Genomic DNA, 115,343 nt, shown 5'->3' on the forward strand with positions numbered 1-115,343 from the left:
CCCAGGGATCGAAGCCGCCGCGGCTGGCGCCTCGCACCTCAGGATCGAAGAACTACGTCAGGCCTGCGGCTGACCGGCCTCGATCTCGAGGGTGATGGTGACCTTGTCACCGACGACGACGCCGCCGCCCTCGAGCGGCATGCTGATGTCGATGCCGAATTCCTTGCGGTCGATGACGGTGGTGGCCTCGAAGCCGGCGACCGGGCCGTGGCCCATGCCCGGGTTCACACCGTTGAACTCGAGGGCGAGCTCGACCGGCTTGGTGACACCCTTGAGGGTGAAGTCGCCGGTGAGGACGTAGTCGTCGCCCTTGGGGGCAACACCGGTGGACACGAAGGTGGCCTTCGGGAACTTCTCGGCGTCGAAGAAATCGGCCGACTTGATGTGGCCGTCACGCTGCTCGTTCTTGGTGTTGATCGAGGTCACGTCGATCTCGGCCTGCACCGACGGGGTGCCGTCCTCGGCGATGGTGATGGTGCCGGAGAAGGTGTCGAAGCTGCCGCGCACCTTGGAGACCATGAGGTGCTTGACGGAAAAGTTCACAGCCGAGTGGACGGTGTCGATGGTCCAGGTGCCGGCGGCGATGGGGGCGTTGACTGCGGTGGTCATGTCGGAGTTCCTCCAGTGATTGTCGATCAGGGTCTGGTGGACCGTCGTGGCCCATCGAAGAGTTTAAACGGACCGCAGTCCGATTTCATTCCTGATCTGAAGAATTTTTATTTCCAGGCGAAAACGGGCTGCTCAAGGCCGTCGACCCGGGTGTGTCGATCCTGCAGGACCACCTCGGCGAACTGATAGATCACCGCGGCGGTGGGTGCGTGGACGAGCGCCCCGACGATGGGCAGTTGGATCACCGGCCGGTCGGATTCGGGGATGGTGAGGAACCGTGGTTCGACGACGAGTTCGTCGAAGGTGACGAAGAACAGCTGGGCGACCTCATCGGGATTCGGGGTGGGCGGCTGATCGTCGTCGGCCCAGCAGATGACCGGCGTCATGACGAATCCCGAGCGGGTGGCGTAGTCGTCGAGCTGGCCCACGACTGCGTCGGCACCGAGTTCGACGCCGATCTCCTCGTGCAGTTCCCGCAGGGCCGCGGTCTGCTCGTCCTCGCCCGGATCGAGTCGCCCGCCGGGCAACGCGTACTGCGCGGCGTGGCGGCGCATCGTCGCCGGTCGCTTGCACAGCCAGATGCCCTGCTGTCCGTCGCGCTCGCTGATGGTGATCGCCACGGCCGCCGCGCGCATCGACGGGTCGCGGTCGATGGACCGTCGTTCGAAGGCGTCGAGTCGTTCGTGGACGGTGCTGCGTGGCAGGGTGATCACACTCTCAGTTGATCACGTTCGTCCGGTGAGGTCAGCGCTGCGGTGCGCCGGCCGAGGTGATAGTTGATGATCGCCAGCGCGAACAGGCCGACCGCCAGGTTGGTCAGGGCGCCGAATCCTTCGAGCGCGAAGTCGACGAGCGCGTTGCTCAGGACACTGATCAACGCGGCGAAGTGGAGTACCCGCAGCGGCCAGATCCGGGTGGTGCGGTTGCGGGCGATCATGGCGGGCAGCGCGAGGGCGAAGGTGATGATGCTCGCCACGAACAGGATCCAGGTGGCGGTTCTGTCGCGGTTCAGTTCGAAGTAGAGGTCGATGTCGCCCATGTCGCGGTCGTTGAAGACCCATCCGAGGATGACCACCAGGATCGAGCCGCCTGCGCTGACGACGAGTAGCCAGCCCACGGCGGTGAGCCAGCGCGGGCTGCGGAACAGGTTGGGGATGAGTTGCGCTGCGCGATGACGGAGTGCCATCAGTCGGTCGGGTCGGTCAGTGCTGGCGTCGAGCAGCGTCGTGATGGTGGCGATCGTCTGCGGGTCGGCGTCGAGATCGCGGGCCAGCGCGAGCAGTTGGGTCGCCTGGTGGCGTCGGCGCTGCGGCAGTCCGTGCGAGATGCCGTCGGAGGCAATGGTTGCGGCGTTGGCGAGTGCCTCGGCGACCGTCGGTTTGCGCACGTCCCGCACGACCCGTCCGGCCAGCAGGATCAGCACGACGAGGATGTACATGATCTCGGCCGACGGTCCGTAGAAGTAGTCGTTGGTCTTGGTGACGAACTTGCCGACCTCGTCGAGAAAGAGCCCGAAACCGATGCCGCCCAGGACAACTGCCGCGACCCGCATCACCGGGCCGAGGAACAGCCAGCCGATGAGCAACGCCAGCATCATCAGCGCCCCGCCGTAGAGCGCGTGGGCGATGTGCAGGTCGCCGCCGCCCACCTGTGGGTAGCCAGTGAGCTGCAGATAGGCGCGGGTCACCAGGATGGTGCCGATCGCGAAGATGATGAACCATTCGGCCGACGCGGTGCCGTAGATGCTGCGGATCACCACCGCGGTGCTGCGGGCCTGCCCGGATTCGGTCATGGTCGAAGTATGGGCGGGTCGGTGCTCGCGGCGACCCCGAATGCGGCAATCCGCCCGCGACAATGCATGTCGCGGGCGGATTGTCGAGGGTCAGCTGGCGGTCCAGCCCCCGTCCATCGGATACGACGACCCGGTCACCATCCCGGCGTCGGCCGACGCGAGCCACGCGACGAGCGATCCGACCTCGGCGGGTTGGGCCAGCCGCTTGATGGCGCTCTCGGTGAGCATGACCTTCTCGACGACCTCGTCCTCGCTGATGTCGTGCACCTTGGCCTGATCGGCGATCTGGGTGCGGACCAGTTCGGTCTCGACATAGCCGGGGTTCACACAGTTGCTGGTAACACCCTTCGACGCACCTTCCAGTGCAACGGTTTTCGACAGCCCTTCGAGCGCATGCTTGGCCGACACGTACGCCGACTTGTAGGCCGAGGCCCGCAGTCCGTGCACCGACGAGATATTGATGATGCGACCAAAACCGTTGGCGTACATGCGCGGGAGTGCCGCGCGGATCAGCAGGAAGGGCGCTTCCACCATCAGCCGATGCATCCGCCGGAACGTCTCGGGCTCGAATTCCTCGATGGGAGCGACCGATTGGATGCCGGCATTGTTGACGAGGATATCGACGTCGAGGCGTAGGTCATCGAGTTCGGTTGTGTCGAGCAGGTCGATGCGCCATGCCTCGCCGTTGCACTGCGCGGCAACCTGTTTGGCGGCCACATCGTCGACGTCGGCGATGATCACGTGGGCACCCCGCTCGGCGAGCGCGTGGGCGCAGGCCTCGCCGATTCCGCTGGCGCCACCGGTGATCAGAGCCCGCCTCCCTCGCTGGTCCAGTAAGCCCGGCGACGAAGGAGCCGAGCGCATCGAGGCCTCGCCACTCACGCCGCCCTCTACCCGCTGGTCGAGTAAGCCCGGCGACGAAGGAGCCGAGCGCATCGAGGCCTCATCCGCAGCACTCATGCCGTCACCTCCTTGCGAGTGGCACCCTGATCACCCAGATGCGCTGCGGCGTCAGCGGCGTCGATCGACTCGAGCGAGATGCCCTTGGTCTCCCGGGCGTAGACGACGGCGATCAGCGTGACCACCGACGCGGCGGCGAGGTAGATGGCGATCGGCACCGACGAGTCGAAGCGGCTGAGCAGGGCGGTCGCGATGATCGGCGCGAGCGAGCCGGCGACGATCGAGGTGACCTGATAGCCCAGGGACACACCGGAATACCGCATGCGGGTCGGGAACATCTCGGACATGATCGCGGGCTGACCGGCGTACATGAAGGCGTGGAACACCAGGCCGATGATGATCGCACCCATGATGGCGGCGTAGTTGCCGGTGTGCATCAGAGGGAAGGCGAAGAAGCCCCAGAGTCCGGCGGTGACGGCACCAATTGCGTAGACCGGGCGGCGGCCAATACGGTCAGAGAGCTTGCCGATCAACGGGATCACCGCGAAGTGCACTGCGTGGGCCGCGAGCATCCACCAGAGGATGTCGGAAGTGTCCGCCTGCACAACGATTTTCAGGTACGTGATGGTGAAGGTGACCACCAGGTAGTACATGATGTTCTCGGCGAAGCGCAGACCCATCGCGGTGACCACGCCCCGCGGGTACAGCTTGAGAACCTCGATGGCCGAGAACGACGACGACTTGATCTCCTCGGCCTCCTCTGCGGCACGCACGAAGATCGGCGCGTCGGTGACCTTGGTGCGGACGTAGTAGCCGACGAGCACGATGACCGCCGACAGCCAGAACGCCACACGCCAGCCCCAGCTGAGGAACGCCTCGTCGGACAGGGTGGTGGTCAGGATCAGCAGCACGACCGTGGCGACCAGGTTACCCACCGGCACACCGGCCTGCGGCCACGACGACCAGAATCCACGCGACTTGTTGGGCGAATGCTCGGCGACCAGCAGCACCGCGCCGCCCCACTCGCCGCCGACCGCGAAGCCTTGCAGGAAGCGCAGGGCGACCAGAAGCAGTGGTGCCCAGTATCCGATGGCGTCGAAGGTCGGCAGGCAGCCCATCAGGAAGGTGGAGATACCCACCAAGATGAGGCTGAACTGCAGCAGTTGCTTGCGGCCGTATTTGTCGCCGAAGTGGCCGAACACCACGCCGCCGAGCGGGCGTGCGATGAAGCCGACGGCGTAGGTGATGAAGGCGGCGATGATCGCGTCATACTCGTTGCCGCCGGCGGGGAAGAACAACTTGCTGAACACCAGCGTCGCCGCGGTGCCGTAGAGGAAGAACTCGTACCACTCGACGACCGTGCCGGCCATCGATGCGGTGACGACCTTCTTCAGGCCTGACGGTTCGTAGGTGTCCTTGCCGTCGGCGTCGCCGCTGGTGGGCTGCGGAGGTGGCGCAGCACTCGATGCACTGGTCATGATCTCTCCTGTTTCTCGGGCCTCATGTGAGGCAGGTCACGACTGTTGTCGAGTATGAATAACTAGAAATGCGCACGCAATGACCGACTTCGCCAGCACCATCTGCAAAAATGCAGACATGGATGCAGGCAAGCTCAGTTCCGACGATCTCCTGGTGCTACTCGCGGTCGGTCGGACCAGCCGTTTCACCGCTGCCGCCGATCTGCTGGACCTCAACCACACCACCGTCGCCCGGCGGATCGAGTCGTTGGAGAAATCGCTCGGCGGCCGCGTCTTGTCGCGGGGTGCGGCGGGCTGGGAGCTCACCGAGTTGGGTCGGCAGGCGTTTGCCGCGGCCGAGCGCATCGAGGCAGCCGTGCAGGGTCTGGCCACCGACGTGGAGGGGTCGCCGTCGATCAGCGGCGTGGTGCGACTGTCGGCGACCGACGGCTTCTCCGCCTACCTCGCGTCACCTGCCGCGGTCGCCGTGCGACAGCGGCACCCGGGCGTGACTGTGGAGATCGTCACCGCGACGCGCCTGGCGTCGCATCATCGCGCCGGTTTGGACATCGAGGTCGTCGTCGGCGAACCGCACGTGCATCGCGCCGAAGCGATCCGCCTGGCCGACTACCGCCTCGGCCTGTATGCCTCGCGGCGGTATCTCACCGAGCACGCCGCGCCTACCTCGCAGGCTCAGTTGACGGCGCATCCGCTTGTCTACTTCGTCGACTCCATGCTGCAGGTCGACGACCTCGACCTCGCCCGCCGCCTCGTTCCCCAGATGGCCGAGTCGGTGACGTCAACCAATGTGTTCGTCCACGTCGAGGCCACCCGCGCCCACGCCGGCATCGGCCTGCTCCCCTGCTACATGGCCGACCGCCACGACGACCTGGTCCGCGTCCTACCCGACGTCGACGCCCAACTCACCTACTGGCTCGTCGCGCGCACCGAATCCTTCCGCCGACCCGAGGTGGCCGCGGTGATCGACGCGGTGCGCGTACTGGTGGATTCGCGGCGGGATGAGTTGTTGGGGGCACCAACTGCAGGTTGAGTCCCCCGGTCCCGCTGGTTGAGCCGCGACGAGCGAGCGAAGCGAGCCCGACGCGAGTCGAAACCGCATCCAGACCACGGAGACCGCGTGCATTCCCCGCCGGTCGAGTAAGCCGGGCGACGAAGGAGCCCAGCGCATCGAGACCCCCACTTCGCCGGTCGAGTAAGCCGGGCGACGAAGGAGCCCAGCGCATCGAGACCACATGCAGCCACCAACGAATTCCCTTTTGCCCGAATATATTCCGACAATCACGGCGCAAATCTACGCCGAACCAACCCGAGCGCATACTGGGCACGTGACCGCCGTAGACACCCCACTCACCCTCGCCACCGCGTTGTCGTCGTGGCGCCTGGACCCGGCCACATTGATCGTGATTACCGTCGTCTCGATCGGCTATGCCCTCATGTGGCGGCGATCCACGGTTCCCGCCTATCGGGCGGTGTTGTTTCTCGTCGTCGGCTGCGGAGTCTGGCTCCTGAGCGCGTGTAGCTTCGTCGGCGTGTACAGCGACGTGCTGTTCTGGGTGCGGTCACTGCAGTTCGTGCTGATCCTGATGGTCGCGCCCTTCGGAATGGCCTTGGGGATGCCCGTGACTGTCGTGCGCGACGCGCTTGGTTCGGGTCGAGGACGGTTCGATCACTGTCTGCACAGTCGGCCTGCACGTCTCCTAACATCGCCATTGATGACTTCGGCCATGCTGCTCGTCACGCCATGGCTGATCTACCTCACTGGCTGGTATTCGGCGCTCCTGACCAACACCGCGGTCGACTACGCAACTCGAATCCTGTTGGTGACCATAGGTTTCGGTTACTTCTACGCGCGCCTGCAGCTCGACCCGGTCCCACGCCGGTACCCGCAAAGCGTGTCGCTGATCGGGTCCTTGGTCGAAACACTCGGCGACGGCGTGCTCGGCGTCGTGCTGTGGCAAGGTTCGATCGTCGCTGCGTCGTATTATGCTGCGCTGGGCCGGGATTGGGGTCCGTCGATCCGCACGGACCAGACCATCGGTGCCGGTGTTTTCTGGATTCTCGGCGACCTCGTCGGATTGCCGTTTCTCATGGCCGTATTCGCGCGGTTCCGGGCGGATGAGCAGGTTCGCGAAGTGGCGGAGGATGCGGATTTGGATGGTGCATCCGCTAAGTCAGCGGTGGCCAGTACGGAGCCGACGACGCTTTGGTGGCAGAGCGATCCGCAACTGAGGGAGCGGTTCCACCGCTGAGCGAGATCACCCACATCGATTTCACTCGACCCGCAGCCAAAGCGGGACGAGATTCGCTGTTCAGACTGTCAAGAACCTCAGCGGCGCAGTCACAGCCGAAACGGGACATCGGGCGCATCGGACTCGCCATCCGTGACTTGCTGCGCGGGCGAGGCGGCCAGCCCAGCGACGACCGAACCACCCGATTGCTCCGCGGCCTCGGCTGACACGCCAGCACCTTGCTCAACGCTCGTCTGGATCTGCGCGCGAGCAGCGGCAGCAGCCGCAAGCACCAACATCCGATCCGAGCCACCGATCAACCCGGGCGTCCAATACGCCGTATCGAGCGCGGCCGCCAGCCGTTGCACCTGCGCGTCGGTACCCGTGCACCGCAACACCGCCGGCAACACGACACTCAACGCCCCGAACGACCCCGATTCCACCAGCGAATCGATCAGCGTGAACACATCCTCCGACAGACCCTGCGCGACAAAACCGCAAGCCCCCAGTCCTGAACTGATCGCTCCCCAGGTCACCTCGTCAATCGAGCCCCCAGCCTCTTCGATCGCCTCGGCGACCTCCGACCCGTGCATGTAGTAATCGCGGGCACGATCGAGTTCGCCGCTCTCTCGATACGCGTCTGCCAGAGTCACATAAAGCGACACCAGCATCTCGACGACCTCGTCGAACTCGGCCTCGGCCGCCTGCTCGACACTGATCCGTGCCCACCGCAGTTGATCTTCAGCTGTCGTGGACGAGTGCGCCAGGTAGTGGGCGCTGATCGCGCGATCCCGCGGCGTGGCCGACGTCTCCCACGCCTGGGTGAACGCTGCAACGGCCTGAGCGGCGTCATTGGCAGCCTGCGCCTCTAGTCCGCGCTCCCACCACGCGCCTGGTGTCCCCTGCGTCGACACCGAGCCCCCTCTCGCTGTTCCCGACCAGTCTCTGCACGCCTAACCACGCGCGTGCCCGACCGTTTCGCGTCGTTAGACTACCTGCGAGCAGGTCAGCATCAGAACGGGGAGGATGCGCATGAGTCGCTTGGACGATGTCCTGGCATGGTGCGAACGCGGGGTCACCGCCGAAAGCGTCGGGCTATTCGCCGACGCCGATATCGCCTACCGCAATGCTTGGAACGCTGCTCTCGAACCCTACGAGCGTTGCTTGGCCGCCTACCACCTCGCTCGCGTCCAACCCACACCCGGACAGCAACTCGACTGGAATCGCATCGCCCTCGACCACGCCAGCACTGCCGATCCCAAGGCCGTCGCCGAGATGCTGCCGTCACTCCAACTCGCAGCTGCATCAGCGGCACGCGCAGCCGGCGATGTTTCCGCCGCCCGCCGCTCATATATTGCTGCAGCACAAGCGCATTCCCAAGAATCCGACTCAACGTCAGGCCCAATGACAGCTGCCATCGTCGATGGTCTTGTCGCTACCGAAGACCCCAGTCCCGTTGGCCAAACACTCCGGGAAATTGGACGGGCCCGACGCTACGGCGCCCTGAGCGCGCTATTACCTGGATACGTCGAATGGGTCGTCGACAAGACGCCCGACGATTTGATATCAATCGTCAACCACCTCGAACGCGACGCAGTCATCGACTCGAATGAGTCGAGACGAATCATTGCAGGAGTCAGAAATGCTGAGATCGCTCTCGGTCGGACAGAATCTGGACCTGACGTGGCTTTCAAAATGTGAAGCGGAAAATAATGCACTCTAGAATCGCGAGTGCAGCCAGAATCGAGGCGCGAAGTTCGACCACGCCGATCCATTATATGCGGAGAACCTTCTAAGCCGAGTTGACATCTGCGTTGGTCACAACCAGATGCGCACCAGGAGTTGAATTGTTAGGGTTCACCGACTTCTTGCGGAATTGTATATGGTCGAGGTCCACACTCGAGAAGTCTTTCTTATTGTCAATCTCGGCGTCAGCGTATGCTTTTCCTGCTTTTATGTATAAGTCCCGAAGCTTTGAAACGGCTTCAATATGCTTGGCGAGAATCCAATCTAGCGACCGTTCGTCTGCCCCGTCGGCTTTCTTTTTCAAACGGTTTTCGCGGTAATCGACGTCTTGAACGAACTCCCCAATGCCGTCGACTTTCGCCGCTAGGTGATCGTTCCGTTTCGCGGATTTCAGAGCCGATAGGAGCTGTGCGCATGCGCGCGCAGCATTTTGCGCCGCATCTGGCTCGAGCCAAAGGTTGCCCTCGCCAGCCTGAGACAAGCCCTTGTCAAGCGCCGAATTTAGATCCGTGAACATCGCGGGCACCGGGTTCGGCGCGGTCACTTCCAGAGACGAGTCCCCGTTTTGACTTGGATTCTCCGGTCCACCACCCATTATCTCCCCACCTTATCATTTCTAGTTTCCGTCACAGCTAATGCGGTGCAACTGAGTGAATTTGGTCAGCCCACTCTGCGCATAGTCTAGGAATATCGGGACTTTCCTCTACATTCCCGTAATCCTCAGCGCGCACTTCAATCCAAGTCGATCCAAACGATGTCCCCCATGTAACGTAACAGTCGTCAGCATACGACCTACCTCGATCGTGATAACGAACCGCATCTTTGCCGCCCACGGTTGTCATTACCTGATCGACATTGTCCTTTCTTTGACGCACCTCATCAAACGACGAGGTCGACATCCACACAAACAGGCTGTATTCGGCTCCGGTCGCAGTTCTCGCTCCCCATGAACAACCCTTTGAATTTTCATAAAAATTGCAGCTTCGACTCGTCGGGTCTCCACCCACGGCTGCCACCGCAGAATCCGGAACATTATTCGGATCCCACAAATCATCCTGAGTCTTCGGATTTTCACTCGCCGGCACCGTAATCGTGCCCTCCGGCCCCACCAGCGACTGCTCGTCCGAGCCAGACGACGACCCCGCGATAACAACGACGCCCACGACCAAAACCACCACCGCAACCAGCGACAGAACCCACACCCACCACCAGCGACGCCACCCCGACCGCCGCTTCGGAGACTGCGGGCCTCCAGACCCACCAACAGACGGCAGCCACCCACCCCCATAGGGTCCGGCCGACTGCCCCTGCGGACCTACCGGCGCACCTGAATACCCGGGACCTGAACCGTAGGCTTGCCCTTGAGGACCAAGCCGACCACCGCCCTCACCCGACCAACTTGGATCACCGCCAGGACCCTGACCACCCGACGACGGCCCCACAGGACCGGTCACCAGATCAACCCCGCATGACGACTCATCCCGTCACCCTCCCCGACGCTCACGAATAGCATCAACCAGGGTACCGAGGACTGCGTTGAGTTCACTAATCATTCGTTGTCGGTTCACGGCGAGAGCCGACTCCCCGCGCCCCCAGAGATAGCGCCCAAACTCCTGGTAATCCGCCCAGATCAGTCGCGAGGCCGTACTGTCGAGCTTCCACTCATTAGCCCGCCCGTCGCGAACCTGAACGAAACCTGACCGACAAATCTCTGAACCGAGAACTCGTCGCAATTCGGCATCCCAATCGTCACTTCGCTCATCGTCGTATAACGACTGACGCCGCTCTTGCGCTGGCTCTAGCAAGAACAGATCACCAACCGGCTCTGTCGCCACGGTCTGCGTCGGCATGGCATCAACGACCGCGCGGCCGAGGTCTACCGCATTCATCGCGTACACGGAAATGTCGCCCGACGGGATGCCGTCCTCGGTCTCCTGGACCGCTACGAATCCCAGGTCATGCCGACGAACACCATTCACCCGAATGGATTTCTTGGTTGGGTTCACGTCTGGACGAGGGTCGGTCGCGACCGCTTCGATCCGTAAGTCAGGACGGATTGATGTGCGTGCCCAGTCATCGAACTCGCGCGGAGGCTCATGGTCCCAGTCCTGTCGAATCCGCGCGAACTCCGCTTCGAGCTGCTCCAATGTCACGTCGCGGCCTGGGTAGCTCAAGAAGGGATACGGTATCCAGTCCTGTCCGAGCACCGAACAGAACAGCCTCACCGCCTGTGGCGAGACTGTTCCCACGAACTCCCCGATACCTGCCATTCCCGTCCCCTTGCTCTGCGTCCTACTGGTGGCGCTCCGGCATCGGCGCATACGGTACCCGCTAACATTGCACCAGTTCACGCGAGGATCTTTGGGGGTCGTTCAATGGGTGTACTCGACGGTTTGGGCCACGTCGCTAATGCGGTCGGCGGCGCTGTTACGAACGCGGTGAAGACAGCACTCGGGCCGATCAACGTAGGTGCGCTTCACTGGATACAGGGCCTCGCCAACGACGCGTTCAACGGCAAGCGAACGGCCGACGCTTACAAGCCGGAGCGCAAGGGCGAGTTGCCGAAGACCACGCTTCCCGACGGCGTGCAGAGCGATAACGGGCCGAAGTACTTCGGTGAGGCGTGGGACGCGTATCAGGACTGGATCAATCTGCATAACCGATCCCAGAAACTCTCATCCGAGAAGATGACCCACGCCGCTGATCAGTGGAAGAAGATTCAGGAAGTTCTCCAATACGGGTTCGAGGACATGGAGAACGGGATGAAGACGGTCACGTCATCCCAGTGGGGTGGAGACGGCGCGAAGGCTGCGGACGCGGCGACGCAAAAGTATGTGCAGATCGGCGAGACCCTCAAGAATTCGATCAACGCCATGGCAGACAATCTCACGAATATCGGAGGCACTGTCGACCTTACGAAGTCGAATATGCCCGGAAAAGACGAGGTCAAGAACTGGATTCAGGACCAGATGAACTCGTGGTATTCCCTTCCGGTCCCGGACGCCATTGACGTCTATTTCACGGGTGACGGTAACTCGCTCGCCTTCCGTTCCAACTATGGCGCTCTTCCAGCTCAAGCGTTCCAAGGTCTCTTCAATTCAGCGCAGGAGCAGGCCGCAATGGCCCTGCAAGGTGTAATGCGAGACACCTACGACGAAGGGTTGAGACTGTCAAGCCAAGCGTTGCCAGACTTCGGTAACTCTCCCGCACCCGCGCCAACCAATCCAGATCAGACCAACTACAACCCCACCCCCAGCGGACCAGGCAGCCCCAGCGGAGTCCCCAGCGGCGGCACCCCCTCGATGCCGAGCGGCACTCCCAACATCAAGACACCCGACACCCCCAAAATCACGCCGGCCAAGATCACAACACCCAATACGCCGACGTCGACCAACAACCCGCTGTCGAACCTGACCAGTGGCCTACAGCAGGCCTCTAGCCTCGGCCAGAACGCACTGTCGCAGGCACAGAACGCCGCCAAACAGGCGCTGTCGCAGATCGACAAGGCCAAGAAGGCCGGGCTCACGACACCGACCGGTCTGGCAGCACTGAACAAAGCCGCGCAGGCGGCCAAGCTCAAGGGCCTCGGCGGCGGTGGTGGCGGCGCCGGTGGCCTCAAGGGTGGAGGTGGCGGCGGGGCCGCAGGCCTCGGCGGTAAGGCCCTGCAAAGCGCTCTCGCGAAGGAGAGTGCGCTGGCCAAGGGACTGAAGGAGGCAGCGGCCGTCGAGCGCACCATGACCGGTCGAGGGGCCAGCGCCACCGGCATGGGCCCGGCAGGCACGGGTGCGGGCGGTGCTCGCGGAGCCGGTGGCGAGGACAAGGAACACAAGGCCAACAAGTATCTGCGCACCACACTGAACGGTGAGGCGATCCTGGGTGAGCCGATCAAGGCGGTTCCGGTCGTCATCAAGGATTGATCCCACCGTCATCCACTCGACCGACGCCCTCCTGCGCGAGCGGGAGTGGCCCCAACCAGCGCTGATACCCTGACTCGGCAACCAATCTGCAGGGGGAACAGATATGGATTTTCCACGCACCGCCGACGACATCGAGCCACTGCTCGGGACGATGAACTCTCTGCTGAGCGACATCGCGTCGACTCGCACCAAGGCGATCGAGCTGACTGCCACGGCCTCCGAGCTCGACGGTCGCGTCCAAGTGTCGGTCAACGCACGCGGCATCGTCACCGAAACCATCCTTGACGAGGACGCGCTGACCACCTTGACACCCCAGCGGCTCGGCGCGGCCATTACCGCCGCCGCGCAGGCGGCCGCACAGGAGGTCAACGCGAGGACCCAGGAACTGTGGGCTCCGATCACGGCGAAACAACAGTCCTTGCCTCGCGCCTCACAGATCTTCGACGGGCTCCCCGATATCGCGGCGAAGCTGGCGGACCGGCCAGAGCCAGCGCTGACACCGCCGACGCGCACCGCCCCGGCCGCTGCCGACGACGACATGTACTACGAGGACATCGAGGCACACACCAACACCGTCGATGACGAACCTCACTTCGAGTACGCGCGCGAACCCGAGCAGCGTCGGGACTCCTTCACCGATCGCGCCTGGTAGCACATCCGACCGTCGAACGCTTTGGGGGACAACAGATAATGGCCGACGAATTCTTTCTCGAGACCGAGCAATACGTCAAGCACGCAAAAACGGTGGGCGATATCTCGGAGAAGCTCAAGCGTGCCGAGCTGAGGCTGGCGTCGCTCCTCAACGCCGAGGGCAAATGCTGGGGTGAGGACGAGACTGGACAGTCCTTCGAACAACCGTATGCAGAGAAGGCCGGGACGGCGTTCTTCAACTCCAATATCGGCGTCGATCATCTGAGCTACCTCGGCGCCGCAATGTCGTGGGCGGCCGACCAGACTGCCGGCCAGGAGCATCACACCGAGAACAGCTTCAGCTGGAAGGGGTAGCCGACATGGGTATGGAATGTCCCGCAGTGCTGACGGTCCCGTTGGGCTTGATCGGTATGGAGTGGCCCAAGGGCGACGAGGACGCGATGGATCGGCTTCATGCCGGATGGCATCAGTACGCCTTCGACATCAATGAGGCCCTCGGCGACATCAACGCCGTGTCGTCGACCATCGACACCTCCATTCGAGGCGACACCCAGAAGGCGATTCACGAGCAGCTGAAGATGCTGCAATCCGGCGACAGATCGCTCCACGAGCTGGCCGAACAGGCCGAGTTCCTCGCCGAGCGTTGCGACATGATGTCGACCGAGTTGACCGCTCTCAAGGTCATCTTCATCGTCGAACTGATCGCACTCATGATCTTCATCGAGATCGCCCTCGCAACCGCTTACGTCAATTGGGGAGCGCCCGCCGAGATCGCGGCTGAAGAAGCGGCCACGCAGCTGACGCTGCGTCAGGTCATCGAGCAGATGGTCGAGCGAATCCTCGAAGAGTTCACGGTCAAGGCGTTTCTCAAGAACGCGGGCAAGAACTTTGCGATGGAGGCGGCCAAGACCGCGATCGAAGAGTCCCTCAAAGAAGGCCGGGATCACTGGATGTGGGGTACTGGCTACGACGTGAAGAAAGTCGCCGGCGAGTCTCTGAAGAGCGGGCTCGCCGGTGCTGCGCTCACGCCGTTGAGCACGCCGGTGGAAAAGGTGACGGGCACACTCTTCGAAGGCGGACTCACACCCCTGCTTTCGCGCGGGCTACAGAACAACCCAGGCCTCCGATTCGGCGCCGACGTACTCGCCAATCAGCTCAAAGACAAGGGCAACGAGCAACTACTCGACAAGCCCACTCAGACAGCCAAAAGCCAGCTCGAGTCCGCCTGGAAGTGGCTCACCAAACCCGAGCCGAAGAATCCGCACAGCGCGCCATCCAGCCCGGACGCTACGCCGGCGTCACCGACGTCGGTTCCGTCGGCGACTCCGTCTCCGGGCACTCCCCCGCCGCCCGCAACGCAAGCCGGGACCGCGCCGACGCCGGCTACACCCGATTCCACATCGACCGCTGTCCCTTCCCGATGATTCACAACCTGAAAATCCATGTCTGACAACGCTTCAACGCAACCGAAGAGCCCGCAGCCACTCCTGAACGAGCCGTTCTGGGTCGACCTGGTCACGCCAGACGTCTCGGCCGCCCGCAGTTTCTACACGGCCCTCTTCCAGTGGGAGTACGTCGACAACGGTCGACAAACGATCGCGCTACTGGATGACCAACCGGTGTGCGGTATCTGGCCCGGTTCCGCGGAACTGGCGAACGGCGCATCGTACTGGCACCCGTACTTCCGCGTCGGCGACCTGAACCTTGCGGCATCAGAAGCGCGTCGCGCTGGTGGTGAACTACTCTGGGGCCCAAGTGATTACCTCGGTGCAGCCCAGGTATCCACGATTCAGGACCCCGCAGGTGCCTCCATGTCCTTGTGGGAGCCAACCATTTCCGGGCGCGCGGTCATGAATGCCCTTGGAGCGTCGTCCTGGTTTGAGTTGGTCACGCCGGACCCAATGCTGGTCGCCGACTTCTACCAGTCGACGCTGCGTCTGACCCCGGACATCTCTCAGTCGAACCAGCACAGTTACCGCGTCCTCACCCACAGCGGCATCCCGGTCGCCGGGGTAGTTCGCTCGAACGGCCCATCACACTGGCGCACATATTTTCTCGTCGACGATCTCGATCGCGCGTTGCGCGACACCACCAAGGAGCGCGGCTCCATCGCGTCGCCCCCACAACACACGTTGATCGGCGACACCGCACTGATCCGAGACCCCGCTGGAGCGCTCCTCGGACTCGTGGCCAAGTTAGGCGCCCCACAGTCGCCGGTGAACGACAACGCCGGTTTTCCGAACTCCCTCAACCTGTGAAGCATGCGATGAATGACAGCCGATTCTCCCTCGACCCGATAGACCCCAACTACGCCGAGCAACTATGGCGCAACAACGTTCGCCTACGTCGTCTGATGTTGGTCGGATCGATGATGTCCGGCACCGCCGTCCTGATCTGTATCGCCTACCTCTCCACGTCGGTGTCGCCCAAAACGCTGTTGCGCATCGCGACTGAGGCAGCATGCCTTTCCATGATCTAGGGGTTCATCTCCCATCGAGTGGCCACACGCACCGAGTACCGCATTCGGACTCCCCGATCGCGGCTGGAGGGATCGATCTTTCTTGTTGTGTGCGTGTCGATGTGGGTCGGGCTAACGCTTCTCATGAAGGACGTGCCGCTCAACCCTGACCCCCGGTACAGATTCCCGTATGCACTGCTCCTCATCCTGCTGCAGCTCGGCGGATTCGTCGTACTGATCGAACGGGCGTCATCGCTGCGTGTCGGGTACCGGGGATTCGACTTCGCACAGAAACACTCGCGTGGACTGACGTGGATCGTGTTGTAATCGCGCGCGGGACATCGACCGGGACGATGGAGATCGGTGTGCACCCGCGGGTCGGTGCGGTTCACCCTAGGATGGCGCCCCGAGACGGCGAGACACTGATCGATCTGCCCATGCGGGTGATCGTCCCGGAGAGGAGATTCAATCAGCAGAAGCTTCTCTGGGCCATCAATCTCGGTGGCTGCACGCACATCCAGGTGTTCGACCGTACGTCGGGCGGCGATCGGTTGATCTACCGGTCCAATTCCAGTGCGGTCTATTCGTAAGTCAGTCGCGGACAAACGATTCTCGGCGCCGACGGATACCGCCGCCACGACACACAAGACCACGGAGTCGGCGAGTCGGCCGATTCACCTGCGTACGTCATGAACTCACGCCTGAAAACTGCGCGTGTTCCCGGTCTCGGTCTCCACGAAGTTCCTGGCGGCGTCCTCGATGCTCTTGACGTGCTCGATCATGTTGTCGATGTGCGTCTCGGTCGACTCGAGGATATTCGTCATCTGCGGCTCGTAACCGGACGAGTGAGTGGTGCCCGGTTTGTCCGACCCCCACGACTCGCCTTCGGCATCAAGCTTGCCGTGCAATGCATTACGGATCTCGTCAAGCCTGCCGGCCACGTTGTCGAGTCGCTGGGCACCGGCCAGCAACTGTTGTGCCTCGACCTGTGTGATTCCACCGCTGGTCATTTACTGCTCCCCCTTACAGCTACCAGGACTGGTCGAGTGGGCCGCGCCGGGATCGGCGGTCCCGCTCGACCTCCTCGTAATGTTCGTCTTCAGCATACGGAGACACCGGTCGCGACGGCGAGTCCGGCGGCTCGGTCGACGGGTCGACCGGTTCAGGGACGTAGTCGTCGAGATCCGGCAGACCTTCGAACATGTCCGAGAGTTTCGGCAGATCGCCGACCCGCTGCCGCATGGGCGCCATGATCGCATCGACCTGCTTCTGCGCCTCCTGAGCTGCTTTCTGCGTCGCCTCGGTGATGTAGCGCCCGAGGTTGGACAGCCCGCCGGCGCGGTCGACGGCGTCGGGGTGGAACTTCAGTTGGATGAGAATGCCTTTGGTGTTGACCCAGGCGGTGACGAGGTCCTCCGCCGACGACGCGCTCGCGGTGACCGACGCCAGCCGCTGCTGCAGGGTCGACATGTCGGCCTTCTGCTGCTCGAGATCAGCAAGCAGGGTGTGCAGCATCTCTTTCATCTCTTCGTTCGCCATCGCAATCACCCTTCTCGGTCATTGAAATGCCCGGCCACCGACAGTGAAACGAGTGCTGCATCGGTGTCGTAGCCCTGCGCCCGCGGTAGCACGGTCTCGACCAGAGTCCTTGTGAGAGTTCCAGATTCGACGGCCCCGACAAACGCATCGGCCAGCATAGCGGGGTTGGCGGACGGGTGGTCGGAGAGCATGCCGGCAAGCGTGCGGACGGCATCGTCGGTGCTGAGTATCGCGGGCACCGCAACCGCGCACGAGACGGCATCCGGGGATTGGGCGCGATACCAGTGACCGTCGTCGTACCACCAGCAAAATGACAACATACCTGACTCGAGCCGGACGTTCAGCGTGGAATCGCACACCCAGATCGGTGCTCCCGCAAACAGATCCGGCAGTCGGCTGCCACCGAGGTAGGCATCGCGCAACTCTGGGTCGTCGGCAACGCCGCCAGAGAGTACCGCGCGGCCACTGGGCAGCAGCACGAACGTCGATCCACTCCCCGATGACGACTCAAAGATCCCGATACTCGGCGCAATGCTGGGCCCCGCAACGCTTCCGGTGGCAGCAGCGAAAGCCGACACCGCAGACCAGCGGGCCCACATGAGGTCACGATCGGGCCACTGATCGTCGGCACCCGCAAGCACTGACGACGCCTGCGCTGCCTCTCGCGGGCGACGATGCTGACGGCCCTCGTGAAAGGCGTATGCCGCCAACCATACCGGCACCGCACTGTCCGGATGAGCAGCGATGTCCGCGCGGTAATCCTCAGGTGCGAAGAGGAATTCAGCGGAGAACGGGGCGTCACCGAAGTCGAAGTCGCTCACCGGCGACTCTCCGTGCTGCACACCGACCATCATCCGCCACCACAAGCCGCGGCCAGTGGCGATGTCGCGCTCGCGTCGCGCACGCACCAGGTCGAATGCCTCCGGCGTCGCGAGTGTCCGGACGTTGCCGGTCGGGGTGGCGAACACCACGAGTGCGTTCGCGCGGTCGACGGTCAGCGAAAAGGTCGCGGCCATGGCCAGCCAGTCGGGTGGCGCGTCGACGAGGAGAGCTTGAACGAGTTCGACACCGATCTCGGATATTGGCGCGGACGCCGGGGTGGCCTCGGCCGAGGTCACTGTTCCGCCGAGGCTGAACGGCACGTCGGGAGACGTTTCGGTCGGGCCCCCCGCCCCCGAAGACACACTCATGCGGTCACCATAGGAGACCTGAAGGGACTCCGGCAACGTGACGTCATCCGGATGGACGTCGCCGCGGCGCGTACTGCGCGACAATCTCCGCGTAGTCGGTGTCGAACTTCTCCAGTTTCCGGCCGACCGACGGGTCATGGGTGCGTGCGTACTGTTCGGCCAGCGCCGCCCGGACCGTCGCCGAGCGGCGCTCGAACTCCATCCACGCCAGCGGACGTGCACGACGCGGCCACCAGAGGTAGGCGAGCGCCGCGAGCATCACGACCACGCCGATCACAATGCCCCAGGTCAGCATGTACGGCCGGGACGGTACGTCGTACTCCACGCCGACGTACCGAGGACGTGACGACACGCATGAGGTCGGTGGGTACCGCGCCGGCTGATTGGGGTCATTCGTACAACCGATCTTCGGCTGACCCGCCCGGTAACAGAACAGCACCACGAGCGCCGCCGCGGCCGCCGAGCACCCGAGCACAACCCTCACCTTTCGTGCCGACGGGCGCCGTCGCCACGACAAACACGACCACGGCGTCGGCGTCGGCGTCGGCGTCGGCGAACCATCGGCCGCGTCAAACGCGTTGGTCATCGGTCCCTCCCCTGGCGTGCCCACGCTCGCTGGCAGTGAGCGTAGCGAATCGCGGCACACCTCGGCCGGGCCGATAGCATCGACGGCATGCCCGACAATCGACGACAGCACCCGATCGACCCTCGATACGATCCGAGGTCTGCCGCCGTCAGCACCCCCGGGGTGGTCACTGTCTACGGCACCCCACGTCCTGTCACCGCCGGCACGATCGTCTTCCGGTTCCTGGCCGCAATCGGGGTGGTGGGCATCCTCATCGGCATCGCAACCGGCAATCCGGGCATCCTCGTCATTTCTGTCGTGGCCGCAATCATGCTCGGTGTTCCCGCCCTGGTGATCTGGTACGCAGGACGCCTGCAAGCCGGGAAACCCCAGATTGCAGCATCACTTATGGGATTGTGGACCCCGGCAATCGAATTGACGTGGAACGAGATCCAGGCGTGTGAGTTCACCGAGGCCTACCTCGAATACACCACGTTCACCGGCCCGCAGATGGTCAAATCGTCGAAGGTCGAACGCCGGTCACTGGTCGTGACCACCAACGCCGTCGACGCCAATGGACGTCCCCTGCAGTACGGTTCGACGCTGTGGCTGTCCCACACGAACAACCTTGACCAGTTCTGGTCCGCGGTCCATCAATTCGCACCGCACGTGGGACAGTGGAGCGTTCTGACGGCGTCCCAGTACGTACCGATCCCGGCAATCCAGGACGCCATCGCGCGGGAGATCGCCACCACCGGCATGGTGTCGATCCGCGACGGTGAAGGAAACCCGAAGTTCGCCTTCAACCCCGATGGGGTCGTCTTCGACGACGGTTCCCTGCTCCGGTGGGGTGATGTCGTGGCGATGACCGCCAGCACCGACCGCGAGGCCTCCAACGCAGCGGTCACGACATGCTTCACCAACCGCCTCATCATCCTGAGTCAGCAAGCCCAAGAAAGGAATCGAGCGATCAGCAGGGAACAGCCGGTCCTCCCGAAGGGTTACACACCCCCCATCGAGCAGGTGATGGCAACGGTATTGCGGTGGGCGCCGCATGTCCGATACACCGACAGCCGCAAGATCGAGGGTGCGTTGGCGTAGCGTCGCTCACCGATACCGGTCGGCAAGCCCGATGAGATGACGAGACGCCGACGACATGTCGTGCGCGTAGCTGCGAAACTCGTCTCGCGCCTGTGAAATCGATTTGCCCAGCGCCTTTTCCAGCCATTCTCGGGAACCGCCGACCAGTGCGAACTCGTCCACCGACATCAGTACGGCAGCGTCGAGATCCGGTGTCACGATCACCACATCGAACGGGGCTAAGCGCCATCGCCAATCGGCTACCTCTGCCAACGTGGCGGACACCCCTTGGTCCGGCAACTCGGCACCGAGTCCTTCTGTAGTGAGACAGACGAGTTCGGGCGACAGATCGCCAAGTGCAGCGAGAACTCCGGAGCTCTCGGCTTCGTTCAACTCCTCGAGTGGAACCACCGTTCGACCTGCGGCCCACTCCGCGGCGAAGTCGCGGACACCATTTAGCAGGGTCGAGCGGATGCCGTTACAACGTTGTTGGGTAAGGCATCTCATATTCTACCTGCCACCCACACGTCGATCAGCGCGCCGATCAGTGCAGTAGTGAAGAACTCTTCAAGCACTGACACCGTCAACGGTTCAGAGGATCGCGAACCAGCAGATGTCACCTGAGTCGGGTAGTTCTGGCAGCGCAACCATGTCGGCCCGGATTCGTTCCAATACCTCACTCTTGGTCAATACCCATGGCACGAAGGGCTTCTCGTCGGAGTCAGTCAGGTCACCGGCCTGAACTCCCTGATCCAGCAGGTCTGAGATCAATGCCAAGACCATGTCGGTTGCACTCTCCCGACTGTAGGCAGACCGCACCAACGACGTCGCAGCGCCAACGATCGGCGAGAACCCCACCCAGTCGTCTTTCGCATAGTCGACCAGGTAATCGAGGTTCTCTTGGTATGCCCCAGTGCTTTCGGCCACGCGACACTCCTCACTTCTCACTTCTCGACATGGAATCGCTTGAGTCCCGACAACCCATCGACGCCATTCACGTCGATCGTGACACCACCCGACCGACTGTGTTCACGATACGTGACAGTCACCTTCGGATCGTCGGAGATCTTCCACACCTCGATGTCACCCTTCGGTGTGTGTTTGACGTCAGGTTGTCCCAATCTCTCCGTCAGTTCTCGACGGATCTGCTCAATTCGCTCCTCGTCGAGTAGCCGCACTCCCTTGGCATCTTCGGTTCCCAGGAGTTCTCCAGCGTCGTCAGTGACGATGTCGCGGACATGGTCGGTTTTCTCTGCAGCCGTCTGTGCCGGCTCGTCGCCATCGTCCCAATCGGTCGTCGAATCATCCGCGGGTTCATCGGCGGTCGCCTCGTGTTTTTCAGCTGCCGAACCGTCCGCCGCCTCATTCCCGGTCTCCGTGTGGTCGGAGGAATCGTCCCCTCGGTGACCGTCTGTCGGTTGCAACCCAAGCGGATCCACGACAGTTCCGTCGGCATCGAAGGTCATCGCCCGCGATTGGCCTCCGAGGTCGTCGCTCATCGGCGTCTCGACTCGCGCCCCGGGAGGTCCGTCGACACGAACGATCTCACCGTCACGGTTGATCGCCGCGAACGCGTGTGCGCCGGGCGCACCGTCGTCGCCGACCAGGGACGGATGTTCTACGACGACCAGCGCCGCCGCACCGTCACCCAACTCGGTGAGCTGCTGATGCAGCATGTTGGGGTCTGTGGGCTTGAGTTCGCCGCCGCCCAACTTCTCCAGGTCTCGGCCGCTCAGTCCCAGGTCATCCGAAGACCCTTGTGCTGCATGCTCGTCGGCGGGTCGCCCGAAATGCTCATCGATGGCCGACAGCGCATCCGTGCCCGAGTGGTTCGCCGGGTCGTCCCCGCGGTGGTCGGACGACGGCTGATCGGACGGCAGTTCCGGGACATGGGCATCGACCTCGTCCTCGCCGGCACGCGATGTCTCAGACCCGGCCTGATGGTCTCCGGAGTGGCGATCACCGTCCGTGTCAAGGTGCTGATCGTCGGCGCCAGCATGCTGTTCGCGATCAGCCTGAGCCGATGCGCGTGCCGCGTCGAGTCGCGCCCGGGTCTGGGTGGTCTCGCGTCCCCCAGCCGACGCGGGGTGTGTGGCGTCCGCGCCGAGCACCAGCAGCGCGGCGGCATCCGCATCGGCCGCCACGTCACCCGTGGCCGACGAACCGTCGCCGGTGGTGGTGAGTTGGGTGTCGTCGGCGGTCGCCGGGATTGGATCGCCATTGGGGGTACCACCGACGTCGGGTGTCGACGACGGCGTACCGTCAGATCGCGTTGTTCCATCGGAGTCGATTGTCTCGGCCGTAGAATCGAGAGAATTCTGCTGTCCCCCAGAGTTATTGACAGCAACGGGATCGTCGGTGCGTGACGCCTGTATCGGGTCCGGGGTGGACGAACCGTTGTCCATGCCCTGGTCCTGGGCATCCAGAGATTTCGGCGACGAGTCAGCGGTGGACGCCTCCACCGGTTCCGGTGCTGGTGTGGCGCCGTCATGCTTCGAGGGCTCTCCAGCACCCTTCTCGACCGAGGTGTGACCGCCGGTCCGATCCGGTGTCGGCGCCGCGGCAGGATGCGAGCCGGACGGGTCGCCGGTCCCAGATCGATCAGATCCGTGGCTATCCGGTTTCGGGGCGGAATGCTGCGCTCCTGATTCCGGCTTCGTCGCCCCATCGCCGCGTGTCGGCGAATTTTCATGTCGCACTGCAGGATCTGCCCTCGAACCATCGGTTCGTGGCGCCTGCCGCGGGTCCCCCTCGGGTGCTCTCGTGTGCGGGCGTGTGTTGTCGCCGGAGGGAGTATCAACTCGTGGCGTATGCGTGGGTGGCGCGTTGTGTGCCGGTGCGGGCACGTTACTCGCCGGGGTTGGCGAGTTCCCCACGGGCGCGGGCGTATTGCCGGGCGGACCCGGTGGGTTGGCGGCCGGCGCCGGTGCACTGCTCCCGGATGGCGGTGCGCTCGTCGTCGGTGTCGGCGCGGCATTCGTCTGGGGCGGCGCCGACGATGGTCCGTCCGGGACGGGCGCGGAGTGGACCGACGTCGGCGTGGTCGCTGTGGGGACACCCGACCCCGAGGCGTGTACGGGTTGTCCGGCCGACATCGGCGTAGTCGAGGCGGGAGCCTGCGGCGATGGCGTCGGCTGGCCGGCGGACTGCGGCGTCGTCGACGTCGGATCATGTTGGCCAGCAGTCGGTTCCACACCGTGAGGGGACCCGCCGGCATTGGCGGGCGTCTCGTGACCATTGGTGGCGGCGGGTACACCGGGCCCGTTGGGAGTCGATGGTTCCGACGGCAGCGCCTCGGGGTGCGGACCACCCGGCTCGTCATGACCGCCGTGCGGTGATTGGCCGGTCGGCGCATCGCCGCCACTCGGGAATCCGTCGAGACCGGGCTGCGACGGATCGACAGGCGCCGGCGGTGACGGCGAATCCGGTTTCGGCGCAGGAGTATTCGGAGGCTGCGGTGATGTCGGCGTATCCGGCGCCGGATTCGGCTGCGACGGTGGGGACGGTTGAGAACCGCCACCATCGCTCGGATCCCCCGGACCCAACCCGCCGTCACCACCCGAAGAGTCACCCTCGCCGCCCGGAGGCGACGGCTGATTGTCGGGTGGACCACCTGCCGAACCATCACCCACATGCGGCGACTCACCACCTACGGAGCCATCACCAGCCCCGCCCTCCGGCGAACCGTTCGATGGTTCACCTCCCGACGACGGCGGCGCCGGGGTCGCCGTCGAATCATGCTGGCCGACTTGGGGTCCCCCACCAGTTGGGGCATTCGATGGTGCGGCACCCGGTGACCCGCTCGATGGGGACCCACCCGCAGGGCCCGCACCGGGTGTCGAACCCGACGGAGTTGCCCCGGGCGACGAGCCACCCGACGGAGTTGCCACGGGCGCGCCACCCGGCGACGACCCGCTGCTGGAACCGGGCGCACCACCGGACGATCCGCCCGCGGGAGCGCCCCCCGACGGACCGCCTCCTGGCGACGACCCCGACGGCGTTGCACCCGATCCGGGACTGCCCGGTGCCCCGGTCGGCGCACCAGGTGCACCCGGCGACGCACCGGAGGTCGAGCCATTCGGTTGACCGTCCGGCGATCCGCCGTGACCCGACCCCGATCCCTCGCCGGTGCCCGCACCACCGCTACCAGCGCCACCAGATGGCGCTTCCGGCGTCTTCGCGGTGCGGCCACCCGCCCCGAGAGCGCCAGTTGCCGCGCCGCCGAGCACACTTCGCGCGTCAAACTTGTCACCGTAGACTTCGTGCGCATAGACCCCGGAGGCTGTCGCACCAGTGGCCCCATCGATTGCTCCGGCGACGGCTTTCCGCCCGGCGCGTGATCCGAAATGGGAGATCTCGTCGATGTTTTGCCCCGCGAGTTTCGAGAGGCCTTTGCTGGCAGCTTCACCGGCGGCGCCGCTCGCTGCGCCGCCGACCGCGCCCACCGACACGGCCTTGACGAACGAGCCGAGGTCGAAGTCCTTCCGCCCACCGGCCGCAATCTGATACCCCTGCAACCCGGCATTCTGCACCGCAGCGAGGGCCGCGTTGGTGGCCGCTCCTTTGACCGCCTGCAAGAGGATCTTGCCGGCCACGTTTGCCGCGATCTTGTCGAGCAACTCCTTCAGCCCGATCTGGACGGCAAATCGACCGATGGCCTGGATGATCGGTATCTGGGCCAACGATGCGCCCAGTGTTTCCACCGCCTCGGCCCACGCCAAGATGATCTGCAGTGCGGTGACAGCGAGCGTCGCGTAAAACGAGAGTTTGGTGAACTCGACGTTCGTGGCCGAAGTGTCCGACATCTCCGCGGCTTTATTGGCCGCTTCGGCGATCTTGTCCGGCGAGAGGTCGCCACTCAGGAGATCGCGGAACAGTTGGTCGAGGGCCTGGGTGGTGGCGCCCTGCATGTTTCGCTGCACCTCTTGAGCAGCGCTCTCCAACTCCGGAGACAGCGCCTTGACGTCCTCGCCTGCGTCGCGCCACGCGGTGGCGATTCGGCGCAGCGAATCCTCGTCTGCTTCAGGCCATTCCACGCCGATCAGGGCACCGACCCAGGCGAACCCGGTGGGATACAACAAGGTCATGACGCGGCCCGTCCCAACCGACGGCCGTTGATTGTCGTCACAGTATCCCCAACTGACTATGTTGCAAACGCTGATACAGCTGGTTGCTCATGCGCCTGGATGCCGCGCGGAAGTCGGTGGACGTGGATGAACGCCACATCACGCCGTCGTCGGCGACGTACCAGACCGCCCATCCCAACCGGAACCCAAGCGGGTCGTCGGAGGCCGGCGGTGGTGCCCACACGCGCCATCCGTCGCGCATCCGGTCGGCGCGAATCCGGTCGACGGGATAGCCGCCGGCTCGACTGGTCGATACTGCATCGCGTGCCGTGTGTAGCGCATCGGCCGCCGACATCCAGGGCGACACCGGAATCGACGACACCGGAATCCCCGTGCTCTTGAGATCATCTCGACGACGCAGCGAGGGCTGGGTCTCGTACGGGGTGACCTGCAGGGTCACCGCAGCCATCTCTGCGGGGCGGACGCGGGCCGATGCAACACCCGACGCGTCGACGACGACCCCCGGCCAAGAACGCAGCTCGGCGACATTCGGCGCTGGGCCGGCCGACTGTTTCGCGTCGAGGAAGGTCAGCGGCAGTTGCAGCACGGCTGTGTTGTTCGGGGCGTCGAGGCTGTCGATGACCCACGTGACGTTCTTCCACACACAGGTCGCCTCGACCGCGCACATCGCCTCGATCTCCCCGTCGGGCACGGTGAGCATCGCGGCGAATGACGGGTTGTCGGGAGTGGCAGGAAAGTCACGCGGAATCGGTTCACCGAGGGCCACGGTGAGCACAACGCTGTCGGCCGGCCACGACGACACCCTGGCCGTACCGAACCACCGATCGTCCCGGCATGCGTGAACACCCGTCGGGTAGATCGTCGAGCCGTCCATCGGCACGATGGCCGAAGTTGCGGTCACTGCCTCACCCCCGGACAGAGTCCGCGAGCGCCCATCACACAACTGTCAGAGTCGTCTCGGCATTGAGCCACCTGGCACCCCCAACTCGCAATCCCCCGATGCCGGCGCACGCGCTTCCAGCTGCGTCTAACGCCGTTCTTGCGTGGCAAGACTACCCGCGGGAGTGCCGACGACCGGCGACCAGGCGGTCGGAAGTGGGTCAGTCGAATGACATGACGCCGACACCGCCGGCACGACCCCGTCGCGAACGAAATCGGTTGCGATTTTCATCGGTATCCGACACAAACCGCAACCAATCCAAAAAGAAAACTCCCGCCGGACGCAATGTCCGCGGGAGTTCATGGTGGCCAGGGCCGGGATCGAACCGGCGACCTTCCGCTTTTCAGGCGGACGCTCGTACCAACTGAGCTACCTGGCCGGAAGGTGCCGGCAAGAAACCGAAACCTTTTGGCGACCCTGACGGGACTCGAACCCGCGACCTCCGCCGTGACAGGGCGGCGCGCTAACCAACTGCGCCACAGGGCCTTGTTCTGTTGTGTGCCACCCGCGCCCGCAAGGGGCTGGGCAAGCGTACCCCCTACGGGATTCGAACCCGCGCTACCGCCTTGAAAGGGCGGCGTCCTAGGCCGCTAGACGAAGGGGGCCGGTTCTCCGTTGGGAGCCGACTTAGCTTAAGACACGGTGCCCGATAATCACAAATCGCTTGGTCAAGCACCCTATTCGGCCCATTCACCTGCGAAGACGCGTGGATCAGAACACCCTTGACCGGATCATCGGAATGCGATCTAGGTCACACAATCCCGCCTGGCGCAGCGGCTCGGACGCCGTCCGGTCCGTCGGTGAGTCGCGGCGCATACCGCGGGGTGCCGAACCGCTTATCCCCGAAACGTCCGAATCCGGGGTGTCGCCCGTCCCGCCCAGACACTGCCTGTAAACTCGTCTCGGCTCCGCTCCGGCGGGCTGCCTGCCCCTTTAGCTCAGTTGGTAGAGCTACGGACTTTTAATCCGCAGGTCCTCGGTTCGAGCCCGAGAGGGGGCACCATCGTGACCAGGCGATTCATCGAAAGATGGGTCGCCTGAGTTCGTTTCAACGGCCTCCGTGGTCACCGATTGGTCACCTTCGCCTTGCGAAATACTTTCCTGGTCACGCCCGGCACGCGGTACGAGAGCCGCGGCACGCTCGGCAGCCTGGGCGCCAACGCCATCGAGCAGGTGACTGTAGGTGTCGGCGGTGATCGAGATCGACGAGTGACCGAGCCGCTTCGACACGACGGCAATCGGGATGTCGGCGGCCAGCATCAATGACGCCGCGCCATGGCGGAGGTCATGCAGACGGATGCGACGCAGCCCGACCGCGTCGGCCAACTGGTGGAACCGCTCGGTCACGTCGGCCGGCGGGATCGGCGAACCGTCCTCGCGGGCGAACACCAGACCATGATCGTCGTAGGCGCTCCCCCACTCGGCGCGCTCGAGTTCCTGGGCCGCGCGGTGTGCGACCAACACGCGCACAGTGCCGGCATCGAGATCCACGACGCGATGGTCACCACTCGCGGTCTTCGGATCCCCGAACCGGTACTGGCGGTGCTCGCCACCGCAGAACGGGCACCGCACCCCGGTCCCGTCCACCTCGACGATCTGCTGACGCACCACCAGGCGAGCCCGGGCGACGTCGATGTCATCCCACCGCAGGCCGACCAGCTCCCCGCGGCGTAGGCCCGTCATGGCCGCGGTCTCGTACATCGCGCCGAGGCGATCGGCCACTGCAACGTGATCGAGGAACTTGCCGAGCTCGGCGGGCTCCCACGGCCGAACCTTCGGTCGGGGTGCGCGCGGCAGCTCCATGTCGGCGGCCGCATTGAAGCTCACCAGGTGCTTGCGCTTGGCGCTCGTCAGGGCACTGCGCAACGTAGCGTGGACACGTCGCTGGGTAGCGGGGCTGAGCGGTTTCGGGTTGCGCCGCTGGCCCTTTCCGATCTTCGCGCCCTTGGCGGGCTTGGCCGGCGACTTCGCGATCTCACCGAGCATGTGCTCGACGTGAGTGGCCCGCAGGTCACGCAGACGCACGTTGCCGAGGTGCGGAACGATGTAGGCGTCGACATGCTGGCGGTAGCTCCGCAGAGTGGTGGCGCGGATGCCCGCCTGCTCCTTTGCCGCAAGCCATGATTCGAGGTAGGCCGCCAAAGTGAGGCGCTGGTCGACGGCGACGACACCGGTACGCACCTCCGACTTGCGCTCGTCGAGGGCGTCCTGGGCCTCCTTTTTGGTCGCGAAGCCCCGCTTGCGCTCCTGTCGGCGCTTGCCACTGGCCGGGTCACGACCGAGGTCGACGACGTACATCCATCCGTTGTCGCCGGAGCGTTTCACGCTGCCTTGCATGGCTATTCGCCGCCTTCTGCTGGATTCTTGAACTCGTCCGGAGGTAAGAAACTCTCGAGGAACCTACGCACCGCCGCGGCATCCGTTCCACCGTGAGATTCGGCGAGCGCGTCGTCCGAAACGGATGCCTGTTGGACCGCGTAACGAAGTAGCTCACGGGCATCGATAAGGCGTGAAACCGCTTCTTGCGCAGGCAGCCCGGCCATGTATGAGCGGAAGATCGCGGGCACTAGGTCGGCATCAACGGATTCGTGACTTCGCCGCACTAAGTCGCCCGGCTCGACCTGCAATCGCACAAACGCGTCGTTGACCCGCTCTGCAATCGAATTGATCTCGTTGGCCGAGGTACCGGCCGTCGCCAGGAACACGTCAAGAATCGATTGCTGGTCGTATCGCTTCAGCGCGAGCATCTCATCGAGCGAGAGTTCGAAGAGGCCGGCGATGATAGCGGCCTCGTCCAGACGAACCGCGCGATCGAGCCCCTCGATCTTCGCAACCGTTGTTGCGTGCGCCTTCAATCCCGCGCTCGCCATCTTCTCCGCCAGGTCGGCCTGCGACCACCCGCGGGTTTTTCGTTCGTCCTTCATGCGGTTAACGAACCGACCGGTGACGTCACCTGCGAGTTGATTACTTCCCATAACGGGATAGCTTCCCGGAATAGGTTGCATTCGTCAAGACTGGACAGTACTGTCATCGATAGCACTCCCAATTCGGTAGCGCTAACCCGATCAGGAAGGAATGCCGTGAAGATCCGTGAAGGTCATTGGACCCCCGACATGGTCCGTGGCCTCGGCGTTCGTACCAATCTCGAAACCGCAAACAGCATTCTCGGCCTATCGCGAGCTGGAGGATATGAACTGGCTCTACGCGGCGAGTATCCGGTCAAAGTACTCAAGGTTGGCCGAAAGTACATCGTTCCCGTTGCCGGACTTCTTGCGGCACTCGACATTCCAGCCGAGGACAACAGCGAACGGCAGCTCACGGCGTGACCCGCGCCGAGCGAGCAGGGATACAGAAAAAGAAGAACGGCCTCAGCACCACCTGAGACCGCCCCAATCAGAAACCACCCGCCAAGGAAGAACTGATGACAACCACAGTAGCCCACAAGACCACCAACTTCGATCTCCCCACGATCGACGCCGCCAGCAACTCGACATTGCTGCACGGGCATGTCGACGAACTGCTCACGCTCACCGGGCCTCGAGTCAGCTCCGACAACGCCGGCGCCGACGACGTGCGACCCGTCCAGGTCTCGCTCACGCGCGCGGCGGACAACGACCCCGAGTACGGCGAGTCGCAGCTGCTCTACACGATCAACGTGCTCATCGGAGAAGGCGGCGATCACGGCTATGACGAGGTGATCTCGTTCTACGACATCGATCGCGCGGAGGCCTTCGTCAGCCAACTGTCTGCTGCAGTGCAGGCGGCTCGCCGCGACCGGGAGGCCAACGCAGCATTCATCGGATCGGCGGTGACCCGATGAGCGCCACCGCCGACCGCAACTACTGGTGCGACCGCGTCGCTGACGCATGTAACCAGCTCGAACCCCACTCGCTGACCACCGAGCAGCTCGCCGCGTTCGCAGTGTTCCTCGAGACCCTGATGGGCACGCACGGGAAGCCGCAACGCCCGGCCCTGACCCTCGTCCCTACGGGCGGTGCGTCATGAGCGAGGCCACCGATATGGGCTTGCTGCTCAACAGCATCCAGGAGTTCGTCGTCGCGACGGGTGGATCGTTCAGCGTCTGGTCAGGCGCCTATCACGAAGTCACCGTGCACGGTCTCGACCGCGATCGGTTCCCGATCTTCTGTGCCAACGACGACACCGCGCCGATTCGCATCATCGATGTCGGCGGGGAGGTGGTGATGAAGTGCCGCAAACCGACGCTGCTCGAGGCGTTACGCACTGCGAGCACCTACCTCACCTTCCCGCCGCCGCTGGGTGATCAGGCCGTGCTCCAGGTCGTCGACGACGAGCGTGGGGTGCTGCTCGACCGCATGTGCATGGCGCTGCTCACCGGCTGCTCGTTCCACGAGGTACCGCCATCAGAGGATCACATCTCACAGGCACTGGCGCGCAACGGCATCCGGCGCCGCAAGGAATACCAGGCGATGACCGGCCGCGCCGACGATGACGTCGACATCATCGATGTCCTCGGCTACTACGCGAAGTCCGAAGGCGTCGAGCTGGTCGCCGTCGGGCTCGACGGCACGCGCACGGTACTGGCGAGTGTGGACGGTGATGCGGGATGAGCAACCTCACCACCATCTGGGACCGCCCACTTCGGCGACGGCAGCACGCGGAAGACCACCTCGCCGGCGACTGGATCGACGGGCGTCCGCATGTCGATGGGCGGATCGCATCACTGGATCGGCTGGGCTGGTGGATCGCCGTCTACGAGAGCCATGGGCATCCGCCGACGATCGGCCGCGACGCCTACGACCGAATGACAGCAGCGGGAGGCGGATTCGCCCGCCTGGCCGCACGTCTCGACCTCAAGGAGGAACCGCGCCGATGACCTGGGAGACGGTGAAAGTCACTCGCCGAAGGTCCGACCTCGGACCATTCGCGATCACGCCGCAACGGATGTACGACGCACAGGTCATCCTCCTGCAGCGCAACGAGATCGGAGAGACCCGCGTCGTTCTCGGATTCCTCGTCGGAGCGGAATACCTGCCGGCCGAACAGATCCCGGGGTGGTCAGGTGAGTTCGCCGAAGATCTCCTGAACGAGGGGTGGACGATCGACGGCAAGATTCACTTCCGCAGCGTGCCCACGCGCACCTATCGGGTGGCCATGTGACTGCCGCGTCATCGCACACAGAGCCCGTCGAGAACACCTCGGCGGGCTCGGTGGTGCGTCCGTCGCAGATTTACGGGGTTGCCGCCGTGCAGTACTGGGACGCTGGCTGGACTGGGGTTTTGCCACTCCCACCGCGGCTCAAGAAGCTGCCGCCTGCCGGTTACACCGGCTACCGCGCGACCGAGCCGTCCCGCGCCGACATCCAGGCGTGGATCGAAGACCGGCCCGACGGCAATGTCGCGTTGCACATGCCCGACACAGTCATCGGTATCGACGTCGACGCCTACGCCGATAAGACCGGCGCGCAGACCATCGCGGAGGCGCAACGGCGCTGGGGCCCCCTGCCGGCCACCTGGTTCTCGTCGTCACGCACCGACGGCAGCGGGATCAGTTTCTACCGAGTCCCGGCCGGGACACACCTGGCGTCGGTCATCAAGTTTGCCGACCTCGGCCTCGGGCACATCGAGATCATCCAGGCATCGCACCGCTACGCCGTCGTGTCGCCGTCGATCCATCCATCCGGCGCCAGGTACGAGTGGCGGACACCAGATGGATCGCCAGCACGCACACTGCCGTCTCCACAGGATTTCCCGCTCTTGCCTGAGGAGTGGATCGACGCGCTGCAACGGTCGCCCGAACCTGCGGATACTCATCCGGACGCCGATCCTGTCGCGCTCGTCGACGGCAGCATGTCCGATCGCGTCTGCCGGGCACTGGCCAAGGCTCTCGAGCAGTTGTCCGGCGTCGAGAGCCGTCACGACGCGATGTGCCGAAACACGCTGGCCGTGGCACGTCTGGCCGAACAGGGAGAACCGGGCATCAACGATGCCGCCGAGATCTTCCGCGGACGGTTCGTCGCCGCAGTCGTCGGCGACGGCAGCCGCACCGAGGCGGAAGCTCACGCGGAGTTCGCCCGCGCATGGGAGAGCGCCCTGGGCAAGGTGACGCGCAACCCGACGCCGCCACAGATTGAGGTAGTCGACTCGGCAATCGTGCAGCTCGCCGACCGCCGACGCGCGCTGGAGGTCAAAACCGTGGATTTCCCCGTCGGCGACGGCAGTGAGGTTGTCGTCGCCGAAGCGATCGCCGAGCGTGGACTCGGCACCTACATGATCGATGGCGGCAGCTTCATCCACGACGAACCCGACGGTGTCACGTCGTTGTGGGGAGCTGGTGACCGCTCCTTGTGGTCCGACGGCGAAGCGCTCATCGTGTGCGGGCCGCAGGGCGTCGGCAAAACGACGCTCGGATCGAACGTGCTCGCTGCCCTCATCGGAAACAGCCCTGGTCAGGTTCTCGGTCTCCCTGTACGGCCCGTCGACCACGTGCTGTACCTCGCCATGGATCGCCCCCGTCAGGCTGCACGTGCACTCCGGCGGCAGCTCGGTCACTACGACCGTGACCACCTCGCGAAGCGGATGACGTTTTGGAAGGGCCCGCCGCCGCACGACCTGGCGAAGAACACAGCGATGCTGACCGCACTCGCGGAAGCGGCCGGCGCCGATGTCGTGATCGTCGACAGCCTCAAGGACGCCGCGATCGGCCTGTCCGATGACGAGGTCGGCGCCGGCTGGAATCGCGCACGACAAGCGCTCCTCGCCTCCGGCCGCAACATCCTCGAGTTGCACCACATCAAGAAGATCTCCGGAGACAAGAAGCCCGACATCGCTGATGTCTACGGGTCGACGTGGATCACCTCCGGCGCAGGGTCGGTGGTGCTGCTCAATGGCAACCCGGGCGACGCCGTCGTCCGTTTCCATCACGTCAAGCAGCCCGTGGAAGAACTTGGCCCCTGGATGCTGCTGCACGAGCAGGAGACGGGCCGTATGGACGTCCACGGCCAGATCGACCTCGTTGTCGAGGCGGCACGGTCCGGTGGAATCACTGTGCTGGACGCGGCACGGCTGCTCTTCGAGAAGGAGAAGGTCACCGCCAACGAGAAGGAGAAGGCCCGCCGCCGCCTCGCGGCACTCGTGCGTGACGGGCGTCTGACGGAGCGGTCTATCGACAGCCGCGGGACGATCACCTACTTCGCGATAACGCATCAGCAGGTGGCGTCATGACCGCATCGATTCGCACTGCACGCGACTACACGCACGACTACACGCACGAGTTCTCGTCGACGGACCACACGCCTACTACACGCACTACACGTTTCACCGATCTGTGCAGGTCAGGACTACACGCTCGACTGCACGGCACTACACGCGCACGGACTACACGCCCCGGGGGGTCTCTTAAGAGACCCCGGGCGGTGTCCCAGGCCAGAAAACAGGAATCAAACAGCGGAAGAAGGTGCCGAATGACAACCGCACAGGACGTCGCAACCCGACTGCACTCGCTCGGCAACAGAGCGGGACGAGGCGCACTCGACGACGTCGAACTCGATCAGCTCAACGAACTCATCACCCTGTTCAACTCCTGGAGTCGACGCAGGCGACTCGACCGCAGCTGCAGCGCTGGCGATGCCAAGCACATGCGGATGGAAGCACGCAGGAAGAGGGCGGCGAGAGGTCGACAGACGCCGACTGAGACGACCGATGGAGGCACTGATGACGTGCTTGATGGGCTGACCGATAGGACACGCAACCTCGCTGCACTCACGGTGGCCTCGACGAGCGGAAACGATGCGCGCACTTCGACGACTCTGACCGCTGATCGAGCATGTGACCAGTGTGTGACCACCGACGCTGTGACCTGCAGCAACGAGGCACCGAGCGGATACGTAATCCGCAGGTCTACCGAGCAGGAGCGTGACCAGTGATCCGCCGCCGAGATGATCGGCGCGAGGCCGGCATGGTCGCCCTGCTCGAGGCCGTGCTGACCGAGGTCCCCCGCCTGCCTGGTGCTCGCTGCACCAGCGCACCCCACCTGTTCGACCCCAGAGGCCAGGGAGAGCCCCGCGAGGACTGGCGGGAGCGTCAAGCCCAGGCCGCGACGCTGTGCGCCTCCTGTCCCGCTCTGAGCGCCTGTCAGACCTGGGCGCTCACCCAACCACCCCACGCCCGTGACCACGTCCTGGGCGGCCACACACCAGCCCCATGCACCACCACACGGATCGGAGAACACCATGCCGCTTGATGTCGGCAAGCTCGTCGCCCACCTCGAACTCAACCGTGACGAGTTCAGCAAGGGAGTCGTCACAGCCAAAGGCCAGATGGGCGAACTCGGCAAGAGCGCCGACGCCGCCACCCGCCAGGCCGAGCAGGCTGCCAACCGTGCAGCCGCCTCGACCGGCAAGCTCGGTGACAGCGCCAAGCAGGCCGGGGCGGGCTACGACCACATCGGCCGGGGTGCCCGGGACGCAGCAGCCGACGTGGAGCGCAGCACCGGCCAGATGGGATCGGCCCTGCGGGGCGCCCAGTCGGATGCGGAGAGGGCCGGCGAGGGCATCACCTCGGCACTACGGCAGGCAGGCTCCGACGGCGCCTCGGCTCTTGGCAACTCCTTGTCCGGTATGGGCCGGGCGGCCGGCGAGTCGGGCGTCCAGGCGGGCTCTGGGTTCGTCGAGGGGTTCGCGCCGCGGATCGCTGAGATCGGCGGTAGGGGCGGTGCCATCGGTGTGGCGTTAGCGGGCGCCGCAGCTCTCGGCCTGGGGGCGGGCAAGCTGCTGGCCGATCAGGTGATGGCAGGCTTCAACGAGCAGCAGCAGCGTGGTCAGGTCAAGGCCACATTCGGGTGGACACCGGAGCAGGCGAAGGAGGCCGGGAAGGCCGCCAGCTCGGCCTATGTCGGTGTGTTCGGCGATTCGGTGAACGAGAACATGCGGGCCGTCGGTGTCGCGATGCAGGCGGGGTTGCTCAACAGCAATGCGACGGCCGCGGACATGCAACCGATCATCGAGAAGCTGTCGACGATCAGCACGCTGATGGGCGTCGATGTCCCCGAGGCGGCCCGTTCGGCCGGCCAGATGGTCAAGAACGGTCTGGCCAAGGATGCGACGGAGGCCTTCGACCTCATCCGCCAGGGTCAGGTGAAGAGCCTCGACGTGTCCGGCGATTTCCTTGACACCATCGACGAGTACTCGACGCAGTTCCGGTCCCTCGGACTGACCGGGAGTGAAGCGTTCGGCCTGCTGGCCCAGGGCGTACAGGGCGGTGCCCGCGACACCGATGTGGTCGCGGACTCCCTCAAGGAGATGTCGCTGCGGGTCGCCGACGGCACCGCGCAGGCCGACAAGAACTTTCAGCTTCTCGGGGTCAATGCCACCGAGGTGCAGACGAAGATGGCCGCGGGCGGCTCGTCGGCGCGTGAGGCACTGGGCGAGATCTTCACCGGGTTGCAGAAGATCAAGGACCCCACCGACCGCTACAACGCCGCGCTGGCACTCTTCGGCACCAAGGCCGAGGACATGAAGGGTGCCATCAACGACATGGACCTGTCGAAGGCGGCCCAGGAGTTCGGCCTTGTCGGCGGGGCGACGGACCGGGCCGCGCAGGACATGTCGAACGGCGCCACCTCGATCGAGGGCGTCAAGCGTCAGGTCGAGGTGTCGATGGACGCTATGCAAGCCGCGTTGGCGAACGCGTTCGGCCCGGCCGCCACCGACTTCGCGAACTGGGTTAAAGATCATGGGCCGGAGATCACTGACTTCTTCATCAGCGCAGCAAAAAACGCCACCGAGTTCGGCGGGGCCGCGCTGACCACGGGCGGTCAGCTGACCTCGCTCACGGGCATGGTGATGCAGTTGGGCTCGAGGTTGGTTGACAGTTTTCTCTCTCCGATGGGGCACATCCTCGTGACGGTCGGAGGCCTTGCGTCGCATCTGCCTGGGGTCGCGGGTGAGAGTGGCCGCGTGATGAAGGCCGCGGGTGAGCAGGCGGTCAACGCGGGTGAGAACATGCGCAAGACCGGCGGGCTGATGAAAGAGGCCGGCGATGCAATGCAGACCGCCGGCGCGAAGACCTCCGAGCTGGCCGACGAGATCGGCCTGGCAGGCGCCAAAGCAGGCACCACGACGGCGCAGTTCGGTGACCTGACCGTCGCGGTCAACGGCGTACCCGATTCACGCTCGATCACCATCACCGACAACAGTCCCGAGGCCAAGCAGAAGCTCGAGGATCTCGGGTTCACGGTGACGACGCTGCCGGATGGCACGGTGAAGGTGACCGCGAAAACCGAGGCGGCACAGCAGGCTTTGGAGAAGATCACCCGGGAACGCCAGGCGATCGTCGATGTCCAGCTGCGGCTGCCGGACGGCACGTACATCTCGAACATGAACAGCCTGCTACCGAAGAACAACCCGCGGGGTGGTTCGGGTGGCAGTGCGTGGGACCGGGCGGGTGGCGGCCAGGTGTTCGGGCCGGGTGGACCGAAGGACGACCTGATCCCGGTGAACCTGTCGAACCGGGAGTACGTCCAGCAGGTGTCGGCCGTCGACTACTACGGCGTGGGCTTCATGAACGCGCTCAACGCCCGCAAGATCCCGCGGGAGATGCTGCCCGGCTACGCAGACGGCGGCCTGGTCACCGACGACGAGATGGCCCGCATGGGTGGTGGCACGGTCAACCTGTCGTTGTGGAAGGCGGTCAAGACCCACAACCCGGCCGCGATCCTCACATCGGCCAAGACCGACCATTTCATCGACGGCGGCTACCACCCGAAGGGTGAGGCCATCGATGTCGACCCGTCGGAGGCCAACGCGCAGTATCTCTGGTCGATCCGAGATCAGTTGGCGCAGATCATCTTCGGTGGCTTCGGCGGCAAGTACAACTACTACAACATCGGCGGCACCAAAGCCGAGGGCACCGCAGCCATCCCGATCTACGGGTCCGACGTCGTGTTCGGCCAGCACACCAACCACATCCACACCGCCGCGCTGCACGACATCGGCGCCGACGCGGGCGCTCTGGCGCAGCCCCAGCAGCTCACCGACATCACCCTGACCGCCGATTCGTCGCGGGATGACGTGGCGAAGAAGATCATCATCGAGGGCAAGCGCCGCGGCTACTCCGACGCCGAGATCCAGGCCATCCTCGCGACCGCGATCCAGGAGTCGAACCTGTCACCGACCGCGCAAGGTGGTGGCGGTGCCTGGCATGGGGTCTTCCAACAGGACAGCAGCTATCCCGGCCGCGACGACCCCAACGCCAACATCAGCGCCTTCTACTCGCGCCTCGACGAGAAGAAGCGGTCACAGGGCTGGTCGGCGGACCCGTACAAGAACATCTTCTGGCTGCAGCAGCGCCCGGGTGAGTCCTCGGCCGACGCCGCCTACGCCAACGGCCGGCACGCCTACTACGACGAGATCAAAGGCCGTGCCGGTGAGGCGAGCACCATGTTCGCCTCGATCGGTCCCGCCATGCCCTCGGGCGGTGGGATGGCCTACATCATCGGCCCTGACGGGTCGATCACCGAGCAGCCGCAGTCATTCTCGGCGGGCAACCCACCCGAAGATCCGTACACGACCACGCTCACCTTCTCGAATCCCCTCGAGCCGTTCTGGTGGAAGGGTGAGAAGGAGTACCGCAACCGCATCATCAGCGACTACGAGAAGCAGAAGGCGTGGGAGGACTACTGGACCAAAGCCGGGTCGACGAGCGGAGAGTCCAAGACGAAAGAGGCCAAGGGCAAGAAGCTCCCCACCCTCGCCGAGGCCGAACAGAAGCTCAAAGACGCCCAGGCGGATCTCCAACTGGCCAAGGTGCGTCAGGGTGAGTTGAAGGCCGACGCCAAGGAGTCGAGCAAACTGTCGGCTCAGCGCGCCATCACCAAGGCCGAGCAGGCAGTGACGGACGCGGAAGCCGTGCTGGCGCAGGTGAAGAGCAATCCGTCCGGCTACCTGCCGGCCGAGCCGAAGAAGTTCGGTGTCGGCGGCACCATTCCCGGTGTCGGCAGTACCGACAGCGTGCCGATGATGGGTATGCCGGGCGAAGAGGTGATCCGCAAGTCGGTGGCCGAGCGCCCCGGCATGCGGCAATATCTCAAGGCGCTCAACGCGGGCATGATGCCGCAGCACTTCGCCAACGGCGGCACCGTCGGCTTCGGCGGATACACCGACGACAACTCCGATGCCATGGCACCCAACAACCTCTACGACCTCCTCGGCATGGGGGTCGGGGCAGGTTTCGCCGCCTACAACATGGTGGAGCCGTTCGTGAACTCGGCGATCACCGGCAAGTGGGATCTCGGGAACATGGTGCCGCAGTTGAACACCGGCACCACCGACACGCAGATGGTCACCGGCCTGGTGTCCAACGTCGTCGGACAGATCTCCTCGCAGCTCACCGAGATCATCTGGACCATCAAGGAAGGCAAGGATCTGCGCATCAAACTCGAAGGCTTCAACGCACCCGGCTACGACGCACCGAAGCTGTCGGCCATGGCGAACGGGGTCTGAGCATGAACAGGCGCAGAAGGTCAAAGCTGTTGCCCGCCAACGACTCGGCGACCGTCGAGATGGCGTCGGCGCGAGCAACCGCACTTGAGTGCATCGCAGTCAATTTCGACGGTGAGGCCGGTTCGGTAGACCTCGGCTTCGACCCCGATCCCGCGACCGCACGGCTGATCGTCGCACTGTCCTGGTACGCGGCAGAATGCTACCGCCTCGCGTACCCCCATCAGACCTCGGAGCACGCAGCAGGCGCGCTCCGACTACTTGCAGCATCTCAATCACGTTGTGCTGCAACTTCATAAAAGGAGAATCACCATGGCCTACACCCCTCCCGATGTTCACCGCATCAGCAACCGACGCGGCACCCAGCGCGTGGTCGACCTCGGTTTCGTCGATCGCACCGGCATCTATCGCCTGCCGTCGGGCACCACGATCTCGGCGACCGGTGACGCTGTCGACCACGCCGGCCGCAAGATCGGCAGCAGCGTCGTCGTTCGCTCCGATGGCATGCTGTGCAGCGGACAGGCACAGGACGGGCTCGACTCGGCGGCCAACGCGTCGAACGCCAAGCATGCCGTGGACATGGCCTACCAGGCCGCCTACGACGCCAATCCGGACAGCTTCGACGCCAACCCCGCCGCGGTGTTCAGTGCCTGACGCCCTGCAGGCGGCGACCGAGAAAGCCCTCGGCCGCCGCCTGCCAAAGCGCCCACCATCCACGCCGGCGAGCAAAACCTCGGCATCCCTCACCGATGCGATCAGCAAGCACTACACACCGAAGGAGACAGCCAACGATGAGCAGCACTGACGCCACCATCGACAGCATCCAGACCGTCGCCGAACTCGAAGAGCGGATCCGCAACGGCGACACGACCATCACCCCTGCAATGCTCGACGACGCCGAACGCGCCGAGAAGTGGGTTCGCCTGCAGGACGAGGCCGCTGCACGGGCTCAGCAGCATGCACAGGCCGCAGAAAGCGTCGCCGCTACCGAGCAATTACACGCCGACTTCGCGCGGCTGGGCGGAGCTGACAGCACCGCGGCACGCAAGGCCTACGCCAAACTGGTCGCCGCTGTGGCCGAGCTGCACACCGAACTCGACGCAGTGGCCCATCAGCGCACCGAGTTGAGCAGGCGGGCGGCCGATCTCGACATCGTGCTGCAGCTCGACGACCTCGGCCGGGTCGCCGCGCTGACCTCCGACGAGTATGTCGGCTATGCGATCCGCGAGGCCGCGGGCGACTACCTCGGCGGGCTCAACAATCCGCACGCGCTGCACAGCGACAAGCAGGTCGCCGCCAGTGCCGAACGGCAGGAGGCCGCGGCAGCAGCCGAAGAAGCGCGCCGGGCCAAGGAGTTCGAGAACAGCGAGTCGGTCGTCGACGTCGGATTCGGCAACTACCGACGGATACATGTGTGACGGCACCACCGCCGCGCCCTCGCGCTGTCGAATGGCACGACACCGCGCAGGCGTTCGCCCTGGTGGCCCAGCGCCTGCATCCTGTCGACGGAGGCCTCGACGGGGTGCAGTTCTCCACCTATGACGACGCCATGTGCGCGCTGGCCGTCCTCACCGCCTACGCGGCCGACTGGCTGCAGGCGACCGAACCCGGCCAGGAGGCGCATGTCCTCGCGCAGCAATTGCGAGACTCGGCAAACCTGATCAGAGAGGTAGATGACATTGAGCCGCAAGGACTCTGACGACAGCAAGGCCGACGTGGTCCGACTTCGTCCCAGCGCCGGCCCGGCCAGCGGGATACCGGCCCGCGGGTACTCCTGGGAGCCGTTCAAGGCGAACAACACCGCGGCGGTCAAGCACGGCGCCTACTCCGAACGCGTCGTCGTACCGATGGCTGCCGAGATCGCCAACGACCTGATGGCCAAGCACGAACGCCTACGCAACCCGCTGTTCCGCGAATCCCTGCAGACATACTCGCGCGTCGCCGCTCAGGTGGAAACCCTCGAACGGCACGTCGCCGAGCATGGCCTACTCAATGACGACGGAAACCCCACTGGCGCAGCCGGGTTCTTACTCAAGGTCACCAAACAGTTGTCCAACCTCGCCAACGAGCTCGGCTTGACACCGCTGGCCAACGCTCGCCTCGGCAAGGACACCGCGGCAACACAATTCGACCTCGCCCGCGCGTGGGCCGCACAATCAGGGGATACCAGTGCCGACAACGACAGCGCCTAGCTTCGACGAGATCATCGCGCGTTCCAAGGGTGATGTCGGATTCTTCGCCGAACACGTACTCAAGACACCGCTCTTGCCGTACCAACTCGACATGTCGAGATCGCAGGCCAAGCGGCGTATCGCGTGCTGCGGCAGGCAGATTGGCAAGACCTGGTGGGTAGCCATCGAGGCCATCCACTACGCAGCGACTCGACCCCACTCGAAGGTACTCGTCGTCAGCGCGGGCGAGGTCGCCGCCCTACGCATCATCGAGATCTGCTCGCTGCTCATCGCGCGGTCACCACTATCTGGATCGGTCGTCAGCGACCAGAAGAGCAAGATCATCTTCTCGACTGGCGGACAGATCGAGTCGGTGCCGGCATCCGAGAAGCAGATTCGCAGCGCCTCAATCGATCTGCTCATCATCGATGAGGCAGGCCAGGTGCCGAACAGCATCTGGTATGCCGCGGAGGGCACTACGACGGCCCGCCCCGACGCTCGTTTCGTGATCACCTCGACACCCTGGGGCGGGCGTGACCACTGGTTCCGACTGTTGTGGCAGAAGGGCATGGATGCGCCCGACGGCGTGACGCGATCGTGGCACCTTCCATCGAGCGTGTCGCCCTTCGTCACCGAGGCCGATCTGGAGCGCAAACGCTCCGAGATGCCCGCGTACGCATTCGCGCAAGAGTACCTGGCCGAGTGGGTTGAGGAGGTCGGTGCCTTCTTCACAATCGACGAACTCGACGAGGCCAAAGCCTGCTACCAAATGGTCGACCCGATGACGGTCGCAGGTGACTACGGCGTCGTCGGAGGATTGGACTGGGGTATGGCTCACGACGCCAATGCCGTTGTCTATCTCGCCGCCCTGGGCGACGTCGACATCAACGCCGAACGGCACGGCCACGAACCTGTCTTCTGGATACCGGCGATCGAACAGCACTTCCGCATGGAGTACGCGACCTTCGTCGACCGACTCGTCGAGCACGCAAAACACCTGCGCGTGCAGCGGTTCATCTCCGAGACCAACGGCGTCGGCGCCATGCCCACCCAGGTACTCACGGACCGCATGCGCAAGCTCCCCGGCGCGCAGATGGTCAATGCAGTCACCACTACCGCAGCCCGCAAGAACGCCGGGTTCAGCCGCATCAAGGTGCTCCTACAGCAAGGCCGCTTGGTGCTGCCGAACCATCCAGACCTGCTGCGCCAGCTCAACGCGCTGACCTACGAGCAGACCGAGAGCGGGACGCTGAAGATCTCCGTACCCGAGAACATCGGCCACGACGACCTCGCGATGGCGCTCATGCAGGCCGCGACGACGATCCAGACCAACAGCACTCACTTCGCCCAAGCCTGGCCGTCAGCACTCGGTGGAAGCGGTGAGATCCTGACCACCGCCCGCGGCACCCACATCCCGCGCCGGCCGTCGACCTCGCCGAACGAGGCGATCTTCTGGGGCGGCAAGGGCACGAAGGTCTAGGTGGGTTGTCCCGACTCGGACGCAGCGTCGCGAGATACAGTGAAGTAGGCGCGCGACGGTTCCTCGTCAGCAATGGTCGCCTCGACCACGAAGAAGCCCGGCTTTGGTAGAGCCACTGGCGCGAGGTCAATCACGATGGGCGCAGTATTCCCCCGCTTCATCGCGCCGGGCTTTAAGCCGACCTGGAAGCCTGCCTCGAAGTGCGCATATACATCTTCGTCCTCGGCCGCCTTGACTTCAACCGTGAACGTGATCAACTCCCCGCTGTAGCCGACCGGCAACTCGATCAATCCTACAAGTACAACTTGCAACGGAGCTGGGTAGATTGGCCGATGGAATTGATTCACGCCGCCGCCCAGAACGAAGAGCAACCCATCTGCGACGCGGGCTGAATCAGCCAGCATCAGAGATGCGAACCCCATCAGAGCGAAATCAACTGTGGCGAGTACACGCTCGAATCCGACCCCCGACTTGATCCGCCTCCGATCGCCAGAACTTCATCGTGGAAGCCTTGCCAGTCGACCGCGAGCATGATTAGTCCGCGATCCCGATCGATGTCGACCACCTGAGCTGTTGATACATAGTCGGGCTCGTCTCCGGGTTCGGGCTGCACAGCGATGACCGTCTCGCCGACAGAGGGATCACGATGCCCGTTAAAGTCTCCAACCAGCGCTAGATACACACGACCATCGCCATGGGCCTGGTTTGGGTCGACCTCGACACGGTTCATCAAGTGTCGATGCAGAATCCTCACGTTGGCGTCCCTGTCAGTCATGCTGGAATCCTAATCTTCTCGTCCATACCAAAGGTAACGGCCAAGTCACTAGCTTGTTGTTCATCTGCATATTCAACGCCGATTGGGATGTCAAAGTGCCCGGGCGGCCCTGACTGGTGCCACTCGAACCCTGCGGCCTTCAACTCTTTCTCGCTGGCTACGGCGTAGTACTTGGCCTTTCTGTTTGCCATCGCTGCCGCTATAGCCTGCTCGATGGTAGATTCCACGGAATCCCCCTCCTCCCGAGTGGCTGACCATACCGAGACGGCATGGTAGCTGGGCGGGTCTCCTTCACCCTGTTCAGCACGTGCTGAGTCAATCGCAAAGTCACGGTTGGCATCACTGATGTTCCGCTCCGCATCCCACCGCCAGAGGCGAATGAAGACCCGCTCGCCGACTGCGAGATCGAGCCGCTTCGACGTGCGGTCAACTCTGGACATTTCCGCATGATCGTCGGACGGCAACGCGGCAGCCTCCAGCTCGAATCATCGTTGTCCCTTGCGTGTGACAGCCTACGTTGCACACGCGCGACCGATCGTCGACGACCGACAATTGATCACACCGTGATCACACACCACCCATAACGGGCCATAACGAGCCGACACAGCATCGGACTCGAAACCACCTCCGACCTGCACAGATCAGGACAAGGCGTCACTCGTCATCATCGTCCGATACGGGCTGATTCCGTCTTTTAATCCGCAGGTCCTCGGTTCGAGCCCGAGAGGGGGCACCATCGTGACCAGGCGATTCATCGAAAGATGGGTCGCCTGAGCTCGTTTGACCGCGTCGACGGCAGCATGAGCCACATGTCCTGGCACTGCTCGTGTGCACTGTGCACGCAAGGGGCCCCTGGCGATGTGGCTGATGTCCGCCTCTCGCGGAACTCAGGGCGCGGATGATGAAGTCCCGGTGGACGCGCCTGAATCACCAGCCGTACCCGACGATGATGCGTCGCCACCGCCAGCAGGGCCAGATGTGTCGGCCGAGGAGCCTTCGGCTGGACCGGAATCGGCTGCACTGCCGGCATCCGACGCGCCACCACCGTCTGACGCATCGCCGCCGGTCGAACCACTCTCGTCCCCGCTCCCCGCACTGCTCGACGATTCCGCACCAGCATCGCCACCGTCGCCAGAACCTGAGCCACCGCCCACGGTCGAACCGTCGGTACCGGCAGTCGTCGTGACCACAGCGGGCCCGGCAAGACCCTGGCCGTCGCCCCCGACAGCCGGCCCGTTGCTCGCCCCCGCGCCGAAATCGTCAGCATCGTCGGCCACGACGGTCTGCGATGACGTCAGATCCGGTCCGGGTCCGGCGACCCGCTCCCCCGTCGCCACCTCCGAGGACACCGTCACGCTGTAAGCCTGCGCCGAGACCGGAGCCGACGCCGAGACCGGAGCCGGAGTCGGAGTCGGCGTCGCCTGCACCGGCACCGCCGCGTTCTCGACCGTGGGGCGCTGCAGCGGATAAAAGGCCTCGGCCGCCTGATCCCAGCGATCAAGGTCGGCATCGGTGTAGGCGATGCCGAGTTCGTCGTAGACGAGCGCAACCAGCAGCGCGAGCGGATGGCGGCCGTCGTAGATGGCGTAGGTGGTGTTGCCGCTCTTGAGGAGCGTCGGGTCCCCGAGGTCATCGATGTCCCCGTAGGTTTGGTTGCTCATACCGTTGTGGATGGTCAGGAATCCCGCGAGGTCGACGAGCAACGACGACACCGGCCGGTACCAGACCCACTGGAAGTTGCTGACGGGGTCGCCGACGATGATCACCGACAACACCTCGGCGTCTCCGGTCTTCGCCGGATCGCGGGCGCCATCGGATTCGACGCCGATGGCCGTTGCGATCTGCGGGAGCAGCGGCATGGTGGCCAGCCACGACTTGATGCCCCAGGGACTGCGCGGATCCGAGGCCAACACGATCATCGAATCGGAATCGAGAAGTCCTTCATCCCAAGCTGTTTCCGCAGCGTTGCCGAGCGCGTCTGCGCCCTGCGAATAGCCGGTGTAGATGACGAACGGATGCGCACCGTCGGCGCCGTGCAGCGCCCGCATGATTTCCAGGTTGGCCGTCTCGGCCGCTTCCTTCGACGCGTCGTAGGTCGGCGAGAGAAGCGGCGAGGTACCTGATTTGCCGGCGATGATCGGCCAGAACGACTGCGCATAGTTGACGACCAGCGTGGTCCGTTTGCCCATCATCGGCGCGCTGCGAGTGATCAATGTCCCGTCGTCGGTGCCCGGCGTGATGACAACGATCGTGTCGGACGGATGAGTGCCGAAATGGTCCCGCGTATTGGCCGCATCGGTCGCGTCGTAGACGACGCCGTCGTCCTTGAGACCTTGGATGACCTGTGCGGTGTCGGTGGTGGCGAGCGCGGTGGGCACGATCGCTCCGCCCAGGCAGACCGCGCCGACGACCGCGGAGGTGACGGCTCGGCGCGATCCCGGTCCTCGATGACGCAAGACGCGTGGTTGTTCCAGCCGATGCCTGCCGCCATGCCGACTCAATGTGCGAGTTCCTTACTACTTCCGGACACCGACCGCCGTGGTCACGACAGCCAATGTGAAAACAACTAGTTTCAGAAATCGTAAGTGAGTTTGCTAACAAGAATCTGTCCTCCAAACGACCGAATTTTGCTAGATCACATCCGGCATCGTCACTGTTGAAGCAGCGGTTGACGCCGGAACCCGATGTCCGGCGAATGGCCTCACCTGCTCGTAGAGTCTCTTTCGTGAGCGCGCACGGGCACCTGATCGTCTGTGGGTTTTCGGGTATCGGCGTGCGCATCATCGAGCAACTGATCGCCTCCGGCGAGCGTGTCGTGCTCGTGGTGCGGGCGATGACGCCGGAACTCGACGCGGCGCTGCACAGTTGGGACGTCGAGTTGCATGTGGCGATCGTCAACATAAGCGACGTGCTCGTCGACGCCGGGATCGACGACGCACAGGCCGTCCTGTGCGTCGAGGACGACGAACTGTGGAACCTCGAGACCGCGCTGAGCGCGAACCGCCTGCGCCCCGACATCCGGGTCGTCACGCAGATGGCCAACACGACGGTGCGCGCCGAACTGGCTGAGGGCGGCACCCCCGGCGCCACCCTCGACATCGCCGATCTGGCGGCTCCGTCGGTGGTCGAGGCCTGCCTGGGTCATCCGGAGTGGCGGTTGACGATCGAGAACGTGCCGTTCGTCGCCGCTCAGGTGCAGGTGCCGCGGGCGTCGACGCTGCGGGACCTCTATGGGGATCTCGCGCCGGTCGCGGTGGCCTCCGAACACGACCGCGCCACGGCGTCGGTCGTCTCGTGCCCCGGCCGCGATCTCGCGGTCCGGGCCGGCGATGTCGCGACGATGTTCGGCACACCACGACAGTTCGCCGACCAGCGGGTGGACATCGGTGCCGCGCAGCCGGTTCCGGAACGGCCGGGCCGACGCCCAGTACATCCGCTGCGGACCGTCCATCACGCGGTGTCGTCGTTCGTTCAGGACGTCAACCCGAACTTCTTTCGGATGATCACCCTCCTGGCGACATTGCTCCTCTTGTCAACTCTGGTGCTGCGCTTCGGTTATCAGCGGCCGGGGATGTCGGTGCTCGACGCCATCTACTTCAGCACCGAGACGATTGCCACGGTCGGCTACGGCGACTTCAACTTCTCGTTGCAGCCCACCTGGCTGCGCATCTGGTCCATCGTGCTGATGTTCGCCGGCCTCACCACCACCGCGATGGTCATGGCGTTCCTCGCCGAACTACTGGTGTCGCGGCGCATATCGCAGACGATGGGTCGTCGTCGCGCTCGGTTCATGTCCGGGCACGTGGTGGTGATCGGGTTGGGCGCGTTCGGGATTCGGGTGGCCGCCGAAATCCGGTCCCGCGGTCACGACGTGGTGATCGTGGAGATCTCCACCGCCGACCGATACCTCTCGGCCGCACAGGATCTCGACATCCCCATCGTCTTCGGCGATGCCACGCTGACCGAGACGTTGCGTGACGCCGGAGTCGATCGTGCGTCGGCGGTCGCGGTGTTGACGAGCAACGACATGGTCAACGTCGAGGTGGGGCTCACGGCGCGAGGGGTGTTGGGCGACCGTTGGAACGACACCGCGGATCAGCTCGGGGTTCCCGTGGTGATGCGAATCTTCAACCGTTCGTTGGCCCATTCGGTGACCGCCCGGTTCGGCTTCCGGCATGTGCAGTCCACCGCGGAGTTGGCCGCGCCGTGGTTCATCGGGGCAGCGCTGGGACTCGAGGTGCTGGTCACCATGTCGGTGCGCTCGGAGTCCTTCATGGTGGGCCGCATGACCATCCATCCCGGGCAGGGACTCGACGGCGTTGCGATGCAAGAACTCTCCGCCAACACGCGGGTGGTGGCGATCGCCCGCGCCGACGGACACCTCGAGTACCCGCCGCGGCGTGGCACGAGTTTCGCCGCCGGTGACCGCGCGTATCTCCTTGGCCCCTATGAAGAACTGCTGTCATTGCTGGAACAGCAGCGGGGCGGCGCCGCGGCCTGACCGGTCGACGTCAGACGTTCGCGGCGACCTCGTTCACTGCGTCGACGGCGTCGACGAACGGCGGAATGAACCACTGCGCGCCCAGCACGCAACAGGCGTGACCGCCGTCCACCTCGAATCGGCGGGCACCGGGGATGCCGTCGACGAGCAGTTGCTGCCGCTCCGGTTCGACGACCCGATCGTGGGTGGAGACCACCACCGAGGTCGGTACGTCGATCTCGTCGAGCCATGGGCGCGAGTCGAATTCGCCCAGTCCGTCCCCGAATCGGCCCATCTGGTGCAGCGGTGTGGAGAAGAACTGCCGCATCGCCCACACGGTGGTGTGCGCGGTGGTGTCGTCGAGCCGTCCGGCCCGCGGACGCGGCAACAGTCGGTTGAGAGCGGTGAGCAGTCGGCCGGTCCGTCGGGCCTGGGCCTGGTGCGCGGGATCGCGGGTGGAGAAATACGGTCCGGTGGAACACAATACGAGGCCCCGGACGCGCTGCGGGTGGCGCCGCCAGGTCAGTTGCGCGATCCCGCCGCCCATGGAGAAGCCGGCCGCGGTGAACTGGTCGATGCCCAGCACGTCGGCGAGGGCGACGACGTCGTCGGCGCAGTCGGTCAGGTGAAAGTCGTCCGACCGGATGCCCCGGCCGTGCCAGCGTTGGTCCATGGTGATGACCCGATACCGCTGGTTGAGCGCCGGCACCGACGGATACCAACACAGCAGACCGGTGGTCAGCACCGAATGCAGCAGGAACACTGCGGGTGCGTCCTTGGGTCCGGAATCGGTGACGTAGGTGCTTCCGCGCCCCGGCAGGTCGACCAGCTTCCCGGCCGGCACGTCGCGGGCGGGATAGGGACGCAACACATGACCGAACGCGCGGCGGGCGCCGCGGACCAACTCTGAACTCACGCTCACACGGTACGCGAACCGTCTACGTGGATGCTGTGTGTTCAGCGGTAGTCGATGACGATGCGGCCCTCGATCTTGCCCTCCTCCATCCGCCGGAACACGTCGTTGATGTCGTCGAGGCGGGTGGTGGCGACGGTGGGTTTGATCAGGCCGCGGGCGTAGAAGTCGAGGGCTTCGGTCATGTCCTGCCGGGTGCCGACGATCGAGCCGCGGATCGTCAGGCCCTTGAGCACGACGTCGAAGATCGGTGCCGGGAAGTCGCCGGGTGGCAATCCGACGAACACGATGGTGCCGCCGCGTCGTGCCATGCCGATCGCCTGGCCGAAGGCCTGCGGATGGACCGCGGTGACCAGTACGCCGTGCGCGCCGCCGGTCTGCTCCACGATCGCCGCGGCGACATCTCCCTCGCGGGCGTTGACGGTCACCTCGGCGCCCAACTCGCGGGCAAGGTCGAGTTTGTCGTCGCCGATGTCGACGGCGGCGACCCGCATGCCCATGGCCCGGGCGTACTGCACCGCGACGTGTCCGAGCCCGCCGATGCCGGAGATCACAACCCACTGACCCGGCTTCGTCTCCGAAACCTTCAGTCCCTTGTAGACGGTGACCCCGGCGCACAGGATGGGCGCCACCTCCACCGGGTCGCAGCCGTCGGGGATGCGCGCGGCGAACCGCTCGTCGACCAGCATGTAGCTGCCGAACGACCCGTTGACCGAGTAGCCGCCGTTCTGCTGCTTCTCACACAACGTCTCCCAGCCGGTGCGGCAGTATTCGCAGTGCCCGCACGCCGACCACAGCCAGGCGTTGCCGACCTTGTCGCCGACGACGAGTTCGGTGACCCCGGGTCCGACGGCGACGACGCTGCCGTACCCCTCATGTCCCGGCACGAACGGCGGACTCGGCTTGACCGGCCAATCTCCGTGCGCAGCATGCAGATCCGTGTGGCACACACCCGAGGTCTCGAGTTTGACGAGTGCCTGGCCGTGGCCCGGGGTCGGCATGTCCAGTTCGGAGATCGTCAACGGTTCACCGAATGCGGTGACCACGGCCGCGGTGAAGGTCTCGTCTGCCATCGTCGGTACCTGCTTTCGCGAGAGGTGAATGGATCAGTCACCAGTCTCGGCGCTTGCGCGGTTCGACGGGTCCGTTTCCGCCGATACCGTCGCCTACTCGGGTCTCGTGACACAGAACACACGGCACGTGTCATGCTCATTGCATGATCGACATCGCCCGCCCCAAGGTCGAGGGCTCCGTCGCGACCGGCGACGGCCGGCGGATCGGATTCGCCGAGTTCGGCACGGCAACCGGTCGCGCGCTCTTCTGGTTGCACGGCACGCCCGGAGCCCGCCGACAGATTCCCACCGAGGCCCGCACTTACGCCGCCGCGAACGACCTACGGATCGTCGGGCTCGATCGTCCCGGCGTCGGGTCGTCGACGCCGCACCGCTACACGTGTGTCGCCGACTTCGCCCAAGATCTCGAGGCGGTCGCCGACGCTCTCGGCATCGATCAATTCGCGGTGATCGGACTGTCCGGCGGCGGACCGTACGCTCTCGGCGTCGCCCACGCCTTCCCGGACCGGGTGGTCGCGGCCGGTATCCTCGGCGGCGTCGCGCCCACCGAAGGACCCGACGCGGTCGGCGGCGGCGCGATGCGGCTCGGTCATGCGACGGCACCGGCACTGCGCTACGCCGGCGCCCCGATCGGCAAGGTGCTCAGTTCGGTACTGAGCGTCGCCCGTCCGATCGCCGAACCTGCAATCTCCATCTACGGCCGGCTGTCCCCGCAGGGTGATCGAGAGTTGTTGAAACGCCCCGAATTCCGGGCGATGTTCCTCGACGACCTGCTGCACGGCGGGTCGCGGCGGATGGAGGCGCCGTTCGCCGACATCGTCGTGTTCTCCCACGATTGGGGTTTCCGGGTCCGCGACGTGACGGTCCCGGTGCGATGGTGGCACGGCGACTGCGACCACATCATCCCCTACGCGCACGGCGAGCAGATGGTGTCACTGCTGCCCGACGCGAAGCTGTTCACCATGCACGGCGAGAGTCACCTCGGGGCGCTCGGCATGTCGGTGGACATCATCACCGAACTGATGGCCGTCTGGGATCAGCCGGCCTGAGCGCTTGGTTACGGGGCGGTCGTCGACAGGCCGACGGCGAGACCGAGCACCACGGCCATCAGTGCCAGCTCGGTCGCCGCGATGCGGATCGACTGCTCGTCGGTGACCTGATGTCGCGACGCCCGCGGCACCCACCGGCGACGATGCCGCGCGCCGAGCGCGATCAGCGCCGCGAGCCCGATCAGCTTGGCCAGCAACACCCGGCCGTAACCGGTACTGACCAGCGCACCCGGTCCGCCGACCTCGACGAGTCCGGCGATCACCCCGGTCACCGCGATCACCGCCACCGCCCACACCGCACGCGCCGAGAACGCCGGCAGCACGCTCGCCCAACCACGCCGGCCACGGACGGTCACGATCATCGCGGCCAGCGTGCCGCACCACCAGGCGGCCGCGAGTGCGTGCGTGCCGACCAATAGCGGCCCCCACGTGCGCTGGCCGGGGTGCCCGGCGATGGAGGTGGCCAGGATCCCGATCGCGGCCAGGATGGCCACGGTCAGCACCGGCGGGGTGGCGCGCCCGGTGAGCGCGACAAACGCGAACACCACGACGAGTAGCGCCGCGATCACCGAGATCGGTTCGGCGGCACCGCTGCTCACACTGTCGATGAACTGATTCACGGTGACCGATCGGGGTGCCTCGCCGGCCCGCTCGGCGGTTCGGATCCACGCCGCGACGAGCGAGGCACCGAGCCAGAGGCCGCCGGCCACCCCGATGATCGCGGTTGACGGTTCGGGTCCGATCTGCGGGAGCGCGCCGAGTCCGACCAGTAGCACCGCCGCACCGAGGGCGACCCCGGCCGGGATCGCGACGGCCTCGGGACCGGCGGGAGTGGCCAACACCCAACACAATCCGACCCCGATGAGGATCGCGAGCAGCCCGGCGCCCACCGCCGAGCCCCGGAGGTGCCGGGAACCGGTGTCGTGCGTGCGGTTGCTCGCGATACCCATCAGCGATGTCGGATCAGTGGGCGCGAGGCCGTCGGCTCCACCACAGCACGACGCCGAGTCCACCCGCGAGGATGACCAGCGCGCCCACGATGAACGGCCACAGCGGCGGTCCGTCGTCCGACGACGATTGGGCCGCGTCCACGGCCGGGCCGGGGGTACCGGAACCGGCGGTGGTCATCTCGAAGGTGCGCTGCCCCGAGACGGGATGCCCGTCGGCGGAGGTGACGCGATAGTTGATGACGTACTTACCGGCCGGCCCGAGTTCCCGCAGGCCGACGCTGATCGTCGGGCCGGTGACCGTCGGATCGCCCTCATGCCAGTAGTGATTGTCCGGGCCGACGACGTTGAGGACGTCGAAGGACTCCTGGATCGCCTCGTTGAAGGTGAGACTGACCCGGGTGGGTGCGGTGGACAGTTGCGCACCGTTGGCGGGATCGGAGGACTCGAGTTGGGAATGGGCTGACGCCACCGGGGCCGCGATGGTCGCGAGGATGCCCGCGACCATCAGCGACACGACGGCGAGCAGCCCGAGACGACGGTTACGCACCGTCGCCCCGCCCTCCGCGCGACCGGTTGAGTGCGGCGACACCGATGACCGCGCCGACCGCGCCGATGAGCAGCCCGATGCCGCCCAGCCAGCGGGCCGCGCTGTCGTTCGACGACGACTCCGCTTGCGGCTCAGCCGCTTCCGAGGTGGTGGTGGCTGCGGAACCGTGATGGTCGCCGCCCTCGGTACTCGCCGGCAGGGTCAGTGCGGGGGCCGGATGCTCCGGTTCCTCGCCACCGGGTTCGGTGGGCTGCGACCAGTCGACCTTCTCGCCGTCGGCGTAGGTCTGCACCGCGGGCAAGGACACCGACTCCTGCTCCGGGAACGGTCCGCCGGAGATGCGGAACTGGGCGAACTGCCCCACCGGAACGCCCGGGGTGCCCGGCAGCGCGGTCCAGGTGATGGAGCTGACCTCGTCGGTCGTCGGGTCCTTGACCACGTCGGACTTCCAGCCGGCCATCACCTCGGGCCGCGCCGACTTCAGTTTCGGCAGGGTGACGGTGAGCGAGGTGGTTGCCGCGGTGTCGGATTCGTTCGGCACGACGAGCGTGACGACGCCGTAGCCCCCCTGCGTCAGGGTCGGGGCATTGGCGGTGACGTGCGCGGAGGCACTGCCGATGCCGGCGAGCGAAGCGCTCGCCGCGATACCGAGGGCGGCCGCGGGCAGCGCGATCCGTCGGATGAGTGTGCGATTCATGAAATTGTCTTTCTGGTTCGGTGGACGCGGATGCGTGTGGCGATTACACCGACTTCACTCGATAGGTGAATCGGCCGTCGATCCGATGTCCGTCCCAGGTCCGAGCGTGGTAGCTGACCACGTAACGGCCTTCGCCCGCGTAGAGACTTGTCCGCTGGGCCACCGTCGCACCACGGACCGTCGCGCGACCGAGTTGCCAACTGCGCCCGGTGTTGTCGCGCACGGTGACCCACGCGTCGGGCAGCAGCGGCCGATCGAAGGTCAGCGTGACCGTGATCGGCGCGGCATACAGCGTCGCGGAGCGGCCCGGGGTGGACCGCAGCAGATCGGTGTGGGTGGCGGCGTCGGCCGTGCCGGCTCCTGCGAGGACGGCGACGACGACACCGATGAGCATGATCGACAGACGTCGGACGACGGGGCGCACGCAGGGTTCCTCTCGCGGCAGGTGGATGCCGCCGCAGTCGTGGTGCGGCGGACGGAACGGATCGGATCAGGCCGACACCGGCGGACCACGAACTCCGACACTGCCGACGATGACCGACGACGTGATGTACGGCGGGAACCACCGCACGGCAACGGCGGGCGGGGCGTCGACGCCCCGAGGTGGGATCAGCGAGCGGATGGTCGAGGTGATCCGCGCAAGAACCGTGGCGGCCGCGACGATCAGCACCGCGCTGAGCGGGATCGCGATGACGTGCGTGAGCAGCATCGGCAGCCACGCGTCGTGGTGCATGATCATGCCCGACGAGTTCCCGCCGACCATCAACGCCACGTGTGCGCCGATCTGGGCGGCGGTGAGCAGCGCGGTCGTCGAGCCGATTGCCGCGGGCAGCGACTGTCGACGTCCACCGCCGAGCGTGACGCCGACCAGCACGCCGATCGTTGCGGTGAGGAGCATCCCCGAGGTCGAGGGCAGTTCGTCGGCGGCCAGACCGTGGGCCGCGACGGCCACGAACGGCACGACGACCCCGGCGGCGACGCGCGTCGCGAGACCGGGCGACCGGTCGGGCGTCGCGGGTTGCATGGCGGCAATCCTAGGGCATGCCTCCATGCCCTGGTGTCGGCGGAATCCCCACGTCGCACCGGTCGGCAGTGAAAGAATGCTCGCATGCCGCACGCATCGACGGGTGTCGAGATTCGTGAGCTGTCCTCCCCTGCCGATCTCGCGGCGCTGACCCGGGTGTTCGACGACGTGTGGCGCCCCGATCCCAGTGACCGTCCGGTGAGCACCGACATGCTCCGGGCGCTGGCGCATGCGGGCAACTATGTGGCCGGCGCGTACGTGGGCGACCGACTGGCCGGCGGCAGCGTCGGCTTCTTCGCCGCACCCGCCGGCGAGACGCTGCACAGTCACATCACCGGGGTCGCCCGCGCGGGACGGGGACACAACGTCGGCCACGCGCTGAAGTTGCATCAGCGCGAGTGGGCGGCCGAACGGGGTCTGGCGCGCATCACCTGGACCTTCGATCCGTTGGTGGCCCGCAACGCCTACTTCAACATCGCCAAACTGGGCGCCGCGCCGAGCGAGTATTTGCGGGACTTCTACGGCGACATCCACGACGAGATCAACGCCGGCGACGAGAGCGACCGACTCCTCCTCACCTGGGCGCTCGATGCGACGCCGCCCGGAGAAACCGCCGAAACCGCCCACGACCTGCTGGAGGCCGGCGCGCACCTGGCGATCGACGGCCCCGACGACGACCCGAAAGCCGTTGACGGCGGCGACGCGGCGATGCTGGTTGTCCCGGTGCCCCGCGACATCGAGGCGATGCGGCGCAGCAATCCCGTTGCCGCGTCCCGCTGGCGCCGCGCTCTGCGCGAGGCCCTCACCCCGGCCTTCGCCGACGGCCCGCCCACCCACACCCGGTTCCTGCGGTCGGGGCACTACGTCATCACGACCGCGGCGTCCGCTGGTTGAGCGCGACGAGCGAGCGAAGCCGCCGGGCTGAGTAGCGACGAGCGAGCCTGCGAGCCCGACGCTAATCGAAGTCGAGCCCGACGCTGGTCGAAACCACACATCCGATGACCGGGTTTCGACAAGCTCAACCAACGAGTGACAGCTCAACCAGCGAAAGGATCGCTCAGCCGACCGACGGAAACGCGTTCCGCCGCAACGTGACCCGATACGTATAGTGCTCCGGCAGAAAGTAACTCACCGCCAATTCCACGGCGTCGCCGTCGGCATCGCTGTAGAGACGGTCGACCCGCAGCATCGAATGCCCTTCCGGACAATTCAGCAACTCGGCGACCGACGCGGGTGCGGCGGCGACCGTGATGGATTGCGCCGCTTCGACAATCGGGCGCTGCAGGTGCGGCTCCAGCAGCCCGATCATCGTGTAGGTGCTGGTCGCACCCTGCGCCAGTTCGGGACGCTCGAGCACCAGTCGGGCGATCGATTCGGGCCACGACACGTTGGTCACCACGAACGGGATCTCATCGTGGAAGCGTCGAAAGACCATGCGGTAGACCAGGTCCGTGTCGAGTCGCAGCCGACCGGAGGCCTCGAGGTCGACCCGTCGCGCCGGCGCCGACACGACCTCCATGGTGGTGTCGGCGGACAGATTCATCAGGTCTTCGATCGACCCAAGCTGCCGCAGGTAGCGTCCGCCGCCACCGTTCTCGTTCGCGAAGGTCCCGCGACCCGGCACGCGGTACACCGCCCCTTCGGCGACGAGATCCTGGAAGGCGCGGCGCACGGTCTGACGACTGAGCCCGAACTCGTCGGACAACTCCGATTCGGTCGGCAACCGGACACCGTCGGCGTAGCGCCCCTCGGCGATCTGCGTGCGGAGGGTCGCGGCGAGCGCCCGGTAGGCGGGTTCGGCGAGGTCGCGTTGAGTCATCCCGACAGATCCTATCGATCCCGGTGTCGCGATTGCGCGAACATCATCGGCACCTCCGACGCCATATTTGTACGGCCATTTTGACGAATGTACTTCGCTTCTGTCAAGACTTTCGTAATCTGCGTGAGTCTGGTAGGTGTTTCATACACACATTTGGCCGCACATTTGGTCGAGACCGAGATCGAGGTTGATCGTGCAGATACTCCCCCGCCGCGCCGTACTGGTCGCGCCCGCCTCCGATGACCGCAAGGCGCGCAAAGCCCTGGCGTCCGCCGCCGATGAGGTCGTCCTCGACCTCGAGGACGCCGTCACACCCGCCAACAAGGACAGCGCCCGCGCGGCCGCCGCCGAGCTCGTCGCCGAATTCGGCGGCAACCGGGCGGTGTCGATCCGCATCAACGCCTTCGGCACCGAGTGGGTCGACGACGACCTGGCCGCCTGCGCGGCGATGGGATCACTCACCTCGGTGGTGCTCCCGAAGGCGGAGTCGGCCGCGCAGATCGTCGAGGTCGCCGACCGGCTCGGCGACGCGCCGGCCCGCATCCAGGCGCTGGTGGAGACCCCGATCGGCATCCGCGACGTCGCGGCGATCTGCAGCGCGTCGGATCGTTTCGACGCGGTGATCATCGGCTACGCCGATCTCGGTGCGGCACTGGGACGTCCGACCACCGCACCGCAATCGGTGTGGCATCCGATCCAGGACGCCGTCCTCGTCGCTGCGCGCGCCGCCGACATCTCGGTGATCGACGGGCCGCATCTGACCATCGCCGACGACGAGGGTTTCCGCTCGGCCAAGCGGTGGGTCCGCGACCTCGGCTACGACGGCACCTGGGTGATCCATCCGGCACAGATCGATTCGGCCGCAGATATTTTCACCCCCACCTCCGACGCAGTCGAGGACGCGCAGCGGGTGATCGAGGCGCTCGACGAGGCTGCCGCCCGCGGCGACGGTGCCGCCAAACTCGACGGTCGCATGCTCGACGAGGCACTCGCCGTCTCGGCACGCCGCGTGCTGGCCAAGGCAGGTCGGGCATGAGCGAGAACGTGATCGCGGTCGGCGGACCCTATTTCGACGATCTCAGCATCGGTCAGACCTTCGACGACGCACCGTCGGTCACCCTCACCTCGGGCATGGCAGCCACGCATCAGGCGATCCTCGGTGATCGACTGCGTCTCGCGCTCGACGACACCCTGGCCCAGCGGGTGACCGGGCGCGAGAAGCCGCTCGCCCACCCCGGGTTGGTCACCGACCTGGCGATCGGCCAGTCCACGCTGGCCACCCATCACGTCAAGGCCAACCTCTTCTACCGCGGCCTACGGTTCCTGAGTTTCCCGCACATCGGTGACACCCTCACCACCACAACCGAAGTCGTCGGGCTGCGAGAGAACAAGCCGAAGCCCGGCCGCGCCGCCACCGGACTCGCCGCACTGCACATGATCACCGTCGACCAGCACGATGCGGTCGTCCTGGACTTCTACCGTTGCGCGATGTTGCCGCTGTCACCCGCCGCCGATCCCGATCGCACACCACACGCCGACGACCTCTCGACCATCGGACCGGCCGCCCCGATCGATCCGGTCCTGCCGGACTGGAAGTTCGACACCTATCGCAGCGACGTTCGCGGACAGCACTTCTCGACCGACCTCACCGGCAACGTCTACCGGTCGAGCGGCGACGTCGTCTCCAGCGCACCCGAACTGGCGCGGCTCACCCTGAATATCGCGGCGACGCATCACGATGCGCGGGTGGGCCAGGCAGGTCGACTGGTCTACGGCGGGCACACCATCGGACTGGCTCTGGCACAGGCGAATCGGGCCCTGCCGAATCTGGTGACCGTCCTCGGCTGGGACTCCTGCGACCACACCGGTCCCGTCCACGAGGGCGACACCCTCACCAGCGAACTCCATGTCGAGGACGCGACCGCAGCCGACCGTGGCGGTGTGCTGACGTTGCGATCGCTCGTCGTCGCGCACGAATCCGACGGCACCGAGCGACCGGTGCTCGACTGGCGCTACCGCGCTCTGATGGCCTGACCCGAGGAGACCTACCGTGACTGCCGAACAACCGAAACCCCTTGCCGGACTGCGAGTCATCGAAGTATCGAGTTTCGTCGCCTCCCCGCTCGCCGGTCTGACCCTGGCACAGCTCGGCGCCGACGTCACCCGTATCGACCCGATCGGCGGCGCCGCCGACGTGAACCGCTGGCCGGTCACCGCCGACGGCGCGTCGATCTACTGGACCGGACTCAACCGCGGCAAACGCTCGATCACCGCCGACCTTCGCAGTACCGAAGGACAGGAACTGGTGCGGCGCTTGGTAACCGAACCCGGCGACGGTGGCGGTATCCTGCTCACCAATCAGGCCGGCCGATCCTGGATGAGCCATGAGTCGCTGGCCGAACTCCGGTCCGACGTGATCACCTGCGAGATCCTCGGGCGAACCGACGGCACCCCCGGAGTCGACTACACCGTCAACGCCGCGCTCGGGTTCCCGTCCATCACCGGTCCGACCGATCACGCCGGTGTGGTCAACCACGTCCTGCCCGCGTGGGATGTGGTGTGCGGACTCTATGCGGCACTAGCTATCTCGTCGGCCGTGCAACGTCGCAGCGCCACTGGCACCGGCGCCCACATCACGCTGCCACTCGAGGACACCGCACTCGCCATCGCCGGCACGCTCGGCTACCTGACCGAGCCGCAGGTCAACGGCAGCGGCCGTGAGGGCACCGGGAACGACATCTACGGCACGTACGGAAGGGATTTCGCCACCTCCGACGGCGGACGGTTCATGATCGTCGCACTGACCCCGCGACATTTTCGCGAGCTCGTCGAACTCACCGGCGTCGGCGATGCCGTCGACGCCGTCGAGAAGGCACTTGACGCCGACTTCCGCAGCGAGGCCGACCGATTCACCCACCGCAAGGTGCTCAACGGGCTGTTCGAGCCGTGGTTTGCGCGGCACACCACTGCCGAAGTCGCTGCAGCGCTGGATGACTGTGCCGTGCTCTCCGAGCAGTACCGCACCTTCGACGAGGTCGTCGCGAGCGGTCTACTGACACGCAATCCACTGTTCGCCGAACTCGACCAGCCGACGATCGGCCGGTATCTGGCCGCCGGTCTCCCCGCGCAGTTCGACGGTGAGCACTACCGGACCGGACCGGCACCGGAGTTGGGTGCGGATACGCCGTAGATCGGAGTCGCGGTCACGGGCCCTTCGTGGCTCGGCTATCGCCTCGCACCTCAGGGATCGGGAGGCCGTCTATCGCCTCGCACCTCAGGGATCGGGGAATTTCCGCTGGCTGAGGAGCGACGAGCGAGGAACGAGCCCGACGCGTCACGAAGCCCCCTGGTGACCCGAATCAGGGGGCCGGCGACACGTCAATCCTCTTGCAGCTCCGCGAGAATCGCCTCGGTGTGCTCGCCGAGGGCGGGCACTGGGCCCATCCGCAGTTCGACGTCGGCGAAGGTCATCGGCGGCAGGACCGCGCGGATCGGGCCGGCTTCGGTGTCCACCTCACGCCAGCGGTCGCGCTCACGCAGCTGCGGGTGGTCGACGACGCCGTCCAGTTCGCGGATCTCGGCGGCGGGCACGCCTGCTGCGGCCAGCTTGCGGTCGAGGTCATCAGAGGTGAAACGTTTGGTCTCGGCGGCGATCTCGGCGTCCACCTCGGCCCGTCGGGCGACCCGGTCCATGTTGGTCGCGTAGCGCGGGTCGTCGGCCAGGTCGGAACGATCGAGCACGTCACGCACCAACACCTGCCAACCTCGGTCGTTCTGCACCCCGAGCAGGATCTCCCCGTCGCGGGTCGGGTACCGGTCGTACGGGACGATCGCCGCGTGCCCGACGCCGGACCGCGCGATCTGCCGATTCCCGTTGAGCCGCATGTACATCGGGTGACCCATCCACTCGACGGTGGCGTCGAACATGGACACCGCGACCGAGGCCCCGACACCGGTGACACCGCGTCGCACCAGTGCGGAGAGCACCGAGGTGAGTGCGTACATGCCGGCGGCGATGTCGGAGGTCGGGATGCCGGTCTTGGCGACCTCGTCGGCGCTACCGGTCACCGAGATCAGTCCGGCCTCGGCCTGCACCAGCATGTCGTAGGCCTTGCGATCCCGGTACGGGCCGCCGTCGCCATAGCCGGACATGTCGACGACGATCAGCGCGGGATGATCGGCGCGCAGTACGTCGGCCGCCAGCCCCATCCGCGCGGCCGCGCCGGGCGCGAGGTTCTGCAGGAAGACGTCGGCGCGGGCGATCAGGCGATGCAACACGTCGAGATCGGTGTCGGTCTTGAGGTCGAGCGTGATCGATTCCTTGCCGCGGTTGAGCCAGACGAAATGCGACGCGAGACCGTTGACGGCATCGTCGTAATTGCGGGCGAAATCGCCCTCACCCACCCGTTCGACCTTGATAACACGCGCACCGAGGTCGGCGAGGTGACGGGTCGCGAGCGGCGCGGCGACGGCCTGTTCCAGCGCGACGACGGTGATCCCGGACAGGGGCAACGGTTGTTCTGCAGCGTCCACCGGGCCACGATCGCCCGCGCCGCCCGTGGAGGTCAATCCCGACACCATAGGTACTTCCTCATCGACCGTGAGCCGGACCCGCATTGTCTGTGTGCCACTCGTCATGATCAAGTGGAAGTTGTGGCCCGCAACTGTTCGGGCGCAGAGCGGATGTCAGCGGCCGATGCGGCTGTCGGCAGGAGGTGAACGTGACCACGACGATCGAGATCACCGGACATCGTCAGAAGGAGTCCTGGGCGCAGAAGGTGCTGCCGCCGGTCGAGGAGGTGCGCCCCGGCCTGTGGTCGATCCCCGTGCCGATGCCCGGCAACCCGCTGCGCTATGTACTCGTCTACGCGCTGGTGCTGCCCGACGGGATCGCACTGATCGACACCGGCTGGACCGCCGACGAATCGTGGCAGGCGCTCGTCGACGGCATTCGCGCCACCGGCCACGACATCACCGACGTCAGGCACGTCTCCATCACCCACCTGCACCCGGACCACTTCGGGCTCGTGCCGCGGCTTCTCGAACACACCGATCCGGTCATCGCGATGCACCGCAACGACGCCCGTCACCTGCGGTATCACAACGACGACGAACTGGCCCGGCAGCTCGCGGACATGCAGGCCGAACTCGACATCATGGGCGCTCCCGTCGAGGTCGCCGAGACCGGCTTCGTCGGCTTCGCGCGGATGCCCAAGGGCCGAACCATGGACGTCGAACTCGACGACGGCGACCCACTGAACCTGCCCGGCTGGAACGTGCGCGCCCTGTGGACACCGGGTCACACCGCCGGCCACCTGTGCTTCATCGATGAGGACGCCGGGGTCATCTTCACCGGCGATCACCTGCTGCCCCGGATCAGCCCGAACATCTCCACCAACGCACTGCAGCTGGCCAACCCGCTCGCCGACTACCTCGTGTCGCTGGCCCAGACCGAGCAGCTGCCCGATGTCGAGGCGCTGCCGTCACACGAGTACCGCTTCCGCGGGCTCGCCGACCGCGTCACCGGGCTACTCGAACACCACGAGGAACGACTCGCCGAGATCACCGCGGCCGTCGCCGCCGAACCCGAATGCACCGCCTGGGACGTCACCCGCTCGGTGACCTGGTCGCGACCATTCGAACAGCTGTCGGTGGACCTGAGCCGGATGGCGCTGCGGGAGACCCACGCACACATGGTCGTCCTCGCCCAGCGGGGCGTGCTCGTCTCCTCCGACGGCGTGCCCAACCGCTGGTCGCCGGCCACCGCATCGACAACTTCCACCCCCACCACCATCAAGGAGAGTGCCCGATGAGCGCTGTGCTCACCGAGTTCGCCGACGGCGTCGCCGTCATCACCATCAACCGGCCGGAAGCGCGCAACGCCGTCAACGGTGAGGTCGCCGAGGGCATCGCGGCAGCGATCGACGAACTGGACGCCCGCGACGACCTGACTGTCGGCATCCTCACCGGTGCCGGCGGTACCTTCTGTTCCGGCATGGACCTCAAGGCATTCACCCGTGGCGAGCGTCCGAACATCGAGGGCAAGGGCTTCGGCGGCCTGACCGAGGCCCCGCCGAGCAAGCCGCTGATCGCCGCCGTCGAGGGCTGGGCGCTGGCCGGCGGTTGCGAACTCGCGCTGAGCGCCGACCTCATCGTCGCCTCACGGGAAGCCAAGTTCGGCATCCCGGAGGTCAAGCGCGGCCTCGCTGCCGCGGCCGGTGGCCTGCTGCGCCTCCCCAAGATCCTCCCGTACCAGCTCGCGATGGAGATGGCGCTGACCGGCGATCCGATCACCGCCGAGCGCGCTGCCGAGTTCGGTCTGGTCAATCGGCTCACCGAGCCGGGCGAGGCACTGGCCGGCGCCCGTGAGCTCGCGGCGACCATCGCGGCCAACGGCCCGCTCGCGGTGCGTGCCACCAAGCAGGTGATCGCGATGTCCATCAAGTACACCGACACCGACCTCATCAAGGGACAGTGGGAGCATCTCGGGCCCGTGTTCGCCTCGGATGACGCGCAGGAGGGTGCGAAGGCGTTCGCCGAGAAGCGCTCTCCGCAGTGGACGGGGAAGTGACCGGCGTACTGGGCTGAGGTCCTACGATCAGACGGTGGACCTGCACCTCGTCACCTACTTCGTCGCGGTGGTCGATCATGGCGGGATCACCAAGGCGGCCCAGTCGCTCTACATCTCGCAACCGTCGCTCTCGCAGGCCATCCGCACGCTGGAGCGACGCCTCGGCGTCACCCTGTTCGACCGCAGTGGCCGACGACTCGAGCTGACCGACGCCGGACGCAAGTTCGACGTCGCGGCCCGCCGCATCCTGCTCGACGTCGACCGGGTGAAGACCAAGGTCGAGGCCGTCCGCGAACTGCGCGCCGGGCGGGTCGACATCGTCACCTACGCCGCATTCAGCATCGATCCGCTGGTCGAGATGATCGCCGCGTTCCGGCAGCGGTTCCCGCGACTGTCGGCGCACGTGATCGCTGCCGACGGCCCTACCGGCGTGCTGACCGCACTACGTCACGGCGACGCCGAGATCGGCGTCATCGACACTGCCGCCGACCACGCGGCGTTCACCGCGATCCCGCTCGGCGAGCAGGACCTCGTCCTCGCCGGCACCGATGTGGTCGCCGCAGGCTGGTCGGACCCGATGCCGCGCGCCGCCGTCCGCGAGATCCCGCTGGTCGTCGACGTCGGCAACCCCAACAGCGCCTCGTTCCTCGACGAGGTGCTCGACGACGACGCCGCCAACGTCGTCATCGACTGCGCCCATCCGCCCGCGACCTGGGAGCTGGTGTCCGGTGGTGTCGGGGCGACGATCCTGCCGCGCACGGTTGCCGAACAACAACTCCCGAACGCGCACCTACGCGGGCTCGACCCGCCACTCCGCCGGCCCTACGGACTGGTACTGCGCTCGACGCATCCGTCGCCGGCGGCGATGGCGTTCATCGCCGTCGCTCGCGGTCTGCACGAGATCGACTCGGATGCAAACGAATTCGGAGAGTGGTAGGCGCTCATGGAATTACGTCAGATCGAGTACTTCCTCGCTGTCGTCGAACACACCGGCATCGGCGGCGCGGCCTCAGCCCTTGGAGTGGCGCAACCGACTGTGTCCCAAGCACTTCGAGCGCTCGAACGGGAACTGGGGGTACAGCTGTTCCATCGCATCGGCCGTGGCATGGTCCTCAGTTCGGCGGGTCGCACCATGGTCGGCCCGGCGCGGCAGATGATGCGCGACGTCAACGCCGTCGGCGATCTGCTGGCCGCCTCCGAAGGTGAATTGACCGGGCGCCTCGACATTCTCGCGTTCCCGGCTACCGCCAGCGGGACGATCGTGGAGTTGATCGAGGAGTTCCGTCGCCTCTACCCCCGGGTCACGGTGCGCTTCGGCGACCTGCGCGACGAAACACAGGCGGCGGCGATGATCGAGGACGGCCACTGCGAGTTCGCGGTGGCGCACCCGCCGATCGCCGGCGATGGGCTCGAGGTGGTGATCCTCGGCGAGCAAGAGTACGTGCTGGTGTATCCGCCCGGCACCGACGTGCCGGAGGGGCCGATTCCGTTGCAGGAGTTGCCACTGCACCCGATGGTGTTCGTGCCGCGAGGACAGTCGGTGGCCGACGAGATCGAGGAGACGATCCGCGTATCCGGCGCCCGCCCGCCGCTGGCGGTGCTCGCCGAACACCGCGAAGAACGAATGCCGATGGTACTGGCCGGGATCGGCGGTTCCATCCTGGAACGCGCGGTCGCCGAATCGTTCGCCGATCGCGCGGTGATCCGGCCGATCGAGCCCCGCTTCTTTCGGCCGTACGCAGTGGCTTACGATCCGGCGACGTTGTCGCCGGTGGGACAGGCGTTCGTCGAATTGGTCCGCGAGAGCATCCCGTCACCACAAATCGGGACGTAAATAACGCCCATTTCAGCCGCATTGAGGTCGCATGCGACCTCGTCCTGGTTCCGCGACCTCAGCTGACGTCGATGTTCCGAGATGAGGTCGCATGCGACCTCATCTCGGATTCACGTCAGCTGACCCGCTCGAACACCGCGGCCAGACCCTGGCCACCGCCGATGCACATGGTCTCCAGCGCGTAGCGGGCTTCGCGACGCTGCAGTTCACGAGCCAGCGAGGCGAGCATGCGCCCACCGGTGGCGCCTACCGGATGGCCGAGCGAGATGCCCGATCCGTGGATGTTGGTGCGCGCGAAGTCCGCACTGTCCGCAGAGAATCGACCGAAGCCCCACTCGCGCGTCACGGCGAGGGCCTGCGCGGCGAAGGCCTCGTTGAGTTCGATGACGTCGATGTCGGACAGCGTCAAACCGGCTTGCGCCAAAGCCTTTTCGGTCGCGGGGACGGGACCGATGCCCATCGTGCGCGGCGGTACGCCGGCCAAGCCCCAGGACACGAGGCGTACCAGTGGCCGCAGTCCGTGCCGTTCGGCAACCTCGGGTGTGGTGACGAGGCACATCGACGCGGCGTCGTTCTGTCCGCTGGCGTTGCCCGCGGTGACGGTTGCCGCCTCGAGCGTCTTGCCCATGATCGGCTTGAGCTTGGTCAGCGCCTCGATCGAGATGTCCGGGCGCGGATGCTCGTCGGTGTCGATGATGTCCTCACCGCGCCGACTGCGCACGGTCACCGGAATGATCTCCTCGGCGAGGATGCCGTCCTTCTGCGCACGCACGGCGCGCTGGTGCGACTCGAGGGCGAGTTCGTCCTGTTCATCCCGCGAGATCTCGTACTGCTCGCGCAGGTTCTCGGCCGTCTCGATCATGCCGCCGGGCACCGGGTAGTTCTTGCCGCCCGCGGTCGACCGCGCGCGAACCAGGCTGTCGTGCATGGCTATTCCGCTGCGCGCACCGCCCCACCGCATGTCGGTGGAGTAGAACGACGCATTGCTCATCGATTCGGCGCCACCCGCGACGACGATCTCGTTGTTACCCGAACCCACCTGATAGGCCGCCTGGATCACCGCTTGCAAGCCCGAGCCACAACGGCGGTCGATATGCATGCCGCCCACCGTCGTCGGCAGTCCGGCGTCGAGTGCGACAACCCGACCGATGGCCGGCGCCTCGCTGTTGCCGTTGCAGTGACCGAGGATCACATCCTCCACCAGCTCCGGGTTCAGCCCGGTGCGGTCGAGTAGTCCGGTCAGCGCGGTGACGCCGAGGTCAACGGCGGTGAGACTCTTGAACATGCCCCCGTAACCGCCGATCGGGGTGCGGACGGGTTCACAGATGACGACGTCGGACATTGTGTGCTGCCTTTCGTTCCGGGAGGAGTTCAACACGTTCACGATCACATGAACCGGCCGCCGGTCACCTCGAGAACCGTGCCGGTCATGTACGACGACATGTCGGACGCGAGAAACAGTGCGACACTGGCGACCTCGGTGACCTCACCGGCTCGCTTCATCGGGATCTCGGCCATCTTCTGATCCCACGCCTTCTGCGGCATCGCCTCGGTCATCGCCGAGCGGATGAGGCCGGGCTGGATGGCGTTGACGCGCACACCGTGATGCGCCATCTCCTTGGCGGCGGCCTTGGTCATGCCGACGATGCCGGCCTTGGCGGCGGAGTAGTTCGTCTGGCCGACCATGCCGACCTTGCCGGACAGCGACGAGATGTTCACGATCGCACCCTTTTTCGCCTCCCGCATCACCGCGGCGGCCTTGCGGGTGCCGTTCCAGGTGCCCTTGAGGTGGACACCGATGACGAGGTCGAAATCCTCTTCGGTCATGGTGCGCATGGTGGCGTCACGGGTGATACCGGCATTGTTGACCATCACGTCCAGCGAGCCGAAGCCGTCGAGGGCATCGGCAATCAACGAGTCCATGTCGGCGGACTCGACGACGTTGCAGCGCACCGCCCGCGCGACGTCGCGGCCACCGAGTTTGTCGGCCGCGGCCGTCGCCGCGTCCAGGTTGAGATCACCGAGCACCACGCGTGCACCAGCTTCGACGAAGCTGCGGGCGATCTCGAATCCGATGCCCTGCGCGGCGCCGGTGATGACCGCGGTCCGGCCGTCGAGCAACGAGGTGGGCGTGGGTGTCGACATGTTCGGTGTGTTCCTCTCGTATGGTTCCGGTCTGAAATCTACCGGCGGATGACCGAAATGAACCCGTCGCCGACCATACGAAGCGACTATCGGACAAGGTCGCCGATTCGTATTGGACACCACCCCGATCAGAGCGAACAGTGAGGTCATGACCTCTGCAACGACCGCCACCACCGGTACTTCGCAGGTGAGCGCCGAGGACTTCGCCGACATCCTCGCCGCCACCCGCTCGTTCGTCCGGGACGCCGTCGTCCCCCGCGAGCAGGAGATCGTCGACGGTGACGCGATCCCCGACGACATCCGGCAGTCCGCGAAAGACATGGGCCTGTTCGGGTATGCCATTCCGCAGGAATGGGGTGGCCTCGGACTCGACCTCACCCAGGACGTGGAGCTCGCGATGGAGTTCGGCTACACCTCGCTGTCACTGCGCTCGATGTTCGGCACCAACAACGGGATTGCCGGGCAGGTCCTCGTCGGATTCGGCACCGACGAGCAGAAGTCGCAGTGGCTGGAGAAGATTGCTTCGGGTGAGGTCGTCGCATCGTTCGCGCTGACCGAGCCGGGCGCTGGTTCCGATCCGGCGGGGCTGCGCACCAAGGCCGTTCGCGACGGCGACGACTGGGTGATCGGCGGCGAGAAGCGCTTCATCACCAATGCACCGCTGGCTGACCTGTTCGTGGTCTTCGCCCGCACCCGCCCCGCCGACAAGTCCGGCACCGGGATCGCGGTGTTCCTGGTACCCGCCGACACTGCCGGTATCACCGTCGGGGCCAAGGACCGCAAGATGGGCCAAGAAGGTGCGTGGACCTCGGACGTGCACTTCGACGACGTCCGCGTGCCCGGATCGGCGCTGGTCGGTGGCAGCGAGGATGTCGGCTACCGGGCCGCCATGACGTCGCTGGCCCGAGGTCGTGTGCACATCGCCGCGCTGTCGGTCGGTGCCGCGCAACGCGCCCTGGACGAATCGGTGGCGTGGGCCGCGACCGCCACGCAAGGCGGCACCCCGATCGGCGAGTTCCAGTTGGTGCAGGCGATGCTCGCCGACCAACAGACCGGCGTGATGGCCGGCCGCGCGATGGTCCGCGACGCCGCCCGTGCGTGGGTTGACGAGACCGACCGTCGTATCGCGCCGTCGGCGGTGAAGCTGTTCTGCACCGAGATGGTCGGCAAGGTCGCCGACCTCGCCGTCCAGATCCACGGCGGCAGTGGCTATATGCGCGACGTGCCGGTCGAACGCATCTACCGTGACGTCCGGCTGCTCCGCCTCTACGAGGGCACCAGCGAGATCCAACGCCTGATCATCGGGCGTGGGTTGGTGAAGAAGGCCTCCGCCGGTAACGCCCGTTGAGCGTGTCCCCTCCGCTGACTGAGCGTGTCCCCTCCGCTGGTTGAGCCGTGAGGAGCGATAGCGACGAGCGTGTCGAAACCGTCGCAAGTTCATCTGCCAACTCGGCTGCGGTGTAACTGATTTCAACGAGCCACGAAGGAGCTGGTCACCAGCCCTTCGTGGCTCGTCGCTAGCGCTCCTCACACCTCAGGGATCGAAGGGTGCAGCGGTGGTGCAGGTTCCGCGACGTCGCCGGGGCGACCGGAAGGGTCAGACGCCGGCCAACTGCTCTCGCAGCGCGACCTTCTGGATCTTGCCCGCCGCCGAGGTGGGCAGCGAGTCCACGACGACCGCGTCGCGGATCTTCTTGTACGGCAACACCTGTTCGGCGACGAAGGCCATGACGGCGTCCTCGTCGATTCGGTGTCCTGCCTTGGGGACGAGGAAGGCGACCGGTTCCTGCCCGACACTGCCGGCCTCACGCCCGACGACGGCCGCGGCGGCGATGTCCGGGTGGGTGACCAGGATCTCCTCGAGCTCACGCGGGTACACGTTGTAGCCCTTGTAGATCAGCATGTCCTTGGCGCGATCACAGATGTAGAGGTAGCCGTCGTCGTCGCGGTAGGCGATGTCGCCGGTGTCGAGCCAACCGTCGACGTACTGGGCGGCGGTGATCTCTGGGTGATTGAGGTAGCCGCCGGTGACCTGGGGTCCGCGGACCCACAGCTCTCCGCGCTCCCCTGCCCCCAGTACTGCACTCGGATCGTCGACCGAGCGGATCTGCACCTCGGTGTCGAAGACCGGCAAACCGACACTACCCATACGGTATTCGCCGCCATCGGTGAGCGGCGCCGAGGACACCAGACAAGTCGCCTCGGTCAGCCCGTAGCCCTCGACAACCGAACCCCCGGCGAAGGCCTTCTGCAGGTGCTCGAGGGTGACCCGGTCGATCGGTGCGGCCCCCGACGAGACGACCCGCACCGACGACAGATCGCGCGTCGCGACGTCGGGATGGGTGGCCAGCGCGTGCCACATGGCGGGGCTGCCGGTGACGTAGGTGGCGCGATACCGCTCGATCAGCTCCAGCATCCGAGCCGGATCGAACCGCCCCGCAAGGACTTGCGTTGCGCCGCACAGCAACAGGAACGACATGTTGATCAGCGCGTGCGCATGGAACAGCGGCGACACCACCACACTGGCGGCATCCCCGGGCACGACACCACGTTCGGACGCACCGTCGCGCTTCTCGAGATGCACCAGACCACCATCGCCGACCACCACCGAATGCCCGGCACGCCAACCGATCATCTGGGTGGCATTCGCGATCACATTGCGGTGCAGTACCCGAACACCTTTGGAGACCCCGGTGGTTCCACCGGTGAACGCCAGGTGCGCGACATCATCGCTCGTGATCGAAATGGCCGGGGCGGCACCATGTCCCGCGATGAACTCATCGAGATCGGCATCCACGGTGACGATGGTGGTCAGCGACGTCCCGTCGGCCGCCTCCCGAAGCAGCCCACTCTGCGAGGTCTGGGTGAACGCGGCCACCGCATCCGTCTCCACGATCTGCCGACGCAGTCCCGGCGCCGGCTGCAACGGATTCACCAGTGTCACCGTGGCACCGGACCGCAACGATCCGTAGTAGGCGACGACGAACTCGATGCTGTTCGACAGGTGCAGCAGCACCACGTCGCGTTCGGCGACACCGGCCGCTCGTAGCGCTGCGGCCACCGCGGCCGAACGCTCGTCGAGATCGGCGTAGGTCAGCATGCGATCGCCGTCGACCACCGCGGCGCGGTCGCCGTAGAGTGCGGACATGCTCGCCGGGAGCACCGCCATGCTGACGGCGGGATAGTTGAGAACTGTTGCGGGTTCGCCCATCAGCGCGGCGCCATCCGGATGGCGCCGTCGAGGCGGATCGTCTCGCCGTTGAGGTAGCCGTTCTCCAGGATCGACACGGCGAGCTGACCGAACTCGGCCGGATTCCCGAGCCGTGACGGGTTGGGCACGCTGGCTTCCAGTCCGGCGCGGACGTCGTCGCGCAGACGGGCAAGCAGCGGGGTGTCCATGATGCCCGGTGCGATGGTGTTGACCCGAATGTTCTTGCTGGCCAGGTCGCGTGCGGCGACGACGGTCATGCCGACGATGCCGGCCTTCGACGCACTGTAGTTGATCTGCCCGATCTGCCCCTCGAAGGCGGCGACCGAAGCGGTCATCACGATGGCGCCGCGTTCACCATCGAGGGCATCGAGCCGGGCCATGCGTTCGGCGCCGAGCGAGAGCGCGTTGAACGACCCGATCAGGTTGAGCTTGATGACGAACTCGAAGTCGTCGAGCGACCCGGCCTTGCCGTCCTTGTCGAGGATGCGCATCCGTCGGCCGGCGCCGGCGCAATGGACGAGCGCACGGAGGCCGCCGCGCTCGTCGGCGACGTCGAGAGCGGCCGCGAACTGCTCCTGGTCGGTGATATCGGCCGGCGCGAAAGATGCTGCGGCACCCAGCTCTTCGGCGACCGCTACACCGTCGGAGGTGGGCAGGTCGATGATGGTGACGTTGCCGCCGGCGTCGATGATGCGACGTGCAGTGGCCAGGCCGAGACCGGAGGCACCACCGGTGACGGCGGTGGACAGACCCTTGAGTTCCATGAAAAGTGTTCTCCTCGCAGAAAAATCGTCAGATGAGTTCGATGATGGTGGCGTTGGCCATGCCGCCGGCCTCGCACATCGACTGCAGTCCGTAGCGGATGCCGTTGTCGCGCATGTGGTGCACGAGGCGGGTCATCAGGATGGCGCCGGAGCCGCCGAGCGGGTGACCGACCGCGATGGCGCCGCCGAGCGGGTTGAGGCGGGCCGGGTCGGCACCGGTCTCCATCTGCCATGCCATCGGCACCGGCGCGAACGCCTCGTTGATCTCGAAGGCACCGATGTCGCCGATTGACAAACCGGAACGCTTGAGTGCCTTGGCCGTTGCGGCGATCGGCGCGGTCAGCATGATGACCGGGTCGTCACCGGCGACGACGGCGGTGTGCACGCGGGCCATCGGGGTGAGGCCGTGCTCGGCGGCGGTGTCGCTGCTCATCACGAGCAGCGCGCCCGCACCGTCGGAGATCTGCGACGCGTTGCCCGCGTGGATGACGCCGTCTTCGGAGAAGGCCGGCTTGAGGGTGGCCATCTTCTCCAGCGTGCCACCGCGGCGGATGCCCTCGTCGCCCTCGAGAACGCCGGACAGCGGCGCGAGTTGCCCGTCGAACGCTCCGGCATCGCTTGCCGCAGCCGCGAGTTCATGTGAGCGCAGCGAGAATTCGTCGAGCGCGGTGCGTGACAGGCTCCACTTCTCGGCCATCATTTCCGCGCCGACACCCTGGCTGAACTTGTCGATGCCGTAGCGGTCGAGAACCGCGGGCGGCTGATTCTCGCCGTTGGGAGCGGCGCTGCCCATCGGGATGCGGGTCATCGACTCGACGCCACCGGCGACCACGATGTCCTGCTGGCCCGAGATGACCGCGGCCGCAGCCATACTCACCGCCTGCTGGCTGGAGCCGCAGGCGCGGGTGACGGTGGTGCCGGGCACCGATTCCGGCCAGCCCGCCGCGAGCACCGCGGTGCGAGCGATGTTGCCGGCCTGCTCACCGCTCTGGCTGACACATCCCCAGACGACGTCGTCGATGAGTTCCGGGGCGATCCCGGTGCGCTCGGCGAGCGCTTCGAGGACGTGGGCCGACAGTTCGGCCGGGTGGATTCCGGACAGCGCGCCCTTGCGGCGGCCGATCGGGGTACGGACGGCGTCGACGATCACTGCATCACGCATGGCTGATATTCCTCTCGCTGACTTCTTGATTCGACTTGATCACGGGAGCGGATACCGCCGCAATGACGTTCCTGCTCACGATCGATGAGGCGGTACCTATGACTCCCGCGCCATGACTGCTGGGCTATGACTGCTGCGCCGGCACGAGGCCGCGCACCAGAGCCTTGTCCCGCTCGGGGTTGGCGAAGATGAGCGCGAGGACGGCGCAGACCGCGGCGATCAGACCGAGGATCTGGAACGCGGTGGCGTAACCGGCCGCCGGGGTGGACGCATGGTCGACGATGACGCCGGTGGCGTACGGCGCGATCAGCCCGCCGATGGCCATGATCGCCAGGAAGACACCCAGCGTGCCTGCGGTCTGCTTCGGCGGGCAGATCTCCGAGATCGCGGCGTTGAGCAGCGGGAACACAATCGCGGTGATGCCGTAACCGATCGAGACGACCGCGACGGCCAGCGCCGGGGTGCCGATGGACGGCAGCGCGACCAGCAGCAGACCACCGATCACGACACCGCTGGCCGGGAAGATCACCCGCAGCTTTCGCATGGTGGCACCGCGGGAGATCATCCGGTCGGAGATGACCGAGGTGGTCAGCACCAGGATCAACCCGACGATGGACGGCAGCGCAAACATCGAACCGGCCTGCAGCCTGGAGTATCCGAGGCCCACCTCGAAGTACGACGGCAGCCACGTCAGCACGACGGTGACCAGCGCGTACACGCTCATCACCAGCAGCGCACCACTGATGAAGGTGCGGGTGGTGAGGATGCGACGCCACGGCACCGACGGTTCCTCGTCGACCGGCGCGGCTTTCTTGCTGCTCGCGATGTACGGTCCGTCCTGCCAGCTGGCCAGCCAGATGACGCACCACAGCACACCGGCGACTGCGAGCGAGACGAGCGCGGCCCGCCATCCCAGCGAGACGGTGATGATCGCGAGGACCGGTGCGATGGCGATCTTGGCGATCGATGCGGCGCCGGCGAGCAGGGCGCTGGGCAGGCCGCGTCGAGCCGGGGCATGCCACGAGTAGGCGGCGGTGTGCAGCAGCGCCGAACTCGGGCCCTCGGCCAATCCGAGGAACAGGCGGCTCACGATCAACACCGCGAAGGTTGCGACCGCGACCAACGGCAGCATCGCCGCCGCCCAGCACAGGGCGAGCGCGACCAGCGCCCACCGCAGCGACAGCCAGCGGTTGAGTGCGCCGGCGAAGAAGCCGCCGATGGTGAAGGTCAGGAAGAACAGACTGCCGACCAGGCCGATCTGCGACGATCGCAGCCCGAGTTCCTCGGCGAGCGGTTGGGCGATGATGCCCAGCACTGCCTTGTCGGCGTAGTTGACGACGTAGAGGCTGACGAGGAGTGCGGTCAGGCTCCACGCCCGTCGACGTGATTCGCTGCCGGGGTCCGGCCCGTCGAGGCCGGTGGCCGACGGCGCCGCAGTCGATGCGGAGTCGCGTGTGGTCATGTCGGATTCCTTCCGAGGTGGTTCGCGGGGAGAGATCGCGTGAGCAAGAACGTGCGCTGGATCACAGCTGTCCCGATTCAAACCTGCTGTCCGGTTCGCGAGCAATGCCGGTTCGGCGAAGAGATCGGGTGGCGAAACCTATGAGTCGGACATCGTCGCCGATTGAGCAGGGTTCATTGGCTGGCGCTATCGCACCGTTAGCCGATCGACTCGTTCCGCGACGATCACCGTCGGTGCATGCTGAGACCATGACTCGTCTTGCCCAGACCCTGGGTCTCACCGATATTCAGACCGAGATCGTCGACAACGTCCGACGGTTTGTCGACAAACAGATCATCCCGGTCGCCCAGGAACTCGAACACGCCGACGAGTACCCCACCGAGATCGTCGACGGCATGCGCGAGATGGGACTGTTCGGCCTGATGATCCCCGACGAATACGGCGGTCTCGGCGAATCGCTGCTCACCTACGCCCTGTGCGTCGAGGAACTCGCCCGCGGCTGGATGAGCGTGTCCGGGGTGATCAACACCCACTTCATCGTCGCCTACATGCTGCGTCAGCACGGCACCGACGAACAGAAGCAACGCTTCCTGCCGCGGATGGCCACCGGCGAGATCCGCGGCGCCTTCTCCATGAGCGAACCCGAACTCGGCTCCGACGTCGCCGCCATCAAGACCACTGCCAAGCGGGACGGCGACGACGGCTACCTCATCAACGGCGCCAAGATGTGGCTGACCAACGGCGGCACCTCCACCCTGGTCGCCGCGCTGGTGCGCACCGAGGAAGGCGCGGCCAAGCCGCACAAGAACCTGACCACCTTCCTCATCGAGAAGCCGGCTGGGTTCGGTGAGGTCGTTCCGGGGATCACCATCCCCGGCAAGATCGACAAGATGGGCTACAAGGGCATCGACACCACCGAGCTCATCTTCGACAACTACCGCGCCCCGGCCACCGACATCCTCGGCGGCGCCCCCGGCAAGGGCTTCGGACAGATGATGGACGGCGTCGAGGTCGGCCGCGTCAACGTCTCCGCCCGTGCCTGCGGTGTGGCCCAACGCGCCTTCGAACTCGCCGTCAAATACGCCCAGCAGCGCAACACCTTCGGCAAGCCCATCGCCGAACACCAGGCGGTCGCGTTCAGCCTCGCCGAGATGGCCACCAAAGTCGAAGCCGCACACCTGATGATGGTCAACGCCGCGCGCCTCAAGGACACCGGCGAACGCAACGACGTCGCCGCCGGCATGAGCAAATACCTGTGCAGCGAATACTGCTCGGAGGTCACCCAGGCCGCCTTCCGCATCCACGGCGGCTACGGCTACTCCAAGGAATTCGAGATCGAACGCCTCATGCGCGAAGCGCCCTTCCTGCTCATCGGCGAGGGCACCAGCGAAATCCAGAAACAGATCATCAGCAAAGGCCTACTGCGCGAGTACCGCGAGAACTGAACCAAATCACCGAGTCGAGGGGAAAAACCATGCAGCGCAACGTGTTCACCGAGGATCACGAAACCTTCCGCAAGACCATCCGCGACTTCATCGCCAAAGAGGTGGTTCCGCAATATCCCGAGTGGGAGAAGCAGGGTCACCCGCATCGCGAGTTCTACAACCGGCTCGGCGAGCTCGGGGTGCTGGGCATTGAGGCACCCGAGGAGTACGGCGGCGGTGGCGCAACCGATTTCACCTATTCGCTGGTGATCGCCGAAGAGACCACGGCGGCCGGGGTGACGTTCGGCAGCTACTCGGTGCACGCCAACCTCATCCTGCCGTACCTCATGGAGAACGCCACCGACGAGCAGAAGCAGCGGTGGCTGCCCGGATTCTGTTCCGGCGACATCATGTTCGCGATCGCCATGACCGAACCGGGCACCGGATCCGACCTGGCCAACATCGCCACCACCGCGAAACTGTCCGAGGACGGCAGCCATTACGTCCTCGATGGCGCGAAGACCTTCATCACCGGCGGCGCGCTCGCCGACCGCGTCCTCGTCGTCTGCCGCACGTCCCCGTTCGACGAGGGCAACCGCCGCGCCGGACTCTCCATCCTCGTCGTCGACACCACGTCCGAAGGGTTCGCGGTCGGCCGGAAGCTGGAGAAGATCGGTCTCAAGGCGTCAGATACCGCGGAGCTCTCGTTCACCGGAGTGAAGGTGCCCGTGGAAGATCGCCTCGGCGAGGAGGGCGAGGGCTTCTCCTACCTCACCCGCAATCTGGCGCAGGAGCGCCTGACCATCGCCATCGGTGCGTCGGCGACCGCCGCGGCCGCGGTGCAGCACGCGTTGGCCTACACCAAGGAACGTGAGGTGTTCGGCAAGCCGGTCGCGTCGTTCCAGAACACCAAGTTCGTGCTCGCCGAATGTTCGGCCGACGTCGAGGCGATCCGCGTGTTCGTGGACCGGGCGCTGGAGGCGCACAATGCCGGCGAACTCACCGTGCCCGACGCCGCGCGGGCGAAGCTGTTCGCCACCGAGACCGCGGGCAAGGTCATCGACAAGTGTCTGCAGTTGCACGGCGGCTACGGCTACATCCTGGAGTACCCGATCGCCCGGCTCTACGCCGACACCCGCGTGTCCCGCATCTACGGCGGCACCAACGAGGTGATGAAGACGATCATCGCCAAGGACATGGGGTTGTAACCAGTAGGCTCGATCCGTGTCTGTCTACCAACAGGGTTTCGCACGGATCACCGGGGCGGTGCCGGTCGTCTCCATCGCCGACCCGGCCACCAACACCGACCGCACCCTCGAACTGCTGCGCACCGCGGCAGCCGAGGGTGCGGGCCTGGTTGTGTTCCCCGAACTCGGGTTGTGCGGCTACTCGATCGACGACCTCGTCCAGCAGGACGCCGTCCTCGACGCCTGCCTGGCCGGCCTCGCGCGCATCGTCGAGGCCAGCAAGGACCTGCGGCCGCTGATCGCCGTCGGGCTCCCGCTGATCGTCGGCGACGGACTCTACAACTGCGCGGCGGTGATCCACGACGGCGCGATCCTCGGCGTCGTCCCCAAGTCGTATCTGCCGAACTACCGGGAGTTCTACGAGCAGCGCTACTTCTCCGCCGCCCGCGACGCCGCGGTCACCACCGCGACCGTGCTGGGCAGCGAGGTGCCGTTCGGGGCCGACCTCATCTTCGAGGCCACCGACGTCGAGGGTTTCGCGGTACACGTGGAGATCTGCGAGGACGGCTGGGTGCCCATCCCGCCGAGCACCTGGGCGGCGCTGGCCGGGGCGACGGTCCTGGCGAACCTGTCCGGCAGCCCGGTCACCATCGGCAAGGAGTCCTACCGGAAGTCCTTGTGCACCAGCCACTCCGCGCGATGCGTCGCCGCCCACATCTATGTCGCCGCCGGGTTCGGCGAGTCCACCACCGATCTCGCGTGGGACGGTGACGCACTGATCTCGGAGAACGGCACGCTGCTCGCCCGCACCGAGCAGTTCGCCATGGACGACCAAGTGATCACCGCCGACGTCGATCTCGACCGCCTGCGCCAGGAACGGATGCGGATGATCAGCCTGCGCGACCAGGTCGGCGACTTCGCGTCGGATCTGAAACCGTTGCGCCGCATCCGATTCACGCTCGGTGCCACCGACGACGTTGACGACACCCTGCGTCGCGTCGTACCCCGCTTCCCGTTTGTGCCGGCCGGTACCGCCGACCGCGACGAACGCTGCCGGGAGGTCCGCAACATCCAGGTGCAGGGCCTCGCCGCCCGACTGCGGGCCACCGGCATCGAGAAGATCGTCATCGGCGTGTCCGGCGGGCTCGACTCCACCCTCGCGCTCCTCGTCGCCGTGGAGACCTTCGACCGACTCGGCCTGCCGCGCACGAACATCCTGGCCTACACGATGCCCGGATTCGCCACCGGCTCAGCCACATTGGCACGTGCGCACGTACTGATGGATTCGCTCGGCGTGACCGGCACCGAACTCGACATCCGGCCGTCGTGCATCCAGATGCTCGCCGACCTCGGCCACCCGTACGCCGACGGCGAGAAGGTCTACGACGTCACCTTCGAGAACGTGCAGGCCGGCGAACGCACCTCCCATCTGTTCCGCCTCGCCAACCACCTCGGTGGCATCGTGCTCGGCACCGGCGACCTGTCCGAGCTGGCGCTGGGCTGGTGCACCTACGGCGTCGGCGACCAGATGTCGCACTACAACGTCAACTCGTCGGTGCCGAAAACCCTGATCCAGCATCAGATCCGGTGGATGATCGACACCGGCGCCTACTCCGCGGAGACCACCGGCGCGCTCACCGAGATCCTCGGCGACGTGATCACCCCGGAGTTGGTGCCGCCGGGCGAGGACGGCGCGGTGCAGAGTACCGAGGACACCGTCGGCCCCTACGAGCTGCACGACTTCTTCCTCTACTACCACACCCGATTCGGCTACCGCCCCAGTAAGATCGCCTACCTGGCGGCGCAGGCCTGGGGCGACCGGGGCCGGGGTCCGTGGTCGGAGATGATTGCCGACGACGACCGCAATCAGTACGACGCGGCCACCATCGAACGCTGGCTGAGTGTGTTCCTCAAGCGGTTCATGAGCAACCAGTTCAAGCGCACCGCGATGCCCAACGGTCCCAAGATCGGTTCGGGCGGTTCACTTTCCCCGCGCGGCGACTGGCGCTCCCCGAGCGACGCGTCGAGCCGGGTGTGGCTCGACGCGCTCTGATCTGCGTCAAGGCGCGGCGGCGCCCTTCGTGGCTCGGCTGGCGCCTCGCACCTCAGGGATCGGGTGGGCTCGGCTGGCGCCTCGCACCTCAGGGATCGAGGGCGGTCAGTCGCACTGCTCCAGCAACTGCTTGAGCTCCTCGTCGAAGGCATGCGCGATCTCCCAGACGTCCGGGGCATGATCGGTACACGCGAGGATGCCGACGTTGAGCTTGCCGTCGGCGGAGAACACCGTGACGTTGATGCCGAGCCCGTGGAAGATCGGACCCAGTGGATAGATCGCGGTCACCCGTGACCCGAGGAAGTACATCGGGAAGTCCGGCCCGGCGACGTTGGAGACGAGGACGTTGAAGATCGGCGGATGCCGCAGCGAGAGCTTCCGGTCGCCGTAGAACTTCATCGCCGTCGACATCGTGGTGGCGGGCGCGAACTGCGCCCACGCCCGCAGAATGTTGGCGTCGATATCGGCATGGTGCTCTTTGGATTTGCGCGACTGCTCGGCGGCCATCTCGAGCCGTTCGACCGGGTCGTCGAGATCGGTGGGCAGCAGGGTGAACATGCCGGTCACCTTGTTGGTGCCCTCGACCACCAGATCGCGCTCGTCGGCGCCGTGCACCGATACCGGGACCATGCCGACCAGCGGCGCGTCCGGCAACTCCCCGTGCTCGTCGAGGTAACGCCGCATCGCGCCGCCGACCATCGCGAGCACCACGTCGTTGACCTTCACCCCGAACCGGTCCTTCACCCGTTTGATGTCGTCGAGCGAGAGCTGGGTGAGCGCGATCGTCCGGTGCGGGGTGATCGGCGCGTTGAAGCGGGTGCGCGGCGCCTGGAACGGTGCGGGCATCGCCGTCTTGGAGCGGGTTCGTCGCAACCATCCGACCGGCACCGCGACCGTGTTGGGGATCAACTTGGCCATCGAAAGTGGCCGCTGCACAAAGTAATTGATGGCGCCACCCACCGCCATGGTGGTGCGTGACGACGGCCCGGCGGTCTCCTTGAGCTTCTCGGCGTCGAGGTCGGGCGCATCCGGTGTGATGGTGCAGAGTTGACCGAGCAGATCGGCACTTGTCACCCCGTCGACGCCGGCGTGGTGCATGCGCAGCATCGCGGCCACTTTGCCGTCGGACATGCCCTCGATGACCCACAGTTCCCACAGCGGTTTGCCGCGGTCCATGGTCTGGCCGGCCAGATGCCCGCACAGCTCGGCGACCTCGCGCTCCCCACCCGGTGCAGGGACCGCGATCCGATGCACGTGTCGTTCGATGTCGAAGTCGTCGTCCTCGATCCACACCGGATGATCGATGTTGAGGACGGTGTTGTCCAGCTTGCGACGGAAGGTCGGCAGCGCCTCGATCCGCCGCTCGAGCTCGGTGCGCAGCTTGGTGAAGCTGTACCCACCGGGCATCGTGCTCGGGTCGATCTCGATCAATCCGATGACATGCATGAGCTGCGATCGCGTCTCCAGATACAGAAACGACGCGTCGAGCCCACTCAGACGCTGCATTGCGCCCACCACCCCTCACTCACGGACAACTCCCTGCCGCAATCATGCCGGAAGTATGAGGTACGGCGTAGTCCTTCGTCGTAGGTTGAACGTCATGCATCATCACCTGAACGTGGATCGCAAAGAGGTATCCGACATTCCGGTCAATGCCAACCCGTTGTTCACCCGCCCCGGCGAGGCGACCGACTTCCCCCGCTTCGCCCTCCCCGACGGACCATCCGACCCGCAGACCGCCTATCAGATCGTCCGCGACGAGATGATGCTCGACGGCAACGCTCGGCAGAATCTCGCCACCTTCGTCGGGACCTGGATGGACGAGTACGCGGACCGCCTGTACCTGCAGGCGGCGGACAAGAACATGATCGACAAGGACGAATACCCGCAGACTGCGGCCATCGAAACCCGTTGCTGGACAATGCTTGCTGATCTCTGGAACGCGCCCGATCCGACGAAGGCGATCGGTACCTCGACGATCGGGTCGTCGGAGGCGGCGATGCTCGGCGGCCTCGCCCTCAAACGACGCTGGTCGGAAAAACGCAAGGCCGAGGGCAAACCGGTCGGCGTGCCCAACCTGATCATGTCCTCGGCGGTTCAGGTGTGCTGGGAGAAATTCTGCAACTATTTCGAGGTCGAGGCACGGTATGTGCCTGTCTCCGAGGAACATCTGGTGCTCGACGGCCACGACCTCGCGTCCTACGTGGACGAGAACACCATCGGCGTGGTGGCGATCATGGGCCAAACCTACACAGGCGCCTACGAGCCCGTCACCAAGATCGCCGCCGCCCTCGATGCGATCGAGAAGGACACCGGGCTCGACATCCCGATCCACATCGACGGGGCCTCCGGCGCCTCCATCGCCCCGTTCCTGCAGCCCGACCTCGAGTGGGACTTCCGGGTGCCGCGGGTCGCGTCGATCAACATGTCCGGCCACAAGTACGGACTCGTCTACCCCGGCATCGGCTGGGTGGTGTGGCGCCACGAGTCGTTGCTGCCGGAGAGCCTGGTGTTCCGGGTCAGCTACCTCGGCGGCAACATGCCGACCTTCGCCCTCAACTTCTCCCGCCCGGGCGCCCAGGTGTTGCTGCAGTACTACCAATTCCTGCGCCTCGGCTTCGAGGGCTACCGGGAGGTCCAGCAGAACTGCCAGGACGTGGCGACATTCCTGTCATCGCAGATCGGCAAGATGGACGCGTTCACGTTGCGCAGCGACGGCACCGACATCCCGGTGTTCGCCTGGCAGTTGGCCGACGGCTACACGAAGAACTGGGATCTCCACCATCTGTCGGCCCAGCTGCGCGAACGCGGCTGGCTGGTGCCCGCCTACCCGATGCCCGACAATCTGGGCGATCAGACCGTCGTGCGCATCGTCGTGCGCAACGGTCTCTCGCACGATCTGGCAGGCACGTTGATGCGCGATCTCCGCGAGTCGGTCGACTACCTCGACAGCCTCGACGCCCCGATGCCGGAGCCTCGCGTGAAACAGGGCTTCAGCCACTGAACCTGAGCAGACCTGAGCTTACTAGAACGTGTTCTAGTAAGCTCAGGTCTCGATGAGTACCTTCACCCACGCCGAGCTCGATGCGGCCTTCGCCGACTTCCAGCGCACCGTCGCCGAGATCGCGGTCAGCCGCGACTGGGACCGGTTCGCCGACATGTTCACCGTCGACGCCACCTACATCGAGCACGCCTTCGGCACGATGACCGGCCGCGAGGAGATCCGCGCCTGGATCTGGAAGACGATGACCGCCTTCCCCGGCAGCCACATGACCGGCTATCCGTCGTTGTGGCATGTCGTCGACGTCCCGACCAGCCGGGTGATCTGCGAGGTCGACAACCCGATGCGCGATCCCGGCGACGGCTCGGTGATCTCGGCGACCAACCTCACGATCCTCACCTACGCAGGTGAGGGGCTGTGGAGTTGCGAGGAGGACGTCTACAACCCGCTGGAGTTCGGTCAGGCGGCCATGCACTGGTGTCGGCGGTCCGCCGAACTCGGCACCCTCGACGAGCCCGCGACCCGCTGGATGGAGACGACCGGCGCAATGTTCGCCCGACGGTGACGGGGATACAGACCACTCCTGCACGTTGCCTGTGAATCGTCGCCGACGTGACCGACACTACCGCGAGACGCGATGGGAGTGGCGTAACGTCGCGATCTCCGGCTACGACACCGTAACCAGGAACTTGGGCCGATCCCACCCCGTGCCGTACGCTGGGTGATTGACCAGCGACACCGGGCTCACGGGGAATCCCGACGCCATGGTCACCAGGGGTGCGGCCCTCACCACGACATTTCCAGACGACATCGAGACAACGGATCACCGTTCGGAGGACATCAATGGCACGCGTGCTGACCCAACTGGAACTCCTCAAGGAGCTGGAATCGGTCGCCGAGGACAACGTCAACCGACACCTCAAGACCGCTCGCGATTGGAATCCCCACGATTACGTCCCGTGGGATGAGGGCAAGAACTACGCCGCGCTCGGCGGTGTCGACTACGACCCGGAACAGTCGAAGCTCGACGAGGTCGCGAAGGCCGCGATGGTCACCAACCTGCTGACCGAGGACAACCTCCCCTCCTATCACCGGGTGATCGCCGACAACTTCTCCATGGACTCTGCCTGGGGCCACTGGGTCGGACGCTGGACCGCTGAGGAGAACCGCCACGGCATCGTCATGCGCGATTACCTCGTGGTGACCCGCGGCGTCGATCCCGTCGCCCTCGAAGAGGCGCGGATGATCCACATGACCAACGGCTACGACCCGATGCTGGCCGCCGCCGGACGCACCGAGGAACTCGAGGAGCACGCCGACGAGCTCGGCATCCTGCACTCGGTCGCCTACGTCACCTTCCAGGAGCTCGCCACCCGCGTGAGCCACCGCAACACCGGCAAGGCCTGCAACGACCCGATCGCCGACCGTATGCTGCAGCGCATCGCCGCCGACGAGAACCTGCACATGATCTTCTACCGCAACATCTGTGGTGCGGGCATGGACATCTCGCCGGATCAGACCCTGCGCGCGGTCACCGACATCGTCACCAACTTCCAGATGCCCGGCGCCGGCATGCCGAACTTCCGCCGCAACGGCGTTCTGATGGCCAAGCACGGCATCTATGACCTGCGCCAGCACCTCGAAGAGGTCATCATGCCGGTGCTGCGTAAGTGGAACGTCTTCGAGCGCGAGGACTTCACCAGTGAAGGCGAGCAGACCCGCGAGGAGCTCGCCGCCTTCCTCGAGCAGCTCGAGAAGGACACCGTCCGCTTCGAAGAGATGCGTGATCGGTCGCTCGCCCGCGAGGCCAAGAAGCGGGAGCAGAAGGCGTCCTGAGTACCACCACGCTTGCCGCACCGGCGCCCACGGTTTCCACCGCGGGCGCCGGTTCCGCGCTGTCCATCGGCTCCATCGAACTCGCCAGTCCGGTGGTTCTCGCGCCGATGGCCGGCGTCACCAACGTCGCGTTCCGCACCCTGTGTCGTGAACTCGAACTCGCGCGCACCGGCACTGTCTCCGGCCTCTACGTCTGCGAGATGGTGACCGCCCGGGCGCTCGTCGAACGCCATCCGGTCACCATGCACATGACGACCTTCGGGCCCGACGAAAACCCGCGGTCGATGCAGCTCTACACCGTGGATCCGGAGAACACGTACGCGGCGGCGAAGATGATCGTCGACGAGGATCTCGCCGATCACATCGACATGAACTTCGGCTGCCCCGTCCCCAAGGTCACCCGTAAGGGTGGCGGCTCGGCGATCCCGTTCAAGCGCAAGCTGTTCCGACGTATCGTCGCTGCCGCGGTCAAGGCCACCGAGGGCACCGACATCCCGGTCACCGTCAAGTTCCGCATCGGCATCGACGACGACCACCACACGCACCTCGATGCCGGCCGGATCGCCGCCGAAGAGGGAGCGAAAGCCGTTGCGCTGCATGCCCGTACCGCATCACAGCGGTACTCGGGCACCGCCGACTGGGACGAGATCGCGCGCCTCAAGGAACATGTCACCGACGTGCCGGTCCTCGGCAACGGCGACATCTTCGAGCCCGCCGACGCGGTCGCGATGATGCGCCACACCGGATGCGACGGCGTGGTCATCGGACGCGGCTGCCTGGGCCGACCCTGGCTGTTCGCCGAACTGTCGGCTCACCTCAACGGTTTCGACGCACCCGCCGCGCCCAATCTGGGCGAGGTCGCGCAGATCATCGTGCGCCACGGCCAGCTCCTCGCCGACCATCATGGCGAGGACAAGGGCATGCGCGAGATCCGCAAGCACGTCGCGTGGTACCTGCGCGGTTTCCCCGCCGGGTCCGATCTCCGCAATCGGCTGGCACTCGTGCGCACCGTCGACGAACTCGCCGAACTCGTCGGCACGCTTCCGGCCGACGCCTCGTTCCCCGAGGACGGCCACGGGCCGCGCGGGCGGCAGGGATCCCCGGCGAAGGTCGCGCTGCCCGAGGGATGGCTCGACGACCCGGACGAGGACGTGGTGCCCGAGGGTGCCGAGATCATGCACTCCGGCGGCTGACCGCGGTGTCCCGGTAGCGCGAATAGTCCGCTTTCCGCAGTTCACCATGCGTGTCGTGGCGGTAGCTGAGATGTGTTCTCAGGTGGGATCAGTACTATGACCCGAAGTCTTGCGTGCGCAGGACGGTGTAGTGGTGCGCAGTTTCTCCCAGAAGGAGGGCCGCATCGAAGTCGGGGTTCAAGGGGAACGTGAGTGAGTCGTAGGACATCGGGGCCGGAAACACCGGAGCCCTCCGACGGGAGTAAGAAGCCCCGTCGGAGTCGGCGCGCCGGCCGATCCGGCGGCGCCAACGACTTCACCGAGATGTTCGGCGAGGCCCGCAGCAACGACGCTCCGGCCCACGGCAACAATCCGGCCGCCGGTGGCGCACTGCACGAACCGCAATCCACCGACCGCTACGTACGTGGCCGCACCCGGCTCACCGTGCGTGAGCTCATGGAACAGATGAACGCCGAGGGCGCGGACGACGCCCGCAGCGCATCGAGCCGTCCCGCACCGCAACCTCCCGCCGCGCCGCAACCTCCCGCCGACGACGCGCCGACCCAGGTTCACCGGTTCGGCGACCTGGGGGCTACTCCCGGTCAGAACGACGTCACCCAGCAGATCCCCCCGATCCGGGCGCGCGCCACCTTCGACGACGTCGACCTGTCCGACGACGCGACCCGCAGACGGGTCACCGAGGAGTCCCGGGGCCAGGGTCTGCCCGACGCGGGCGAACCGCCGGCCGCACCGTCGTCGCCATCGCCGTCATCTCCGTCGCCGGAGCCCGCGGCAACCACCGACACCCCTGCGCCCGAGGTCCGGGCCGCCGACCGCCGAGCCGCGGAGACCACGACGGCCATCCCGCGCCGTCCGCTGCAGCCGACCCCCGACCTCTCCGACACCATCCCGCCGCGCTCCCGCCCGCGACGCCACCCGGCGTCCGGGCCCAAGGACCGCCGCAACCTCACCCGCAACGTCACCGTCACCGGCCGCATCCTGGTGGCAATCGCCTGCGTGATGGCGCTGGTCGGTACCGGTTTCGTGTGGGGCTACCTGCAGTCGTGGAACGGCAACTGGAAGACCATCAACGCGGTCAACCCCGAAGACTCCAACATTCGCAAGAAAGATCAGCAGTACGGCGACGAGAACTACCTGATCGTCGGGACCGACACCCGCAGCGGCCAGAACTCGAACGTCGGCGCGGGCACCACCGCCGACGCCGAGGGCGCCCGGTCGGACACCATCATCCTGGTCAACATCCCGGCCAACCGCAGCCGCGTGGTCGCGGTGTCGTTCCCGCGGGACCTGCAGGTCGACCGCCCCGACTGCCAGACCTGGGACAACGACAGCGGCACCTACGGCGAAGACCTCGCCGCCGAGAGTTCGGTCAAGCTCAACAGCGTTTACGCCGCGGGTGGACCCAAGTGCCTGGTCAGCGTCATCACCGCGATGAGCGGACTCAACATCAACCATTTCATCGCCATGGACTTCTACGGCTTCGAGAAGGTGGTCAACTCGGTCGGCGGTGTCCAGGTCTGTTCGACCGCCCCGCTCTACGACTACGAACTCGGCCAGATCCTGCGCAAACCGGGTCAGCAGAAGTTGCGCGGCAAGCGTGCCCTGAACTACGTCCGGGCCCGCAGCATCGCGTCGGAGGGCAACGGCGACTACGGACGCATCAAACGCCAGCAGCTGTTCATGTCGTCGCTGCTGCGGTCCACCCTGTCGGGCAACGTGCTGTCCAATCCGAGCAAGCTCAACAGCATCGTCAACACGTTCATCCAGTACAGCTTCGTCGACGGCGTCGACACCCAGTCGCTGCTGAACCTCGCCGAATCGATGCAGGGCATCGAGGCCGGCCGGGTCACCTTCGTCACGGTGCCGACCTCCGGCACGTCGACCGACGGCCAGAACAACGAGATCCCGCGGGAAGACGGCATCAACGCGATCTTCAACGCGATCATCGACGACGAGCCGCTCCCCGGCGAGCAAGCCAAGAAGGACGACTCGAGTTCGTCGAGCAGCAAGTCGTCGACCGCGGCGGCGTCGACCACCAAGAACACGCCGACACGGGTGACGGCCACCGCGCAGAGCCCCGGCAACATCGGGGTGCGGGTGCTCAACGGCACCGGACGTTCGGGATCGGCGGCCGAGGTGTCCGATCAGCTCACCCCGCTCGGCTTCGATGTGCGCGGCGTCGCCGATGCGTCGGAGAACCGCGACGACACGGTCATCCGCTACGGCGCCGGGGAGCAGGATGCCGCGGCGACGATCGCCAAGGTGTTCCCGGGTGCGTCGATCCAGCTCGACAGCACGGTGAAGTCCGGTGTCGAGGTCATCCTCGGCAAGAACTTCACCGGCTCCGTCGGGTCCGCACCGACCGAGGGTGAAACCATTTCGGTCGAGCAACTACCCGCCGTTGTCAGCGTCTCGGGCCTGCCCAACGACCTGGCCGTTACCAACGCGGGCAACACCGCTTGCTCCTGAGAATGCCCTCTCGGACCGGCCGATTCATTCGGCATGCGCCGTTCATGGGGAGTTCATCGTGGCAAATGGGGATCCCAGCCCTCACGAAGTACCCTAGAGCGTATGCGTAATGCGTACCATGAGCAGCTGGAGTCGCTGAATTCGACGCTCGGTGAGATGTGTGAACTTGCCGGCGGTGCGATGGCGCGTGCGACCCAATCCCTGCTGCAAGCCGACCTCGCGATCGCCGAGGAGGTCATCACCGACAACGACCGGATGAGTCAGTTGTCGGCACGCGCCGAGGAACAGGCGTTCGCGCTGCTCGCGCTGCAGGCACCGGTTGCCGGAGACCTGCGCGGAATCGTCAGTGGCTTCCAGATCGTCGCCGACGTCGACCGCATGGGTGCTCTGGCCCTGCATGTCGCCAAGGTCGCCCGCCGCCGTCACCCGGCCAAGGCGCTTCCCGAAGAGGTCAACGGCTATTTCGCCGAGATGGGCCGCCTGGCCGTCCAGCTCGCCGAGACCGCCCGCGAGGTGCTGCACTCGCAGAACCCGAAGGATGCGATCCGGCTGCAAGAGGACGACGATGCGATGGACGACCTGCATCGACACCTGTTCACCGTCCTGATGGACCGGGACTGGAGCCACGGGGTGGCCGCGGCCGTCGACGTCACGCTCCTCGGTCGCTACTACGAGCGCTTCGCCGATCACGCCGTGCTGATCGGTCGCCGCGTGGTGTTCCAGGCGACCGGCCAGACCCCGGAGCAGTTCCTCGAAGTGTCCTGACACACGACGCGCATAATGCGATCCACACCGCGAGGTATGGATCGCTGAGATGGTGCTCACGAGTGGCGGGTGACAATTTTCTCACCCGCACCTCACCGGGCTAGGGTGGCCGAATGGGTCATCAATCCACGGAACAGGCCGTCCACGCAGTGTCCGATCCGGCCGCCGCTGCCGCGCACCGTCGACAGATCCTCCTCTACGCCGGGGTCACCGCAGCACTGATCGCCGTGCTCCTGGTCCTCGTCTTCCAGCTGTAAAACAAACGCCGCGAGTCCCTTGTGGGACCCGCGGCGTTTGCCGTCGTAGACGCGAAATCGTCAGCCGAAGCGGCCAGAGATGTAGTCCTCGGTCTGCCGCTTCGTCGGGTTCGAGAACATCGTCTCGGTGTCGCTGATCTCCACCAGCTCACCCGGTTTTCCGACGCCGGGCAGGTTGAAGAACGCCGTCTGGTCGCTGACGCGGGCGGCCTGCTGCATGTTGTGGGTCACGATGACGATCGTGTAGTCCTTCTTCAGCTCGCCCATCAGATCCTCGATCGCGAGTGTGGAGATCGGGTCCAGCGCCGAGCAGGGCTCGTCCATCAGCAGCACGTCCGGGGACACCGCGATCGCGCGGGCGATGCACAGACGCTGCTGCTGTCCGCCCGAGAGGCTGCCGCCGGGCTTGTCGAGGCGGTCCTTGACTTCTTCCCACAAATTGGCGCCCCGCAGGCTGCGCTCACACACCTCGTTGAGCTGGCTCTTGTTCCGGATGCCCTGCAGCTTCAGCCCGGCCACCACATTGTCGCGAATAGACATGGTGGGAAACGGATTCGGACGCTGGAACACCATGCCGATGGTGGTGCGCACCGCGGTCGGGTTGATGCCCTTGGCGTAGATGTCCTCGCCGTCGAGCAACACGCTGCCCACCGCGTACGCGCCCGGCACCTCTTCGTGCATCCGGTTCAGGGTGCGCAGCACCGTTGACTTGCCACAGCCCGACGGTCCAATGAACGCGGTGATGCTGCGCGGCGGAACCGACAGGGTGACGTCCTTGACGGCGTGGAACTTGCCGTAATAGATGTTGAGGTCTTTGATGTCGAGGCGTTTGGCCATGGGACGTACCTTTGCTAGCTGGTTCTCGAGCCGGGTGGGCTATTTGGTCTTGGGCGCCAGGTACTTCGACAGAAGCGCGGCGATGATGTTGAGGATCGCGATGATGATGATCAGCGTCAGCGCGGCACCCCAGTAGTAGAACGACGACGCCGGCTGCCCCGCGGCCCACATGTCCTTGATGAACAGCGGCAGCGAACTCATCCCGCCGGAGAACGGGTCGGTCTGGACCTGCGAGCTCGCCGGCCCGGCCAGGATCAGCACCGGCGCGGTCTCGCCCATGACGCGGGCGATCGCGAGGAAGATGCCCGACAGCATGCCTGAGAGCGCCGTCGGGACGACGATCCGCACGATCGTCTTCCACTTGGAGATACCGAGCGCGTAGGACGCCTCGCGGAGTTCGTCCGGCACGAGCTTGAGCATCTCTTCGGTGGAACGCACCACGATCGGCACCATCAGCAGGATCAGCGCCAGGCTCACCATGAACGCGCTTTGCCCCATCGACAGCCCGATGACGAACACGGTGAAGATGAACAGGGTCGCCACGATCGACGGGACGCCGGCCAGGATGTCGACCATGAAGCTCACGGGTTTGACCAGCTTGCTGGTCGGATACTCCACCAGCATGATCGCGGTCATCACCGCGATCGGCACCGAGATGAGCGTGGCGATGGCCACCTGGATGAGCGAGCCGATGATCGCCTGGGAGATGCCGGCACCGTACTGCGTCGTCGTGTCCACGCCGTAGGCGTTGCCGAACCACCAGTTGGGATCGGTGATCGCCTGGAAGCCCTGCGAGATGACCGTCCACAGCAGCCACACCAGCGGGATGACGCCGACGACGAAGCAGGCCGCGAAGATGATCAGCGCGCCGTTGTTGCGCAGCCGTCGGCCGGTCGAGACGTCGCGGAAGGCGGACGGACTCTGCTTGACGGGTCCGCTGCCCGCCAACTCGTCAGCTGTGAGCGTCATCCGTTCACCTTTCCACCGGCGATCGAACGGGCGATCGCGTTCACGACGAACGTCAGGACGAAGAGCACCAGACCGGCGGCGATGTAGGCGCTCTGCACGTCGCGGCTGCCGACGAACTCACCGACGTCGCGGGCGATCTTCGAGGCGAAGGTGTCACCACCCTCGAACAGCGACCATTTGAGCCGGCCGACCGCCGCACTCAGGATGATCATGACCGCGATCGTCTCGCCGAGTGCACGGCCGAGCGCGAGCATGGACGCCGCGATGATGCCCGAGCGGCTGTACGGGAAGGAGGTCATCCGGATGACCTCCCACTTGGTGGCGCCGAGCGCCAGCGCCGCCTCTTTGTGTCCGCTCGGGGTCTGGCGCAGCACCTCACGGGTGATGGAGGTGATGATCGGCAGCATCATGATCGCGAGCACGATGCCTGCGGTGAAGATCGTGCCGCCGCCGGCGATCGACGCCTTACCCGTGGCGAAGAGGAAGAACCAGCCGAAGGTGCTGTTGAGCCACTCCGCGAAAGGCGCGATGACCGGCGCCAGCACGTAGATGCCCCAGAGGCCGAAGATGATCGACGGGACTGCGGCCAACAGGTCGATCACCGCGGCGAGCGGCCGGGAGATGCGTGCCGGCGAGTACTCGACCAGGAACACGGCGATGCCGATGGCCACCGGCGTGGCCAGGAACAGCGCGAAGAACGACGTCAGCATCGTGGCGCGGAACAGCTCCCAGATGCCGAAGTTGACGGTGTCGTTGGCGAAGTCGTCGGCGCCGACGTTCCACTGCGAGGAGAACAGGAAGCTCGCGTGGTTGGCGGTGATCGACGGGATCGCGTCGATCACCAGCGATACGCCGATCGCGGCGATCAGGATGATGACGAAGACACCGGTGCCCTTGGCGAGATACAGGAATATCCGGTCGCCCATCGCTCCGCGGTGCGAGCGCAGTCCCGGGTGGAGCTGCTCTTCGAGTTCGCGTTCGTCCGGGGGCAGGTCGGGGTGAGGGCCGTCGGCCCCGGGGCCCGACGGGATCTCCGTCGAGCCCCGGCCGACGCCGGTGGTGTCGTCCACTGACATTGCTCAGATCGCCTCGTTAGGTGGTACTGCTATTTACTGCATCGCGGTGATGGACGCCTGCAGCTTGGTCAGGAAGTCCGCGGGAATCGGGATGTATCCGGCGTTCTGCAGATCCTGGCCCTGGTTCTGCGGGCTGGCCGCCACGTTCAGGAACGACTTCACACCCTGGCCGGTGGGGGCGTCGGCGTACTTCGAGCACACGATCGAGTACGTCGCCAGGATGATCGGGTACGCACCGGGCTGGGTGGGCTTGTAGAACGACTCGGTGTCGATGACCATGTTGTGGTCGTCCGGTCCGTTCTTCAGCGTGGCCGACTCGATGGTCTTGCCGCCGGTCTCGGCGTTGAGCGGCACACCGGTCTTGTCCTGGTCGGTGATGATCTTGGCCATCGACAGCCCGTTGGACTGTGCGTAGGCCCACTCGACGTAGGCGATGGACCCGTTGGTGGGCTTCACCGCACCGCCGACACCCGGATTGCCCTGCTTGCCCTCACCGACGCCGCCGTTGAAGGTCTTACCGCCACCCTTGGACCAGCCGCCCGCGGCGGTCAGGTACTTCTGGAAGTTGTCGGTGGTGCCCGACTGATCGGCACGGTAGATCACCGAGATCGCGAGATCCGGGAAGGTCTTGCCCGGGTTCTCCGCGGCGATCTCCGGCGAGTTCCAGTTGGTGATCTGGCCGCTGAAGATCTTGGCCAGGGTCGGTCCGGACAGCGCGGCGTCGGTCACCCCCGGAACGTTGTAGGCGACGGCGATCGGGCCGAACACCAGCGGCAGCTGCCAGGCGTCCGAGGCGCAGCGCTCGGCCGCGGCCGGGATCTCCGTGTCCTTGAGCGGTGAGTCGGAGCCGCCGAAGTCGGTCAGGCCCTGGGTGAAGTCGGAGATACCCTGACCCGAACCGCCACCGCCGTACGCGAGCTCGAAGCCCGGGCACGACTTGGCGAACGACGTGGAGAAGATCGTCATCGCGTTGGCCTGGGCGGTCGAGCCGCTGGACTTCAACGCTTGCTTGCCCTCGCATTGCACGTTGGCCACCGCAGACGCCGGAGCCGCGCTCTGCGTCCCCTTGTCCGCGTTACTGCTACACGCCCCCAGCACCAGCGCCGACGCGGCCGCCATCGAGGCAACCGCAACTCCGGAACGACTCAGCTTCACAGGTGTTTCCCTCTCACGCTCAGATAGCGACACGTCGCGCATGCGGCGTGCCCGGTCGCACCGACAGTAGAGAGCGCTGATGGACGGCCCGCGATAGCAAGGTGAACGGAGAGTGAATTGCGCAGAGCTAGCGGCATGATGGGGATCACTAATGTCGCGATCGGCCATTAGGATCCCCTTTGTTATATTGAACGCGATCAGCATGTGGCCTCTCTCCTCGAACATTCCCTCACCCGACTTGGTTCGCGTGGCCGCCCTGGATCTGCAGCACAGCCGCCGTCGCTCGGCCTCGGTATTCGGGCCCACCGACGTTCCCCCACGCGATGTGGTGATCGCGCGACTGACGGCAATGGCGGCAGCCGGCCCCGCCTTTCGGATCGGGTTGACCCCATCGACCACCGAAATACGTTGGCGTAGAGCACTTTCCGACATCAGTGGGTCAGTGACCGAGGCCGACGAACCGGACGGCGATCCGCTCGCCCTGCTCGACATCCTGCGCGAGTTGCCCGAGACGGGACTGCGCGTGGTACTCGCCGGCGACCACATGGCCATCGACTTCAGCCACGGACTCGGTGACGTCGCACTCTCCCAGGCGATCGTCGACGTCGTCATCGGCGGCCTACCGGTGACCGACACGCATTGGTCGCGGTATCAGCACCGGATCTCCCCACTCGCCGTCGCGTCGGCCCGCACGTTCGGCAGTGACCCGCGACGACTGCGCGACCTACTCCGGTTCCATCGGAGCCGACCCGCGCCCGAACCGGTCGCCGCGGTGACCACGCACCCGATGGAGCGCACCGCCCCGAGTGCATGCACAATCCGGATACCCGATGACGAGATCGACGCACTCCGGTCACTCCGCGACCGGAACCTCCCCGGTGTCAGCATGTTCGCCATCTACACATGTGCGCTGCTCCGGGCGTTCGACGGCGCGGGCATCCCGTTCAATCCAGAGGTCATCCTCCCGTTCGATGCCCGTCCCTACCTGCCGAAACGTCTCGACACACTCGCCTCGTTCTCCGCCGGACTCGCGTTCGGTCTCCACCCGGGCACCACACCCACCGATCTCCAGGCGATGCTCAGCGAGTCGGCGGCGATGGGTCGGCCGGTCGCGAACCTCCTGGTGAGCACATGCAAGATCCGGCTGGCCGGCCGCTCCCGGTTGCTGGCCGATCCGTGGGAGTTGCCGGACACACCGCAGGTCGCCGCCGATTTCCTGCACTCGTTTGTCGGACGGCTCCCGCAGACCGACTACGCGTCCTATACCGATGCGTCGCGGGCCATCAACTACACCGTCAGCGACCCGGTGTCGCCGACGGGCATCACCGTGACCACCGCGATGGTCGGCGAGCACGCCATCTGCATGAGTGCCGCATTCTTCGACTCGGTGTTCGATCCGCAACGCGTCGAACAAGCGATGTCGGCGGTGCTCCGACACGCACGAGGTCTTGTCGCCGCGTGATTCACGCTACATATGGCTAGGGTAACCTTCCCAAGGTTAGGCTTCCCTCAATAGTGCGGTACGCTGATCCCGCTTGAGTCTGTCCCGCGTGCCCGAAGGTCCCCGCCCTGTGTCTCTGCCATCTCCGACCGCGTCACCTGCGGCACCTCCCCTTCGCCTGTCGGTGGTCATCTGCTGTTACACCGCCGACCGCATCGAGCAGGTGCGAGCGGCCATCGACAGCACCGTTCCACAGCTGAATGACATCGACGAACTGATCGTCGTCGTCGACCACAATGACGACCTGCACGCCGCGCTCCACTCGAGCGTGGTCGGCGCCCGGATCGTCCGCAGCACCGAGGACCGCGGCCTCTCCGGCGCACGCAACACCGGAGTCGCCACCGCGACCGGCGACGTCGTCGTCTTCCTCGACGACGACGCGACCCTGGACGACGACGCCCTGCGCAGCGTGCGATCCCGCTTCGCCGATCCGCAGATCGTCGGGATCGGCGGCGCGGTGACGCCCGCCTGGCAGGGTGGCCGGAGCCCGGACTGGTTTCCCTCGGAATTCGGCTGGGTGGTCGGCTGCGATTACCGCGGCCTGCCCGACGACGGAGCCGAGATCCGCAATCCGATCGGCGCCGCGATGGCCGTCCGTCGCGAGGCCCTGGATACGATCGGCGGCTTCTCCCCACACCTCGGCCGCCGCGGCACGTTTCCCGCGGGCTGCGAAGAAACCCTCATGGGAATCGCACTCCGCCAAAGCTTTCCGGACACCTCCATCGTCCGCGACACCTCCTTTCGCGTTAGCCACCACGTGAGCGACGAGCGCACCTCGGTGCGCTACTACCTGCATCGATGCTTCCAGGAGGGACGCTCCAAGGCGATGCTCGCCGCCCTGACCTCGACCGGCAGCGCGCTGTCGAGCGAAAAGTCCTACGCGGCAAAGATATTGACCTCGGGCGTGTGGCGCCATCGCCGTGCGCCCGCCCGCGCGCTCGCACTGATCTTCGGATTCGTTTTCACCACGGCAGGTTTCGTCACCGGAACGGTGACAAACCGGCTGGCCGCACACCGGGAGGACCGCCCACAATGACCACCCCAGCTTTTCTGCGTGACCCCAGGATCACCCGGGTCGCCGCGATCATCCTGCTGCAATACTTCGCGGTCGAATGGGTGGTGTCGGCGTCGTGGCGCGGTCAGTACACCTATCGCACCAATCTGACCAGCACCCTGGGCATTCCGTTCTGTGGCCCCCAGGGCAACTGGCCATGCAACGCGCTCTATCCGGCGATGAATGTCTCGTTCGTGATCACCGGGGTGGCGATCGTGGTGATCGGCGCGAGCTGGCTGGTCCGCCGCGTACTCGAGACGCCGCCCGCGGTGGCGATCATGATCAGCGGCGCCGGACTCGTCCTGGCCGGCCTGGTCACCGAACAGACCGACTACCCCACCCACGTCACCGCGATGACGGTGTTCTACGTTTTCGGCGCGCTGGGCACGCTGCTGGCCGGTGTCTCCGCACACAGCCGCCTCGCCGTTCGCGCCCGTGGTGCGTTGATCATCGGCGGCGCGATCTCGACCGTCGGCTTCTTCTGCTTCGCCGGCGGCCTCACCGGGTTGCTGGGCAGCGGTGGCACCGAGCGGACGATCATCTACGGGATCTTGATCGCACTGTTGGTCGCCGGGATCACCGGAACACACAAGCCCGCCCCCGAGGAACCGGAGAGCGCCTCGGCGACAACAGAACCGGAATCCGCGGTGACCGCAACCACCGAACAGGCCACGCCATGACGCTGCGCCACCGGCCGGTCATCGCCGGCACCACGCTGCTCGCCGCCATCGCCCTGAGCGCCTGCGCACTGCCGTTCGGGAACGCGGCGCCGGACCGATCCGTCTCCCGCTCGATCTTCGCCGACGAGTTCGACGGTCCGGCAGGGCCCGTGAGTGGGCGCTGGCAGGCCGAAACCGGTGGCGGCGGATGGGGAAACAACGAGGCGCAGGTCTACACCGCCGACCAGTCGAACGTCCGCATCGACGGCAAGGGACACCTGCAGATCACCGCGCGCTACGACGGCAAGACCGTCACCAGCGCCCGACTCACCACCGGCGGTAAGGCCTCGATCACCTACGGACGGGTCGAGGCACGCATCTCTCTACCTGCCGGCGCCGGTCTGCACCCGGCCTTCTGGCTGCTCGGTGACAACCTGCCGCAGGTGGGCTGGCCGCGCGCCGGCGAGATCGACGTCATCGAGACCGTCAACGATGCCCGCGACTACCACATGAGCATCCACGCGCCGCAGAAGTCCTCGGCCCGCGGACAGACGGTGTCGGCCAGCGGACCGGCACCGATGCCACTGGCCGGAATATTCCACACCTACTGGATGAACAAGACACCCGGCCGCATCGAGACCGGCATCGACGACAGGTCGCTATTCGTGGTCACCCCAGCCGATCTCGCGTCCGACGCACAGTGGGTGTTCGACGCGCCGTTCCATCTGCTGCTCACGCTCGCCGTCGGCGGCGACTGGCCCGGAGCGCCGAACGACTCCACGCCGAATCCCGCCACCATGCTCGTCGACTGGGTACGGGTGACCGGACTATGACCACCGAAATCGTTCTGCGCGCGCCGATGTCGAGCGACGGCGACCCCGAGTGGCCCGGTGCCACCTGGGTCGGCATCCTCGATCTCGCCCACCTGCCCGATGTGCGACCGCGCGACGAAGCAGTCTGTGTCGCACCGGCATCCGACGGTTATCGCAACGCTCGCGTGCTGATCCGCGACGGTCTCACCCCGCTGCAGTTCGTGGATGCGGCCATCGACGGGGGACGCGTGCGGGTCCCGCTCCCGCTGACGGCGCCGGACACCGCACCAGAGGTTGCACTGCCGCCCATGTCGGTCGTGCTGTGCACCCGGGAGCGCCCCGACGACCTGCGCGGTTCGCTGGCCTCGCTGCTGACTGTCGACTACCCCGATTTCGAGATCATCGTCGTCGACAACGCCCCGACCACCGACGCCACCGCACGCGTCGTCGCCGAGGTCGGTGATGACCGTGTCCGTCGGATCGTCGAACCGGTGGCCGGACTCGCAAGCGCCCGCAACGCCGGCCTGCGTGCCGCGACCCACGACATCGTCGCCTTCACCGACGACGACGTGGTCGCCGACCCTGCATGGCTACGCGGTCTGGCACTTGGCTTTTCGCGCTCCGACGACATCGCCTGCGTGTGCGGACTGGTACCCAGCGGCGAGCTGCGGACGATGCCGCAGGCCTACTTCGACTGGCGCGTCTCCTGGGCCGACAACATCGAGTCCCGTGTCTACTCGATGGCACAACCGCCCGAGGACGTACCGCTGTTCCCATTCCAGGTGGGTGTGTACGGCACCGGGGCCAACTTCGCGGTCCGCCGCCAGGCGATCGTCGACCTCGGCGGATTCGACGAGCGACTCGGCGCGGGCACCCGCACGCGCGGCGGCGAGGATCTCGACATCTTCTTCCGCGTCCTCACCGCCGGGCATGGCCTGGCCACCGAACCGTCGTCGATCATCTGGCATCGCCATCGAAGTGACAACGCGGCCTTGATGTCCCAGGCCCGCGGCTACGGCGTCGGTCTCGGCGCCTGGCTGACCAAGGTCGCCGTCACCCGCGAGTACCGGCGGCTGGCACTGTCGGTGCTGCGCCGCCGTGGCCGGGCGGTGGCCCGCGCCGGCGCGGCCTACGGTGCGATCGCCGCTCCCCCACCGGCGTTCCTGCAAAGCGTCCCGAAGTCCGTCGGCCGCGTCGAGGTCTTCTCGGTGATCGCCGGCCCGTATGCACTGTGGCGCGAGGGCCGCGCCCTCGCCCGCGGTACCCGCCAGAGCACAAGTGGCACAACACCGTCGCAGCCCGGACGGCAGCAGGACACAGGAAAGTAGTCATGACCACCACCGCGACCCCCGTCGACGACATCGCCCCCGGATCACCGACGGGTGATGTTCGGCCGTTGGCACGCTTGACCATTCGCCCGGCAGACGTTGCGCTGGCCGCTGCGGTCCTCGGACTCGTCGGTCTGCTGCCGCTGGGCGCGCCGATCAAGGCGGTCCTCGTCGGCCTGTTCGTCTTTCTCGGTCCCGGCTCGGCATTACTGACCTGGGTCGAGATCCCGCGTGTCGCCCGGCTCAGCGCGGTACCCACGCTCGGCATGGGCGTGGTGACGATCGCGGCGATCACCGCGATGTGGTCCTACCGCTGGAACACCACCGGACTGCTGGTGGTGCTCTGCCTCGCCGTGGCCGGCAGCAGCGTCGTCCATTACTTCCGCGAAAAGTCCTGGCCCGACGTCAGAACGTGGCCCGGCACCATCGCCCGGACCACTTGGACGACGGTGCGCGCACCGGGGCTCAACCCACCGACGATCCTGCTGGCGATCGCCCTGATCATCTGGGTGGGCGCCCTGCCCAACCTCCCGGCCGGGGACGCCAGCTTCTACGGGCTGCTCGCCTCGGGCACCGGTCGACTGCTGATCCCGGCAATCCTGCTGACCGCGCTCGCACTGGTCTGGTCGGTGGTCACCCGGCGCTTCGCGGCGGCCGTGTGCAGCGTCGGCGCCGCCATCCTGATCGCCCGCGTCACCACCTGGCTGGGCACCGAGATGCCGCTCTACGACTGGACATACAAGCACATCGGGGTCGTCAACTACATCCTCGAACGCGACCTGATCCAGCCGAACGGCACCGACATCTACGCGCAGTGGCCGGCCTTCTTCGTGACCTCGGCCTGGTTCTGCGACGTCACGGGGCTCGATCCGATCACGCTCGCCCACCTCTTCGCACCGCTCGTCCACGTATTGATCGCGCTGACCGTGTACTCCGCGGCACGCGTGCTCGCGCAACCGCCGCGCACCGCCATCGTGGCCGCGTTCATCGCGGAGGTCACCAACTGGGTGGGACAGGACTACTTCTCCCCGCAGGCCTGGACGCTGGTGCTGGCGTTCGGCGTGCTCACTCTGCTCCTCGCGTCCAAAGCTGTTCCGCAGGCCGGGATCCTGGCGATCATCCCGTTCACCGCCACCGTGCCGTCGCACCAGCTGACCCCCTTCTGGGCGCTGGGCGCGGCCACCCTCCTGCTGATCTTCCGACGCGCACGACCATGGTGGGCGATCGGCGCGATGATCGCGATCGCCGGGGCGTATCTGGTGTTGAACTACGACGCCGTCGCCCCCTACGGCATCCTGTCCGGCGGTAACCCGGTGCAGAACGCCACCAGCAACATCACCGCTGTCGGCGTGCCTGCCAAGGAGTTCACCTCACTGATCTGCCGCGGCCTGTCGGCGGGCGTCTTCCTCGCCGCCGGCCTGTCCATGATCTGGGCGTGGCGCACGCAGCGCGGCCACGTGCTGGCGCGGGCCATCCTCGCCTTCTCCGCACTGTGTCTCCTGCTCGGCCAGAGCTATGGCGGCGAGGCGATCTTCCGTGTCTATCTCTACAGCATCCTCGGCTGCTCGCTGCTGATCGCACCGGCGGTCGTCGCGCTGCTCAACGGCTGGCGCCGCAGCCTGCTGCGCACCACCGGGGCGGTCATCGCCGGCCTCGGTGTGGCAACGGCCTCGCTCGCCGGCCTGTATTCCTATGTGGCACTGTGGCCGTTGGTCGTCGAGACCCGTTCCCAGGTCGACACGATGAACTCGGTGATCGCCGAGGCCGAACCCGGTACCCGCGTGATGATGATGACGCTCGGTGGGATGCCGAGCCGGACGAACGCGAACTACGTCGACCTCACCCTCGCCAACCCGTACTTCGATTACCCGCTGGGCTTCGACCTGTCCGACACCCGATTCGAGTTCCCCACCGCCGAACAACTCGGCTATCTCGACTGGAAGGTCGACCAGACGGAGTACCCGACCATCGTCGCGTTCAGCAAGCAGTCCGAGCGCGCGATGAAGTATTACGGCGAGTATCGATCCGACGCAGCGGACCAGTTCAAACAAGCACTGCAGTCCTCGTCCGGATGGACCATCATCTATCAGCAGGGGGACACCATCATCTTCCGTCACGATCCCGGCCAGGGTCAGTGACGCGGACGCACCGTCAGATCATGTGAAATAGCTCACACCCTTCCCTGAGAATTAGGCAAGCTTTACCTAAGACAATAGGATCTCAAATGACTGATGAACTGCATGCGTACCCAGCGTCGGGTATTGGGCAGTCTCGCCCCTTCGGACCGACGGCCGCACACCTGGAGGACCCCTTGACCAACGCTGCTGACGATCTGGGTGCCGCATCGGCCACCCCGGCGACACCGACACCGACACCCATCGCCGCGATGCGCGAGTTCGAGCAGGATTTCGTCGAGGGTCACGATGACACCGACACCACACCCGGCACCGAGACGCCGACCGTCACCGTCGTCATCCCCACGCGCAACGAGGCGCTGAACCTCCCCCACGTGGCCGAGCGGATGCCCGAGGTCGACGAGATCATCGTCGTCGACGGGGCGTCCACCGATGACACCGTCGCTGTCGCACAACAACTCTGGCCGCAGGCAGTCATGGTGCACCAGACCCGTGACGGCAAGGGCAACGCTCTGGCCTGCGGATTCGCGGCCGCGACCAGTGACATCATCGTGATGATCGACGCCGACGGTTCCACCGATCCGGCCGAGATCCCGGCGTTCGTCGCGACCCTCGTCGAGGGCGCGGATCTCGCCAAGGGCAGCCGCTTCTCCCTCGGCGGCGGCAGCGACGACATCACCACGCTGCGGCGCTTCGGCAACAAGGGCCTGAACTGGCTCGTGAACCGCATCTTCGACACCGAGTTCGCCGATCTCTGCTACGGATACAACGCTTTCTGGCGTCGCCACCTCCCGATCATCGACCTCCCCGACATCAACCAGACCGACGCCCAGTGGGGTGACGGGTTCGAGGTGGAGACCATCATCAACGTGCGGATGGCGCGCGCCGGCGTGGTCATCCACGAGGTCGGCAGTCACGAAAGTCAGCGCATTCACGGGCGCAGCAACCTCAACGCGTTCAGCGACGGCATCCGCGTGCTGCGCACCATCAACTTCGAGCGGCGTTCCCGCCGTGCGGGTCAGGTGTCGGCGAGCCGGGCCGCCGCCTCGGACCGCACCGCATCCCGACGCTGACCGACCAGGATCGAGAACCCATGAGTCACAACGATATCCGCTGCCAGGTCGCCATCATCGGGGCCGGCCCCGCGGGGCTGGCGCTGGCGCACATGCTGCACCGGCAGGGTATCGACAGCGTGGTTCTCGAGCGCCAGTCCGAGGCTCACGTGCGCGCGCGGATCCGCGCGGGCGTGATCGAGCAATCGACCGTCGACGTGTTGACCGAACTCGGTCTGGCCGATCGACTGCACGCCGAAGCCCTTGTGCACGATGGCTTCTACATTCGCTTCGATCGTCAGACGCACCATCTCGACTTCCACCGCCACACCGGTCGGCACGCATTCGTCTACGGTCAGGCGGAGATCGTCGCCGATCTGATCGATGCGCGACGCCAGACCGGGCGGCCGATGTTCTTCGACGCCGCCGACGTCACCGTCGCCGATTTCGACACCGATCATCCCGTCGTCGAGTTCACCCATGAGGGCCGGCGGCGGCGCATCGACGCCGACTTCATCGCCGGCTGCGACGGCTTTCACGGGATCTGCCGTGAGTCGATCGATGCCTCTCGGTTCAACTTCATGGATCGCTCGTATCCCTTTGCGTGGCTGGGCATCATGGCGCGAACGACGCCGGTCACCGATGAGGGGATGTACTGCGCGCATCCCGACGGCCTCTCCGTGCACAGCATGCGCGGACCGCATCTCACCCGGCAGTACCTGCAGGTGCCGGCCGACACCGACCTCGCGGACTGGGGTGATGAGCGGATCTGGGCGGAGCTGCGGCGGCGCAGCGCGTCCGATGACCACCCCGAACTCGAGACCGGTGAGATCATCGAACGCTCCCTCGCCCCGCTGCGCAGCGTCGTCACCGATCCCATGCAGCAGGGGTCACTGTTCCTACTCGGCGACGCCGCACACATCGTGCCGCCCACCGGTGCCAAGGGCCTCAATCTGGCGATCTCGGACGCATGCGTCCTGTCCAACGCGCTCGGGGTGTTCTACCACGGCGCCGGACGCGACGCCCTGGATGCCTACACCGCCACTGCGTTGCCGAGAATCTGGCAGGCACAAGCATTTTCGTGGAATCTGACCACCACCCTGCACCGCCTCGGCGACGGCGATTTCGACTGGAATCTCCGCCGTGCCCGCCTGCAGCGGTGGGCGAACTCCGTCGACGAGCAGCGCGCACTCGGCGAGGTCTACCTCGGCCTGCCGTTCCCGACATCCTGGCATCCACCGATGGTGCCCGCGTGACCGCCGACCGGCGTGTCCGCGCTGTGATGGCGTTCACCGCGAACACGAATAGTACCGAAGATAAGGTTCGGCTACCCTCACAAAGGGAGCCCTTACTACTGTGCGCCGGTAACACCGACGCTCGCGCTCATGATCGGAGACTCGCATGATGGACAATCGCGGCCGGCACCTGTCGTCCGGCAAGCAGATCAGGCTGTCGCGGATCTTCGGTAGCGCCGCCGGTCGCGCACTCGTGGTTCCGATGGACCATTCGGTGACCATCGGCCCGCTCGGCGCCTCGGGTCACGCCGACCACACCGCAGCGGTCCTCGGCCGCGCCGGCGCCGACGCTCTCGTCGTCCACAAGGGCCGCGCCCGGACCATCTCGCCGGCGCGCTTCGCCTCGATGGGCTTGATCGTGCATCTGTCGGCCGGCACGAATCTCGCGGTCGACCAGACACGGAAGGTACTCGTCGGCTCGGTGGAGGAAAGCCTGGCACTCGGCGCCGACGCCGTCAGCGTCCACGTGAATATCGGCGCCCCAACCGAATTCGAGCAGCTGACCGACATGGGCCTGGTGGCCGCCGAATGCGATCGGCTCGGTGTTCCGCTGCTGGCGATGATGTACGCCCGGGGTGGGGTCGCCGACGCGGGCAACACCTCGGTCGCGACGCTCTCCCATCTCGGCGCCATCGCGACCGACCTCGGCGCCGACGTCGCCAAGCTCGACTACGCAGGTTCGCCGGAGCGCATGAACGAGGTCGTCGACTCGTGCCCGCTGCCCATCCTCGTCGCCGGCGGCCCGGCCACCGCGACCGACGACGCGGCGATCGCGTTCGGCAGCCAGGTGACCGAATCACGGGTCGCCGGACTCAGTTTCGGCCGTCTCATCTTCGGCGCCGAGAATCCCCATCGCGTCGCCTCCACCCTTGCCGATAAGCTGCACCGCGGCGAGTCGACGTCGCAGGCCCGCCCGCCGGCCCTCGAACTCGCCTGACCCGCAGCCCCAAAGACCCACCCGTTACAGCCAGAAAGCATCATCGTGAGTACCTCCACCGACATCGTCACCGACGACATCACCCCGCTGTCCGCGATCCGCACCGACGCCCCCGCAGCCGAGGGACCCCGTGAGCATTTCGCGTGGATCGACATCCGCACTGTCCCGGAAGGACTGCGGGACGCGGTGTTGCAGGCCGCAATTCACCATCGCATCGGCGGCATCGTCAGCGACGACGCCGACCTCCTCAACGACCTGCCGCCCACGGTGCGGCGCGTTCTGGTCACCGAGAACGGGGACGGCGGGCCGATTCCGGCTGCCGTCGACATCGTGCTCACCGAGCACACCGGTGACGGTCACACCCTCGTCGACGCCGGCCCGGCCGCCGACGCCGGCGTGCACGTCGTGGTCTCCGACGCCGAAACCCTGCGCCACGCCTGCGAAACCGTGCGCCGCGCACCCTGGACCATCCTCACCTTCACCGACCCGACCAAGATCCCGCTGGAGATCGTCATCGCGGCCGCGGAGAACTCGGGCGGGCGCACCGTCACCGTCGTCAACGACATCGAGGACGCGGAGATCGTCAAGCTCGTGCTCGAGCACGGCTCGGACGGACTCCTGCTGGCACCCCGCTCCGCCGACGACGTCGCGACGCTGGCCGAGGTGATCCGCCCGAGCGCCGACCGCATCGACCTCACCGAACTCACCGTCACCAGCGTCGAGCACATCGGCATGGGTGAACGGGCCTGCATCGACACGTGCTCGCTGCTGGAGAAGGACGAAGGCTGCCTGATCGGTTCGTTCTCGACCGGAATGTTCCTGTCGTGCAGCGAAACCCATCCCCTGCCCTACATGCCGACGCGGCCGTTCCGCTGGAATGCCGGCGCCGTGCACTCCTACGTGCTGGTGCCGGACAACCGGACCCGTTACGTCAGCGAGCTGCAGGCCGGTCAGCCGATCCTCGCCATCCGGTCGACCGGTGAGGTGCGCGAGGTCCGCATCGGCCGGGTCAAGATCGAGCGTCGTCCGCTGATCTCGGTCAGCGCGACCGCACCCGACGGCCGCAAGGTCAACGTCATCGCCCAGGACGACTGGCACGTGCGCCTGCTCGGGCCGGGCGGATCGGTGAACAACGTGACCGATCTGAAGCCCGGCGACAAACTGCTGGGTTACGCACCGGTCGAATCCCGCCACGTCGGGCTGCCCATCACCGAATTCTGCGACGAACGGTAAGCACGGTGAGTATCAGCGCACTTGCTCCGACCATCGGGGCGGACGCGGGTTCTGCAGCGCCACAGGTGCTCTGGTACATCAATCCCACCGACGGCGATGTACCGTGGGAGCCCGCCGAACGGGTGACACCGACCTTCGATGTCATCCGGCAGCAGGCGCGGACCCTGGACCGGCTCGGCTTCTACGGCGCGCTGACCACGGCGCGCGAGGCGATCTCACTCGTCGGCGACACCGAGCGGCTGCGCTTCCTCATCCCGGAGTACCCCGGCGTCAAGCCGCCCGTGCTGCTGGCCGAGGAAGCCCAGGTGTTCGACCAGTACTCCGGTGGCCGACTGATCTACAACCAGGTCAACGGCGCGGACCCGGTGCTGCACCGCTATGGACGCTTCGGCTCCAAACAGGAGCGCTACCGGGTCTCCGCCGAGTACTGGACGCAGGTCAAGAAGCTCTACCTCGACGACACCGAGCCCTTCGACGGTGAATTCTTCTCCTACGGACCGCGCTACAAGCCGGCGATCCCCGGACCGCGCCAGCCGGGCGGTATCGAGGTGTGGGGTACCGGTGCGTCGCCCGAGGGCATCGCGCACGCCGCCGAGGTGCTCGACGTCTACCTGTCGTTCATGTCCGAACCCGATTCGCTCACCAGGCTTTTCGACACCGTCCGCGGCGCGGCGGCCCAACGTGGCCGAACCCTGCGGTTCGGGGTGCTGGCCAGTGTCATCGTGCGCGAGACCGACGAGGAGGCGTGGGAGCGTTTCGAATGGCAGCTGTCCCGGACACGTCCGGAGACCGTGCTGGCCACCGCCGATCCCAACCTGCGGAGTTTCGGATTCCCGGGTCTCGACGAGATTCGCAGCGACGACCCGTTGGTGCAACAGCGGATCGATGCGTTGCGTGCCGGACGGATACCCGGCCGCGAAGCGCTCGAGTTCGCCCCCAACATGGCCGCCGGCCTGACCACCTGGACCGCCGCCGAGCCGCCGTTCGACATCGCCGGTAAGGGCACGGGCACGTACTTCGTGGGCAGCGCCGCCAACGTCGCGGCCGCGATGTCGCGGGTCGCCGAGCAGGCCGGTATCGACGTGTGGATTCTGTCCGGTTGGCCGCTGGCCGCCGAAGCGGAGATCACCGCGGATCTGCTGCTGCCGTTGCTGCAACAACCGGCGCGTTCGACGTCCGGCATCGTCGGCCAGTGACCGCGACCGACAAGCAGACCATCACCGCCGGCGGTCTTCGCGACCGCGGGCGGTCGCTGTTACGAGGCGAGTCCGGTGGGCTCGGGGTCGACATCGTCGCCATCATGACGTCAAGTTTGGCCACCGGCGCACTGGGTTTCGTGTTCTGGACCATCGCCGCCCGCGGCTACACGACCGCCGAGGTCGGTCGCGCGTCGGCGATCATCTCCTCGGCGACGCTGATGGCGACCCTGTCGAATCTGAGCATCAACAGTCTCTACGAGCGGTTCCTGCCCATCGCCGGCGAGCGGGCACATCGGATGCTCGTGGTGGGCCGGTCGGTGATCATCGTCGCCGCCCTGCTGCTCGGCATCGGATTCGTGCTGCTCGGCCCGCGGGAGCACCTGTTCACCGGCCCGTTCGAGGCGTGGCTGTATCCGGTGGCCGTGGTCATCCTCGGCATCTTCGCGATCCAGGATTCGATGCTGATCGGCCTGGGCCGAGCGCGCACCGTGGCGACCAAGAACATCACCCAGTCGGCGGTCAAGTTGGTGGCCGTGGCCGCATTGATCCCGCTCGGCACCGGTTCGGCCATCGTCTGGGCGTGGGTGATCCCGGCATTCGCGATCTCGGTGTGGATCGGGCTGTCCGCAATCCGCCCGGGCGCACAAGCGATGACGGGCGACGCCATCCTGCCCCGTCGGACCGAGATCGTGCACTTCTACGCCGGGTCCTTCGCGATGACCGCGGTCGGGGTGATCGTGCCGCTGGTGGTTCCGCTGGTGATCGTCGCGACGCTGGGCACCGAGATGAACGCCTACTTCACCATCTGCTGGCTGATCATCAGCACCGCGGCAATCCTGTTGAACGCCACCAGCGCACCGTTCGTCGCGTCGGCGTCGGAGCCCGGTGCCGATCTGCGCCAGGCCACCCTGCGCATGATCGCGCTGTGCGGCGGCGCAGGAGTCCTCGGCTGCATCCTCCTGCTGATCACCGCGCCGTGGATTCTGTCCATCATGGGCCCCCAGTACGCCGCCGAGGGCACCCAACTCGTCCGGTTGATGGCGCTCACCCTGCCCACCGTCGCCTTCGTGACCATCTACTCGGCCCTGGCGCGAGTGGAACGACGTCTGCGCCTGGCAGTCACCATCCAGATCCTGTTCGGCATCATCGTGGTCGGCGGCATCGGCTATGCCGCGGGTCGCTGGGGTATCAACGGCGTCGCCTACGTCTACCTGACCGCCGATGTCGTCGCGGTCGCGGTGGTCCTCATCCCGGGTATCCGGATGATCCGGCGCGCACTGCGGTCGACCAGGCCCGCCCCGACCGAGGCCTGACATGACGACCGAGACCGCTGCCGCCGCGCCACCTGCACCGGTGCCCACCCCGTCCGCCGTCGCGGCCGCGTTCGAGCGGGCCGCCGTCCGGTTCGGTGCCGCGGTCGCGCTGCGGACACCCACCGACGTGGTGACCTATCGGGAGTTGCTCGGCCGGGCCCGCGGCATGTCCGCGGCCGTGCTCGCCAGGTGCGGGGACGACGGACCCGTTGTCGTCCAACTGAATCTGTCCAGCGATGCGGTCACCTTGGTGCTCGGTGTGTTCGCCTCCCGGCGCCCCATCGTTGCGCTCGACCCGGCGCTACCCGCCGAGCGCGTGGCCACCATCCTCGACGAACTGCGACGGCACGGTCGACGACCGGCGCTGTTCGTGGCCGACGACGACCACCTCCCCACCGCCCGCGCCGTGGCCGCCGGGTCCGTGCGGGTGATCGCCATCGAGGAGATGTCGGGCACCTCGGGTACGGCAGCCACCCTCGCAGCGCCGCCCGATACCGGCGACGAGTCGTTGTCGGTCACCAGCATTCAGTTCACCTCAGGGTCGACCGGCAAGCCGAAGGGTGTGCTGCACCCCAACGCGATGTGGCTGTGTGACGCCGACCTGATGCGCGACGGATTCGGCATCACCCCCGGACGTCGGGTCGCACTGTGTATGCCCATCAGTTTCGGTGCCGGCCTCAACGTGCTCATCGGATCGCTGCTCAACGGAGCCGACATCCTCGCCCTGGACCCACGGAACACGTCGCCCGACGACCTGCTCGATGCCGTTTCCGCTGCGGGCGCCGAGACCGCATTCCTGACGCCGTCGTTGCTGCGAACCTTGGTCGGTCTGCCGGAAGCTGCTCGCGCCGAACAGAATTCGGCCGACGCTGCGTGGCGGCCGGTGTGTCGGATCATCACCACCGGAGAGGCGCTGACCGGTGAGGTCGCCCGCAGCGCACTCGCAAGGGCACCGCACGCCACGGTCACCAACTGGGTGGGCTCCTCGGAGACCTCTGCGCTGGCGTACTTCGACGTCCGCCACGATGATCCGGTCGCGGACGGACCACTGCCCGCGGGCCTCGCGGCGCCCAGCAAGGTCATCACCGTCGACGCCGACGGCCGAATCAGCGTTGCGTCACCCTATCTCGCCCTCGGCTACCTCGATTCGCAGATGAATGACGGACGATTCGGCACAAATGCCTCCGGGACCCGCGTCTTCCGCACCGGCGATCGCGGTGCACTCATCGACGGCGTCCTGCACCTGGCCGGCCGGATGGACGACGCAGTCAAGATCCGCGGGTACCTCGTCGACCCCTCCGAGGTCCAGCACGCACTCCTCACCGACGGCGACCTCACCGAGGCGGTGGTCGTCGCCGCAACCGACGAGGACGCCGCGGGCGGAGGGTCGGCCACCCGTCTCATCGCCTACGTCGTGCCTGACGGACGACATCGAACGCCGTCGACGTCGGAGTTGCGGACCCGCCTCGCCGCCCGCCTCCCGGACTGGATGGTGCCCGCCCACATCATCGTTCTCGACCATCTCCCCCGCACCGCCCGTGGCAAGGTGGATCGCACCGCCCTCCCGGTACCGCGACGCACCATCGATCCCCCGACCGATCACGTCGAGGCGGCCGTCGCGCACATCTGGGCACGTGAACTCGGCCTCGACGAGGTCGGCCGCACCGAGCACATCTACGCGCTCGGAGCCGATTCACTTGCCGTGCAGAAGATCCTGGTCGCACTGGCGGCACAGACCGGTGTGACACTGACCCAGGCCGACGCGGCGGCCGCCCCGACGGTCGCGCAGCTGGCCGATCTGGTCCGGACCCGCCGATCCGGAGCCCGCCGGCCGCGCCGCCGGTGCCCCGACGAACTCGCACCGACGACAGTCACCCTGCGAAAAGCGCCTGGGCGCACCGTCTTCTGTTTCACCGGCGCCGGCGCGTCGGCACTGTCCTTCGTGCCGCTCGCCGAGCACCTGGGGCAGGTCGATCGGCTGGGTTCGGTCTACGCATTCGCTCCCAACGGCCTGGACAACCATGGCGTTCCGGACTGGACTGTCGGCGCCGCCGTGCGTCGCCATCTCCGCGACCTGCGCCGTATCCAACCGTCGGGACCCTATGTGCTCGTGGGACATTCGCTGGGCGGTTTCCTCGCCCTCGAGGCGGCCCGACGTCTGGAGGCCGCGGGCGAGGTCGTCGAGCTCGTCGTCGTGCTGGATACCTTCATCCCGCGGCGCGTGGCCGGCGTTGTGCGTGAGGCGATTCCCGATCTGTCGATGACCGCCGACGCACCTCCGCTGACCCGTGCCGAACTGTGGCGACGACGGCTGCGACTACCCTTGGCCGGCCTCGCGCCGATGTCACCGGACGATCGCGCCGCCGCCCTCGAGGAGGTCGGGCGACGCGTCGCGATGTTGCACCGCCCCAAGCCTTATCCGGGACGCGTCCTGCTCGTTCAGATCACCGAGAATCATGACGACCCGCGACTGTGGAGCGAGCACATCACTCCGGGGGACCTCACCGTCGCCCGCGTGGACAGCGACCACAACTCGTTGCTGCGGGAACCTCACATCGGGGGCGTGGTCGAGCAGATGACGGCGCTGCTGCCGCCGTGCTGACGATCCCTGAGGTGCGAGGCGCCAGCCGCCCTTCGACGCGCTCGCGAGCTCGCTTGCTCAGGATCCGCCACGAAGGGCATTACCGGTGTCGCAGTATCCGCGAGTACACCTTGGGCGACAACGCCATACCAACCGCGAACGCCGCCGAACGCCACTGCCGATCGCGCACCAGCGGGCCGAGATCGGCCAACGAGGACTCCCGCCGTGATCGCGACAACAGCTCCGCGGCCACCGGATCATCGGCGCCCCCGACGTGGTCGGCGCGCATCGCGATATGCGCCGCCGGGATGAGTACCTCCCGGTAGACGAAATTGCGGGCCGCACGACGTCGATCGTCGGTCTCGGCGATACCCTCGATGAGGCGCTGCATGTCGCGCCCCATGTCGAACAACGCAAGACTGTTGGGACTCACCGAGTTCGACACCGACGCACCCACCTGCCGATACCGCAGCATCGGTGCGCCGACGAACGCCACCCGGTTGGCCCGCATCGACAACTGAGCCAGCGCGACCATGTCCTCGTAGGCGCGTCGACCACCAAACGGCCTCTCGCCGAGCAGTTCCCGCCGGAAGATCCGAGATCCCGCGTACGCCTTGAACCTTCCCGCGATCAGCAGCTGCGCAAACTGGCGTCCGCTCACCACCGATCCCGGCGGATCCGTATCGACGACCCCCAGGAATTTTTCCTTCTCATCGATGAATTCTGTTCCGCACGAGACAAAATCGGCATCAGCCGCGATCATGGCCGCCGTCATCCGTGCCGTCAACGACGGATGTGCGAGGTCGTCGCTGTCGAGGAACCAGACCAGTCCGCCGGTCACCGCGGGCATGGCGGCATCACGGGCGCCACCGACACCTCGATTGCTGCCGGGGCGAACGATCCGGTGCGGGATGGAATGTTGGGCGAGTACGGATTCGGCGATGGTCAGCGAATCGTCACCGCCGCAGTCGTCGACCAGGATGATCTCGTGCACCGGGAGTTCCTGCGCGATCACCGATGCCAGGCAGTCGGCGATGTAGGCACGGCTGCGATACACCGGGATGACCACCGACACGCCTCGGTCTGCGGCCGGGCATGCGCGCGACTCGTCCGAGCCAGCACCCACAGCGACCTCCCAGCGGAAAGATGACGTCATCAGGCTATATCCCGTCGATGCACTATTCGACATCCGGGGTCAGGCAAGCCGAACCGGCTCGGGGCGCCGGCGCAGAATGCTCGAGTACAGATCGGGTGAGACCGTCATCCCCAACGCGAACACCGCAGAACGGACCTGACGATCCGCCAACAGCGGCAACATATCCCGGATCGATGCCCGCATCCGCGAACTCGCGAGCAACTCCGCGACGACCGGGTTCGCCCCGTCACCGGCATGGGCGGCCCGCATCGCCATATGGGCCGCAGGGATGAGCACTTCTCGATACTCGAAGCGACGCGCGAGGCGTCGCTGCCGCCCGCCCTCCGCGACCTGCGCGATCACCGCAACCATCTCGTCTCCCATGTCGAAAAGCAGTGGGGTGTTGGCATTCACCGTGTGCGAGATGGATCCGGCGCGCTGGCGATAGCGGTAGAGCGGTGCATCGATCATCGCGACGCTGCGCGAACGCAATGCCATGTGTGCCGTCGCGACCATGTCTTCGTAGGCCCGTCGTTCGGCCCACGGTGCGGCACCGAGGACCGACCGGCGGAAGACGTGCCCGCCCGGGTAGGCCTTCACCTCGCCGGTGAGCAGCAACTGGACGAATTGCGTGCCGCTGAGCCGGGATTCCGACGGCGACGGTTCGACGACGTGCAGTGAATCTCCGGTGGCGTCGACCAGATCGGTACGGCAGGCGGCGAGGTCGGCATCGGTGTGCTCGAACGCGGCACCCATGATCGCGGTGAACGTCGGGTCGGCCAGGTCATCGCTGTCGAGGAACCAGACGAGGTCCCCGGTCGCCGCCGCGGCGCCGGCGTTCCGCGCGGATCCGACTCCGGTATTGCGGGATTGACGTACGACGAGGTGATTCACCGGCGCGTGGGCGAGGACGTCGGAGGCGATGTCCAGCGAGGCATCGCCACCACAATCGTCGACGAGGATGATCTCGTCGACCGGGCGATGCTGGTCGAGGACCGCCTGCAGACAGTCCCGGATGAAGTCCTCGCTGCGATAGACCGGGATGACCACCGAGATACGAAGGTGCGTCATGTTCGGCCCGGAACGTCCCGCAGGCGTCGAGAGGGTGCGGTGACGGTCGAACACGCAGCCAACTACTTTCTCACTGAACGGGGGACAGAGATAGGTTATCCTAACCTGATCTGATTGTCCGCGCCGGTCGGCGTGAAGCTTCTCACCCGCGGTCGGCGATCGTCGCCACCACACCGTGGTGATCCGATCCGGGGAGATCGACCCGCTCGAACGATGTCGGAACCGGACCGCCGCGAGTGAGAATCCGGTCGAGCGCCAGCAACGACGGGTAGGGCCGATTCGCCGGGTAGGTCGCGACGATGCCAGATCCGAGATGTTCTGCCGCATCGGTCAATTGCGGTGAATCGGGCACGGTCGAGCCCGCCAGCAGTTGCCGGAACTGCCGATGGTCGTAGGTGGAGTTGAAGTCGGCGCCGACGATCAGCGGTAGCCGTTCCGCGGACAGTATCGATCGCAGACGACCGAGTTCGGTGTCCCAGTGCCACGCGGGCATCGGGTACGGGGGCACCGGGTGCAGCGCATAGATCGCCTGCCGACCGGCGGTCGGAAGATCCACCACCGCGCGCAGATTCGACAGCTTGAAGTCGGGTAGCAATGCACCGTCGGCCAACGGGAGGCGCGAGAAGATGCCGGCCCCGCCGCCTCCGTCGCGGGGACGGGTGAACGCGAAGGGCAACTCACGCGTCAACCCCGCGGACTCCAGTCGCCCGACCGCCTCCGGAGTCAGTTCGATGACGGTCAGGATGTCCACTTTTCGGTCACGGACCTGCTCGACGAGGCTGGCGGCATCTGCGTGCCCGAGGAAGATGTTGGCCTGCATGACGGTGATATCCGACGTCTTCACGACTTCGTCCACCCCACGGTACAAAGGTGCCTGCGTACTGAGCCCGACGATGAGCACGACCATCGCCACGACGGCGGCCCACCACGCCCGGACGATCAGGAACAGCACCACTCCCACCACCGGCAGCAGGATGAGCAGTGGGGTGAACGACGCGATCCGGGCCGCGGTGTTGCTGATCAGGTTGGAGTAGTGCGCGGCGACCCCGACGGCACCGCCGACGACGAACATCGCGCCGAGCACGATCATCGCGATGGACAGCGTCGATCGACGCCCCCGTTCGTCGTCCGACAAGCTGCGCGATCCCCTCACCCGTACGCGACGTCGATCGCGTACTGGCTGAACCCGAGCCGCTCATAGGTGTGCAGCGCCGCGGTGTTGTCGCCCTCGACGTAGAGCTCGACCTCCGGCAGCCCTCGATCGGCGAGATAGTGCAATCCGGCCAGTGTCAGCAGACGGCCGAGGCCACGCCCCTGGGCGGCCGGGTCGACGCCGACGATGTACACCTCACCCAGCGCGGCCGAATGCACCTTGGTCCAGTGAAAACCCAAGAGCTGCTGCGGGTCTGCCTCATCGAAGGCGAGGAACAAGCCGGCCGGATCGAACCAGGAACTCTGCACCCGCTCGGTGATCTGATCGAGGCTCCAGCCACCCTGCTCCGGGTGCCAATCGAAAGCCGCATTGTTGACCCGGAGGATCTCCGCGTCGTCGGTCGCGCCGTCGTAGGTACGCAACAGGAGGTCGTCGCGGGGCTCGAGAGCGGGCAGGTCGGGCGCGGTGGGTCCCAGCGGCCGGCGCAGTTGCAGCAGTTCGCGACGTCGTGCCAAACCGAGCGACTCGGCGAGGGCGATCGCACCCGGGAGATCGCCGTGGGCCCACGCCCGCGGCGCGGGGTCGGCGGTCAGTTCGCGCGCGGTGCCGAAGGCCGCCGACAGCAGCGCGCGGCCGTGCCCCTGACGCCGGTGCACCGGGTCCACGACGGCCTCGATCATGGCCGGTTCGCCATCCCGACCGGCCAGCACATTGGCGTAACCGAAGTCTGAATACACATGTCGCACAGCAGTATTGGCGGCGGAATCGATCGCCGCGCGGGACTGCTCGGACAACGGGGACACCCCGTCGGCCTCACGAGCTGCGTCGACGAGACCTCGCGCGAAGGTCACCGCGTCGGGGGACAGCCGATCGGAAATGATCGGCCCGGACGCGTCAGTTTCCGTTGGCGCTGGCACTGAACTCCTCGTCGAAGGGACCTTCCAGGTCGTCACCGAACTCCTCGTCGTCGACCGCCGTATCCATCGCCGGATCGGCGGCGCCACGACCCCGATTCGGACGAACAGCCTTGTAACCGACGTTACGCACGGTGCCGATGAGCGACTCGTGGTCGGCGCCGAGTTTGGCGCGCAGGCGCCGCACATGGACGTCGACGGTGCGGGTGCCGCCGAAGAAGTCGTAGCCCCAGACCTCCTGCAGCAGTTGCGCTCTGGTGAACACCCGACCGGCGTTCTGGGCAAGGTATTTCAGGAGTTCGAACTCCTTGTAGGTCAGGTCGAGTGGACGACCACGCAGTCGCGCGGTGTAGGTGCCCTCATCGATGACCAGATCACCGAGCGTGACCTTCCCGGAGGCCTCCTCGGCGGTCATGCCGCGAGTGCGGACCACCAGCAACCGCAGGCGGGCGTCGAGTTCGGCGGGACCCGTGGCCGGCAACAGGAATTCGTCCAGACCCCAGTCGGCGTTGACCGCAACCAGACCGCCCTCGGTGACCACCGCGGCCACCGGCACCGCCGATCCGGTGCTGCCGAGCAGCCGGCACAGTCCGCGTGCCGCAGCCAGATCCGTCCGGGCGTCGACAATGGCGACATCCGCATTGCCCGCCTCCATCAGCGAGGAGACCTCGGTCGGCGCGACACGAACGGTGTGTGCCAGCAACGACAGCGAGGGCAGTACGGCTTCCGGATTCGGGTCAGCGGTCAGCAGCAAGAGATCCACGACCAACTCCGATCTCGTCGTCCCCCGAACAACCAACTGATGATGTGCGTATCGCCCGCACCGTTGCGGCCCTCCGATACCCCTCGCACCGACGGGTCCGATTGTTTACACCGGCTTACCGTCATGTGCGCGATAGGTGACAGAATAGCGCCAATGTCGCGTTCTGCTGTTAACAAGGCGGTCGGATCGGACCGTCGGCGCGGCACATCGGTTCCCGGACCCCCACATCACCGGGCCCGGCGGATCGCCGGCATCGGGCTCCTGACCGTTGTTCTCATCGCGGTGATCGCCCTGCTCACCGACACCTTCGTGGCGATGCGCTCCGAGGGTTCGTTCTCCCGGTCGCTGCTGGCCTCACCTCGCGTGATCTACGACCCCGAAGTAACTCTCGGCGGTTTCCCCTTCCTCCGCCACGCCGCGGCCGGCGAGTTCACCGGCGCGGTCATCACCGCCCGCGGTGTCCCGGTGACCTGCCCGCCCCCCGGCGGCTGCCATGCGGAGTTGGGCGCGACGCTCGGCGAGCTGTCGGTACCCGACGGCTTCGATATCGGCCCGAGTGATCTCGTACACACCTCGTCGATCGACGCCTACACCCGCCTCGATTCGGTCAATCTGGGCCGGTTCCTGGGCATCATCGACCTGAGCGTCAACACCCCGGCGCCGGAGAACAGGGCCGGCGCCGGCGGTCCCGGCGACGGCCTGCTGCGCCGCACGACCGGAGTCCTGCTCACCGGCACGGTACCGCTGCCCCCGGTCGACACCGAGACCCGTTTTCCGCCCTCGGCGTCGGAGTATCCGGGATCGACGGTGAAGGTCAGCGTCGTCGTCGACGTGTCGGTGACCGACGGACGGTTACATCTGCGGGCCACCGACTTCTATCGCGGTCCGGAGGAACATGTGGACGCCGACGTCCCCGACGATCTGCGCGACTACGTCCTCGGCAAGTTCACCGCTACCCTCCCCCGCCTGCCGATGCCGTGGGACATCGCGCCCCAGGCAGCGCACAGCGAGGGCAGCGACGTGCTGCTCGAGGGCACCCGCGATCGCGCCGACGTGCGGCCGGAGGACTTCTGAACCGACGGCGGGGCCGGGTTTGGGCGCCCGGCGGCGGCTCTTGTACCCTCGTCACCATGCAACAGCGCCGTGAGTTCTTGCTCACTCGCCGTCGTGCGATCGACTTCTGTCGGATCGCCAACTGTTGCTGTCGCTGATCTGACGGCGGCCCGCGCATCGATGCGCACCTGATGACCTCTCCCGTCGATACCTCGCACCTGCGTGAATCGGTATCGACGACATCTCCCGGTCGACATCTATTCGCTCACGTCGTCACCATGCAAACCCGAGAAGTCACATCAAGAAATCATCCGGAAGGAACCACCATGGCACGTTCTGACGTCCTGGTCAGCGCCGATTGGGCTGAGCAGAACCTGAACACCGACGGCATCGTCTTTGTCGAGGTCGACGAGGACACCACCGCGTACGACGGCGGCCACATCGAGGGCGCCGTCAAGCTCGACTGGAAGACCGACCTGCAGGACGCTGTCCGCCGCGACTTCGTCAACGCCGAGCAGTTCTCCAAGCTCCTGTCCGAGCGTGGCATCGCCAACGACGACACCGTCGTCCTCTACGGCGGCAACAACAACTGGTTCGCGGCCTACGCCTACTGGTACTTCAAGCTGTACGGCCACAACGACGTCAAGCTCCTCGACGGCGGCCGCAAGAAGTGGGAACTCGACGGACGCCCGCTGTCGGCCGACGCCGTGAGCCGCCCGGCCACCACCTACAAGGCCGCCGAGCCGGACCTGACCATCCGCGCGTTCCGCGACGAGGTCGTCGAGGCGATCGACGTCAAGAACCTGGTCGACGTCCGCAGCCCCGATGAGTTCACCGGCAAGATTCTCGCGCCGGCTCACCTCCCGCAGGAGCAGAGCCAGCGTCCGGGCCACATCCCGGGTGCGATCAACGTGCCGTGGAGCAAGGCCGCCAACGAGGACGGCACCTTCAAGTCCGATGAGGATCTCGCCACGCTGTACGCCGAGGCCGGCCTCGACGGACAGAAGGAGACCATCGCCTACTGCCGCATCGGTGAGCGGTCGAGCCACACCTGGTTCGTGCTCAAGGAGCTGCTCGGCCACCAGAACGTGAAGAACTACGACGGCAGCTGGACCGAGTACGGTTCACTGGTCGGCGTGCCGGTCGAGCTG

Annotated in this window: 110 protein-coding genes, 4 tRNA genes and 1 pseudogene (1 of these 115 running past the window's edge); 64 read left to right on the forward strand and 51 right to left on the reverse strand. The window is 66.0% G+C overall.

The window, feature by feature from the left end:
• Positions 1 to 57 precede the first annotated feature (57 nt).
• From AAFP30_RS22170 to AAFP30_RS22190, 5 genes are all read right to left on the reverse strand, one after another.
• Complete coding sequence (locus tag AAFP30_RS22170; RefSeq protein ID WP_419232186.1) at positions 58 to 609, reverse strand: YceI family protein; 552 nt, start codon at positions 607 to 609, stop codon at positions 58 to 60.
• A 107-nt stretch (positions 610 to 716) separates the two neighbouring features.
• The gene (locus AAFP30_RS22175) at positions 717 to 1,322 is read right to left on the reverse strand and encodes an NUDIX hydrolase (protein WP_419232187.1); all 606 of its coding nucleotides are present in this window, start codon (positions 1,320 to 1,322) and stop codon (positions 717 to 719) included.
• Positions 1,319 to 2,401 (reverse strand): hypothetical protein, encoded by a 1,083-nt coding sequence (locus AAFP30_RS22180; RefSeq protein WP_419232188.1) that lies wholly within the window; start codon positions 2,399 to 2,401, stop codon positions 1,319 to 1,321. Before AAFP30_RS22180 ends, AAFP30_RS22175 begins: the two co-directional genes overlap by 4 nt.
• A 90-nt stretch (positions 2,402 to 2,491) precedes the next feature.
• A complete protein-coding gene (locus AAFP30_RS22185; protein WP_419232433.1) occupies positions 2,492 to 3,265 on the reverse strand; it encodes a 3-hydroxybutyrate dehydrogenase in 774 nt (257 codons plus the stop codon).
• A 92-nt stretch (positions 3,266 to 3,357) separates the two neighbouring features.
• Positions 3,358 to 4,779, reverse strand: coding sequence for an MFS transporter (locus AAFP30_RS22190; protein ID WP_419232189.1), 1,422 nt, complete (start codon positions 4,777 to 4,779; stop codon positions 3,358 to 3,360).
• Positions 4,780 to 4,897: 118 nt separating this feature from the next.
• Here AAFP30_RS22190 and AAFP30_RS22195 point away from each other — a divergent pair, with 118 nt between their 5' ends.
• Together AAFP30_RS22195 and AAFP30_RS22200 are read left to right on the forward strand one after the other, a co-directional pair.
• Positions 4,898 to 5,809: a LysR family transcriptional regulator gene (locus AAFP30_RS22195; RefSeq protein WP_419232190.1), complete on the forward strand. Its 912-nt coding sequence runs from the start codon at positions 4,898 to 4,900 to the stop codon at positions 5,807 to 5,809.
• A 295-nt stretch (positions 5,810 to 6,104) separates the two neighbouring features.
• Entirely contained in the window at positions 6,105 to 7,028 is a 924-nt protein-coding gene (locus AAFP30_RS22200; RefSeq protein ID WP_419232191.1) for a cytochrome c oxidase assembly protein, read from the forward strand.
• 89 nt (positions 7,029 to 7,117) lie between these two features.
• Here AAFP30_RS22200 and AAFP30_RS22205 read toward each other — a convergent pair whose 3' ends face one another.
• Positions 7,118 to 7,921 (reverse strand): hypothetical protein, encoded by an 804-nt coding sequence (locus AAFP30_RS22205; protein ID WP_419232192.1) that lies wholly within the window; start codon positions 7,919 to 7,921, stop codon positions 7,118 to 7,120.
• A 118-nt stretch (positions 7,922 to 8,039) separates the two neighbouring features.
• On the opposite strand from AAFP30_RS22205, the gene AAFP30_RS22210 reads away from it, so the two are divergent.
• Positions 8,040 to 8,708 carry a hypothetical protein gene (locus tag AAFP30_RS22210; protein ID WP_419232193.1) on the forward strand — a complete coding sequence of 223 codons (669 nt, stop codon included), beginning with the start codon at positions 8,040 to 8,042 and terminating at the stop codon, positions 8,706 to 8,708.
• Between the two features lie 91 nt (positions 8,709 to 8,799).
• Here AAFP30_RS22210 and AAFP30_RS22215 read toward each other — a convergent pair whose 3' ends face one another.
• From AAFP30_RS22215 to AAFP30_RS22225, 3 genes are all read right to left on the reverse strand, one after another.
• The gene (locus AAFP30_RS22215) at positions 8,800 to 9,297 is read right to left on the reverse strand and encodes a hypothetical protein (protein ID WP_419232194.1); all 498 of its coding nucleotides are present in this window, start codon (positions 9,295 to 9,297) and stop codon (positions 8,800 to 8,802) included.
• 88 nt (positions 9,298 to 9,385) lie between these two features.
• Positions 9,386 to 9,955, reverse strand: a complete 570-nt coding sequence (locus AAFP30_RS22220) for a DUF3558 family protein (protein WP_419232195.1) — start codon at positions 9,953 to 9,955, stop codon at positions 9,386 to 9,388.
• 282 nt (positions 9,956 to 10,237) lie between these two features.
• Positions 10,238 to 11,023: an ESX secretion-associated protein EspG gene (locus AAFP30_RS22225; protein ID WP_419232196.1), complete on the reverse strand. Its 786-nt coding sequence runs from the start codon at positions 11,021 to 11,023 to the stop codon at positions 10,238 to 10,240.
• Positions 11,024 to 11,128: 105 nt separating this feature from the next.
• Here AAFP30_RS22225 and AAFP30_RS22230 point away from each other — a divergent pair, with 105 nt between their 5' ends.
• The 8 genes from AAFP30_RS22230 (at position 11,129) to AAFP30_RS22265 (ending at position 16,369) form a co-directional block, all read left to right on the forward strand.
• Positions 11,129 to 12,670: a hypothetical protein gene (locus AAFP30_RS22230; RefSeq protein ID WP_419232197.1), complete on the forward strand. Its 1,542-nt coding sequence runs from the start codon at positions 11,129 to 11,131 to the stop codon at positions 12,668 to 12,670.
• 103 nt (positions 12,671 to 12,773) lie between these two features.
• Positions 12,774 to 13,322 carry a YbaB/EbfC family nucleoid-associated protein gene (locus AAFP30_RS22235; RefSeq protein WP_419232198.1) on the forward strand — a complete coding sequence of 183 codons (549 nt, stop codon included), beginning with the start codon at positions 12,774 to 12,776 and terminating at the stop codon, positions 13,320 to 13,322.
• Positions 13,323 to 13,360: 38 nt separating this feature from the next.
• Complete coding sequence (locus AAFP30_RS22240; RefSeq protein ID WP_419232199.1) at positions 13,361 to 13,675, forward strand: hypothetical protein; 315 nt, start codon at positions 13,361 to 13,363, stop codon at positions 13,673 to 13,675.
• A gap of 5 nt (positions 13,676 to 13,680) precedes the next feature.
• A complete protein-coding gene (locus tag AAFP30_RS22245; protein WP_419232200.1) occupies positions 13,681 to 14,745 on the forward strand; it encodes a hypothetical protein in 1,065 nt (354 codons plus the stop codon).
• Positions 14,746 to 14,763: 18 nt separating this feature from the next.
• Positions 14,764 to 15,579 carry a VOC family protein gene (locus AAFP30_RS22250; RefSeq protein ID WP_419232201.1) on the forward strand — a complete coding sequence of 272 codons (816 nt, stop codon included), beginning with the start codon at positions 14,764 to 14,766 and terminating at the stop codon, positions 15,577 to 15,579.
• Between the two features lie 8 nt (positions 15,580 to 15,587).
• Positions 15,588 to 15,800: a hypothetical protein gene (locus AAFP30_RS22255; RefSeq protein ID WP_419232202.1), complete on the forward strand. Its 213-nt coding sequence runs from the start codon at positions 15,588 to 15,590 to the stop codon at positions 15,798 to 15,800.
• Between the two features lie 132 nt (positions 15,801 to 15,932).
• Complete coding sequence (locus AAFP30_RS22260; RefSeq protein WP_419232203.1) at positions 15,933 to 16,106, forward strand: hypothetical protein; 174 nt, start codon at positions 15,933 to 15,935, stop codon at positions 16,104 to 16,106.
• A 71-nt stretch (positions 16,107 to 16,177) separates the two neighbouring features.
• Complete coding sequence (locus AAFP30_RS22265) at positions 16,178 to 16,369, forward strand: hypothetical protein (RefSeq protein WP_419232204.1); 192 nt, start codon at positions 16,178 to 16,180, stop codon at positions 16,367 to 16,369.
• Positions 16,370 to 16,474: 105 nt separating this feature from the next.
• Here the strand turns inward: AAFP30_RS22265 and AAFP30_RS22270 are convergent, their stop codons facing one another.
• The 4 genes from AAFP30_RS22270 to AAFP30_RS22285 are packed head-to-tail and all read right to left on the reverse strand — an operon-like array spanning position 16,475 to position 19,094.
• Positions 16,475 to 16,789 carry a WXG100 family type VII secretion target gene (locus AAFP30_RS22270; RefSeq protein ID WP_419232205.1) on the reverse strand — a complete coding sequence of 105 codons (315 nt, stop codon included), beginning with the start codon at positions 16,787 to 16,789 and terminating at the stop codon, positions 16,475 to 16,477.
• 19 nt (positions 16,790 to 16,808) lie between these two features.
• Positions 16,809 to 17,318, reverse strand: coding sequence for a YbaB/EbfC family nucleoid-associated protein (locus AAFP30_RS22275; RefSeq protein ID WP_419232206.1), 510 nt, complete (start codon positions 17,316 to 17,318; stop codon positions 16,809 to 16,811).
• A gap of 5 nt (positions 17,319 to 17,323) precedes the next feature.
• Positions 17,324 to 18,508: a hypothetical protein gene (locus AAFP30_RS22280; protein WP_419232207.1), complete on the reverse strand. Its 1,185-nt coding sequence runs from the start codon at positions 18,506 to 18,508 to the stop codon at positions 17,324 to 17,326.
• Positions 18,509 to 18,551: 43 nt separating this feature from the next.
• The gene (locus AAFP30_RS22285; protein ID WP_419232208.1) at positions 18,552 to 19,094 is read right to left on the reverse strand and encodes a hypothetical protein; all 543 of its coding nucleotides are present in this window, start codon (positions 19,092 to 19,094) and stop codon (positions 18,552 to 18,554) included.
• Between the two features lie 87 nt (positions 19,095 to 19,181).
• On the opposite strand from AAFP30_RS22285, the gene AAFP30_RS22290 reads away from it, so the two are divergent.
• Positions 19,182 to 20,174 carry a hypothetical protein gene (locus AAFP30_RS22290; RefSeq protein WP_419232209.1) on the forward strand — a complete coding sequence of 331 codons (993 nt, stop codon included), beginning with the start codon at positions 19,182 to 19,184 and terminating at the stop codon, positions 20,172 to 20,174.
• A 6-nt stretch (positions 20,175 to 20,180) separates the two neighbouring features.
• On the opposite strand, the gene AAFP30_RS22295 is transcribed toward AAFP30_RS22290, so the two are convergent.
• The 7 genes from AAFP30_RS22295 to AAFP30_RS22325 form a co-directional block, all read right to left on the reverse strand.
• Positions 20,181 to 20,546, reverse strand: coding sequence for a hypothetical protein (locus tag AAFP30_RS22295; RefSeq protein WP_419232210.1), 366 nt, complete (start codon positions 20,544 to 20,546; stop codon positions 20,181 to 20,183).
• 198 nt (positions 20,547 to 20,744) lie between these two features.
• The gene (locus AAFP30_RS22300; RefSeq protein ID WP_419232211.1) at positions 20,745 to 21,080 is read right to left on the reverse strand and encodes a hypothetical protein; all 336 of its coding nucleotides are present in this window, start codon (positions 21,078 to 21,080) and stop codon (positions 20,745 to 20,747) included.
• A gap of 17 nt (positions 21,081 to 21,097) precedes the next feature.
• Positions 21,098 to 25,240 carry a hypothetical protein gene (locus AAFP30_RS22305; RefSeq protein ID WP_419232212.1) on the reverse strand — a complete coding sequence of 1,381 codons (4,143 nt, stop codon included), beginning with the start codon at positions 25,238 to 25,240 and terminating at the stop codon, positions 21,098 to 21,100.
• A gap of 37 nt (positions 25,241 to 25,277) precedes the next feature.
• A complete protein-coding gene (locus AAFP30_RS22310; protein ID WP_419232213.1) occupies positions 25,278 to 26,141 on the reverse strand; it encodes a hypothetical protein in 864 nt (287 codons plus the stop codon).
• 341 nt (positions 26,142 to 26,482) lie between these two features.
• Positions 26,483 to 26,559, reverse strand: a tRNA-Phe gene (locus tag AAFP30_RS22315).
• A gap of 30 nt (positions 26,560 to 26,589) precedes the next feature.
• Positions 26,590 to 26,666, reverse strand: a tRNA-Asp gene (locus tag AAFP30_RS22320).
• A gap of 46 nt (positions 26,667 to 26,712) precedes the next feature.
• A tRNA-Glu gene (locus AAFP30_RS22325) sits at positions 26,713 to 26,785 on the reverse strand.
• A 322-nt stretch (positions 26,786 to 27,107) separates the two neighbouring features.
• Here AAFP30_RS22325 and AAFP30_RS22330 point away from each other — a divergent pair.
• Positions 27,108 to 27,183, forward strand: a tRNA-Lys gene (locus tag AAFP30_RS22330).
• Positions 27,184 to 27,407: 224 nt separating this feature from the next.
• Here the strand turns inward: AAFP30_RS22330 and AAFP30_RS22335 are convergent.
• A pseudogene (locus tag AAFP30_RS22335) lies at positions 27,408 to 28,517 on the reverse strand (Arm DNA-binding domain-containing protein); the annotation flags it as partial.
• A gap of 2 nt (positions 28,518 to 28,519) precedes the next feature.
• Positions 28,520 to 29,104, reverse strand: a complete 585-nt coding sequence (locus AAFP30_RS22340) for a helix-turn-helix domain-containing protein (protein WP_419232214.1) — start codon at positions 29,102 to 29,104, stop codon at positions 28,520 to 28,522.
• Between the two features lie 156 nt (positions 29,105 to 29,260).
• On the opposite strand from AAFP30_RS22340, the gene AAFP30_RS22345 reads away from it, so the two are divergent.
• The 15 genes from AAFP30_RS22345 (at position 29,261) to AAFP30_RS22415 (ending at position 42,306) form a co-directional block, all read left to right on the forward strand.
• Complete coding sequence (locus tag AAFP30_RS22345; protein WP_419232215.1) at positions 29,261 to 29,506, forward strand: DNA-binding protein; 246 nt, start codon at positions 29,261 to 29,263, stop codon at positions 29,504 to 29,506.
• A 95-nt stretch (positions 29,507 to 29,601) separates the two neighbouring features.
• Complete coding sequence (locus tag AAFP30_RS22350; protein ID WP_419232216.1) at positions 29,602 to 30,000, forward strand: hypothetical protein; 399 nt, start codon at positions 29,602 to 29,604, stop codon at positions 29,998 to 30,000.
• Positions 29,997 to 30,185, forward strand: a complete 189-nt coding sequence (locus AAFP30_RS22355; protein ID WP_419232217.1) for a hypothetical protein — start codon at positions 29,997 to 29,999, stop codon at positions 30,183 to 30,185. Before AAFP30_RS22350 ends, AAFP30_RS22355 begins: the two co-directional genes overlap by 4 nt.
• Positions 30,182 to 30,769 (forward strand): hypothetical protein, encoded by a 588-nt coding sequence (locus AAFP30_RS22360; RefSeq protein WP_419232218.1) that lies wholly within the window; start codon positions 30,182 to 30,184, stop codon positions 30,767 to 30,769. Before AAFP30_RS22355 ends, AAFP30_RS22360 begins: the two co-directional genes overlap by 4 nt.
• Positions 30,766 to 31,035 (forward strand): hypothetical protein, encoded by a 270-nt coding sequence (locus AAFP30_RS22365; RefSeq protein ID WP_419232219.1) that lies wholly within the window; start codon positions 30,766 to 30,768, stop codon positions 31,033 to 31,035. The genes AAFP30_RS22360 and AAFP30_RS22365 overlap by 4 nt, the downstream gene beginning before the upstream one ends.
• Positions 31,032 to 31,319 (forward strand): hypothetical protein, encoded by a 288-nt coding sequence (locus tag AAFP30_RS22370; RefSeq protein ID WP_419232220.1) that lies wholly within the window; start codon positions 31,032 to 31,034, stop codon positions 31,317 to 31,319. The genes AAFP30_RS22365 and AAFP30_RS22370 overlap by 4 nt, the downstream gene beginning before the upstream one ends.
• Positions 31,316 to 33,382, forward strand: coding sequence for a bifunctional DNA primase/polymerase (locus AAFP30_RS22375; protein ID WP_419232221.1), 2,067 nt, complete (start codon positions 31,316 to 31,318; stop codon positions 33,380 to 33,382). The genes AAFP30_RS22370 and AAFP30_RS22375 overlap by 4 nt, the downstream gene beginning before the upstream one ends.
• 733 nt (positions 33,383 to 34,115) lie before the next feature.
• Positions 34,116 to 34,400, forward strand: a complete 285-nt coding sequence (locus tag AAFP30_RS22380) for a WhiB family transcriptional regulator (RefSeq protein WP_419232434.1) — start codon at positions 34,116 to 34,118, stop codon at positions 34,398 to 34,400.
• Positions 34,390 to 38,658, forward strand: a complete 4,269-nt coding sequence (locus AAFP30_RS22385; protein WP_419232222.1) for a phage tail tape measure protein — start codon at positions 34,390 to 34,392, stop codon at positions 38,656 to 38,658. The genes AAFP30_RS22380 and AAFP30_RS22385 overlap by 11 nt, the downstream gene beginning before the upstream one ends.
• 309 nt (positions 38,659 to 38,967) lie before the next feature.
• A complete protein-coding gene (locus AAFP30_RS22390; RefSeq protein ID WP_419232223.1) occupies positions 38,968 to 39,309 on the forward strand; it encodes a hypothetical protein in 342 nt (113 codons plus the stop codon).
• Positions 39,302 to 39,460, forward strand: a complete 159-nt coding sequence (locus tag AAFP30_RS22395; RefSeq protein ID WP_419232224.1) for a hypothetical protein — start codon at positions 39,302 to 39,304, stop codon at positions 39,458 to 39,460. The genes AAFP30_RS22390 and AAFP30_RS22395 overlap by 8 nt, the downstream gene beginning before the upstream one ends.
• A complete protein-coding gene (locus tag AAFP30_RS22400; protein ID WP_419232225.1) occupies positions 39,447 to 40,073 on the forward strand; it encodes a hypothetical protein in 627 nt (208 codons plus the stop codon). The genes AAFP30_RS22395 and AAFP30_RS22400 overlap by 14 nt, the downstream gene beginning before the upstream one ends.
• Entirely contained in the window at positions 40,070 to 40,354 is a 285-nt protein-coding gene (locus AAFP30_RS22405; RefSeq protein ID WP_419232226.1) for a hypothetical protein, read from the forward strand. The genes AAFP30_RS22400 and AAFP30_RS22405 overlap by 4 nt, the downstream gene beginning before the upstream one ends.
• Positions 40,329 to 40,847: a P27 family phage terminase small subunit gene (locus AAFP30_RS22410; protein ID WP_419232227.1), complete on the forward strand. Its 519-nt coding sequence runs from the start codon at positions 40,329 to 40,331 to the stop codon at positions 40,845 to 40,847. The genes AAFP30_RS22405 and AAFP30_RS22410 overlap by 26 nt, the downstream gene beginning before the upstream one ends.
• Complete coding sequence (locus AAFP30_RS22415) at positions 40,825 to 42,306, forward strand: terminase large subunit domain-containing protein (protein WP_419232228.1); 1,482 nt, start codon at positions 40,825 to 40,827, stop codon at positions 42,304 to 42,306. The genes AAFP30_RS22410 and AAFP30_RS22415 overlap by 23 nt, the downstream gene beginning before the upstream one ends.
• On the opposite strand, the gene AAFP30_RS22420 is transcribed toward AAFP30_RS22415, so the two are convergent.
• From AAFP30_RS22420 to AAFP30_RS22435, 4 genes are all read right to left on the reverse strand, one after another.
• On the reverse strand, positions 42,303 to 42,728 hold the full coding sequence (locus AAFP30_RS22420; RefSeq protein ID WP_419232229.1) for a DUF6941 family protein: 426 nt from the start codon (positions 42,726 to 42,728) through the stop codon (positions 42,303 to 42,305). The genes AAFP30_RS22415 and AAFP30_RS22420 overlap by 4 nt on opposite strands.
• Positions 42,728 to 43,081 (reverse strand): hypothetical protein, encoded by a 354-nt coding sequence (locus AAFP30_RS22425; RefSeq protein ID WP_419232230.1) that lies wholly within the window; start codon positions 43,079 to 43,081, stop codon positions 42,728 to 42,730. The genes AAFP30_RS22420 and AAFP30_RS22425 overlap by 1 nt, the downstream gene beginning before the upstream one ends.
• Complete coding sequence (locus AAFP30_RS22430; protein WP_419232231.1) at positions 43,078 to 43,521, reverse strand: hypothetical protein; 444 nt, start codon at positions 43,519 to 43,521, stop codon at positions 43,078 to 43,080. Before AAFP30_RS22430 ends, AAFP30_RS22425 begins: the two co-directional genes overlap by 4 nt.
• A gap of 447 nt (positions 43,522 to 43,968) precedes the next feature.
• Entirely contained in the window at positions 43,969 to 45,459 is a 1,491-nt protein-coding gene (locus AAFP30_RS22435) for a hypothetical protein (protein WP_419232232.1), read from the reverse strand.
• Positions 45,460 to 45,806: 347 nt separating this feature from the next.
• Between AAFP30_RS22435 and AAFP30_RS22440 the strand changes: the two genes are divergently transcribed.
• Entirely contained in the window at positions 45,807 to 47,582 is a 1,776-nt protein-coding gene (locus AAFP30_RS22440; RefSeq protein WP_419232233.1) for an NAD-binding protein, read from the forward strand.
• Positions 47,583 to 47,592: 10 nt separating this feature from the next.
• Here AAFP30_RS22440 and AAFP30_RS22445 read toward each other — a convergent pair whose 3' ends face one another.
• Positions 47,593 to 48,477 (reverse strand): alpha/beta fold hydrolase, encoded by an 885-nt coding sequence (locus tag AAFP30_RS22445; protein WP_419232234.1) that lies wholly within the window; start codon positions 48,475 to 48,477, stop codon positions 47,593 to 47,595.
• Between the two features lie 41 nt (positions 48,478 to 48,518).
• Complete coding sequence (adhP, locus tag AAFP30_RS22450; RefSeq protein ID WP_419232235.1) at positions 48,519 to 49,547, reverse strand: alcohol dehydrogenase AdhP; 1,029 nt, start codon at positions 49,545 to 49,547, stop codon at positions 48,519 to 48,521.
• Between the two features lie 143 nt (positions 49,548 to 49,690).
• Here adhP and AAFP30_RS22455 point away from each other — a divergent pair, with 143 nt between their 5' ends.
• A complete protein-coding gene (locus AAFP30_RS22455; RefSeq protein WP_419232236.1) occupies positions 49,691 to 50,596 on the forward strand; it encodes an alpha/beta fold hydrolase in 906 nt (301 codons plus the stop codon).
• A gap of 8 nt (positions 50,597 to 50,604) precedes the next feature.
• On the opposite strand, the gene AAFP30_RS22460 is transcribed toward AAFP30_RS22455, so the two are convergent.
• From AAFP30_RS22460 to AAFP30_RS22480, 5 genes are all read right to left on the reverse strand, one after another.
• Positions 50,605 to 51,546 carry a copper resistance D family protein gene (locus AAFP30_RS22460; RefSeq protein WP_419232237.1) on the reverse strand — a complete coding sequence of 314 codons (942 nt, stop codon included), beginning with the start codon at positions 51,544 to 51,546 and terminating at the stop codon, positions 50,605 to 50,607.
• 13 nt (positions 51,547 to 51,559) lie between these two features.
• A complete protein-coding gene (locus tag AAFP30_RS22465) occupies positions 51,560 to 52,093 on the reverse strand; it encodes a copper resistance CopC family protein (RefSeq protein ID WP_419232238.1) in 534 nt (177 codons plus the stop codon).
• A complete protein-coding gene (locus AAFP30_RS22470; protein ID WP_419232239.1) occupies positions 52,086 to 52,790 on the reverse strand; it encodes a YcnI family protein in 705 nt (234 codons plus the stop codon). Before AAFP30_RS22470 ends, AAFP30_RS22465 begins: the two co-directional genes overlap by 8 nt.
• Before the next feature lie 43 nt (positions 52,791 to 52,833).
• Positions 52,834 to 53,214, reverse strand: a complete 381-nt coding sequence (locus AAFP30_RS22475) for a copper resistance CopC family protein (protein ID WP_419232240.1) — start codon at positions 53,212 to 53,214, stop codon at positions 52,834 to 52,836.
• Positions 53,215 to 53,280: 66 nt separating this feature from the next.
• The gene (locus tag AAFP30_RS22480) at positions 53,281 to 53,814 is read right to left on the reverse strand and encodes a YtxH domain-containing protein (protein WP_419232241.1); all 534 of its coding nucleotides are present in this window, start codon (positions 53,812 to 53,814) and stop codon (positions 53,281 to 53,283) included.
• Between the two features lie 84 nt (positions 53,815 to 53,898).
• On the opposite strand from AAFP30_RS22480, the gene AAFP30_RS22485 reads away from it, so the two are divergent.
• Entirely contained in the window at positions 53,899 to 54,708 is an 810-nt protein-coding gene (locus tag AAFP30_RS22485) for a GNAT family N-acetyltransferase (RefSeq protein WP_419232242.1), read from the forward strand.
• A 163-nt stretch (positions 54,709 to 54,871) separates the two neighbouring features.
• Here the strand turns inward: AAFP30_RS22485 and AAFP30_RS22490 are convergent, their stop codons facing one another.
• Positions 54,872 to 55,633, reverse strand: coding sequence for a GntR family transcriptional regulator (locus AAFP30_RS22490; protein WP_419232243.1), 762 nt, complete (start codon positions 55,631 to 55,633; stop codon positions 54,872 to 54,874).
• Positions 55,634 to 55,826: 193 nt separating this feature from the next.
• Here AAFP30_RS22490 and AAFP30_RS22495 point away from each other — a divergent pair, with 193 nt between their 5' ends.
• The 3 genes from AAFP30_RS22495 to AAFP30_RS22505 are packed head-to-tail and all read left to right on the forward strand — an operon-like array spanning position 55,827 to position 58,823.
• Complete coding sequence (locus tag AAFP30_RS22495; RefSeq protein WP_419232244.1) at positions 55,827 to 56,669, forward strand: HpcH/HpaI aldolase/citrate lyase family protein; 843 nt, start codon at positions 55,827 to 55,829, stop codon at positions 56,667 to 56,669.
• Positions 56,666 to 57,667 carry a MaoC family dehydratase gene (locus AAFP30_RS22500; protein WP_419232245.1) on the forward strand — a complete coding sequence of 334 codons (1,002 nt, stop codon included), beginning with the start codon at positions 56,666 to 56,668 and terminating at the stop codon, positions 57,665 to 57,667. Before AAFP30_RS22495 ends, AAFP30_RS22500 begins: the two co-directional genes overlap by 4 nt.
• A 16-nt stretch (positions 57,668 to 57,683) precedes the next feature.
• Entirely contained in the window at positions 57,684 to 58,823 is a 1,140-nt protein-coding gene (locus tag AAFP30_RS22505; RefSeq protein WP_419232246.1) for a CoA transferase, read from the forward strand.
• A gap of 188 nt (positions 58,824 to 59,011) precedes the next feature.
• On the opposite strand, the gene AAFP30_RS22510 is transcribed toward AAFP30_RS22505, so the two are convergent.
• A complete protein-coding gene (locus AAFP30_RS22510) occupies positions 59,012 to 60,214 on the reverse strand; it encodes a CaiB/BaiF CoA transferase family protein (protein ID WP_419232247.1) in 1,203 nt (400 codons plus the stop codon).
• Between the two features lie 140 nt (positions 60,215 to 60,354).
• On the opposite strand from AAFP30_RS22510, the gene AAFP30_RS22515 reads away from it, so the two are divergent.
• The 4 genes from AAFP30_RS22515 to AAFP30_RS22530 are packed head-to-tail and all read left to right on the forward strand — an operon-like array spanning position 60,355 to position 64,038.
• A complete protein-coding gene (locus tag AAFP30_RS22515) occupies positions 60,355 to 61,446 on the forward strand; it encodes an MBL fold metallo-hydrolase (protein ID WP_419232248.1) in 1,092 nt (363 codons plus the stop codon).
• Complete coding sequence (locus AAFP30_RS22520) at positions 61,443 to 62,204, forward strand: crotonase/enoyl-CoA hydratase family protein (protein ID WP_419232249.1); 762 nt, start codon at positions 61,443 to 61,445, stop codon at positions 62,202 to 62,204. The genes AAFP30_RS22515 and AAFP30_RS22520 overlap by 4 nt, the downstream gene beginning before the upstream one ends.
• 34 nt (positions 62,205 to 62,238) lie before the next feature.
• Positions 62,239 to 63,141: a LysR family transcriptional regulator gene (locus AAFP30_RS22525; protein WP_419232250.1), complete on the forward strand. Its 903-nt coding sequence runs from the start codon at positions 62,239 to 62,241 to the stop codon at positions 63,139 to 63,141.
• A gap of 6 nt (positions 63,142 to 63,147) precedes the next feature.
• Entirely contained in the window at positions 63,148 to 64,038 is an 891-nt protein-coding gene (locus tag AAFP30_RS22530) for a LysR family transcriptional regulator (RefSeq protein WP_419232251.1), read from the forward strand.
• Positions 64,039 to 64,153: 115 nt separating this feature from the next.
• Here AAFP30_RS22530 and AAFP30_RS22535 read toward each other — a convergent pair whose 3' ends face one another.
• Together AAFP30_RS22535 and fabG are read right to left on the reverse strand one after the other, a co-directional pair.
• The gene (locus AAFP30_RS22535) at positions 64,154 to 65,380 is read right to left on the reverse strand and encodes an acetyl-CoA C-acetyltransferase (protein ID WP_419232252.1); all 1,227 of its coding nucleotides are present in this window, start codon (positions 65,378 to 65,380) and stop codon (positions 64,154 to 64,156) included.
• Between the two features lie 44 nt (positions 65,381 to 65,424).
• On the reverse strand, positions 65,425 to 66,183 hold the full coding sequence (gene fabG, locus AAFP30_RS22540; RefSeq protein WP_419232253.1) for a 3-oxoacyl-ACP reductase FabG: 759 nt from the start codon (positions 66,181 to 66,183) through the stop codon (positions 65,425 to 65,427).
• Between the two features lie 148 nt (positions 66,184 to 66,331).
• Between fabG and AAFP30_RS22545 the strand changes: the two genes are divergently transcribed.
• Positions 66,332 to 67,531, forward strand: coding sequence for an acyl-CoA dehydrogenase family protein (locus AAFP30_RS22545; RefSeq protein WP_419232254.1), 1,200 nt, complete (start codon positions 66,332 to 66,334; stop codon positions 67,529 to 67,531).
• 249 nt (positions 67,532 to 67,780) lie between these two features.
• Here AAFP30_RS22545 and AAFP30_RS22550 read toward each other — a convergent pair whose 3' ends face one another.
• The 4 genes from AAFP30_RS22550 to AAFP30_RS22565 form a co-directional block, all read right to left on the reverse strand.
• Positions 67,781 to 69,352, reverse strand: a complete 1,572-nt coding sequence (locus tag AAFP30_RS22550) for a class I adenylate-forming enzyme family protein (protein WP_419232435.1) — start codon at positions 69,350 to 69,352, stop codon at positions 67,781 to 67,783.
• A gap of 41 nt (positions 69,353 to 69,393) precedes the next feature.
• Positions 69,394 to 70,158: an SDR family NAD(P)-dependent oxidoreductase gene (locus AAFP30_RS22555; protein ID WP_419232255.1), complete on the reverse strand. Its 765-nt coding sequence runs from the start codon at positions 70,156 to 70,158 to the stop codon at positions 69,394 to 69,396.
• A gap of 28 nt (positions 70,159 to 70,186) precedes the next feature.
• Positions 70,187 to 71,320 (reverse strand): thiolase family protein, encoded by a 1,134-nt coding sequence (locus tag AAFP30_RS22560; RefSeq protein ID WP_419232256.1) that lies wholly within the window; start codon positions 71,318 to 71,320, stop codon positions 70,187 to 70,189.
• 124 nt (positions 71,321 to 71,444) lie between these two features.
• Positions 71,445 to 72,782, reverse strand: a complete 1,338-nt coding sequence (locus AAFP30_RS22565) for an MFS transporter (protein ID WP_419232258.1) — start codon at positions 72,780 to 72,782, stop codon at positions 71,445 to 71,447.
• 248 nt (positions 72,783 to 73,030) lie between these two features.
• Here AAFP30_RS22565 and AAFP30_RS22570 point away from each other — a divergent pair, with 248 nt between their 5' ends.
• From AAFP30_RS22570 to AAFP30_RS22580, 3 genes are read left to right on the forward strand one after another with little or no spacing between them, the layout of a single operon-like run.
• Positions 73,031 to 74,227: an acyl-CoA dehydrogenase family protein gene (locus tag AAFP30_RS22570; RefSeq protein WP_419232259.1), complete on the forward strand. Its 1,197-nt coding sequence runs from the start codon at positions 73,031 to 73,033 to the stop codon at positions 74,225 to 74,227.
• Between the two features lie 29 nt (positions 74,228 to 74,256).
• Positions 74,257 to 75,414 carry an acyl-CoA dehydrogenase family protein gene (locus tag AAFP30_RS22575; protein ID WP_419232260.1) on the forward strand — a complete coding sequence of 386 codons (1,158 nt, stop codon included), beginning with the start codon at positions 74,257 to 74,259 and terminating at the stop codon, positions 75,412 to 75,414.
• A gap of 16 nt (positions 75,415 to 75,430) precedes the next feature.
• Complete coding sequence (locus AAFP30_RS22580; RefSeq protein ID WP_419232261.1) at positions 75,431 to 77,446, forward strand: NAD(+) synthase; 2,016 nt, start codon at positions 75,431 to 75,433, stop codon at positions 77,444 to 77,446.
• A 105-nt stretch (positions 77,447 to 77,551) separates the two neighbouring features.
• Here AAFP30_RS22580 and AAFP30_RS22585 read toward each other — a convergent pair whose 3' ends face one another.
• Positions 77,552 to 78,952 (reverse strand): WS/DGAT/MGAT family O-acyltransferase, encoded by a 1,401-nt coding sequence (locus tag AAFP30_RS22585; protein WP_419232262.1) that lies wholly within the window; start codon positions 78,950 to 78,952, stop codon positions 77,552 to 77,554.
• A gap of 94 nt (positions 78,953 to 79,046) precedes the next feature.
• Between AAFP30_RS22585 and AAFP30_RS22590 the strand changes: the two genes are divergently transcribed.
• The 7 genes from AAFP30_RS22590 (at position 79,047) to AAFP30_RS22620 (ending at position 86,967) form a co-directional block, all read left to right on the forward strand.
• A complete protein-coding gene (locus tag AAFP30_RS22590) occupies positions 79,047 to 80,450 on the forward strand; it encodes a glutamate decarboxylase (protein ID WP_419232263.1) in 1,404 nt (467 codons plus the stop codon).
• Between the two features lie 52 nt (positions 80,451 to 80,502).
• A complete protein-coding gene (locus AAFP30_RS22595) occupies positions 80,503 to 81,012 on the forward strand; it encodes a nuclear transport factor 2 family protein (protein ID WP_419232264.1) in 510 nt (169 codons plus the stop codon).
• Positions 81,013 to 81,290: 278 nt separating this feature from the next.
• Positions 81,291 to 82,283 (forward strand): acyl-ACP desaturase, encoded by a 993-nt coding sequence (locus tag AAFP30_RS22600; protein WP_419232265.1) that lies wholly within the window; start codon positions 81,291 to 81,293, stop codon positions 82,281 to 82,283.
• A 59-nt stretch (positions 82,284 to 82,342) separates the two neighbouring features.
• Positions 82,343 to 83,476 (forward strand): tRNA dihydrouridine synthase DusB, encoded by a 1,134-nt coding sequence (gene dusB, locus AAFP30_RS22605; protein WP_419232436.1) that lies wholly within the window; start codon positions 82,343 to 82,345, stop codon positions 83,474 to 83,476.
• Positions 83,477 to 83,668: 192 nt separating this feature from the next.
• Positions 83,669 to 85,945 carry an LCP family protein gene (locus AAFP30_RS22610; RefSeq protein WP_419232266.1) on the forward strand — a complete coding sequence of 759 codons (2,277 nt, stop codon included), beginning with the start codon at positions 83,669 to 83,671 and terminating at the stop codon, positions 85,943 to 85,945.
• 102 nt (positions 85,946 to 86,047) lie between these two features.
• Positions 86,048 to 86,710, forward strand: coding sequence for a phosphate signaling complex protein PhoU (gene phoU, locus AAFP30_RS22615; RefSeq protein WP_419232268.1), 663 nt, complete (start codon positions 86,048 to 86,050; stop codon positions 86,708 to 86,710).
• Between the two features lie 113 nt (positions 86,711 to 86,823).
• Positions 86,824 to 86,967: a hypothetical protein gene (locus AAFP30_RS22620; protein ID WP_419232269.1), complete on the forward strand. Its 144-nt coding sequence runs from the start codon at positions 86,824 to 86,826 to the stop codon at positions 86,965 to 86,967.
• A gap of 60 nt (positions 86,968 to 87,027) precedes the next feature.
• On the opposite strand, the gene pstB is transcribed toward AAFP30_RS22620, so the two are convergent.
• The 4 genes from pstB to pstS are packed head-to-tail and all read right to left on the reverse strand — an operon-like array spanning position 87,028 to position 91,004.
• Positions 87,028 to 87,804 (reverse strand): phosphate ABC transporter ATP-binding protein PstB, encoded by a 777-nt coding sequence (pstB, locus tag AAFP30_RS22625; protein WP_419232270.1) that lies wholly within the window; start codon positions 87,802 to 87,804, stop codon positions 87,028 to 87,030.
• 39 nt (positions 87,805 to 87,843) lie between these two features.
• Entirely contained in the window at positions 87,844 to 88,773 is a 930-nt protein-coding gene (gene pstA / locus AAFP30_RS22630; RefSeq protein ID WP_419232271.1) for a phosphate ABC transporter permease PstA, read from the reverse strand.
• A complete protein-coding gene (pstC, locus tag AAFP30_RS22635; protein ID WP_419232273.1) occupies positions 88,770 to 89,849 on the reverse strand; it encodes a phosphate ABC transporter permease subunit PstC in 1,080 nt (359 codons plus the stop codon). The genes pstA and pstC overlap by 4 nt, the downstream gene beginning before the upstream one ends.
• Positions 89,850 to 89,882: 33 nt before the next feature.
• Positions 89,883 to 91,004, reverse strand: coding sequence for a phosphate ABC transporter substrate-binding protein PstS (pstS, locus tag AAFP30_RS22640; RefSeq protein WP_419232274.1), 1,122 nt, complete (start codon positions 91,002 to 91,004; stop codon positions 89,883 to 89,885).
• A gap of 247 nt (positions 91,005 to 91,251) precedes the next feature.
• Here pstS and AAFP30_RS22645 point away from each other — a divergent pair, with 247 nt between their 5' ends.
• From AAFP30_RS22645 to AAFP30_RS22705, 13 genes are all read left to right on the forward strand, one after another.
• Positions 91,252 to 92,466 (forward strand): hypothetical protein, encoded by a 1,215-nt coding sequence (locus tag AAFP30_RS22645; RefSeq protein WP_419232275.1) that lies wholly within the window; start codon positions 91,252 to 91,254, stop codon positions 92,464 to 92,466.
• Between the two features lie 109 nt (positions 92,467 to 92,575).
• Positions 92,576 to 93,541 carry a glycosyltransferase family 2 protein gene (locus AAFP30_RS22650; RefSeq protein WP_419232276.1) on the forward strand — a complete coding sequence of 322 codons (966 nt, stop codon included), beginning with the start codon at positions 92,576 to 92,578 and terminating at the stop codon, positions 93,539 to 93,541.
• Complete coding sequence (locus AAFP30_RS22655) at positions 93,538 to 94,239, forward strand: DUF998 domain-containing protein (RefSeq protein WP_419232277.1); 702 nt, start codon at positions 93,538 to 93,540, stop codon at positions 94,237 to 94,239. The genes AAFP30_RS22650 and AAFP30_RS22655 overlap by 4 nt, the downstream gene beginning before the upstream one ends.
• A complete protein-coding gene (locus AAFP30_RS22660; RefSeq protein ID WP_419232278.1) occupies positions 94,236 to 95,051 on the forward strand; it encodes a glycoside hydrolase family 16 protein in 816 nt (271 codons plus the stop codon). Before AAFP30_RS22655 ends, AAFP30_RS22660 begins: the two co-directional genes overlap by 4 nt.
• Positions 95,048 to 96,358, forward strand: coding sequence for a glycosyltransferase family 2 protein (locus AAFP30_RS22665; protein WP_419232279.1), 1,311 nt, complete (start codon positions 95,048 to 95,050; stop codon positions 96,356 to 96,358). Before AAFP30_RS22660 ends, AAFP30_RS22665 begins: the two co-directional genes overlap by 4 nt.
• A 2-nt stretch (positions 96,359 to 96,360) precedes the next feature.
• Positions 96,361 to 98,496 (forward strand): hypothetical protein, encoded by a 2,136-nt coding sequence (locus AAFP30_RS22670; RefSeq protein WP_419232281.1) that lies wholly within the window; start codon positions 96,361 to 96,363, stop codon positions 98,494 to 98,496.
• A 248-nt stretch (positions 98,497 to 98,744) separates the two neighbouring features.
• Positions 98,745 to 99,566: a glycosyltransferase family 2 protein gene (locus AAFP30_RS22675; RefSeq protein ID WP_419232437.1), complete on the forward strand. Its 822-nt coding sequence runs from the start codon at positions 98,745 to 98,747 to the stop codon at positions 99,564 to 99,566.
• A 20-nt stretch (positions 99,567 to 99,586) separates the two neighbouring features.
• Positions 99,587 to 100,801 (forward strand): 4-hydroxybenzoate 3-monooxygenase, encoded by a 1,215-nt coding sequence (locus AAFP30_RS22680; RefSeq protein ID WP_419232282.1) that lies wholly within the window; start codon positions 99,587 to 99,589, stop codon positions 100,799 to 100,801.
• 145 nt (positions 100,802 to 100,946) lie between these two features.
• Complete coding sequence (locus AAFP30_RS22685; protein WP_419232283.1) at positions 100,947 to 101,777, forward strand: 2-amino-3,7-dideoxy-D-threo-hept-6-ulosonate synthase; 831 nt, start codon at positions 100,947 to 100,949, stop codon at positions 101,775 to 101,777.
• A gap of 45 nt (positions 101,778 to 101,822) precedes the next feature.
• A complete protein-coding gene (locus tag AAFP30_RS22690; protein WP_419232284.1) occupies positions 101,823 to 103,010 on the forward strand; it encodes a 3-dehydroquinate synthase II family protein in 1,188 nt (395 codons plus the stop codon).
• An 11-nt stretch (positions 103,011 to 103,021) separates the two neighbouring features.
• Positions 103,022 to 104,206: an LLM class flavin-dependent oxidoreductase gene (locus AAFP30_RS22695; protein WP_419232438.1), complete on the forward strand. Its 1,185-nt coding sequence runs from the start codon at positions 103,022 to 103,024 to the stop codon at positions 104,204 to 104,206.
• A complete protein-coding gene (locus tag AAFP30_RS22700) occupies positions 104,203 to 105,522 on the forward strand; it encodes a lipopolysaccharide biosynthesis protein (RefSeq protein ID WP_419232285.1) in 1,320 nt (439 codons plus the stop codon). Before AAFP30_RS22695 ends, AAFP30_RS22700 begins: the two co-directional genes overlap by 4 nt.
• 1 nt (position 105,523) lies before the next feature.
• Positions 105,524 to 108,124, forward strand: a complete 2,601-nt coding sequence (locus tag AAFP30_RS22705) for an alpha/beta fold hydrolase (protein ID WP_419232286.1) — start codon at positions 105,524 to 105,526, stop codon at positions 108,122 to 108,124.
• A gap of 79 nt (positions 108,125 to 108,203) precedes the next feature.
• Here AAFP30_RS22705 and AAFP30_RS22710 read toward each other — a convergent pair whose 3' ends face one another.
• The 5 genes from AAFP30_RS22710 to AAFP30_RS22730 all read right to left on the reverse strand — a co-directional run bounded on the left by AAFP30_RS22710 (position 108,204) and on the right by AAFP30_RS22730 (position 113,139).
• Positions 108,204 to 109,229 (reverse strand): glycosyltransferase family 2 protein, encoded by a 1,026-nt coding sequence (locus AAFP30_RS22710; RefSeq protein WP_419232287.1) that lies wholly within the window; start codon positions 109,227 to 109,229, stop codon positions 108,204 to 108,206.
• Positions 109,230 to 109,298: 69 nt separating this feature from the next.
• A complete protein-coding gene (locus AAFP30_RS22715; protein ID WP_419232288.1) occupies positions 109,299 to 110,309 on the reverse strand; it encodes a glycosyltransferase family 2 protein in 1,011 nt (336 codons plus the stop codon).
• 142 nt (positions 110,310 to 110,451) lie between these two features.
• Positions 110,452 to 111,444, reverse strand: coding sequence for an endonuclease/exonuclease/phosphatase family protein (locus tag AAFP30_RS22720; RefSeq protein ID WP_419232289.1), 993 nt, complete (start codon positions 111,442 to 111,444; stop codon positions 110,452 to 110,454).
• 14 nt (positions 111,445 to 111,458) lie between these two features.
• Positions 111,459 to 112,379 (reverse strand): mycothiol synthase, encoded by a 921-nt coding sequence (gene mshD, locus AAFP30_RS22725; RefSeq protein WP_419232290.1) that lies wholly within the window; start codon positions 112,377 to 112,379, stop codon positions 111,459 to 111,461.
• Positions 112,357 to 113,139, reverse strand: coding sequence for a winged helix-turn-helix transcriptional regulator (locus AAFP30_RS22730; protein WP_419232292.1), 783 nt, complete (start codon positions 113,137 to 113,139; stop codon positions 112,357 to 112,359). The genes mshD and AAFP30_RS22730 overlap by 23 nt, the downstream gene beginning before the upstream one ends.
• A 153-nt stretch (positions 113,140 to 113,292) precedes the next feature.
• Between AAFP30_RS22730 and AAFP30_RS22735 the strand changes: the two genes are divergently transcribed.
• The gene (locus AAFP30_RS22735) at positions 113,293 to 114,213 is read left to right on the forward strand and encodes a DUF2993 domain-containing protein (RefSeq protein ID WP_419232294.1); all 921 of its coding nucleotides are present in this window, start codon (positions 113,293 to 113,295) and stop codon (positions 114,211 to 114,213) included.
• A 305-nt stretch (positions 114,214 to 114,518) separates the two neighbouring features.
• Positions 114,519 to 115,343: the 5' portion of a sulfurtransferase gene (locus AAFP30_RS22740; RefSeq protein WP_419232296.1), read on the forward strand. 15 nt of this gene lie beyond the right edge of the window; only the first 825 of its 840 coding nucleotides appear in the window; the start codon lies at positions 114,519 to 114,521; the stop codon falls past the right edge of the window.

The sequence above is a fragment of the Gordonia sp. CPCC 205515 genome (assembly GCF_048537925.1).
Taxonomy (GTDB): Bacteria; Actinomycetota; Actinomycetes; order Mycobacteriales; family Mycobacteriaceae; genus Gordonia.

Coding starts and splice junctions, on each gene's coding strand:
- AAFP30_RS22570 (WP_419232259.1), top strand. CDS start 73,031: ATGACTCGTCTTGCCCAGACCCTGGGTCTCACCGATATTCAGACCGAG.
- AAFP30_RS22380 (WP_419232434.1), top strand. CDS start 34,116: ATGGTCGCCCTGCTCGAGGCCGTGCTGACCGAGGTCCCCCGCCTGCCT.
- AAFP30_RS22460 (WP_419232237.1), bottom strand. CDS start 51,546: ATGGGTATCGCGAGCAACCGCACGCACGACACCGGTTCCCGGCACCTC.
- AAFP30_RS22595 (WP_419232264.1), top strand. CDS start 80,503: ATGAGTACCTTCACCCACGCCGAGCTCGATGCGGCCTTCGCCGACTTC.
- AAFP30_RS22665 (WP_419232279.1), top strand. CDS start 95,048: ATGACCACCGAAATCGTTCTGCGCGCGCCGATGTCGAGCGACGGCGAC.
- pstB (WP_419232270.1), bottom strand. CDS start 87,804: ATGGCCAAACGCCTCGACATCAAAGACCTCAACATCTATTACGGCAAG.
- AAFP30_RS22180 (WP_419232188.1), bottom strand. CDS start 2,401: ATGACCGAATCCGGGCAGGCCCGCAGCACCGCGGTGGTGATCCGCAGC.
- AAFP30_RS22620 (WP_419232269.1), top strand. CDS start 86,824: ATGGGTCATCAATCCACGGAACAGGCCGTCCACGCAGTGTCCGATCCG.
- AAFP30_RS22370 (WP_419232220.1), top strand. CDS start 31,032: ATGACCTGGGAGACGGTGAAAGTCACTCGCCGAAGGTCCGACCTCGGA.
- AAFP30_RS22265 (WP_419232204.1), top strand. CDS start 16,178: ATGGCGCCCCGAGACGGCGAGACACTGATCGATCTGCCCATGCGGGTG.
- AAFP30_RS22195 (WP_419232190.1), top strand. CDS start 4,898: ATGGATGCAGGCAAGCTCAGTTCCGACGATCTCCTGGTGCTACTCGCG.
- AAFP30_RS22410 (WP_419232227.1), top strand. CDS start 40,329: ATGACATTGAGCCGCAAGGACTCTGACGACAGCAAGGCCGACGTGGTC.
- AAFP30_RS22230 (WP_419232197.1), top strand. CDS start 11,129: ATGGGTGTACTCGACGGTTTGGGCCACGTCGCTAATGCGGTCGGCGGC.
- AAFP30_RS22590 (WP_419232263.1), top strand. CDS start 79,047: ATGCATCATCACCTGAACGTGGATCGCAAAGAGGTATCCGACATTCCG.
- AAFP30_RS22520 (WP_419232249.1), top strand. CDS start 61,443: ATGAGCGCTGTGCTCACCGAGTTCGCCGACGGCGTCGCCGTCATCACC.
- AAFP30_RS22225 (WP_419232196.1), bottom strand. CDS start 11,023: ATGGCAGGTATCGGGGAGTTCGTGGGAACAGTCTCGCCACAGGCGGTG.
- AAFP30_RS22190 (WP_419232189.1), bottom strand. CDS start 4,779: ATGACCAGTGCATCGAGTGCTGCGCCACCTCCGCAGCCCACCAGCGGC.
- AAFP30_RS22455 (WP_419232236.1), top strand. CDS start 49,691: ATGATCGACATCGCCCGCCCCAAGGTCGAGGGCTCCGTCGCGACCGGC.
- AAFP30_RS22255 (WP_419232202.1), top strand. CDS start 15,588: ATGAATGACAGCCGATTCTCCCTCGACCCGATAGACCCCAACTACGCC.
- AAFP30_RS22715 (WP_419232288.1), bottom strand. CDS start 110,309: ATGACGCACCTTCGTATCTCGGTGGTCATCCCGGTCTATCGCAGCGAG.
- AAFP30_RS22240 (WP_419232199.1), top strand. CDS start 13,361: ATGGCCGACGAATTCTTTCTCGAGACCGAGCAATACGTCAAGCACGCA.
- AAFP30_RS22170 (WP_419232186.1), bottom strand. CDS start 609: ATGACCACCGCAGTCAACGCCCCCATCGCCGCCGGCACCTGGACCATC.
- AAFP30_RS22490 (WP_419232243.1), bottom strand. CDS start 55,633: ATGACTCAACGCGACCTCGCCGAACCCGCCTACCGGGCGCTCGCCGCG.
- AAFP30_RS22555 (WP_419232255.1), bottom strand. CDS start 70,158: ATGGAACTCAAGGGTCTGTCCACCGCCGTCACCGGTGGTGCCTCCGGT.
- AAFP30_RS22250 (WP_419232201.1), top strand. CDS start 14,764: ATGTCTGACAACGCTTCAACGCAACCGAAGAGCCCGCAGCCACTCCTG.
- AAFP30_RS22340 (WP_419232214.1), bottom strand. CDS start 29,104: ATGAAGGACGAACGAAAAACCCGCGGGTGGTCGCAGGCCGACCTGGCG.
- AAFP30_RS22485 (WP_419232242.1), top strand. CDS start 53,899: ATGCCGCACGCATCGACGGGTGTCGAGATTCGTGAGCTGTCCTCCCCT.
- AAFP30_RS22350 (WP_419232216.1), top strand. CDS start 29,602: ATGACAACCACAGTAGCCCACAAGACCACCAACTTCGATCTCCCCACG.
- AAFP30_RS22560 (WP_419232256.1), bottom strand. CDS start 71,320: ATGCGTGATGCAGTGATCGTCGACGCCGTCCGTACCCCGATCGGCCGC.
- AAFP30_RS22510 (WP_419232247.1), bottom strand. CDS start 60,214: ATGGTGTCGGGATTGACCTCCACGGGCGGCGCGGGCGATCGTGGCCCG.
- AAFP30_RS22565 (WP_419232258.1), bottom strand. CDS start 72,782: ATGACCACACGCGACTCCGCATCGACTGCGGCGCCGTCGGCCACCGGC.
- AAFP30_RS22675 (WP_419232437.1), top strand. CDS start 98,745: ATGCGCGAGTTCGAGCAGGATTTCGTCGAGGGTCACGATGACACCGAC.
- fabG (WP_419232253.1), bottom strand. CDS start 66,183: ATGTCGACACCCACGCCCACCTCGTTGCTCGACGGCCGGACCGCGGTC.
- AAFP30_RS22500 (WP_419232245.1), top strand. CDS start 56,666: ATGAGCGAGAACGTGATCGCGGTCGGCGGACCCTATTTCGACGATCTC.
- AAFP30_RS22470 (WP_419232239.1), bottom strand. CDS start 52,790: ATGAATCGCACACTCATCCGACGGATCGCGCTGCCCGCGGCCGCCCTC.
- AAFP30_RS22420 (WP_419232229.1), bottom strand. CDS start 42,728: ATGGGGTTCGCATCTCTGATGCTGGCTGATTCAGCCCGCGTCGCAGAT.
- pstA (WP_419232271.1), bottom strand. CDS start 88,773: ATGACGCTCACAGCTGACGAGTTGGCGGGCAGCGGACCCGTCAAGCAG.
- AAFP30_RS22685 (WP_419232283.1), top strand. CDS start 100,947: ATGATGGACAATCGCGGCCGGCACCTGTCGTCCGGCAAGCAGATCAGG.
- AAFP30_RS22185 (WP_419232433.1), bottom strand. CDS start 3,265: ATGCGCTCGGCTCCTTCGTCGCCGGGCTTACTGGACCAGCGAGGGAGG.
- AAFP30_RS22305 (WP_419232212.1), bottom strand. CDS start 25,240: ATGACCTTGTTGTATCCCACCGGGTTCGCCTGGGTCGGTGCCCTGATC.
- phoU (WP_419232268.1), top strand. CDS start 86,048: ATGCGTAATGCGTACCATGAGCAGCTGGAGTCGCTGAATTCGACGCTC.
- AAFP30_RS22655 (WP_419232277.1), top strand. CDS start 93,538: ATGACCACCCCAGCTTTTCTGCGTGACCCCAGGATCACCCGGGTCGCC.
- AAFP30_RS22660 (WP_419232278.1), top strand. CDS start 94,236: ATGACGCTGCGCCACCGGCCGGTCATCGCCGGCACCACGCTGCTCGCC.
- AAFP30_RS22400 (WP_419232225.1), top strand. CDS start 39,447: ATGAGCAGCACTGACGCCACCATCGACAGCATCCAGACCGTCGCCGAA.
- AAFP30_RS22550 (WP_419232435.1), bottom strand. CDS start 69,352: ATGGCGGTGCTCCCGGCGAGCATGTCCGCACTCTACGGCGACCGCGCC.
- AAFP30_RS22270 (WP_419232205.1), bottom strand. CDS start 16,789: ATGACCAGCGGTGGAATCACACAGGTCGAGGCACAACAGTTGCTGGCC.
- AAFP30_RS22355 (WP_419232217.1), top strand. CDS start 29,997: ATGAGCGCCACCGCCGACCGCAACTACTGGTGCGACCGCGTCGCTGAC.
- AAFP30_RS22535 (WP_419232252.1), bottom strand. CDS start 65,380: ATGTCCGACGTCGTCATCTGTGAACCCGTCCGCACCCCGATCGGCGGT.
- AAFP30_RS22235 (WP_419232198.1), top strand. CDS start 12,774: ATGGATTTTCCACGCACCGCCGACGACATCGAGCCACTGCTCGGGACG.
- AAFP30_RS22735 (WP_419232294.1), top strand. CDS start 113,293: ATGTCGCGTTCTGCTGTTAACAAGGCGGTCGGATCGGACCGTCGGCGC.
- AAFP30_RS22600 (WP_419232265.1), top strand. CDS start 81,291: ATGGCACGCGTGCTGACCCAACTGGAACTCCTCAAGGAGCTGGAATCG.
- AAFP30_RS22705 (WP_419232286.1), top strand. CDS start 105,524: ATGACGACCGAGACCGCTGCCGCCGCGCCACCTGCACCGGTGCCCACC.
- AAFP30_RS22385 (WP_419232222.1), top strand. CDS start 34,390: ATGCCGCTTGATGTCGGCAAGCTCGTCGCCCACCTCGAACTCAACCGT.
- AAFP30_RS22430 (WP_419232231.1), bottom strand. CDS start 43,521: ATGTCCAGAGTTGACCGCACGTCGAAGCGGCTCGATCTCGCAGTCGGC.
- AAFP30_RS22390 (WP_419232223.1), top strand. CDS start 38,968: ATGGCCTACACCCCTCCCGATGTTCACCGCATCAGCAACCGACGCGGC.
- AAFP30_RS22365 (WP_419232219.1), top strand. CDS start 30,766: ATGAGCAACCTCACCACCATCTGGGACCGCCCACTTCGGCGACGGCAG.
- AAFP30_RS22285 (WP_419232208.1), bottom strand. CDS start 19,094: ATGACCAACGCGTTTGACGCGGCCGATGGTTCGCCGACGCCGACGCCG.
- AAFP30_RS22480 (WP_419232241.1), bottom strand. CDS start 53,814: ATGCAACCCGCGACGCCCGACCGGTCGCCCGGTCTCGCGACGCGCGTC.
- AAFP30_RS22585 (WP_419232262.1), bottom strand. CDS start 78,952: ATGCAGCGTCTGAGTGGGCTCGACGCGTCGTTTCTGTATCTGGAGACG.
- AAFP30_RS22275 (WP_419232206.1), bottom strand. CDS start 17,318: ATGGCGAACGAAGAGATGAAAGAGATGCTGCACACCCTGCTTGCTGAT.
- AAFP30_RS22680 (WP_419232282.1), top strand. CDS start 99,587: ATGAGTCACAACGATATCCGCTGCCAGGTCGCCATCATCGGGGCCGGC.
- AAFP30_RS22210 (WP_419232193.1), top strand. CDS start 8,040: ATGAGTCGCTTGGACGATGTCCTGGCATGGTGCGAACGCGGGGTCACC.
- AAFP30_RS22290 (WP_419232209.1), top strand. CDS start 19,182: ATGCCCGACAATCGACGACAGCACCCGATCGACCCTCGATACGATCCG.
- AAFP30_RS22670 (WP_419232281.1), top strand. CDS start 96,361: ATGACCACCACCGCGACCCCCGTCGACGACATCGCCCCCGGATCACCG.
- AAFP30_RS22245 (WP_419232200.1), top strand. CDS start 13,681: ATGGGTATGGAATGTCCCGCAGTGCTGACGGTCCCGTTGGGCTTGATC.
- adhP (WP_419232235.1), bottom strand. CDS start 49,547: ATGGCAGACGAGACCTTCACCGCGGCCGTGGTCACCGCATTCGGTGAA.
- AAFP30_RS22575 (WP_419232260.1), top strand. CDS start 74,257: ATGCAGCGCAACGTGTTCACCGAGGATCACGAAACCTTCCGCAAGACC.
- pstC (WP_419232273.1), bottom strand. CDS start 89,849: ATGTCAGTGGACGACACCACCGGCGTCGGCCGGGGCTCGACGGAGATC.
- AAFP30_RS22280 (WP_419232207.1), bottom strand. CDS start 18,508: ATGAGTGTGTCTTCGGGGGCGGGGGGCCCGACCGAAACGTCTCCCGAC.
- AAFP30_RS22545 (WP_419232254.1), top strand. CDS start 66,332: ATGACCTCTGCAACGACCGCCACCACCGGTACTTCGCAGGTGAGCGCC.
- AAFP30_RS22425 (WP_419232230.1), bottom strand. CDS start 43,081: ATGACTGACAGGGACGCCAACGTGAGGATTCTGCATCGACACTTGATG.
- AAFP30_RS22530 (WP_419232251.1), top strand. CDS start 63,148: ATGGAATTACGTCAGATCGAGTACTTCCTCGCTGTCGTCGAACACACC.
- AAFP30_RS22360 (WP_419232218.1), top strand. CDS start 30,182: ATGAGCGAGGCCACCGATATGGGCTTGCTGCTCAACAGCATCCAGGAG.